Source organism: Caballeronia sordidicola, assembly GCF_000729995.1.
In the GTDB taxonomy this organism is placed as follows: Bacteria; Pseudomonadota; Gammaproteobacteria; order Burkholderiales; family Burkholderiaceae; genus Caballeronia; species Caballeronia sordidicola_A.
In genome coordinates this window covers 113,582-227,399 of the sequence record NZ_JNFG01000215.1, presented here as the reverse complement: position 1 = coordinate 227,399, position 113,818 = coordinate 113,582, and the positions used below count along the sequence as shown (strand labels likewise).

The 113,818-nt window shown below is 60.0% G+C and carries 98 protein-coding genes and 2 pseudogenes; 24 read left to right on the top strand and 76 right to left on the bottom strand.

From position 1 onward, the window contains the following. The 4 genes from FH08_RS0147745 to FH08_RS0147730 all read right to left on the bottom strand — a co-directional run. The coding region (locus tag FH08_RS0147745; protein ID WP_031365151.1) for an IS30 family transposase at window positions 1-1,067 on the bottom strand (1,067 nt) is incomplete at its 3' end. Between the two features lie 173 nt (window positions 1,068-1,240). Next, window positions 1,241-1,465: a tautomerase family protein gene (locus tag FH08_RS0147740; RefSeq protein WP_031365150.1), complete on the bottom strand. Its 225-nt coding sequence runs from the start codon at window positions 1,463-1,465 to the stop codon at window positions 1,241-1,243. Between the two features lie 19 nt (window positions 1,466-1,484). Further along, the gene (locus FH08_RS0147735) at window positions 1,485-1,715 is read right to left on the bottom strand and encodes a tautomerase family protein (protein ID WP_031365149.1); all 231 of its coding nucleotides are present in this window, start codon (window positions 1,713-1,715) and stop codon (window positions 1,485-1,487) included. 25 nt (window positions 1,716-1,740) lie between these two features. Then, window positions 1,741-3,150 carry an MmgE/PrpD family protein gene (locus tag FH08_RS0147730; RefSeq protein WP_031365148.1) on the bottom strand — a complete coding sequence of 470 codons (1,410 nt, stop codon included), beginning with the start codon at window positions 3,148-3,150 and terminating at the stop codon, window positions 1,741-1,743. Between the two features lie 183 nt (window positions 3,151-3,333). Here FH08_RS0147730 and FH08_RS0147725 point away from each other — a divergent pair, with 183 nt between their 5' ends. Beyond that, window positions 3,334-3,852, top strand: coding sequence for a tautomerase family protein (locus FH08_RS0147725; RefSeq protein ID WP_235210740.1), 519 nt, complete (start codon window positions 3,334-3,336; stop codon window positions 3,850-3,852). A 107-nt stretch (window positions 3,853-3,959) separates the two neighbouring features. On the opposite strand, the gene FH08_RS0147720 is transcribed toward FH08_RS0147725, so the two are convergent. Further along, a complete protein-coding gene (locus tag FH08_RS0147720; protein WP_031365146.1) occupies window positions 3,960-4,871 on the bottom strand; it encodes a LysR family transcriptional regulator in 912 nt (303 codons plus the stop codon). Window positions 4,872-5,216: 345 nt separating this feature from the next. On the opposite strand from FH08_RS0147720, the gene FH08_RS0147710 reads away from it, so the two are divergent. Both FH08_RS0147710 and FH08_RS0147705 read left to right on the top strand, forming a co-directional pair. Next, window positions 5,217-5,927, top strand: coding sequence for an SDR family NAD(P)-dependent oxidoreductase (locus FH08_RS0147710; RefSeq protein WP_031365145.1), 711 nt, complete (start codon window positions 5,217-5,219; stop codon window positions 5,925-5,927). 60 nt (window positions 5,928-5,987) lie between these two features. Then, window positions 5,988-6,224 carry a tautomerase family protein gene (locus FH08_RS0147705; protein ID WP_031365144.1) on the top strand — a complete coding sequence of 79 codons (237 nt, stop codon included), beginning with the start codon at window positions 5,988-5,990 and terminating at the stop codon, window positions 6,222-6,224. A gap of 148 nt (window positions 6,225-6,372) precedes the next feature. Here the strand turns inward: FH08_RS0147705 and FH08_RS0147700 are convergent, their stop codons facing one another. From FH08_RS0147700 to FH08_RS0147690, 3 genes are read right to left on the bottom strand one after another with little or no spacing between them, the layout of a single operon-like run. Beyond that, window positions 6,373-7,842, bottom strand: coding sequence for an N-acyl-D-amino-acid deacylase family protein (locus FH08_RS0147700; RefSeq protein WP_031365143.1), 1,470 nt, complete (start codon window positions 7,840-7,842; stop codon window positions 6,373-6,375). Between the two features lie 18 nt (window positions 7,843-7,860). Further along, window positions 7,861-9,324, bottom strand: a complete 1,464-nt coding sequence (locus tag FH08_RS0147695; protein WP_031365142.1) for a M81 family metallopeptidase — start codon at window positions 9,322-9,324, stop codon at window positions 7,861-7,863. 17 nt (window positions 9,325-9,341) lie between these two features. Beyond that, window positions 9,342-10,580 (bottom strand): MFS transporter, encoded by a 1,239-nt coding sequence (locus tag FH08_RS0147690; RefSeq protein WP_035569088.1) that lies wholly within the window; start codon window positions 10,578-10,580, stop codon window positions 9,342-9,344. A gap of 249 nt (window positions 10,581-10,829) precedes the next feature. Here FH08_RS0147690 and FH08_RS0147685 point away from each other — a divergent pair, with 249 nt between their 5' ends. Beyond that, the gene (locus FH08_RS0147685; protein WP_051889083.1) at window positions 10,830-11,744 is read left to right on the top strand and encodes a LysR family transcriptional regulator; all 915 of its coding nucleotides are present in this window, start codon (window positions 10,830-10,832) and stop codon (window positions 11,742-11,744) included. 105 nt (window positions 11,745-11,849) lie between these two features. Further along, window positions 11,850-13,100, top strand: coding sequence for a D-amino acid dehydrogenase (locus FH08_RS0147680; RefSeq protein ID WP_031365139.1), 1,251 nt, complete (start codon window positions 11,850-11,852; stop codon window positions 13,098-13,100). Window positions 13,101-13,113: 13 nt separating this feature from the next. Here FH08_RS0147680 and FH08_RS0147675 read toward each other — a convergent pair whose 3' ends face one another. Continuing rightward, complete coding sequence (locus tag FH08_RS0147675; protein ID WP_035569085.1) at window positions 13,114-14,526, bottom strand: FAD-binding oxidoreductase; 1,413 nt, start codon at window positions 14,524-14,526, stop codon at window positions 13,114-13,116. Window positions 14,527-14,956: 430 nt separating this feature from the next. On the opposite strand from FH08_RS0147675, the gene FH08_RS51200 reads away from it, so the two are divergent. After that, complete coding sequence (locus FH08_RS51200) at window positions 14,957-15,142, top strand: hypothetical protein (RefSeq protein WP_075583479.1); 186 nt, start codon at window positions 14,957-14,959, stop codon at window positions 15,140-15,142. A gap of 159 nt (window positions 15,143-15,301) precedes the next feature. Here the strand turns inward: FH08_RS51200 and FH08_RS0147665 are convergent, their stop codons facing one another. From FH08_RS0147665 to FH08_RS0147600, 14 genes are all read right to left on the bottom strand, one after another. Beyond that, on the bottom strand, window positions 15,302-16,201 hold the full coding sequence (locus FH08_RS0147665; protein ID WP_031365137.1) for an NAD(P)-dependent oxidoreductase: 900 nt from the start codon (window positions 16,199-16,201) through the stop codon (window positions 15,302-15,304). Window positions 16,202-16,257: 56 nt separating this feature from the next. Beyond that, a complete protein-coding gene (locus FH08_RS0147660; RefSeq protein WP_051889082.1) occupies window positions 16,258-17,601 on the bottom strand; it encodes an MmgE/PrpD family protein in 1,344 nt (447 codons plus the stop codon). A gap of 31 nt (window positions 17,602-17,632) precedes the next feature. Next, window positions 17,633-18,412, bottom strand: coding sequence for an SDR family oxidoreductase (locus FH08_RS0147655; protein WP_031365135.1), 780 nt, complete (start codon window positions 18,410-18,412; stop codon window positions 17,633-17,635). Between the two features lie 82 nt (window positions 18,413-18,494). Continuing rightward, window positions 18,495-19,169 carry a GntR family transcriptional regulator gene (locus FH08_RS0147650; protein WP_031365134.1) on the bottom strand — a complete coding sequence of 225 codons (675 nt, stop codon included), beginning with the start codon at window positions 19,167-19,169 and terminating at the stop codon, window positions 18,495-18,497. A gap of 97 nt (window positions 19,170-19,266) precedes the next feature. Beyond that, window positions 19,267-20,040, bottom strand: a complete 774-nt coding sequence (locus FH08_RS0147645; protein ID WP_031365133.1) for a carboxymuconolactone decarboxylase family protein — start codon at window positions 20,038-20,040, stop codon at window positions 19,267-19,269. Between the two features lie 4 nt (window positions 20,041-20,044). Further along, window positions 20,045-20,434, bottom strand: a complete 390-nt coding sequence (locus FH08_RS0147640; RefSeq protein WP_031365132.1) for a cupin domain-containing protein — start codon at window positions 20,432-20,434, stop codon at window positions 20,045-20,047. Next, window positions 20,434-21,351, bottom strand: a complete 918-nt coding sequence (locus FH08_RS0147635; RefSeq protein WP_031365131.1) for an NAD(P)-dependent oxidoreductase — start codon at window positions 21,349-21,351, stop codon at window positions 20,434-20,436. Before FH08_RS0147635 ends, FH08_RS0147640 begins: the two co-directional genes overlap by 1 nt. Before the next feature lie 16 nt (window positions 21,352-21,367). Continuing rightward, window positions 21,368-22,711, bottom strand: a complete 1,344-nt coding sequence (locus FH08_RS0147630; RefSeq protein ID WP_031365130.1) for an MFS transporter — start codon at window positions 22,709-22,711, stop codon at window positions 21,368-21,370. A 71-nt stretch (window positions 22,712-22,782) separates the two neighbouring features. Further along, on the bottom strand, window positions 22,783-23,181 hold the full coding sequence (locus FH08_RS0147625; RefSeq protein WP_031365129.1) for a carboxymuconolactone decarboxylase family protein: 399 nt from the start codon (window positions 23,179-23,181) through the stop codon (window positions 22,783-22,785). Window positions 23,182-23,219: 38 nt separating this feature from the next. Then, window positions 23,220-24,650, bottom strand: coding sequence for an aldehyde dehydrogenase family protein (locus FH08_RS0147620; protein ID WP_031365128.1), 1,431 nt, complete (start codon window positions 24,648-24,650; stop codon window positions 23,220-23,222). A 25-nt stretch (window positions 24,651-24,675) separates the two neighbouring features. Then, window positions 24,676-25,560, bottom strand: coding sequence for an NAD(P)-dependent oxidoreductase (locus FH08_RS0147615; RefSeq protein ID WP_031365127.1), 885 nt, complete (start codon window positions 25,558-25,560; stop codon window positions 24,676-24,678). Between the two features lie 129 nt (window positions 25,561-25,689). Next, a complete protein-coding gene (locus FH08_RS0147610) occupies window positions 25,690-26,016 on the bottom strand; it encodes an NIPSNAP family protein (protein WP_031365126.1) in 327 nt (108 codons plus the stop codon). Window positions 26,017-26,057: 41 nt separating this feature from the next. Then, window positions 26,058-26,855: an N-acyl homoserine lactonase family protein gene (locus FH08_RS0147605; protein WP_031365125.1), complete on the bottom strand. Its 798-nt coding sequence runs from the start codon at window positions 26,853-26,855 to the stop codon at window positions 26,058-26,060. Window positions 26,856-26,906: 51 nt separating this feature from the next. Further along, on the bottom strand, window positions 26,907-28,319 hold the full coding sequence (locus tag FH08_RS0147600; RefSeq protein ID WP_035569135.1) for an MFS transporter: 1,413 nt from the start codon (window positions 28,317-28,319) through the stop codon (window positions 26,907-26,909). Between the two features lie 274 nt (window positions 28,320-28,593). Between FH08_RS0147600 and FH08_RS49950 the strand changes: the two genes are divergently transcribed. Together FH08_RS49950 and FH08_RS0147590 are read left to right on the top strand one after the other, a co-directional pair. Continuing rightward, window positions 28,594-29,508: a hypothetical protein gene (locus tag FH08_RS49950; protein ID WP_051889081.1), complete on the top strand. Its 915-nt coding sequence runs from the start codon at window positions 28,594-28,596 to the stop codon at window positions 29,506-29,508. Next, window positions 29,508-29,795, top strand: coding sequence for a hypothetical protein (locus tag FH08_RS0147590; protein WP_051889080.1), 288 nt, complete (start codon window positions 29,508-29,510; stop codon window positions 29,793-29,795). Before FH08_RS49950 ends, FH08_RS0147590 begins: the two co-directional genes overlap by 1 nt. A gap of 244 nt (window positions 29,796-30,039) precedes the next feature. Here FH08_RS0147590 and FH08_RS0147585 read toward each other — a convergent pair whose 3' ends face one another. From FH08_RS0147585 to FH08_RS0147495, 19 genes are all read right to left on the bottom strand, one after another. Further along, window positions 30,040-32,127: a sigma-54-dependent Fis family transcriptional regulator gene (locus FH08_RS0147585; RefSeq protein ID WP_031365121.1), complete on the bottom strand. Its 2,088-nt coding sequence runs from the start codon at window positions 32,125-32,127 to the stop codon at window positions 30,040-30,042. Between the two features lie 455 nt (window positions 32,128-32,582). Continuing rightward, window positions 32,583-34,220, bottom strand: a complete 1,638-nt coding sequence (locus FH08_RS0147580) for a molecular chaperone GroEL (RefSeq protein WP_031365120.1) — start codon at window positions 34,218-34,220, stop codon at window positions 32,583-32,585. Between the two features lie 44 nt (window positions 34,221-34,264). Continuing rightward, on the bottom strand, window positions 34,265-35,038 hold the full coding sequence (locus FH08_RS0147575; RefSeq protein ID WP_235210739.1) for a metal-sulfur cluster assembly factor: 774 nt from the start codon (window positions 35,036-35,038) through the stop codon (window positions 34,265-34,267). A 5-nt stretch (window positions 35,039-35,043) separates the two neighbouring features. Next, window positions 35,044-36,066: an amidohydrolase family protein gene (locus tag FH08_RS0147570; protein WP_031365118.1), complete on the bottom strand. Its 1,023-nt coding sequence runs from the start codon at window positions 36,064-36,066 to the stop codon at window positions 35,044-35,046. An 83-nt stretch (window positions 36,067-36,149) separates the two neighbouring features. Beyond that, window positions 36,150-36,503, bottom strand: a complete 354-nt coding sequence (locus tag FH08_RS0147565) for an MmoB/DmpM family protein (RefSeq protein ID WP_031365117.1) — start codon at window positions 36,501-36,503, stop codon at window positions 36,150-36,152. A gap of 55 nt (window positions 36,504-36,558) precedes the next feature. Then, window positions 36,559-37,644: a toluene hydroxylase gene (locus FH08_RS0147560; protein WP_031365116.1), complete on the bottom strand. Its 1,086-nt coding sequence runs from the start codon at window positions 37,642-37,644 to the stop codon at window positions 36,559-36,561. Between the two features lie 63 nt (window positions 37,645-37,707). Continuing rightward, window positions 37,708-38,769, bottom strand: coding sequence for an NADH:ubiquinone reductase (Na(+)-transporting) subunit F (locus FH08_RS0147555; RefSeq protein ID WP_031365115.1), 1,062 nt, complete (start codon window positions 38,767-38,769; stop codon window positions 37,708-37,710). Window positions 38,770-38,869: 100 nt separating this feature from the next. Then, complete coding sequence (locus tag FH08_RS0147550; protein WP_031365114.1) at window positions 38,870-40,540, bottom strand: aromatic/alkene/methane monooxygenase hydroxylase/oxygenase subunit alpha; 1,671 nt, start codon at window positions 40,538-40,540, stop codon at window positions 38,870-38,872. 532 nt (window positions 40,541-41,072) lie between these two features. After that, window positions 41,073-41,276: a hypothetical protein gene (locus tag FH08_RS0147545; RefSeq protein ID WP_031365113.1), complete on the bottom strand. Its 204-nt coding sequence runs from the start codon at window positions 41,274-41,276 to the stop codon at window positions 41,073-41,075. Between the two features lie 40 nt (window positions 41,277-41,316). Next, window positions 41,317-42,411 (bottom strand): WD40 repeat domain-containing protein, encoded by a 1,095-nt coding sequence (locus FH08_RS0147540; RefSeq protein WP_031365112.1) that lies wholly within the window; start codon window positions 42,409-42,411, stop codon window positions 41,317-41,319. Beyond that, window positions 42,408-43,412, bottom strand: a complete 1,005-nt coding sequence (locus FH08_RS0147535) for a CobW family GTP-binding protein (protein ID WP_031365111.1) — start codon at window positions 43,410-43,412, stop codon at window positions 42,408-42,410. The genes FH08_RS0147540 and FH08_RS0147535 overlap by 4 nt, the downstream gene beginning before the upstream one ends. Next, complete coding sequence (locus tag FH08_RS0147530; protein WP_200878892.1) at window positions 43,409-43,726, bottom strand: hypothetical protein; 318 nt, start codon at window positions 43,724-43,726, stop codon at window positions 43,409-43,411. The genes FH08_RS0147535 and FH08_RS0147530 overlap by 4 nt, the downstream gene beginning before the upstream one ends. 25 nt (window positions 43,727-43,751) lie before the next feature. After that, entirely contained in the window at window positions 43,752-44,795 is a 1,044-nt protein-coding gene (locus tag FH08_RS0147525; RefSeq protein WP_031365109.1) for an NAD(P)-dependent alcohol dehydrogenase, read from the bottom strand. Window positions 44,796-45,281: 486 nt separating this feature from the next. Then, window positions 45,282-46,916 (bottom strand): FGGY-family carbohydrate kinase, encoded by a 1,635-nt coding sequence (locus FH08_RS0147520; protein WP_031365108.1) that lies wholly within the window; start codon window positions 46,914-46,916, stop codon window positions 45,282-45,284. Window positions 46,917-47,009: 93 nt separating this feature from the next. Continuing rightward, window positions 47,010-47,738, bottom strand: coding sequence for an SDR family oxidoreductase (locus FH08_RS0147515; RefSeq protein ID WP_031365107.1), 729 nt, complete (start codon window positions 47,736-47,738; stop codon window positions 47,010-47,012). A 24-nt stretch (window positions 47,739-47,762) separates the two neighbouring features. Then, on the bottom strand, window positions 47,763-49,046 hold the full coding sequence (locus tag FH08_RS0147510) for a sugar ABC transporter permease (protein ID WP_200878891.1): 1,284 nt from the start codon (window positions 49,044-49,046) through the stop codon (window positions 47,763-47,765). Between the two features lie 14 nt (window positions 49,047-49,060). Further along, complete coding sequence (locus tag FH08_RS0147505; protein ID WP_031365105.1) at window positions 49,061-49,864, bottom strand: ATP-binding cassette domain-containing protein; 804 nt, start codon at window positions 49,862-49,864, stop codon at window positions 49,061-49,063. Between the two features lie 98 nt (window positions 49,865-49,962). Beyond that, on the bottom strand, window positions 49,963-51,027 hold the full coding sequence (locus FH08_RS0147500; RefSeq protein ID WP_031365104.1) for a sugar ABC transporter substrate-binding protein: 1,065 nt from the start codon (window positions 51,025-51,027) through the stop codon (window positions 49,963-49,965). A 353-nt stretch (window positions 51,028-51,380) separates the two neighbouring features. Then, window positions 51,381-52,385 (bottom strand): helix-turn-helix domain-containing protein, encoded by a 1,005-nt coding sequence (locus FH08_RS0147495; RefSeq protein ID WP_081889876.1) that lies wholly within the window; start codon window positions 52,383-52,385, stop codon window positions 51,381-51,383. Window positions 52,386-52,695: 310 nt separating this feature from the next. Here FH08_RS0147495 and FH08_RS0147490 point away from each other — a divergent pair, with 310 nt between their 5' ends. Further along, complete coding sequence (locus FH08_RS0147490; protein ID WP_051889078.1) at window positions 52,696-53,685, top strand: threonine aldolase family protein; 990 nt, start codon at window positions 52,696-52,698, stop codon at window positions 53,683-53,685. 39 nt (window positions 53,686-53,724) lie between these two features. Here the strand turns inward: FH08_RS0147490 and FH08_RS0147485 are convergent, their stop codons facing one another. From FH08_RS0147485 to FH08_RS0147475, 3 genes are all read right to left on the bottom strand, one after another. After that, the gene (locus tag FH08_RS0147485) at window positions 53,725-55,137 is read right to left on the bottom strand and encodes an aspartate ammonia-lyase (protein WP_031365101.1); all 1,413 of its coding nucleotides are present in this window, start codon (window positions 55,135-55,137) and stop codon (window positions 53,725-53,727) included. Further along, the gene (locus FH08_RS0147480) at window positions 55,130-56,113 is read right to left on the bottom strand and encodes a LysR family transcriptional regulator (RefSeq protein ID WP_031365100.1); all 984 of its coding nucleotides are present in this window, start codon (window positions 56,111-56,113) and stop codon (window positions 55,130-55,132) included. Before FH08_RS0147480 ends, FH08_RS0147485 begins: the two co-directional genes overlap by 8 nt. An 81-nt stretch (window positions 56,114-56,194) precedes the next feature. Then, on the bottom strand, window positions 56,195-57,583 hold the full coding sequence (locus tag FH08_RS0147475) for an MFS transporter (protein ID WP_081889874.1): 1,389 nt from the start codon (window positions 57,581-57,583) through the stop codon (window positions 56,195-56,197). 574 nt (window positions 57,584-58,157) lie between these two features. On the opposite strand from FH08_RS0147475, the gene FH08_RS0147465 reads away from it, so the two are divergent. The 3 genes and pseudogenes from FH08_RS0147465 to FH08_RS51195 all read left to right on the top strand — a co-directional run. Beyond that, complete coding sequence (locus FH08_RS0147465; protein ID WP_031365098.1) at window positions 58,158-61,955, top strand: chemotaxis protein CheB; 3,798 nt, start codon at window positions 58,158-58,160, stop codon at window positions 61,953-61,955. 488 nt (window positions 61,956-62,443) lie between these two features. Next, window positions 62,444-64,519 carry a putative bifunctional diguanylate cyclase/phosphodiesterase gene (locus FH08_RS0147460; protein ID WP_031365097.1) on the top strand — a complete coding sequence of 692 codons (2,076 nt, stop codon included), beginning with the start codon at window positions 62,444-62,446 and terminating at the stop codon, window positions 64,517-64,519. A 178-nt stretch (window positions 64,520-64,697) separates the two neighbouring features. Then, a pseudogene (locus FH08_RS51195) lies at window positions 64,698-64,915 on the top strand (Tn3 family transposase); the annotation flags it as partial. Here FH08_RS51195 and FH08_RS0147450 read toward each other — a convergent pair. The 3 genes from FH08_RS0147450 to FH08_RS0147440 all read right to left on the bottom strand — a co-directional run bounded on the left by FH08_RS0147450 (window position 64,908) and on the right by FH08_RS0147440 (window position 69,503). Further along, window positions 64,908-66,434, bottom strand: a complete 1,527-nt coding sequence (locus tag FH08_RS0147450; RefSeq protein ID WP_268810852.1) for a D-alanyl-D-alanine carboxypeptidase — start codon at window positions 66,432-66,434, stop codon at window positions 64,908-64,910. The pseudogene FH08_RS51195 and the gene FH08_RS0147450 sit on opposite strands and share 8 nt — an antisense overlap. Before the next feature lie 156 nt (window positions 66,435-66,590). Beyond that, window positions 66,591-68,240 (bottom strand): D-alanyl-D-alanine carboxypeptidase/D-alanyl-D-alanine-endopeptidase, encoded by a 1,650-nt coding sequence (locus tag FH08_RS0147445; RefSeq protein ID WP_031365095.1) that lies wholly within the window; start codon window positions 68,238-68,240, stop codon window positions 66,591-66,593. A 48-nt stretch (window positions 68,241-68,288) separates the two neighbouring features. Continuing rightward, complete coding sequence (locus tag FH08_RS0147440) at window positions 68,289-69,503, bottom strand: serine hydrolase domain-containing protein (protein ID WP_035569076.1); 1,215 nt, start codon at window positions 69,501-69,503, stop codon at window positions 68,289-68,291. Between the two features lie 557 nt (window positions 69,504-70,060). Here FH08_RS0147440 and FH08_RS0147430 point away from each other — a divergent pair. Further along, window positions 70,061-71,482 (top strand): TAXI family TRAP transporter solute-binding subunit, encoded by a 1,422-nt coding sequence (locus FH08_RS0147430; RefSeq protein WP_051889077.1) that lies wholly within the window; start codon window positions 70,061-70,063, stop codon window positions 71,480-71,482. Window positions 71,483-71,520: 38 nt separating this feature from the next. On the opposite strand, the gene FH08_RS0147425 is transcribed toward FH08_RS0147430, so the two are convergent. Then, window positions 71,521-71,994, bottom strand: coding sequence for a VOC family protein (locus FH08_RS0147425; RefSeq protein WP_031365092.1), 474 nt, complete (start codon window positions 71,992-71,994; stop codon window positions 71,521-71,523). Window positions 71,995-72,275: 281 nt separating this feature from the next. Here FH08_RS0147425 and FH08_RS0147420 point away from each other — a divergent pair, with 281 nt between their 5' ends. The 3 genes from FH08_RS0147420 (at window position 72,276) to FH08_RS0147410 (ending at window position 74,872) form a co-directional block, all read left to right on the top strand. Next, window positions 72,276-72,881, top strand: coding sequence for a TetR/AcrR family transcriptional regulator (locus tag FH08_RS0147420; RefSeq protein WP_031365091.1), 606 nt, complete (start codon window positions 72,276-72,278; stop codon window positions 72,879-72,881). A gap of 121 nt (window positions 72,882-73,002) precedes the next feature. Beyond that, the gene (locus FH08_RS0147415) at window positions 73,003-73,812 is read left to right on the top strand and encodes an oxidoreductase (protein ID WP_031365090.1); all 810 of its coding nucleotides are present in this window, start codon (window positions 73,003-73,005) and stop codon (window positions 73,810-73,812) included. 58 nt (window positions 73,813-73,870) lie between these two features. Then, window positions 73,871-74,872, top strand: coding sequence for an NADP-dependent oxidoreductase (locus FH08_RS0147410; RefSeq protein ID WP_031365089.1), 1,002 nt, complete (start codon window positions 73,871-73,873; stop codon window positions 74,870-74,872). Between the two features lie 146 nt (window positions 74,873-75,018). Here FH08_RS0147410 and FH08_RS0147405 read toward each other — a convergent pair whose 3' ends face one another. From FH08_RS0147405 to FH08_RS0147385, 4 genes are all read right to left on the bottom strand, one after another. Then, the gene (locus tag FH08_RS0147405; RefSeq protein WP_051889076.1) at window positions 75,019-75,843 is read right to left on the bottom strand and encodes a sulfite exporter TauE/SafE family protein; all 825 of its coding nucleotides are present in this window, start codon (window positions 75,841-75,843) and stop codon (window positions 75,019-75,021) included. A 195-nt stretch (window positions 75,844-76,038) separates the two neighbouring features. After that, complete coding sequence (locus FH08_RS0147395) at window positions 76,039-76,560, bottom strand: hypothetical protein (protein ID WP_152603118.1); 522 nt, start codon at window positions 76,558-76,560, stop codon at window positions 76,039-76,041. Window positions 76,561-76,722: 162 nt separating this feature from the next. Next, window positions 76,723-77,268: a DUF1697 domain-containing protein gene (locus FH08_RS0147390; protein ID WP_035569115.1), complete on the bottom strand. Its 546-nt coding sequence runs from the start codon at window positions 77,266-77,268 to the stop codon at window positions 76,723-76,725. A 159-nt stretch (window positions 77,269-77,427) separates the two neighbouring features. Next, window positions 77,428-78,342: a LysR family transcriptional regulator gene (locus tag FH08_RS0147385; protein ID WP_031365085.1), complete on the bottom strand. Its 915-nt coding sequence runs from the start codon at window positions 78,340-78,342 to the stop codon at window positions 77,428-77,430. 110 nt (window positions 78,343-78,452) lie between these two features. On the opposite strand from FH08_RS0147385, the gene FH08_RS0147380 reads away from it, so the two are divergent. Together FH08_RS0147380 and FH08_RS0147375 are read left to right on the top strand one after the other, a co-directional pair. After that, window positions 78,453-79,547 carry a tartrate dehydrogenase gene (locus FH08_RS0147380; RefSeq protein WP_031365084.1) on the top strand — a complete coding sequence of 365 codons (1,095 nt, stop codon included), beginning with the start codon at window positions 78,453-78,455 and terminating at the stop codon, window positions 79,545-79,547. A 148-nt stretch (window positions 79,548-79,695) separates the two neighbouring features. After that, on the top strand, window positions 79,696-80,472 hold the full coding sequence (locus FH08_RS0147375; RefSeq protein WP_031365083.1) for a Crp/Fnr family transcriptional regulator: 777 nt from the start codon (window positions 79,696-79,698) through the stop codon (window positions 80,470-80,472). Here FH08_RS0147375 and FH08_RS0147370 read toward each other — a convergent pair. Genes FH08_RS0147370 through FH08_RS0147355 form a run of 4 tightly spaced genes read right to left on the bottom strand, consistent with a single transcriptional unit; the run spans window position 80,447 to window position 84,665 of the window. Next, a complete protein-coding gene (locus tag FH08_RS0147370) occupies window positions 80,447-81,103 on the bottom strand; it encodes an aspartate/glutamate racemase family protein (RefSeq protein WP_031365082.1) in 657 nt (218 codons plus the stop codon). The genes FH08_RS0147375 and FH08_RS0147370 overlap by 26 nt on opposite strands. A 29-nt stretch (window positions 81,104-81,132) precedes the next feature. Further along, on the bottom strand, window positions 81,133-82,641 hold the full coding sequence (locus FH08_RS0147365) for a sugar ABC transporter ATP-binding protein (RefSeq protein ID WP_031365081.1): 1,509 nt from the start codon (window positions 82,639-82,641) through the stop codon (window positions 81,133-81,135). 24 nt (window positions 82,642-82,665) lie between these two features. After that, entirely contained in the window at window positions 82,666-83,610 is a 945-nt protein-coding gene (locus FH08_RS0147360; protein WP_031365080.1) for a substrate-binding domain-containing protein, read from the bottom strand. Between the two features lie 53 nt (window positions 83,611-83,663). Further along, window positions 83,664-84,665: an ABC transporter permease gene (locus FH08_RS0147355; RefSeq protein WP_031365079.1), complete on the bottom strand. Its 1,002-nt coding sequence runs from the start codon at window positions 84,663-84,665 to the stop codon at window positions 83,664-83,666. Window positions 84,666-84,874: 209 nt separating this feature from the next. On the opposite strand from FH08_RS0147355, the gene FH08_RS0147350 reads away from it, so the two are divergent. Both FH08_RS0147350 and FH08_RS53130 read left to right on the top strand, forming a co-directional pair. Next, window positions 84,875-85,768, top strand: a complete 894-nt coding sequence (locus FH08_RS0147350) for an NAD-dependent epimerase/dehydratase family protein (protein WP_031365078.1) — start codon at window positions 84,875-84,877, stop codon at window positions 85,766-85,768. A gap of 17 nt (window positions 85,769-85,785) precedes the next feature. Further along, window positions 85,786-85,899, top strand: a pseudogene (locus FH08_RS53130) (IS6 family transposase); the annotation flags it as partial. A 115-nt stretch (window positions 85,900-86,014) separates the two neighbouring features. On the opposite strand, the gene FH08_RS0147345 reads toward FH08_RS53130, so the two are convergent. Continuing rightward, the gene (locus FH08_RS0147345) at window positions 86,015-87,214 is read right to left on the bottom strand and encodes a porin (protein ID WP_031365077.1); all 1,200 of its coding nucleotides are present in this window, start codon (window positions 87,212-87,214) and stop codon (window positions 86,015-86,017) included. A gap of 486 nt (window positions 87,215-87,700) precedes the next feature. Here FH08_RS0147345 and FH08_RS0147335 point away from each other — a divergent pair, with 486 nt between their 5' ends. Then, complete coding sequence (locus tag FH08_RS0147335; protein WP_031365076.1) at window positions 87,701-88,543, top strand: DMT family transporter; 843 nt, start codon at window positions 87,701-87,703, stop codon at window positions 88,541-88,543. A gap of 127 nt (window positions 88,544-88,670) precedes the next feature. Here FH08_RS0147335 and FH08_RS0147330 read toward each other — a convergent pair whose 3' ends face one another. The 7 genes from FH08_RS0147330 to FH08_RS0147300 all read right to left on the bottom strand — a co-directional run bounded on the left by FH08_RS0147330 (window position 88,671) and on the right by FH08_RS0147300 (window position 98,044). Next, window positions 88,671-89,135: a hypothetical protein gene (locus FH08_RS0147330; protein ID WP_031365075.1), complete on the bottom strand. Its 465-nt coding sequence runs from the start codon at window positions 89,133-89,135 to the stop codon at window positions 88,671-88,673. Between the two features lie 159 nt (window positions 89,136-89,294). Beyond that, window positions 89,295-90,557, bottom strand: a complete 1,263-nt coding sequence (locus tag FH08_RS0147325) for a type II toxin-antitoxin system HipA family toxin (RefSeq protein WP_031365074.1) — start codon at window positions 90,555-90,557, stop codon at window positions 89,295-89,297. After that, window positions 90,547-90,879 (bottom strand): helix-turn-helix transcriptional regulator, encoded by a 333-nt coding sequence (locus FH08_RS0147320; protein ID WP_031365073.1) that lies wholly within the window; start codon window positions 90,877-90,879, stop codon window positions 90,547-90,549. The genes FH08_RS0147325 and FH08_RS0147320 overlap by 11 nt, the downstream gene beginning before the upstream one ends. 325 nt (window positions 90,880-91,204) lie before the next feature. Continuing rightward, window positions 91,205-92,776, bottom strand: a complete 1,572-nt coding sequence (locus FH08_RS0147315; RefSeq protein WP_031365072.1) for a S53 family peptidase — start codon at window positions 92,774-92,776, stop codon at window positions 91,205-91,207. Window positions 92,777-92,872: 96 nt separating this feature from the next. Next, window positions 92,873-95,281 (bottom strand): S53 family peptidase, encoded by a 2,409-nt coding sequence (locus tag FH08_RS49945; RefSeq protein ID WP_051889075.1) that lies wholly within the window; start codon window positions 95,279-95,281, stop codon window positions 92,873-92,875. Window positions 95,282-95,532: 251 nt separating this feature from the next. Next, window positions 95,533-97,137: a hypothetical protein gene (locus FH08_RS0147305; protein ID WP_051889074.1), complete on the bottom strand. Its 1,605-nt coding sequence runs from the start codon at window positions 97,135-97,137 to the stop codon at window positions 95,533-95,535. An 82-nt stretch (window positions 97,138-97,219) separates the two neighbouring features. Beyond that, the gene (locus FH08_RS0147300; RefSeq protein ID WP_031365069.1) at window positions 97,220-98,044 is read right to left on the bottom strand and encodes a helix-turn-helix domain-containing protein; all 825 of its coding nucleotides are present in this window, start codon (window positions 98,042-98,044) and stop codon (window positions 97,220-97,222) included. A 514-nt stretch (window positions 98,045-98,558) separates the two neighbouring features. On the opposite strand from FH08_RS0147300, the gene FH08_RS0147295 reads away from it, so the two are divergent. After that, window positions 98,559-98,975, top strand: a complete 417-nt coding sequence (locus FH08_RS0147295; protein ID WP_031365068.1) for a hypothetical protein — start codon at window positions 98,559-98,561, stop codon at window positions 98,973-98,975. Window positions 98,976-99,165: 190 nt separating this feature from the next. Then, window positions 99,166-100,221: an aldo/keto reductase gene (locus FH08_RS0147290; RefSeq protein WP_031365067.1), complete on the top strand. Its 1,056-nt coding sequence runs from the start codon at window positions 99,166-99,168 to the stop codon at window positions 100,219-100,221. A 151-nt stretch (window positions 100,222-100,372) separates the two neighbouring features. Here FH08_RS0147290 and FH08_RS0147285 read toward each other — a convergent pair whose 3' ends face one another. Both FH08_RS0147285 and FH08_RS0147280 read right to left on the bottom strand, forming a co-directional pair. Continuing rightward, entirely contained in the window at window positions 100,373-101,227 is an 855-nt protein-coding gene (locus FH08_RS0147285) for an SDR family NAD(P)-dependent oxidoreductase (RefSeq protein WP_031365066.1), read from the bottom strand. A 147-nt stretch (window positions 101,228-101,374) separates the two neighbouring features. Continuing rightward, the gene (locus FH08_RS0147280) at window positions 101,375-101,686 is read right to left on the bottom strand and encodes a DUF4148 domain-containing protein (protein ID WP_031365065.1); all 312 of its coding nucleotides are present in this window, start codon (window positions 101,684-101,686) and stop codon (window positions 101,375-101,377) included. A 364-nt stretch (window positions 101,687-102,050) separates the two neighbouring features. On the opposite strand from FH08_RS0147280, the gene FH08_RS0147275 reads away from it, so the two are divergent. Continuing rightward, on the top strand, window positions 102,051-102,977 hold the full coding sequence (locus FH08_RS0147275) for a LysR family transcriptional regulator (RefSeq protein ID WP_031365064.1): 927 nt from the start codon (window positions 102,051-102,053) through the stop codon (window positions 102,975-102,977). Window positions 102,978-103,059: 82 nt separating this feature from the next. Here FH08_RS0147275 and FH08_RS52430 read toward each other — a convergent pair whose 3' ends face one another. The 9 genes from FH08_RS52430 to FH08_RS0147235 form a co-directional block, all read right to left on the bottom strand. After that, window positions 103,060-103,323 carry a hypothetical protein gene (locus FH08_RS52430; protein WP_152603117.1) on the bottom strand — a complete coding sequence of 88 codons (264 nt, stop codon included), beginning with the start codon at window positions 103,321-103,323 and terminating at the stop codon, window positions 103,060-103,062. A 116-nt stretch (window positions 103,324-103,439) separates the two neighbouring features. After that, the gene (locus tag FH08_RS0147270) at window positions 103,440-104,000 is read right to left on the bottom strand and encodes a c-type cytochrome (protein ID WP_081889870.1); all 561 of its coding nucleotides are present in this window, start codon (window positions 103,998-104,000) and stop codon (window positions 103,440-103,442) included. Window positions 104,001-104,396: 396 nt separating this feature from the next. After that, window positions 104,397-104,807: a cupin domain-containing protein gene (locus FH08_RS0147265; protein ID WP_031365062.1), complete on the bottom strand. Its 411-nt coding sequence runs from the start codon at window positions 104,805-104,807 to the stop codon at window positions 104,397-104,399. Window positions 104,808-104,918: 111 nt separating this feature from the next. Next, window positions 104,919-105,050, bottom strand: a complete 132-nt coding sequence (locus tag FH08_RS54115) for a hypothetical protein (RefSeq protein ID WP_268810851.1) — start codon at window positions 105,048-105,050, stop codon at window positions 104,919-104,921. Between the two features lie 60 nt (window positions 105,051-105,110). Next, window positions 105,111-108,443, bottom strand: a complete 3,333-nt coding sequence (locus FH08_RS0147255) for an efflux RND transporter permease subunit (protein WP_081889868.1) — start codon at window positions 108,441-108,443, stop codon at window positions 105,111-105,113. A 10-nt stretch (window positions 108,444-108,453) separates the two neighbouring features. After that, the gene (locus tag FH08_RS0147250) at window positions 108,454-109,719 is read right to left on the bottom strand and encodes an efflux RND transporter periplasmic adaptor subunit (protein ID WP_031365060.1); all 1,266 of its coding nucleotides are present in this window, start codon (window positions 109,717-109,719) and stop codon (window positions 108,454-108,456) included. Between the two features lie 72 nt (window positions 109,720-109,791). Next, window positions 109,792-111,456: an efflux transporter outer membrane subunit gene (locus FH08_RS0147245; protein WP_235210738.1), complete on the bottom strand. Its 1,665-nt coding sequence runs from the start codon at window positions 111,454-111,456 to the stop codon at window positions 109,792-109,794. Between the two features lie 456 nt (window positions 111,457-111,912). Further along, the gene (locus FH08_RS0147240) at window positions 111,913-112,212 is read right to left on the bottom strand and encodes a superinfection immunity protein (protein WP_031365058.1); all 300 of its coding nucleotides are present in this window, start codon (window positions 112,210-112,212) and stop codon (window positions 111,913-111,915) included. A gap of 297 nt (window positions 112,213-112,509) precedes the next feature. After that, window positions 112,510-113,637 (bottom strand): aminotransferase, encoded by a 1,128-nt coding sequence (locus FH08_RS0147235; RefSeq protein ID WP_031365057.1) that lies wholly within the window; start codon window positions 113,635-113,637, stop codon window positions 112,510-112,512. Window positions 113,638-113,818: the final 181 nt, after the last annotated feature.

Genomic DNA, 113,818 nt, shown 5'->3' with positions numbered 1-113,818 from the left:
TTGTTCAACTCGGCTTGTGAATAACCATCCAGGCGTGTGCCTTTAGGGAAGTACTGACGTAGCAGGCCGTTCGTATTCTCGTTGCTACCGCGTTGCCAAGGACTTCGTGGATCGCAGAAATACACGTCGACCTCTGTGGCAAGCGTGAACGTCTTGTGGCTTGCCAGTTCGCGGCCACGGTCCCACGTGAGCGTTTGGCGCAACTCCTTAGGCAGCTTCTTCACCTGCTTGATCAGTGCCGACACGACGCTTGTAGTGTCTTTGCCTTGGACTTTCACCAGCATCACAAAGCGCGATTGGCGTTCAACCAGGGTCGCAATATGCGAGTTGTTCGAGCCCGATATCAAGTCACCTTCCCAGTGCCCGGGAACCGCTCGGTCTTCCACTTCGGCGGGACGTTCGCTGATTGATACAGCATCGATGATCGCCCCTCGGTTTTGTCCGCTGCCCGTGGCTTTTTTAGCGCGTCGCATCACGCGATGGGTGCGCAAATGCTCCATCAGCTCTTTTTTAAGGACGCCCCGGGCTTGTACATACAGGCTTCGGTAGATCGTTTCGTGTGATAGATGCATGAGCTTATTGACTGGAAACTGCCGTTTGAGCCAGCCCGATATCTGCGCAGGTGCCCATTGTTGTTTGAGCTTACTCGCCACGAGCATGCGTAGTCGCGCCCGGTTTGAAAGGGCACACGCTTTGGGCCGTAGCGCGCTCTTCCAGGCATTGGCGTCGGCCTGTTGGGCGCGGTACTTTATCGGGCCGCCGTTGCGTTCGATCTCCCGGCTGATCGTCGATGGCGCTCGGTTCAGGCTCGCTGCAATGCGGTTTGAAGACCAGTTTGCGCTCAGCCCTCGAGAGATCGCTTCGCGCTCCTCGGGCGTCAGTGCACGTGGCGAGCGCTTTCTTGGCGGCGGTGCGATCCCACCGCGCTTAGCAAGCATCCGATGCACCGAGCCCACTTCACGCTCCAGCGCCCGACTAATCTCGCTGACAGACTCCGCTGCGCGCCAGCGCTTCCAAATCTCCCCCTTCTGGGTCGACGTCAACCACGGTTTTGCTTGTCGTTTCATAGCCTCATCCTCCGATTTCCGTATTGGAACAGAGGTGTTGCATCGACCAGTTGAATCCGCCCCTTTCGCCTTTGCACAGCGAACGCAATTCGCTCTTGAGTTCACCGTGAATATCACCTCAACTCGGTTGCTCGCCGCATTTGTTTAACCACTTATATGAATCTGATTTTCTTCTAGTCAGCTATTCCAGGCTGGACCGTCTTCGTCTGCTTAAAGTCCTCTCCATTGATCCTGCTGGAAATGCTTATATTTCCCGCCGGGTGTTCGTGCAGGATGACGTTGATGATTTTCGGATCGGACCCGATCGAGTCGTGTGTGACCTGGATGATGTCCCTGATCAGTTGTTCGCGCTGAGCCTGCGTCAGGCCCTTCTTGATATGGCATTCGATGAAAGGCACGGTATTCCTCCAGAGTTCTCTATTTGAGGCGGTCGACAAGTTCTTTGTCGTTTGCAGCGCCTTCCACATATTCCGGAAGGTGCTCGCCGTGTTCGACGAAATTGATTCCCCGTCCTTCGCGGATCACAAAAAAGATGTCGTCGCGGGTCTCACCCGTTGCGGCGCTGACCACGCGCAGCAGGCCGGCAGCAAGTTGCCGCTTCTGTTCGTCCGTTCGTCCGTACCGCATGTCGCAAGAAATAAGGGCCATTCAAATCTCCTAAGGATTGCTATGCTCATTGAATTCCCGGATGTTTCACCGGGAACCGTGGTTCTGGACTGACCCTCGCCATGAGTTGCATCAACTCCTTGACCGGGTGTTCATCGATCGTTGAGACCAGGTGAATGATCTGGCCTCGAAGCGCCTCGTCCGCGTATTGCTCGCTCAACCAGTGGAATTTTTCGACCGTCCGTTCCCACGTGAAGGGCTTATCAAGGCCACCTTCGAAGCCGACGTGCTCCCTGGAGAAAACGCGGCCGTCGTTGCATTTGATCGTCACCCTGACGTTCAATGCCTGCGGATACTGCGCCGTGAATCCCGCGTCCGGCCGCACCGTCACTTTCGCGAGCAGCGCGTGCGCGTCGGCCGCCTGGACGCGCGCCGGTTCAAGTTGAGCAGGACCCACCTGATCATCAAGCAAGGCCACTGCAATCAGATACTTGAGGTTGTAGTCGGCCTGCTCCTTGGTCTGCGGATCATCCTTTGGGCCGAAGCTTCCGCCCCCCGCGATATCGAAGCCGCTCTGGAAGATGTCACACAGGACTTCGTCGACCTCATCGCTCTTCACGTCGTGCGTGCGCTTGAGATCGAGCGTTGCCTCGAGGACGGGCTGACCATGAATAAGCGAGCAGTACTTCTTCATGATCGTCTGGTGGATGATCTCCAGCCGGTGGTCATCCCAGTCCACGTCGATAGGCTGATCAAACATCCGCACCAGCCCGTTAGGTCCTTCGAAGAGGCGAAGGGGGCCCGTGAAACCACGTTTGGCAAGGGACGCGGAATAGACAGCTCGCATGCCCGTAATGGCCGGCGAAAAACCCTTCCACTGCGAGACCGGCTCGGAGTGGACACACGTCAACGACACGTTATCGACTGTCGCGATTGCGATTGCATGGGCGATTTGATCTGCATCGAGACCGAGCAGTTTGCCCGACCCTGCGGCAGCTGAGATGGCCAGTTGAATCGCATGATTGAACCCTTTCGCCATCACCGGGACAATCGCGGTGATGCGGCATCCAATCTCATAGGCCACCGCGAGGGCGAGCATGAAGTCCTCGCCACTAGCGCTCGCGTGATCAGCCGCAGCGAGAATGGTGCCGAAGTTGTCACTAGGATGACAGAGGCCTCCTGGAGACATATAACTGTCGAGGAGATCCACGTAACGGACAAGACCCGAGTTGTACAGCGCGGCCTGGTCTGGCGAGGTCGTGCCGCCTCCGATCAATGAGCACGATCCTGAGCGACCGTACTCGTCGAACTGCTCTCGAAGCGCCTTGAATTGCGTCCCGGGCAACGCTGCAATTGCGCAACCCAGGCTATCAAGGATATTTCGCTTGAACACACTCCGAGCCGCCGGCGTGAGGTGGCTCACACGCGCGTCGTAAGCGAACTTTCCGATGCGTTGAACGGTTGTGGGTGTACTCATAAAGGCCTCAGGAAAAGTTGCGGAGCTCGTGGAGCGGCATCGATGCGTCGATACGCAGGACTGGATGCAAATTCTCACCAATCACAATGGATATCAAGCGAATGGTTGGGATAGGGTTATCTGTCCAGCAGATACCTTCCTCCGCTTTCAAGCTAGCCGGGAGGGAAAGCGCCTGGCGCGGGATTGTTCGCTGTAGAAAACAATGATTTTTCACCAGGACGATTTCTCGAATCGACCAGCTGTCCTAGACTAGGTTCATCCGCAAGCCGCATTGATCAGCGAATTTTCGCTCCCAACTACCAGAGCAAGCTCATGCCATTAATCCGCTTCGACATTATTGAAGGAAGAACAGACGCCGAGATTACGGCCTTGCTTGATGCCGCGCATCGGGCCGTTCTGATCGCCTTCGCGGTTCCAGAAAGAGATCGCTACCAGATAGTCACAGAACATAAGCCTTCGCGCGTTATCGCGCAGGATACCGGCCTGGGGATCGAGAGAACCAGGAATGTAGTGGTCGTATCGGTGGTTAGCCGTGCACGGTCGCAGGCATCGAAACAGGTATTTTATGCAGAGCTCTGCCGAGAGCTCCAAGAGGCATGTAACGTTGAGCCGAGCGATGTGATCGTCTCCTTCACCTCAAACTCCGACGATGACTGGAGTTTCGGAAACGGAGTCGCACAATACCTGACAGGCGATCTTTGACCCTGGTGCCCGTGCTAACCACGCAGCTCATCGGAACAGGTCAGATGCGACCGCATCAGGTCGCTGAACGAACCAGCGAATTAACGAATTGTTTACCGGCCGGTCATCTACTCGCCTAGTTTTTCCATCAGGAAGTCCACAAAGCCGCGCACCCGCGAAGCCAGATGCCGGCCATGCGGATAAAGCAGGATGAACGGTCGCGAGCAACCGCCATATTGGGGAAGTAGTTCAGTGAGTGTGCCGTCCGCGATGTCTTTCTCGACAACGAACCGATACGTCTGGAATAACCCCGCGCCATGACGCGCCAAGGTCACGCCGGCAAGCACATCGCCTGACGACCCTACCCCTCCGAGCGTTGAGATTTCCACGCTGTTGCCGTCTTGATTGAACTGCCACGGTATGTTGCGGCCGCTGCTTGGCAACTCAAACTGGATGCACTCGTGGTTAGCCAGATCGTCCAGGGTTTTCAGTTTGTTGGCTCTCCGCAAATAGACCGGTGAGGCCACGACCACCAGTTCCGAGTCCTCGAGCTTGCGCGCGATCAGGCCTGAATCGCGAGGCGCACGTCCCCGGATCGCCAGGTCAAAGCCTTCGTCCGCGAAATCTATGTTGCGGTTACTGAGGTGCGTTTCGACAGTGACGCCGGGATAACGCTTGCGGAATTCTGCCAGCAGGGGAAGCACGCGATAGTGGGCATACGGCGTCGGCATGCTGATTCGCAGGACGCCGGCCGGCGTTGTCTGTTGCCCGGTCGCTTCCCGCTCCGCATCCGCCAGGTGGTTCAGTGCCTCCCGACACTGCTCGAAGTAGCGCTTTCCCGGGTCGGTCAGCCGGATTTGTCGCGTTGTCCGGACGAACAGTTGTACGCCGAGGCGTTTCTCAAGACCCGCTACCGTACGGCTCACCGCAGCAGGATTCACGCTCGCCGCCGCGGCAGCGGCCGTGAAACTTTCCAGCTCGGCAGCCAGACAGAACAGTTCGATGCTGCCCAACAGAACGCCTTCAAATTGACGCTGCATAGTCTCTCGATGTCATAAAAATTCGTGCTCGTTTCGACGCGACTTTGATCGCGTTTCGAACAGGGCCACCGCCGGCGAGGCGGACCGGCATAAACACATGACCTCCCAACCACGAACCGGTTCGCCGGTTTTAAGCGTCCCCTTACGCTCCATCGTACATCACGGTCCCGACGCGCCATTCCATGTTGCCGGCCACGCGCCCGATTTGTTCTTGCCGCGCAAGACTGTTTGTCCATGGCGGGTATTCGAACTCGACGGCCACGCGCCTAGACTGCGTTCAGCACTTCCAGATGCCGTCGATCCGGACGGTCAAGAGAGCTTAATCTACTTATTCAGAGGCTTACCATGAGCACGTCACAAAAGGTTGTAGTCATCACTGGCGCGTCGCAAGGAATCGGCGCAGAACTGGTCAAGGCTTTCCGGGAACGGGACTACCGCGTTGTCGCAACAGCACGAAGCATCAAGCCGTCGGATGACGCCAACGTTCTGACGGTGGCGGGTGATATCGGTGACCGTGATACGGCCCGTCGTGTGATTAGCGAAGGCGTGGCGCGCTTCGGCCGCATCGATACGCTGGTCAACAACGCCGGCATTTTTATCGCTAAACCTTTTACCCAGTACACCGAGGAAGACTACGCCGCGATTACAAGCGTGAACCTGGCGGGGTTCTTCCATATCACGCAGCTTGCGATTGCCGAAATGGAGAAGAACTCCAGTGGCCACGTGGTCAGCATCTCGACCACCCTGGCCGACTCGGCCATCAGCGGTGTGCCGTCGGTACTGGCATCGCTGACGAAGGGCGGCCTGAATGCGGCCACGAGGTCGCTCGCGATCGAGTACGCCAAGAGCGGTATTCGCGCCAACGCCGTCGCGCCGGGCATCATCAAGTCGCCGATGCACGCACCTGAAACGCATGCGGCGCTCGGCGCACTGCATCCCATGGGTCATATGGGCGAGATGAGCGATATCGTGAATGCCATCCTGTATCTGGACTCGGCGCCTTTCGTGACAGGCGAGATCCTGCATGTGGACGGCGGACAGATCGCTGGTCACTAAGCATTTCCGGGCGCCCGGCAGCGGGCGCCTTTTTAGTGAATCACCAGGGGAGAAAACGCCATGCCTATTGTCACCATTCAAGTTACCCGCGAAGGGTCCACGCCTGGACGTGACTCGGTCACAGCGGATGAGAAGGCTCAGCTTATCAAGGGAGTCAGCCAGGTGTTGCTCGACGTACTGAACAAGCCCCTTGAAGCAACCTTTGTTGTGATCGAAGAGGTGGATACAGAGAACTGGGGCTGGGGCGGACTACCGGTCAACGAATTCCGCAAGCAGCGAGCACTGAAATCGCAGTGAGTCTTGGATCGTCCGTTTGACGTCAGATGGATGGGTCATTGCGCAGGGCGTGGCGAAGCACTTTAAGTTAAAGTGCTTCGCCCTCTGGTTGAACACGATCGAAGCCGCGGATCGCTAAGTGACCGCGGGCGCGCGGCGCTTTTATTCCTTAGCTCAGCCGCGATCGGACAATCACTTTCCCCGCGCGCGCGCCGCAGTGCGCGCCTCGCCACCACGTCAACTCCCCGTTCACCACGACAGCCTCCACGCCGTCGGCGGCTTCGGTCGGCGTATCGTAGGTCGCCCGGTCCTTGATCGTAGCGGCGTCGAATATGACGACATCGGCGTGATTACCCACCTCAAGCGTGCCACGTCCGGACAAGCCAAAGTTCTTCGCTGTCAGGCCGCTCATCTTCCACACCGCGGTTTCCAGCGGAAACAGACCGACATCTCGACTGTAGTGTCCGAGCACACGGGGAAACGTACCCCACAAGCGCGGATGCGGCTTCTCACCTAACGCCAGCCCGTCCGATCCGATCATCGTTTCTTCGAATGACAGGATGCGCCGCACGTCGTTCTCGTCCATGCTGAAGTAGATCGCGCTTGCGGGTTGCAAGCGTCTGGACGCCTCGGAGCGGCTGACGCCCCACTCTTCTGCAATCTCCCCCAGATCACGTCCCGCCAGTTCGGGGTGCGCTTCACTCGTCGCAATGCGCACCCGGCCCTGAAGTTTCGTTTCGTCGGTGTGAAGCATGGTCGAGCTCGCGTCGTAGGGATAGCAATCAAGCGCGACGCACTGGCACTGCATGGCCGCACGGATCAGCGGCAACGTGAGCGTCGACTTGCCGAAGTTCGCCTCGCGCTGCAGCTTGTGATGTGAAATCACGACCGGCACGTTAAGCGCGCGGCCGATCTCGAACGTCTCGTTGAGGGAGTCGATACAGCCGTCGGCTTCGTTACGCATGTGCGTCACATAGACCGCGCCAGTGCCGGTTAACGGGCGGCACACGCTGATCACTTCCTCCATTGGCGCGGCGGAGGCAGGCGGATAGTATGTACCCGTCGAGATACCGATTGCGCCGGCTTCCAGTGCTTCGCTCAGCAAGCCCTGCATCGCTTCGATCTCGCCGTCATTGGCTGCCCGGTCGAGCGAATCCATTGTCATCACGCGCAGGCTGGTGTGACCCACCATTGCGGCTACGTTGACGGACGATGGAGAACGGCGAACCGCGTCGAGATAGTCGGCGAAACGCGAAAAGCTGGCGCGTGGAGCGTGTTCGTCACCGGTCAACAAGCTCAATGGCATCGGGCGCGGTGCATCGGGACTCAAGGGCGCCAGGCTGATACCACAGTTGCCGGTCACGACCGTGGTGACGCCCTGCGAGATCTTGCAGGTCATTCCCGGATCGAAGAGAACGGCGGCATCGTCGTGAGTATGCGAATCGATAAAGCCCGGCGCGACAATCTTGGCCGCCGCATCGATGATCTTCGCCGCTGTACATGCACGCAGGTCGCCGATCTTTGCGATGCGGCCGTCGCGAATACCCACGTCGGCATCAAAGCGCGGCCGACGCGTGCCGTCGATTACCGTGCCGTCACGAATGATGATGTCAAATATATCGGATTCCTGATCAGTCATGAAAGTGGCTCCATTGCGTCATTGTTTGGCGTGCGGCCGGTTGTGAATGGGCCATTTGGGCAGCTTGATTTTTTTATACGGTAACGCTGACCAGTCAGGACTGGCTGAACCGGGTGCGCCAACGTAGATGATCTCGTGAGCAATCGTGGAAAACGACGCGTGAAAATGCTGCGCCGACTTCACCACCACAATCTTCTTGCTTGCCGGGTCGCACCCAAGCTGCGTGAACAGGTCGATGTTGAGCGCCTGCGCGCGGCGGGTGGATAGCACGATCTCAATGCCCTGAAATTCGACCAGCGCACAGTCGCCGAGCGGAGATGGCGTGCCGGCCTGACCGGTCATTGTCATCTCAGGGAACACGGCGCGCACCAGGCATCGTCCATCGACTGGCGTACCCGACTGCGGCCCGATCTTGCCGCCAATCCGCAGATCCAGCGTGGCGCCTGCGCCGGCATCGAAAGCAATGCTGACCGCCACCGGATCCCATAACGGCCCGAGCGCCGCATCGCCAATGCCGCGCGCGAGCATGCGCTGCAGGATGAACGTCGAGTCGCCCGCTGCGCCGCTGCCCGGATTGTCCGAGCGGTCCGCCAGCACCACCGGCGCGCCGGCCGATGCCAGCGCGCGGTCGAGCGCCGCGTCGATATCGAGGTAACGCACGAGCAACGCGTCGCGCAGGGTGATGACCTCATCGGCGAACCGCCTTGCAATGGCTTGGGCCATCGGCGCGTCACCGTCCGCATAGACCAGGACCTTGGTGCCCATGTCCTTGACGTCGCCCGTCGCGAAGCCCTGCACGATCGAGATCGATAACACGCCGTCGTGCCCCTCCAGCGCCTGGGCGCGATCCGTCAGCGAACGGCCGGGTTCGCGCGTGGTATGAATCGGCACGACCATGCCGCAATCCACCACCGCCGCGACCGGATCGATTTCCCCCACCGCCACGCGCTGACAGAGATCGGCCAGTTCCAGCGCCCGCTCCAGCACGTCCGTATGCGGGTACTCCTTGAACATGATGAGCACGTTGGCATGGCTGACCATCGCTTCGCTCAGGTGCGCATGCGGGTCCAGCTCCGCACCGATCACGGCGTCAGGGCCGACTATCTGACGGACCTCGCGCAACAGATCGCCTTCGCAATCGTCATAGCCATCGGCCACCATTGCGCCGTGCAAGCCGAGCAACACGATATCTACTGGCATGGCCGTGCGCAGATCCTCCAACAGCTCGTCACGCAAGGTCTCATACGCCAGGCGCGTGACCACGCCGCCGGGATTCGCCGATGCAACAAGCCCTTCGATTACTGTCCAACCATACGTTGCGGACCGTTGACGCGCCGCCCATAAGGGACCGCCGAAGAAAGTCATTTCGTCGGGATGTTGCCCGGCCCGGAAATAGCCTCGATCATGGAACGCGCCGAGGCCTGTCGGGATGGGCGCGAAGGTGTTCGTTTCCGTCGCGAGGCTACCGGTAAACACACGCATCAGTTCTCCTTTGATAGTCAGGTTTGCAGGCTCGGCAGAGGTGGCTCGTTTGCCGGGCTCCACGTCGATGCCACCAGCACCGCCAGAATCGCGGCAATCAGCAGCAGCCAGAACGCAGCAAAAAACGAGCCGTTGAATGCGGCGATCAGCGTGCCCATGGCTACAGGAGCAATCGATCCTGCAATCTGTCCGCCGAAGTTCATCAAGCCCGTGGCGCTGCCGACCAGATGCTCGGGGAAATGCCGGAGTGGCGCCGAGAAAACCGTTGCATAGACGAAGTTGAACGACAGCGAAAAGAACGTCCAGTAGATCAACAGTAGCGAGATCATGGTGGTCGTAATCATCAATGCAAGAAACACTGCACTCATCAGTGCGCCCATCATGAGGAACATGCGTTCCTTGCTTTTGCCGTATTTGTCCAGCAACGCGCCAACCACATTCGTACCCGCGAACGCGATCAGGTTCGGCACGGTTACCGCGAGACTGATGTGAAGCAGATCGATACCGTAGGTCTTCATTAAATACGACGGCATCCACGACTGTACGCCGACATACAACATGCTCGTGAAGAACCAGATGGCGGTCAGCTTCCATGCCATCCGGATACGTAGCAGCGAGCGCCACAAATGCCGCGGCCGGTTCGCGACGCGCGCCCTTTGCTGCGCGACGCCGCCACGCAGGGAGAGCCACAGGATCACCGCGACGAACACGCCCGCGCCGGCAAGAATATGGAATGACCCACGCCAGCCCAGATGCACGACAGTGAGCGCAATCAAGCCTGATCCGGCCGCATTGCCCAAAAAGGTGGTTGAGATCAGGAACGACTTGGCGCGTGCCCGCTCAGGCTTGGGAAACACCTCGGCGACCGTCACTGAACTGGCCGGTGAGAAGCTGCCCTCGCCCATGCCGAACATGAAGCGGATGGCAAGGAGTGAAGCGAACGACCACGCGAGACTGGTCGCGCCGGTAAACACCGACCACATGACGATACATAACACCACGATGATCCGCGAGCCGAAGCGGTCCGACAGCCAGCCGCCTGCAAGCTGCATGAATGCATAACTCACGTAGAACGCGCTCAGCAACATGCCGGCTTGCCGGGTATCGAGGGCGAATTCATGGCTGATGGGAATGATCGCGGTGCTCATCAGGATCCGGTCCGCATAGCCGACGGCCCAGGCGAGGAACAGACCCGACAGGCACACCATTTTTTGCGTCCGGGAAAACACATACCCAGCAGACCCCGCAGACTCCATAAGCCCTCCACACCACGTTTGCTCTACGACGCACGAAATACACCGCCGCTGTCGGGGGCGCGGGACCGGCCAGCAGACCGAATATGAGGGCGCGTGCGGAGCGCGTCTAATGAAAATAAAATCCCCAAATATAACCCTGCGTTATAGGTGGCTGATAGGCAATCATAGGCAGCTCAGGCCAAGAGCCTTGTTCCAAACGATCGAAGCGTGTCGTAAGCTGCAGGGCGATGTCAATCCAGGGAGACTCAGGTGCGTTTGCGACATATCGAAATCTTCAGCGCAATCATGCTGACCGGGTCGACCAACGGCGCGGCCAAGCTCCTGCATATCTCGCAGCCCGCGGTCAGCAAGATGCTGCAGCATGCCGAGCAGTCCGCCGGTTTCGCGCTGTTCCTGCGCAGCAAGGGCAAGCTGGTGCCTACCCCCGAGGCGCTGCGCCTGCGCGAAGAACTCGGCCCGTTCGATGAACAACTGAAGCGGATTCGCCGCCTTGTCACAAGCCTTGCGCACGGCGCTGACCGCCCGTTGCGGGTTGCCGCTACACCGGCGCTCGCCCACCATGCGTTGCCCTCGGTCATGGCGCGCTGGTGCCGCGCGTTTCCGCAGTCCAAGTGCGAGCTGAGCGTCGCGCACACCCGGGAGATCGAACATGCGCTGCTGCTCGATGAGATCGAGCTCGGGCTGACCATGCGGCCCGTCTCCCATCCCAACCTGGTTGCCACGCCGGTCTGCGAAAGCACGCTCTGCGCCATTGCGCCGGCTGGCTGGTGGGAGGACGCCCTGCTCGACCAGCCGCTGACAGCAGACGATCTGGCGGGGCAACCGCTGATCACCATCGACCCGGACGACTACCTCGGGTCAATCCTTTCCGCGTGGCTCAGCGACGCTACTGAGCCTCCCGTCAGTAATCTGTCGGTGCAAACTTATCCGCTCGGGAAGTCGCTGGTGCAGCAGCGCATCGGTATCGCGATAGTCGACTCGTTCACGGCGAACTATCCCCAGCATCATCCGGACATCCAGATCCGGCCGCTAGCGATCGACGAGACCCTGACGGTGTACGCCGTGACTGAACACTCGCGGCCGCCGCCGCAATCGGCGGAGCGACTCATCGAGTTCCTGCGTGAGGACGCACCAACGGACGCACCCAGGTCGTCGGGTGGCTAGACCCGCTATAACTCACGGCTATAGCGCGGGCGCTGGTCGATATTGGACGCGGTTTGCGAGCTGCAGAACAATAAGCACTCGCTCAACCAACCATCGACCCATCCCATGCATGTGCTCGTACTCGGAGCAGGAGTGACCGGTCTGGCGACCGCCTGGTATCTGCGGGAGGACGGCCACACCGTCACTGTCGTGGAACGCAATGAGGACGTTGCGCTTGAATCCAGCTTCGCCAACGGAGGGCAGCTTTCCTACAGCTATGTCGCCCCGCTCGCGGGTCCAGGGGTACTGTCAAAGCTGCCGTCCTGGCTCTTGCGCGGGGACTCGCCGATCCGCTTTCGACCTCGCCTTGATCCGGACCAGTGGCGTTGGCTCGCGCAGTTTGTCTGCGCGTGCACGCAGCGCAAAAGCGAGTTGTCCACCCGGCGCTTGTTAGCGTTATCGTTCCTGAGCCGTGACCTCATGCGCCAACTGCAGGCGAGCGAACCCGACCTGCGATTTAGTCACTCGAATGCTGGCAAGCTGGTCGTGCATCGCAAGCGCGCTTCGTTCGACGCCGCTTTGCGCCTGCTCGATTACCAACGCTCGCTCGGCTGCGAACAGCAAGCCCTCGATACCAGCGAGTGTGTGCAGAAAGAGCCCGCACTGGCGCATCTTGCAGGGCAATTGCAAGGAGGCATCTTCACGTCAAGCGAAGATAGCGGCGACTGCTACCAGTTTTGTGTCGAGTTGACTCGTCTGTTGCGGGCACGCGGCGTGGAATTTCGGCTCGGTACGAACGTCACGGCCCTCCGTCACGCACTGGGCGGTCCATCCCGCGTCGAGGCGTTGGCCGGCGACAAAGCCATCGATGCCGACCAGATCGTGCTGGCAGCCGGCGCCGCCAGTGCGGCGCTGCTCAAGCCGCTAGGCGTGCGGGTTCCGCTTTATCCACTGAAGGGCTACAGCTTGACCACCCAGGTCGATCCGCACGGCAACGCCCCGCACATCAGCATCACCGACTTCGAACGCAAGATAGTCTATGCCCGGCTCGGCGACCGGCTGAGGATTGCCGGCATGGCGGACGTCACCGGTCGACGTGCCGATGTCGATCCGTCTCGCGTCGCCACGCTGCGCGCAGAATCCGCAGCGGCGTTTCCTGACGCCGGCAATTTCGATGAAGCGACGGTCTGGTGCGGCCTTCGGCCAGCCACGCCGCACAGCACACCGATCATCGATTCGACGCGCTACGAAAACCTCTGGCTCAACCTCGGACAAGGCGCACTTGGTTTTACGCTCGCGCTTGCAAGCGGCCGCTCGATCGCCGACCTGATTGCAAAGCGCCCCCCGGCGGTACCGCTCGACGGTTTTACACTGTAAGCAAAACCACGCCCTAGAAAATCTTGCCGGGATTCAGAATGCGCGCGGGGTCCAGCGCTTGCTTGATCGCGCGCATCGACGCGACATCCGCCTCGGAACGCGTCAGGTGCAGGAAGTGTTTCTTCTTGATACCGATCCCATGTTCAGCGGAGATGGATCCGCGAAAGTCTCGCGTCACGTCGTAGATAACCTGGTCGATCCTGTCGTGATCGCGCTTTGGCAAGCCGGGCACGTCCACCACGATGTGGATATTCCCATCGCCAAGATGGCCGTAGATCATGATCGTGGCATCGGGCCATCGGGCGCGCAGTTGCGCCTCGCAGCGCGACGCCGCCTGGCCCACTTGCGCGATGGAAAAGCTGACATCGTAAGCCGCGTGATTCGGGATGAAGCGTTGATATTCACCGGGTGCATCACGGATCGCCCAGAACGCCTGCGCATGCGCTTCGTTCGAAGCCAGTGCGGCGTCGGTCACTACTCCCTCTTCCAGCATCGCCGCCAGAAACTCCTCGAACGCGTCGCCATGCCGGACGGGATCGGTTCCAACACTCTCCAGCAACACATAGAACGGATGCGGCGAGTCAAGCGGAGCACGCAGCGTGTCCAGGTTGGCAAGCACCGTGTCGTAATACCCGGCCCACATGACCTCGAACGCCGATACGCCCGGAGCCAGCCCAGCCTGAGCGCGCCGGAGCAGCGTGGTGACGGCGTCGAAGCTGGGCAATCCACACCATGCTGTCGCCGTTGCCGTGGGCTTCGGACGCAGACGCAGCACCGCGCGAGTGATGACTGCAAGCGTGCCTTCGCTGCCGATCAGCAAGTTGCGCAGATCGTAGCCGCTGTTGTCCTTGATCATCTTGTTGAGGCCGCCCACGATCGCGCCGCTCGCCAGCACGGCCTCGATGCCCAGCACCTGATCACGCATCATGCCGTACTTGATGACGCGGTTGCCGCCCGCGTTGGTGGCGAGATTGCCGCCGATGGAACAACTCCCGCGTGCTCCCAGGTCAAGCGGAAAATAGAAACCTGCCGCGCTGGCCGCTTCCTGAACCACTTGCAGCGGCGTGCCGGCCTGAACCGTCATGGTGCCCGACACAGGGTCGATCTCCACAATCTGGTTCATGCGATCAAGGCTCAGCGCCACCTCGTCGCCACGCAGATTGGCGCCGCCCACGAGCCCTGTCAGGCCGCCTTGCGTGACGACAGGTTGTGCGTAGCGGGCGCAAATCTCGAGTGCCACTGCGACCTCGCTGGTGTCACGTGGCCTGATCAGCGCGAGCGGCACCGCGCTCGGCAGTCCGCTCCAGTCCTCAACTCGGCGATCGCCAAACTCATCGGGCAAAGCCACGACCTGAGCGCCGAGCGCTTCCCGTAACGCGCTGACTGCTTCGCCTGGTGCTGCGCTTTTTGCTGCGTTTACTTCCATGTCCTGTCTCCCTCGATGCACGGCGTCAGGCGCGCCGCTACATCCTCTATTCTGAACACCAAATGGTATTGCCGCTAAGAAACACCGCGCAGTCGACCCCGGTGCGTGCGATTCACCCTACCACTCCGACGGCGAAGCTGCTTACGAACCATCGCCAAAGGCTTACTCCATATTGCATTTTGTATCGTCCGGTTAGCTCGCCGGCTGCGCGATATGTCGCGCGAGCGTCCATACCGCGTTACCCCACGTCTGTGGCAAGGGTCTGCACCGGTTTTGCAGAGAGCGCAGTCGTTAAGGTTTGGTTACCCGCGGTAGCAAGTGGCTTTGGTCGAAGCTGATAACGTCGGAACAGTCATGCCGTTCATGCGACATGCCAAGTGCGTGGACAAGTGCATGGACGAATGCAGCTCACCGAAACCGAAGGAGAAGTATGAAAAAGATTGCAGCTATGGCGGCTCTCGCGGCCGCAACATCGTTACTTGGAGGATGCTGGTGGGGACCGCCGCCGGGCGGTGGCGGTTGGGGTGGTCCCGGACATGGCGGGCCAGGTGGTGGGCCAGGCGGTGGCGGTCCACAAGGCGCTGTCATCGTGCCGCATGCGACTTCTGTGACCTGAACATCCTTTTAACCGGGTCGGCCCGTTGGCCGACATATCCCACTTCTCCGCCATCCTTGGCCGAGGAACAACCCGGTGTCGCGAAGGGCCAGACGGCTCTTCCGATGCACGCCAAAAGACTTGCAGCGCCTTCCGCGTGCCATCGTTGTTTCATCGTTGTTAACCAGCGATACCCTTGCCATCGGACCAGCTCTCCACATACTTGACGAGTTCAGTCATGTCGCGAGACTTACCGTCCTGCATCGCCGCGTAGTTCCAGACCTGACGGGCAGTGTTGCCTACCCACATTGGCACGCCAAGCGCCTGGCACTCTTCCACCGCGAGTCCGATGTCCTTGCATACGCTACTGATCGGAAAGCCGAAATCAAACGTGCGCGACAACACCTGCTTCGGGAATTTATCGAGTGTCGCGCCGTTCTTGCCGCTGCCCGCGTTGAACACGGACATCATCACTTCCGGGTCGAGGCCTCCCTTCACTCCGGCTACGAAAGCTTCGGAGGTAATCGCAAACGCCGTCGACGAAAGCATGTTGTTCAGCAGCTTGAGCAATTGCGCCTGACCTGCCTTTTCCCCTACGATGAACACCTTTCCGAAGACATCGAATAGTTCGCGTACCTGAGCAATGGCTTCCGGCTTGCCCGCGGCCATCACGGCGAGCGTGCCTTTTTGCGCGCCGGCCGCGCCGCCGCTGATGGGGGCATCAACGGTTTCGATGCCTTTTTCAAGCAGTCCCGCAGCCACGTCCTGTTCCGTGCGCGAGCCGACGGTGGACAAGTCCACCAGGATCCTGATCGCCTTGCCCTCTTTCAATCCGTCCGCACCCAACGCAACTTCCTTGAAGATCGCAGGCGTGGGAAGACTCGTGAAGACGACTTGGGCGCTATCGGCGACTTCGCGCGCGCTGCTCGCCACTTGCGCGCCGATCGCCGATAACTCCGCCAGAGCCTGCTCGTTGCGATCGTAGATCACCAGGGAATGACCGTGCTCGATCAGGCGACGTGCCATGGGACGCCCCATGACGCCGACACCCACAAAGCCCAACTTAGTATGTTCCGACATGATGCTTCCTCGACAGTGATGAATGGTGTGCTCGCCGCACGCGTGCACTTATAGAGTTACAAGCAGGCGAGATGCATGGGCAGGGACGAATCGGGCGCGCTTTCCAGTGCCCATAGCGCGTCGATCAGCGGGCCTGGTCTGCGAGAGGATCTGCCGTATTCGGCGAGCTCCCTGAGCTTGTTTTCCAGGTCGGTGTCCGCAAGCGGCGCTTGCAGGCTGCCGCGCGCTGCATCGATACGGCGCGACATCGTCCCACCCGAGCGCAACGTGAGCGTCACCTGCGCAGCTTCGACGGAATACGCAGGGTCATCGACGAACTCAAGTCGGCTCGCGAAGGCTCGCAATAGAGGATCGGCTACGGTTTCATCGGTGAATTCAGCGAGGCCTGCGCGGCCTCTGGCAAGCGCGACCGCGACGCTGTGTTGCGCGCTGACCTGTGCTTCGCGGCCAAGCGTGATGTTTGGCCGGTCCGTTCGTGCGCGCAGCAATGGGTGGCCTCTGAGCGTGACGCGCTCGACATCGGCGAAAGAGAATCCCGGTGTCGCCGATAACCCCAGGCACGCCTCAATAACAGGATTGAGCACGACGCCGCACGGGTAAGGCTTATAAGTATTCGATAACAACGCCCATTCGCTTCCGAGCGTAGCGAATGCGGCTTCAACATCGGCGTCGGTGGCCTCGCTCATCACGCGCAGGAAGCCACGCTCACCTTCGATAGGTCGCTCGGGTCCAGCGAAGCCTTCTTGCGCCAGCAACGCCGAGAGCAGGCCATTACGGGCCGCATTGCCCACGCTGATGCTCTTCGACATGCTGCCCAGTGTTTCAACAAGCCCCGACGATTGCGCCGACGCATTGCCAAATGCCCAGGCGATTTGCGCAACGTCCAGATCCAGGGCCTTCGCAATAGCCGCCGCCGCGCCGAACACGCCGCAGGTAGAAGTGATATGCCAGCCTCGCTGATAATGCCCGGGCGACATGGCATTGCCCAACCGGCATTCGATTTCCACGCCGAGTACAAACGCCAGCAGCCACTGCTTGCCGCTCAACGGCGACTTCTGCGCGAGCGCGAACAACGGCGCGGCCACCGGTGCGGTAGGGTGAATGATGGTGGGCAAGTGGGTATCGTCGAAATCAAAGACGTTCGCGCTCATTGCGTTCAGTGCTGCCGCATTCAGGATGTCGGTTCTCTCCCCGCGCCCGATGAGCCCCGCTTCGCGCCCCGAACTGAAGCGGCAGTACACGCTGACAGCCTTACCAATGCCAGGATCCGAGCAACCCGCGAGCGCCACTGCGAAGTAATTTACCAAAGCACGCTTCGCCTCGTGACGCACCTTTGGCGGGATGTCTTCCCACTGTGTCTGCGCGACGAACGAGGCCAACGTACGCGTGAGGTCTTTCATGAACGTCTCATCCCTTCGTATAACAATGACTTTAGCCCGCCAGCCAGCCGCCCTCCATCGGCATCATGGCGCCTGTTATCTGACTGCCTGCATCCGAGCACAGGAAGACGACAAGATCCGCGACATGCGCCGCGCTGACGAATTCGCCGGTGGGTTGCTTGCCGGTGAGGAACTGCTTGACGGCGGTACTGTGGTCAAGTCCTTTCTCCTCCATCAACTGCTCAATCCGGCTTTCGATATTTGGCGTCTTCACAGTCCCCGGGCAGATCGCATTGCACGTAATGCCATGACCGACCGTCTCGACTGCAACAGCGCGCGTCAATCCGAGCAGCGCTGTCTTGGTCGTCACATAGTCCACGCGGTTCGGCGTGGCTCGTGACCCATACACCGAAGTCATGTTGAAAATGCGACCCCATCTACGCGTGCGCATGTCGGGCAGGATCAACTGAATGGCTTGAAACGCGGCCGTCAGGTTCACTGCCAGCGCCTGGTTCCATCGGTCGACGGGGAAATCCTCGATAGAGGCAAAGTGCCGGACGACCGCGTTGTTGATCAGGATATCGATGCCGCCCATGTGATCGCGCGCCGTGCTCACCAGCGTCGCGACGGCACCGGGGTCCGTCAGGTCCGCCTGAACATAGGCAGCCCTGACGGCGTATTCCTGCTCGATCCGGGCCAGGGAATCGCGCACGCTTTCCGGCGGTTCGAGTCCATGCAGCACGACGTTGCAGCCCGAACGAGCGAGGCCTTCAGCCATCGCAAATCCGAGCCCGTCGGATGATCCGGTAACCAGCGCAGATCTTCCTTTCATAAAAAGTAATCCTAATGAAATGAGAAACTGTCAGCCCGCGGTTTGCAATGACTACCCGGGCGGCGAACGCCCGGGCACACTCCTATTCGCTCGCGGTTTCGTCCAGCATCCGCATGGCCGCCTTCTCCGCATTCGCCACATGCAGGCGGGCGGCGGCTTCGGCTGCCGGCGCATCCCGCGCCTTCAGCGCTTTGAACAGCTTGTCGATTTCCTTGAGACTCGACGGCAACCGGTCGGGGTGCATCAGCGACGTCGCGCGCAGCAGGTTCACCCGCGAATAAAGACTGGTCAGGATCTCTTTCACCAACCCATTCCCGCAGTTGTCGAGCAACACGTCGTACAGATTCGTCTTGGCTGCGAGCACGCCGGCCTGGTCGCCCGTCATGGCCTTCGCCTTCAGCACCTTCGCGGCTTCACCAAACTGCGTGATGGCGTCGTCGCCCGCTATCCGCGCGAACTCGCCCGCTGCAAATCCCTCGAGCAAACCCCGTATGGCGTACAACTCCGATGCTTCGCTCTTCGACATGACCGCGACCATAGGTCCTTTGTGCGGCACGCTACAGACCAGCTTCTCAGCTTCGAGCCGGCGCAAGGCTTCCCGAATCGATGTGCGGCTCACACCCAGTGACTCGCACAACTCACGTTCCACCAGGCGCGCGCCCGGTGCAAAACGCCCGGACATGATGGCCTGGCGAAGGACGGTCTCGACCTGATGCCGTAAAGTTTCCGGTCGTATCAAATCCATTTCGGATGCCATGATTGTATTCCCGTCGGACGATTTATCAGTGACCCATGATACTCGAAGTTCCGGCTGAAACCGCCATTCCGCAAGCCTGTGCACCGCCGGACATTGCCTACACGTTGTTGCGTTCGAACTCATCGAGGGCAGTTTCCAGGATCGGCGCGGCAAGCACAGCGCCGTGTATGCCGATGGTGCTTACAATTTCCAGCACTTCCATGATCTCCTCGGCCGTTGCGCCGTAACGAAGCGCATTGCGCATGTGCAGTTTCAGGCCCGGCACGTAGAGGTGGGTTGCAGCGGCATCGAACGCGCAGTACATGAACTCCTTGACCTTGGGTTCCAGCACGCCCTCGCGCCACGGCACGGAAGAAAATGCCACGTAGGTTTCAAACAGATCGGGATCGAGTTCGAGGAAACCTTCCCACGACGAATGCCAATAGCCGCGATTCTCGATAAAGCTTTCCTTCAGCGCGGCACGGCGGGCATCGAGTGGCGCGGGACCGTGGCGTTTGCCCTCCTCTTCAAGTACCTCGATCAACACGGGCACACCAACGTTCGCAGCATGAATGCCCACGGTGCTCGCGAGTTGGATCACTTCGACCAGTTCCGCGCGCGTTGCGCCCGCGCGAAGCGCAGCGCCAATGTGCTGCGCCACGCCCGGCGCGTAGAGATGAGTCGCGGCGGTGCAGGCTGTGATTGCGACGAACGCCTTTACTTTGTCTCCGAGATGATTCTTCTTCGAGGGCACCGCCGAGAACGCCACATAAGCCTCGAAGAAGCTGGCATCGAGGCGTAACAGGCTCTCCCAGCTATCGCTCCATGTGCCGTGCACATGCGTGAATGCATCCTTCGCCTGCTGCTGCCGCTGCGTCAGGGGAGCCGTCATGACTTCAGCCCACCGCGTTCTGGTACACCGCTTCGGCGACCTCTTCTTCCCACATCGTCTTCCCGAGCGAGGTGGCGGTATGGACCATGTAGCTGTTGCGTCCTGCGCCGTGCCAGTGACGCTCATTAGCGGGAATCCATACCACGTCGCCGGTGCGGATGGCCTGCGGCTCGCCGCCATCTACGCAAACGAAACCGCTGCCGGACGTCACCTGCAGAATCTGCCCCTGCCCATGCGTGTGCCAGAAGGTACGCGCGCCCGGCGAGAAGAATACGTTCGCGATGGTGACATTGTCGGTCGTCGGCATGATTGAATCTGCCCACACGACACCGCTGAACGTAGCCGAACGCTGCTCCGATACCGCACCTTCGGCCCTGCCGCGAAACACTTTCATTACTGTTCTCCCGTTGAAGAATTCTTCGCATCCTTGAGACGTACGCCGCCCGATACGTCACCGATCGCATCCACCACGCGGTTACTGATCATGTCGCCGTATCCCAGCGCCGTTGCCAGTCCGAAACTCGCGAGGGGTCCCGATGAATTCAGCGAGGACACTCCAAGCTCGCGCACGCGATCGATATACAGCACGACGTCCTTCGTCATCAGCCTGGCGGTCAGGCCGCCCTCCAGGTAGTCGCCATCGACAATCTTCGGAAAGCGGTTCTGCGTGGCGAAGTTCACCCCGCTGCTGCTGTTGAGAACGTCGAGCAAACGATGGAGATCGAGCCCGGCCTTCTTGCCTGCGACCATCACCTCGGCGGTCGCCGACAGGCTTACCGCGTTCAGGAAGTTGTTGAGCAGCTTGGTCGTATGGCCCGCGCCGCTCTCGCCCATGGTGATTGCCTTCGTGGCGATCGGCTTGAAGACCCACTGGATTGCTTCGATAGCGGCCGCGTCCCCGCCCACCATCAACGTCAGCGTACCCTTCTCCGCTGCTGCGGCGCCGCCGGAAATGCCGGCATCGATGTACTGAACGCCGCGCTCCTTGAACAGCGCGTTGAGCCGGATAGTTGAACTCGCGGCGGCCGTGCTCAGGTCGATCACAGTCTGTCCTTCACGGCACGAGGCAAGGATGCCGTCCGTGCCTTCGACCACCGCTTCAACCACCTTGCTGTCCGGCAGCGACAGCAGCACGACATCTGCAAACCGGATCACCTCCGCGATCGATGTTGCGGCCCGTGCGCCAACTGCGAGCGCGCGTTCGGGCGAGGCATCGTAGCCCAGTACTTCAATGCCCGCCCCCACCAGGCGGCGCGTCATGCGGCCACCCATGTTGCCCAAACCGATGAAGCCAATGCGTTGCGTATTCATGAGTCTCTACCTAAGTTCAAAAGTCCACGTGCTTCGTTTCCGGTCCCATCAGCGCGCCGACCGTACCAATCACACCGCCGATACATAGCAGGACCACCGGCGTAAGCCGCAACGGCATGAACGCGCCCAGCCAGTTCATATAGAACGCATAAAACGACGGGATGATCACCGAGAGGCTGAAGCCCACGCCAAAGCCGGTGGCGCGAACGTCGGTCACGAAGCGCTCGTTGATGTAAGTCACGATCACGCCCCACGGCGAAGTGACCAGCACCGAGAGCAGCATGACCAGCAGCATGATGACCGGCAACGACAAGCCATCCACATTGGAAAGCACGTAGAGAATGACGGCGCCGACCGTCGCGATCAATGGACCCACGACTACGAAGAACGTTCGCCGCCCAATCTTCTGGCCGAGCATGCCCGAGCCGATATAGCTGAAAAACAGCACGAAATAGGACAGCAGCAAAGTAAGCGACATCTGGAAACCCGATAGGTGCAGCGTATGCACAAGCAGGCCCGTCGGCATGAAGATCGTGATGATGTTCTGCGTAAGCCAGAAGCCCGACATCATCAGCAGGACCTGCAGCAGGTTGCGTCCGCTCTTGCCGCGCAGCAGATCGGACAGCGGCAGTTTCTCCGGTTTCTTTTCGCCGGACTCGCTTTCCCAGATCTCCGACTCGGATACTTTATGAACGTAGTACATCGCGAGAATGGCCGCCAGGACCGCGCCCATGACGAACGGAATACGCCAGCCCCACTGCACATACGGCGAATGCAGGCCGCTGAGCGGAAACACGGCGAACATCAGCATGGCAACCAGGTTGATCGTCACGTAGGCCGCCGGGAAACCAGCGATGATCAGACCACCGACGAACCCGCGCTGCTCTTTCTTCGAATATTCAATCGCAAGCGGCATCGCCCCCGTGTAGCCGCCGCCGAGGAAAATGCCGTCGATAAACCGCAGGATCACGAGCAGCCAGTAGGAACCGATACCCAGCGTTTCGTAACCGGGCAGCAGCGCGATCAGTAGCGTGACAACGCCGAATCCGGAGACCGATAGTATCGACGCCCGACGTCGTCCCACGCGGTCCGCGACCATGCCGAACAGCAGCGCGCCGATCGGACGGCCCAGCAAGGTCGTGATGAAAACAAGCGACGCGAGGATCGCCTCCATGCCGGGAGCGAGATGCGGCGGCTGGAAGAAGAACAGCACCGGAGCGAGCACGACCACCGGCAGGTAAATATCGAACATGTCGATGAATTCGGAGAAGAACGCGCCCTTGATCGCGTTGCGGCGTTTCTCATCGACCGACTGCTCGGACGCCGCCCTTGCGGCGCCGTGTGTCGTGACTGCTTCCATGCTCGTCTCCATTGATGTCGTGTTGCATCGCTCGCGGATGCTTATCTAACGTTGTTATTTAACGTTGGACCTCAGCCGTGGGCGATGTCCGCTTCATAGGCCTTGATTGCATCGGTCGCCACCCGGAAGGCCGCGAGCGCGAGCGGCGCGCCGCAGTACACGGCCGCCTGCATCAGCACCGCGCGGATCTCCTCCTTCGTGACGCCGTTCTTGAGCGCGCCTTTGACATGCACGGACAACTCGTGATGCTGGCTCATGGCGGTCAGCATGCCAATGTTGAGCATGCTCCGCGTCTTGAACGTCAAGGTCGGATCGCCCCAGATCTCGCCCCACGCATATTCGGTGACGAGCTTCTGCATCGGCCGGTTGAAGTCATCCGCGTTCGCCCAGGACTTCTCCACATGCGATGGCCCGAGCACTTCCTTGCGGTTCTCGAAGCCCTTGTCAAACAGCGCGTTGTTATCTGCCATTGCTTATGTCCCTCTCGTTACGTGATTTCCAGTAGGCGTCAGGAGTGACCGTAGCCGACCATTGCCTTGATTTCGAGGTATTCGCGTAGCCCCGCTTCGCCCCATTCGCGGCCATTTCCCGAGTGCTTGTAGCCGCCGAAGGGCGCGGCGAAATCCGCCGCGGGATAATTCAGGTGGACACCGCCCGCTCGGAGCTGGCGGCCGATCTTGCGGGCGCGCTCGATATCGCCAGACTGTACGTACGCCGCCAGACCGTAATCCGTTCCGTTCGCAATCCTGATGGCTTCATCTTCACTGTCATAACCCATGATGGACAGCACCGGTCCAAATATCTCTTCGCGTGCGATGGTCATATCGGGTGTGACGTCTGCGAAGATCGTCGGCTTGACGTAGAAGCCCTTCGATAACCCGTCCGGCCGCCCCGTGCCCCCGGTAACGAGCCGCGCGCCTTCGTCAATCCCCTTCTGGATCAGCACCTGTACACGCTCGAACTGGTTGCGGTTGACCAGCGGTCCGAGCTGCGTGGTCTCGCTGTCCGTTGCGCCTACGCTGTAGTTCGACGCCGCTGCTTTCGCGATCTGCGCTGCGTCGCTCATCATGTGACGCGGCACGAGCATGCGCGTGGGGATAGAACAGGATTGTCCGGAATTGGTGAAGCACGCCGCCACGCCGCGGGTGACGGCATCGTCCAGGTTCACGTCGTCGAGCAGGATGTTCGCGGACTTGCCGCCGAGTTCCTGCGCCACGCGCTTGACCGTTTCCGCCGCCATCTTTGCGACCAGAATGCCTGCGCGTGTCGAACCGGTGAACGACACCATGTCGATATCCGGATGCGACGCGATCGCAGCGCCCACGCCCGGTCCGTCGCCATTCACCACGTTCAGCACGCCCGGCGGAACCCCCGCTTCATGCGCGACTTCGGCGAACAGCAGCGCGCTCAGCGACGAATACTCGCTCGGCTTGAGGACCATCGTGCAACCCGCCGCCAGTGCGGGCGCGATCTTCACTACGATCTGATTGATCGGCCAGTTCCAGGGCGTGATGAGTCCGCAAACACCTATGGGTTCCAGACGCACGCGCGTGGTGCCGCGCTGTTCTTCGAACTCAAAATTCTCCAGCACGCCGATCAACGCATTCAAGTGGGCCGGACCGCGGGCCGCCTGCCCCTTGCGCGCAAAAGCAATCGGCGCGCCCATTTCTATGCGCATCGCTTCGGCAAATTCATCGTATCGACGCTCGTAGATTTGAACGATGCGGCGAAGCAAGTCGATGCGCTCTTGTACCGATGTCGCCGAATAAGTGACGAAGGCCCGGCGAGCGGCGACCACCGCACGATCGACATCGGCCGCATTGCCCAACGCCAGCCGATCGATCTTCGCTTCAGTTGCCGGATCGATCAGGTCGAACCAGACCGGCGAGACCGGATCGATCCATTGTCCATCGATATAAAACTGTGCCGCGCGAGACATGTTCGTCCTTTCTACGTTTGCGGATTTATTCGTCGTTGGCAAGAAGCCGGTACATTTCGGTGTGATCCGTGGCCGGCGTCGAGCGTTGCGACACCTCGTCCCAGACCGACGTGCATGTCATGCCGAGCTTCATCGGATAACCCACTGCTTCGGACAATGCGCGTGCAATCTTCAGGTCCTTGTTCATCAACTGCAATGCAAAGCCGGATGCATAGGAGCCCGACAGCATGAACTGCTTCACCTTGTTTTCCGAGGTATTGCTGCGTCCCGTCGATGCATTCAGCACATCGGTCATGGCGGCCGGGTCGATACCGAAACGCTCCGCGATATGCAGCGCTTCCACCGTCGCCATCAGTCCTGCTGCCGAGACATAATTGTTCAGCGCCTTCGCCGCATGTCCCGACCCCGCCGTGCCGATATGCAGCACGCTCTTGCCCATGGCTTCGAGCACGGGCCTACACGTCTCCAGCACGGCCGCGTCGCCACCGGCGAGGATGGCCAGCGTGCCCTCCTTCGCCTTCTTCACACCGCCGGAAACGGGTGCATCCAGATAGTCGAGTCCCATCTCCCCGAGCGTCGCACCCAGCTTGCGCGAGCGCTCCGGCTCCGATGAACTCATGTCGATTACAACCGCGCCCTTGGGCAGGAGACGCGCCCACGCCGTTGCGTCGCCATCGAGCAGCACACTTTCCACGATCGCCGAATTCGGCAGCATGGTGATCAGTGCATCGAGCGATGCGGCGTTCTCGGCGTCCAGCCGCGCCGCGCCGACTTCCTTCGCCAGAGCATCCGTACGGGAGGCATCAGCATCGGCGAGAAAGAGTTGAAAGCCGGCCTTCGCCATGCACTGGACCATGGGTGTGCCCATCATGCCCAGTCCAATGAAGCCAATTCGTTGCGGTCGCGTCATCTTTCTCGCCTTCGTGATCGAACTAAAAATTGACGGGCGACGAACCCCTCGCCGCGCCTATGCGATAAGTCTATCCGATTGTATGACAATCAGTCGATCAACAATTGATTCGGGTTTTCCCTCGCTGCATTACTTCAATGCCGAAAAAGCCGTCGGTGAGAGAAAGACGTTCTCGATCCGCGCGACGATCATTTTCTCGGCCTCGCTCGCCGCGCGCTTGGCAATCCATTCCCCATCAGCCTGGAACGCGTTCCATTTGGTCTCGCGTTCGGCGAGGCTTTGCCACTTCAGCAGGTAGGTCAGCGCATGATTGCTGGGGCCGATCAACGTGGTCCAAAAGCCGATCTGTTGGATGCCGTATTTTTCGAAAAAGCCCAGCGTCGTGGTGCTGAACCGCTCCTGAAGAGCGGGCAGACGGCCCGGCAGGCAGTGATAAACGCGCATCTCTACAATCATGGTGCTGCTCTCCGTTGGTTAAGAATCAAAGTAAGGTGCGCTCAACGCGGCGCCACATCGAGGCGCGCGATCCAGCCTTCGGTTTCGCGGTCATGCGGTGCATAAACCTTGAGTACTTCAGGGTCGTGACCCGGCACCACATGATCGGGCGAGTCCGCCAGGTGCATGACCGTCTTGAAGCCCTCCAGCATGTCGCCGACGTTGTAGACGATCGGGTACGGCCGGTTCTCGCGTATGTTTGCGTAGAAATGAGAGGCGTCGGAAGCGAGCACGACCCAGCCGCGCTCCGTGTGGACGCGTACGACCTGCAGGCCATTCGAATGGCCGCCGACCCAATGCACGCTCAAGCCGGGTGTGAGGTGCGAATCGCCGTCGTGAAACTCCACGCGCCCCTCGAAAACCCGGCCGACCATCGCCTTGACGTCTTCCGGCTCGAATGGATGACTCAGTGCGTGGTGGCACATGCAGCGCCCCGTGCAATAGGCCATCTCCTTGTCCTGCACGTGGTACCGCGCCTTCGGAAAGAGCGCGCGGTTGCCCGCATGGTCGTAGTGCATGTGCGTGAGGATGACGTCGTCCACGGACTCCGGCCGGATGCCGATCCGCTTCAGACCATCTTCAACCGGGTTGGTAATGGTGCGCCCGCGCTGCTGCGCCATGCTGGTGTCGAACCCTGTATCTACAATGAATGTGCGGGACTCGCCAACGACCGCCCACACGAAATAATCGAGTGGCATGGGGACATCGTGCGGATCGCCGCCAATGAAATTCTCAGTGGAACGGCGCGCGTGGTGCGCGTACTTCACTGCGAAGATGCGATAGTTTTCAGGCGTTGGCATGACGAGAATTCCTTGCGTTCAGATTGCTTTGGGGTTGCATTCGAATGGACGCTATTTGAGTGCGGCGGCCGGACTGGTGTCCGCGTCGGGTGGGGTTTCGACTGTCGCTGCGCCAGCAATCTCTTCGAGTGATCGATTCTTGGTTTCCGGTCCAATGGCCGCCACGATCAACGCTTGCAGCAGTAAGGTGCCGGCAATCATGGACACTACGCCGACGATGCCGAACGATGCAAACGCCATGGCGACGAGATAGGGAACCAGGATGTTGAAGCCACGGCCGACCGTGTTGCACAGGCCAGAGCCGCGCAAGCGGACTTCCGTGGGAAAGAGTTCGGGCACATAGCTCGCCACGCTGAACGACGACAGCACGTAGATGCACGCAGTGATCGCAAAGCCGCACGCCGTGATCATGACCTGCGATTGCGCGAACGGGTATGCGACGGCAAATGCGATCCCGACTATCGAAAACGCAACAATGCCCCATTTCCGGCCTAGTCGCTCGGCGAGGCCGAAGGCAATCAGCGAGCCCACTGGACCGCCCGCGAACATCAACGTGGTCAGGCCCAGCGAGTTGGAAACACTATGTCCCTGTTTCACCAGGAAGGTCGGGATCCAGCTGACGAATGCGTAGTTCACCGTGAACAGTCCGATCAGCACGGTGATGCCGGTGATCGTGCGTTTGATCAGCCGACGCGAAAAGAGGTCGGCCAGCCGCGCAGGGTTCTCGGGTGCGGTGTCACGCGAAAGAAGGTCCACGGACACGTGCGGATAGTCTGGTGAGCCCGCGCTCACTCCGCAAGCCGTCTCGATCCGCGTCACGATCTCCTCGGCTTCCGTGGTGCGTCCACGCGATGCCAGCCAACGCGGCGATTCCATCATCGACTTGCGCAGGAACCAGACGATCAGTGCGCCTACGCCTGCAATGGCGAACATCCACCGCCAGCCGTAATGGGGAATGATCAGCCAGCCGATGAACGTGGAGAAGAACAGCGACGTGTTGATGATCAGGTTCAGGATCGTGCCGAAGCGTCCGCGCCATGTCGCCGGTATGAATTCGCTGAGTGTGCCGTAGCCCACCACGATCTCCGCGCCCATGCCCAGGCCCATCACCAGCCTGAAGAAGATCAGCCAGTAAATATTCGGCGACAGGGCGGCGGCTATCGACGCAAATCCATACACGCCGAGGTTGAACTGGTAGGAGAAGCGCCGCCCGAAACGGTCGCCGAGCAGGCCTGACAGCCACGCCCCGGCCATCATGCCGATGAACGTTGCGGAGACGAAACCCGCGTTAAGCTGCAGAGTTGATTCGCCGCTGTGGATCATTGCGGCGAGCACCGAACCGGCAATGTAGATGTCGAACGAATCGAAGAACATGCCGGCGGCAACGAGGCCGAGCAGCCGCCAGTGAAAGCGCGAGAGCGGCAACCGGTCGAGACGATACCCAATACTTGCTTCGGCTAGCATCGACATTTGTCTCCTGAGTTTTCCTGCTGGATCCCTGCTAGGCAGCCCATTTTTTGGATACGGGTTTTTAACTTATTATATGTCTATCATACAATCCGTCAAGAAGATGATCCTAGATCGGGCTTCTGGTGCGTCAATGCTATACGCGCATTGCTACAAAGCCCGTGATGCGTACTGCCTAAGAGTCACCGCCTGCACGCCCGCTTCTTTATTGAGATGGACGCGCGGAAAAGTGCGTTAGCGTTGGGGCCGTTCCAACTACAAAATAACTGAGATGACAACCGAACTGATGCGGTATGGCCGCTATCGCTTCCTTCTTTATAAGAAGTGGGACTACGCGCGGAACATGAGAACGAAAGAGCAGCAGGAAGCGCTAGACGCCGGAAAAGCGCTGTTCCGGGCCGCTAACATCGAGCACTGGGCGAGCCAGCCCGAGCTAGTGGAGCGGGCGCAAAAGTTTCTTATCGATTCGTTCCCGTCTTACCGGCCTAGTCCATACGGTGAAAGCCCGAAAAACATTATCGACGCGCTTTGCCGGGAACTGCGCAGCGGGGACGTGGTGATTGTGCGAGCGGAACCCGAGTACATCGCTCATGACGGTTTCGTTCCGGCGCGCGAATTCGACTATGAGGCGTATGAACGTGACATTGCTGAACGAGCCAGCAGCTACGCGGCTCGGTCGAAAGCATACCGAGATGACCTGAAGGCGTATAACCAGGAAATCGACGAGCGTATCGCACGGGAATCTCGGGCACGACAAAAACCGTTCCGGCACGTTGAAACGATGGCGGAAGCGCAAGCGCGTAACATTGCCGCGCGCGCCGCCAGTGAAAAGATAAGCGCGCTTGCATCATCGGTTGTATCCGTGGTTTCCGCTGTCGCGTCGGCGCTTCCATCGTCCGGTGACGATGACGCTTTCGATCTTGGCGAGGTGACGGCCGTTGGCGACGCGACCGCCCCACTAGGCGACGCAGCGCCGTTTGAGTACGTCAAGAACGTGACGGGCGATGATGTAATGTCGATGGCGGCGCGCGGCGTCAACGAGGCCCAAGAGGCGGATTGCTTCGCAGAGTACGAGCGTGCGTTAGATATGTGTGGTGCCGTGGCATATCCAATGGGTCTGATTCGGGGCATGGCGCTGTGCCGTGAAAACGCATTTGATAGATACCAACAATGCAGGGGTTACTAATGGCTTCAAATCATCCAAAGCGGTCCATAATTATAAATTTTTCAGCGGAAGATGCGCGGCTTTTGGTCTATCCGGTAGAGCGAGAAAAGACGCAATCCATCATTGCTGATGCGCTCGAAATTCCCATTCTTTTTGAAGAGTCAGCCGCTCAAATAGGCGGCAGATACCAGCTTGACAATGAATTCGCGCGTCGGTTTGGCGTTGCAATGCTCAATCTTTTGGCATTGTCATACCCGGAATTAAAACAGGACATTACCGCGTCGCAGACACCGATAGCCCGCGAATGAAGCATAGCCCAACCATGGGGTCTTTCTTCGTCCGTCGCGGCGCGACGGGGCTTTTGTCGCGTCGCGCAATCAACACCTTGCGCGGCCCGGCGCGCAGGTTGACCGGGACATCGCCGCTCGCTTGCAGCGCGTAATAATGCGTGCTCGGTGCTTTGCCATTTGTGCACCTTGTCGCTAACACCGAAAGCAGCAATCGGCATAGACCACGACCCCTAATGCTGGCGCCCAGCAACCCTGTCAGCCCTCACTCCAAGGCCGGCTTGACAATCCCTTCCAGTTGATAGATCTCAAGCTTTCTATACAACGTACTCCGAGAAACACCAAGCAAACGGGCAGCCTGCGCAAGATTGCCATGAGCGCCATGCACCGCGCGAGCAATGGCTACACGCTCCGTCTCTTCCAGACTGGTCGTCTGCAGCAGCTCCGGCTCCGCCGTGCTGACGCTCGCCGTCTCGGCGAGCAGTTCCGCAGGCAACTCATCAAGCCCGACCTCCTCGTCGCGCGAGGTCAACAGCAAGTTTTCAATGATGTTTCGCATCTCCCTGACATTGCCCGGCCAGGAATAAGCGCGCAACACGGCCATGACGTCGGGGTTCAGCCGCCTTGGGACAACCGCGTGGCGAAGGGCAAGTCGCCGGTTGAAATGGTCGACCAGGAGATCAATGTCGATGTCCCGCTCGCGCAGCGGCGGGATCCGTATGCGGGTGACGCTGATCCGGTAATAAAGGTCACCGCGGAACCGCCCGGATTTTACTTCGTCATGCAGATTACGATTGGTCATTGCTAACAGGCGTACATCGACGTGCCGTGGCTGCGTGTCTCCCAATCGATAGACAACGCCCTCCTCAAGCGCGCGCAACAGCACGGGTTGCAATTCGAGCGGCAGCTCGCCGATTTCATCGAGACACAGGGTTCCGCCGTGCGCCAGCTCGAACCGGCCGGGTCGTCCCTCTGCAGTCGCTCCTGTGAATGCACCATGCACGTGGCCAAACAATTCGCTGCCAATCAGCTCCTTCGAGGCCGCCCCGCAGTTGTACGCGACGAACGCTCCGCCCCCGCGTTCCTCGCCGTGTATTGCGCGCGCGAACAATTCCTTGCCGACTCCGGTCTCGCCCTCGATCAGCACCGGTACACGTCTGCGGGCAAGCTGGCGCCCCCGATTGACGGCGGCGAGCATGACCGCGCTCTGCCCGAGTATCTGGGCGAAACAATTGCGTTGAGGGTCCGCCTCGCTTCCGGCCTCGCTTCCTGCATGATTACCCGCCGCACCACCAGTTTCACCGCGCGTTCCGTCCCCAAACGCATTCATGCGCTCTGCAATCCGCTTGCCCGAGGACCGCGACCGGATCGAAGGAACGACGAGCATGGCGCCGATTGTGCTGCCCTCCACCACTACGGGGCTGAACCATTCGGCACGCAAGCCTTGCGGGAGGTGCCGGGCCCAGTCCTCCACCGCCGAGTTCTCGTCCATCCCGGGGAACCGCTCCCCTATGCCGACGGGAAGCGGCATTCTGCCCGTCGTATGGACGAGCCGGCCGCGCCGGTCGATGGCGATCATCCCCGCCGCGTCCGACGATGTGACCCGTTGCAGGCAAAAGGCCAACAGACGCATTTGCTGACGGGCGGACTGCTCGGCGAGCACCATTTCTATTTGCCGCGCCGCCGTAATTGCCAATGTGAGGTTATTGATCTGATAAGTCGAAGGCGGCCCGGAAATATCGAGTACACCGATGATCGAACCGGTTCCAGGTTCGCAAATCGGCGCCGCCGCGCAGCTCCAGGACTTGATCCCTTCGCAGAAGTGCTCCGAAGCATGAATATAAGTGGGCTTCCCGGTAGCGAGCGCGGTGCCGATGCCATTGGTCCCCGCCATTGCTTCACGCCAGTCGCCGCCTGTCGTCAAATGGATCTTCTCGCCGGCCGTCAACGTGCGCAGGTCCCCTGCTGCCTTGAGAATCACACCATCCTGGTTGGTCAGGAGTAGCATGGAATGCGAATCCGCGAAGAGATCCGCGGTCGCGGCGAAAAGGCGATCGGAGGCCGCCAGCAACTCCCGATGACGCCAACGCAAAGCCTCGACAGCATCGCCATGCACCGCAAATGGCGCGAGGCTTGCGGAAGGACTAACGCCGGACTCAAGGCTTCGTTGCCAGGATTCGATCAGAGCCGAAGGAACCGATACTGCTGACTCTCCCGCCAGGAAACGCTCCCAAGCGCGCATGGTGTCGCGGTCAGAGTGGAGAACGTCGGCGCGCTGCGCCTGTGCCATCAGCCCGTGCATCACTGCCTGATTGCCAGGACCCGATGCACTCCCAATTTGGTGTCTCGCCACGCGTCTCCTCCGATGCGATTGGTCAACGCAAAACCCCTTTAAGGCAGGCTTCGTCGCGACTCGCTTTTCTGGTATTGCGGCTGGCGCTTCTCGCTATTGAATTCTTATTGAATCCTGTCAGCTGGCAGCAACACCACGGACTAGTATATGCCTAGCTTTTGATCAGGTCCTCTCGGGAAAACACGCCCCAAGCAAGATGACGAACTATTCTTCCGCGAGACACATGGCAGACATACTCCGGGTCCATGCAGCGCTATTCCCGGCGAAAATGACTCAACGGTTATCGATGTAATAGCGGGCTATTACAAGGCGTGGTCAGGCGGCCGCGCGTCCGCTGAAATCCGGCAACGTACGTTTTCCAGCCTCTCAGGATCAAACCACACGATCTGATTCGGATACCGAATTATTTTATTTTTCCGTAGCCGGCCGCCGCGTGGCGACCGGCTACAGCACGACTATTTTCGGCCGAACAATTCGGCGCCACCGCCAAGCGCGGGACCGGCCGTGGGATCGATCGTCTCCGGTTTCTTGGCGATCAGCGTCTGGGTAGTCAGGATCAATCCTGCAACCGATGCGGCATTACGCACCGCGCTGTAGCTGACTTTCACCGGATCGATGATGCCCGCCTCTACCAGGTTCACGAAGGCACCCGTGCGCGCATCGAGTCCCATACCCGGTCTCGATCGCACCGCCTCGGACACAATCGCCTCGCCGTTCAGTCCGCAGTTGGTCGCGATGTGAAACAGCGGTTTTGTCAACGCCCGCTGCAGCAGTCGCGCGCCCTGCTGAACACTCCCCTGGGTTCGTGAAACGATCCCTTCAAGTTCGGAGGACACCCGCAGCAACGCCATCCCTCCTCCGGGCACGACTCCCTCGGCAATAGCCGCGCGCGCCGCGTTGATCGCATCCTCGATCAAATGAAGCCGGCGTTTCTGTTCGACCGGCGTGGCGCCGCCGGCCAGGATCATTGCGGTGCCCCCGGATAGTTTGGCGAGACGCACCTGGTACTTGTCCCGTTCAACATTTTCGGGCGCCATCTCGTACTGGCGCGCCACCTGCTGGCGACGCGCGGCGATGCCGACCGGATCGCCGCCACCAGCCGTAATGATGGTCTGGTTGGCCGAGATACGTACCTGCCGGGCACTGCCGAGATCTCGCAGTTCCGTGGTCTCGAGTTTTCCGCCCAGGTCGCGGGCGACCACCCGGCCTCCCGTAACAATTGCTATATCCTCGAGCATCGCCTTGCGCCAATGCCCGTATTCGGGCGGATGGATAGCCGCCACAGGAACCCCGCCGTTATCCCGCCAGGCGAGCAGGCTCACCACACATGCTGGAGCCACCTCTTCGGCAATGATCAGCAGCGGGCGCTTACTACTGCCTATGAGCGCCTGGATCGCTGCCACCTCTTCCACCGACTGCAGCCGCTGATCCGTCATCAGAATGAGCGGGTTATCGAGCACCACCTGCATTCTTTCGAGGTCCGTGACCATGTGATGAGACAGGTAGCCGCGATCGAAGGCCATGCCGTCGACCACTTCCAGACGCGTTTCGACCGTCGTTCCATATTCGACGTCGACAATGCCATCCGGACCGACCCGCTCCAGCGCTTCGGCCACCATCGCGCCTGTGACCTCGTCGTTGGCGGCCACGATTGCAACCGCACGCACCTCCTCAGGTCCGCTTAGCGGAGTCGCCGTGCGTTTGAGCGCCGCGATAACCTCAGTTACGGCGGCTTCGAGGCCTTGGACCAGTTCGACAGGGTTAGCGCCTTCCGCGAGACAGGCAAGACCATCTTGCACCAGTGCATCTGCCAGAACAGTCGCCGTCGTGGTACCGTCGCCCGCGACTTCATTGGTCTGCTTCGATACCTCCCTGACGACCTGCGCGCCGATGTTTTCGAACACGTCTTCCAGTTCGATCTCGTTGGCGATGCTCACGCCATCGCGGGAGATGATCGGCGTGCCGATTGGCCGGTCGATGATCGCATTCATCCCACGGGGACCGAGCGTGCCACGTACTGCCTTCGCAAGCTTGGCCACGCCGCGGCCGAGCGCCATGCGGGCCTCATCGTCGTGCAACATGATATTCGGCATGATTGCCTGTCTCCCTTTATGATTGATTGGTATGACGAATCAATTTAAATCGACCCGGCCACACCGATAGAACGAACGAAATGCACCGGCTTGACCTCCACTTCTTGCGTGCATCCCGACCCGTATCGAGTAGCCAGCAATCCCCGACATAGCGCGCTGTTGAATTCGGCGTTGACGCCAACCCGTCGCAAGGCACGCAGGTAAGCGTGGATCTGGCCGGCATCGAGCGGTGCGCCGTCCTGGTCGACAAAGGCCAGTTCGAGCGCGCCCGACCCGACTACCGGACGTCGCTCCAGATAGCGAACAACCAGCCGATGACCCGCTAAATCACAACGCAGCGCGGCTAGTTCCGCCACGCTTAGCCGCAGCAACGCCGCTGACTCATGCCCGTGATCGAGCAGATACGTCAGCAGCGCTTCCTGCCTCCGCTGGAAAGCCTTCACCATGAAGGTCCGGCGAACCTCCTCCAGATCGCCGCTGGCTTCACTACCGAAAGTAGCCTGGAACGACTGCCCAGCCGCGACGCCGCGATTGATCTCGTCGGCATACATGTGCTCGCCGAGGCCCACCGTGACCTTCCTGACCCACGGTAGAGCCGCGACGGCAATACGCATGTCGTCGGCCATCAGGAACGCGAAATTAGCGGCGCACCAGTAGGTCGGCAGGCGGAAATCAATGCGCACGTGTTCGTCGGCATCGACCTCGACGCGGGTGACGAAACCCAACTCCGTCACCGATTCGTCGAGTTCGGGATCGATGACGGATTCGAGCCGCGTCCACACCTCCGCGCTCCGGTCAACCATAGCAACGGCTGCCATGATGGTCATACCGTGGCCGTCTGACGCGTGGTGTCAGCCAGCAGCTTCTTCTGGGCTTCTATATCGATGCCATACAAGCGCGCCGCATTGAGCCCGAGGATCTTTTTCTTCGCTGTCAGGGAAAGTTGAACGCCGGTCTCCTTACTGACGGATTCAGGCAATTCAAACGCCATGAACTTCTCGATCAGCCACTTCGGCGACCAGATACCGTAGTCACTGCCGTACAGGATCTTGTCTTCGCCGACCCAAAAAAGCAGTTCCGAAATCACATGGGCGAAATACTCGGGGCGCGTGTGAATGAACGGCAACACCACGGCGAGGCCGCCATACACGTTGGTTTCCTGGGTCGCGATCCAGCAGAAATCGTCCAGGCGCGGCAAGCCGCAGTGCTCGACAATGAAGTTCAGGTTCTGGAAACTCGTCGCCGCGTCGTCGACGTCGGCAACATCGAAGGCGTCGCGGTTCAGCGGCAGGATGGTCGGGCCCTTGTGGACGTGGATATTCTTGATCCCCAGCTTTTCGCAGCGTTCAAAGTATTTCTGCACGCCCGGGTCTGACAGCTTGTAACCCTTGCTGTCACCGCGCCATTCAGCGGTATAGAGTTTGACGCCCTGGATCTTGTATAACTCGGACAATTCGTCCAGGCGATCGAGCCCGGCCTCGCCGTCGCGGGGATCGAACGCGCCGTTGACGATAAACCGGTTCGGGTATTTCCCCTTCAACACATAGTTGGACTCGGTCGTGTTAAAGCCGTTCTTGTAGAAGTCCGTCAGGTACGTCGGCTGACAGATCGCCATGTCGTCGTAGCCTTTGACGAACAGGTCCTCGTGCATGGCTTCCTCGCCGTACTTGTCGAATTTCTCCTTGGGCCACAAATACTCCTTGGGGCTCAGGTTCGAATGATAGGCATAGAAGCAATCGATGAACTGCTGGCCGTGCACATTCTTCAGGTTGGCCTTGCTGCCGTCCCAGAGATGAACGTGCCCGTCAATAATGAAGATCTCTTCTCCGTCCGCGGTCCGATACATGACATTGTCTCCGTGGTTGTGCGAGAGCGACCGGCTTTACGTCATGCAAAGCCAGTCGCAAGGTGCGATACGGTCCAGGGCCGTCACTCGTAAGCCATGGCGTCGTCCATATTGCCGAACAGCACGACGGTGTCGTCGTCTATCATCACCATCCGCCCGTAATGGGTCGACGTGGAGATCTCGAACAGATGCGGGGTCATCTCGCGGCCAAGCGATTCGCTGATCTCACTCATCTTGAACTCGATCTTCCCCTGCCCGTCTATGCGAATCATCGCGGGCAGGTAGGTCACCGTGATGCCGGGTTTGTGCGCCATCAACTCCGAAATAGCGCGTGCCTCGACACTATCGTTCATGGTGACGCCGCACTGATGGGAAATGGTCTGCTCGAAACGAACGTCCTTCATCGACTTGAAGATGTTGTCGGTATGCACTGACATCGTGTACTCCTCTTCCCGGTTAGGTCGTACTACAAAGGGATTTCCAAGGGATGGTTCAGGCCCGGATCGACAGTGGAAAATGAATGCCGATCTCCCGGGCAATCATCTCGGCGCGCTCTATCGAACTGTTCAGGCTGTCGTTGAACTGCACCACCTTGACATGCGGAATCGACCAGATCGGTTGGAGGTGCTTTGCCGCCTCGGCTGCCAGGGCGCCGTGCTTTTCAAGCCATTCGCCAAACAACTTGCGGTTGGCGTCCCCATGCTTCGGGTCGTTGGCAAGCATGTGAAACAGCTCGACCGCGTTGGCCAGGTTGCGCTCATAGTCGCCCTCGGCTGCGGAAACAACCGTAGGCGTCAGGAAGTCGTTTTGCGATGCGGCCATCTGCATGATGAAGCCGCTGCGAAACAGGTCGGCCACCAGCGGCTCGAACACCACATTCACCGCGAAGTACTTTTCCAGGAAGTCGGTTGCCCCGCCGATAGCCTCAATTGCCCGGCGTGTTTCCTGCCAGATCGGGTCGTTCAGCCAGTGCGACTTCCCGGCGTCGAGGTCAAGATTCGGCGCGTCCAGTGCGATCTCTCCCAGGTACAACGTCAGGTCTTGCGCAAAGCGCAGCTTGTACGATGCATTCGTGAGGATGGCGCTGTTGATCATCTGCGTCACGCCATAGCGCTGCGCGTGCATGGTCGCGGTACCCAGGCCAAACTCCGCATGCTTGTATGCGCCAAGATGCTGCTCCAGCAGCTTGAGCCACGTCTTGTCGAAACGCTTCACCGCGCCCGAGCGCCGGGCATTGCTGATGGCGCTGCTGATCATGCCAATGATGGTGGACTGGCGCTGGTAGTGCGTGCGCTCCCATTCCTCATCGACCGCGCGGAACTTGTGCCAGTCCGTGCACTTGGCGGCGGTCCATGTTTCCGAGTAGGTCGGCGTGCCGTCGGCGAACGAGATAATCCAGTCCTGTAGCAGGTAGCGCTTCGGGTCCGGCTGAACATCGACGGTCATGTCCTCATAGTGGGACGCCTTGCGCCCCTTGGGCTCGTAGTAGTTGTACTTGCGACTGTCCCACCCAGCGAACTGGGCCGCGCCGGCCGCGCCTGATGCAAGCGGTGCCGGTTGCTCTATTGTGGTGCTCATGTCGATCCTCCTTCGTCCTTCATTTATCGGAACTTCCGGTCTGAAGCCCTGCCAAGGGGCCCGTCAGCGGACGGCCTGGGTAAATTTGTCGAAATAAAGCCGCTCGGGCGATACGCCGGCCATTTGCAGCACCGGCATCACTGCGTCGATCATCGGTGTCGGACCACACGTATAAGCATCGATCTCGCCGGCAAGCGCTTCCTCGCGCAAGGTCCGCCCCAGCACCTCGTGAATGAAGCCGGTCTCGCCGGTCCATTCATCGCCCGCTTCAGCATGCGAAAGCGCCGGGATAAAGCGAAAGTCGGGCAGCTTCGCAGTGAGTTCGGCGAAGTCGTCGAGATAGAACAAGTCGTGACGAGTACGCGCGCCGTAGAAGAAACGCACCGGCCTTTGTTCGCCGCTCTGGACGAGATCGTTGAGGATCGACCACAGGGGAGACATTCCAGAGCCGCCGCCCACCAGCACCATCGGTCCAGGCTGTTCTTCCCGACGAAAGCACGTGCCGTACGGTCCCTTCGCCACCAGCCGGTCACCCGGCTTGAGGCCGTCATCGAGCTGAGAAGAGAACGCGCCATTGGGATACTTCTTGATGATGAACGCAAGGCTCGTCTGACCCCCTGGCTCGCTTGGAACGCTTGCCATGGAGAACGACCGGGTGATGTCCAGCCCCGGGATGGTCAGGTCAACGTACTGGCCGGCCCAAAACCGCAAGGGCTGGTCCAACTCCACTTCGAGCAGCCTGATGTCATGCGTGAGGGCAGTTATTTTCGCTAGCGTCGCCCCGAATTCCTTCACCGCAATCGAGCGGCGCATCAGGTCTTCGTCGTAGTTCAGCAGTTCCACCGTCAAGTCACTGAAGGCGAGTGTCCGGCACAGCAAGATGTGATTCGTCTCACGCTCATAGTCGGGCAGCGCGAAGGTTGAATACTTCTTCAACTCGACGTCGCCTTCGATTAACAGGGACTTGCAACTGCTGCATTGCCCTTCCTTGCATCCGTGCATCACCGAGATGCCCTGGCGAAACGCGGCATCCAGCACGGTCTCGCCCTCCGCGACCTCCATCTCGACGCCGACAGGCTCGAATCGCACTGTATGAACTGTCTGGTAGTCGATTGTTTCCGGCATGGCATCCCTCTTCCATTGCATATCGCTAGTCGTGCTCATCGTGCTCATCGTGCCCCCTGATTCGTCCGGGAGCGATACTCTCCCGGACGGCATCGCCTCTTCAATTCACCGGATTGATCTTGAAACCGGCTCGATAATCGGCGATGTGCTTCTCGCGCTGCTCGGGCGTCATCCCCCGCAACAGAACGATCGGGCTCTGGATGGTATGACCACGAACATGGTCAAGCGTCCACATGTTCCTGTCGTCGAACTGCAGATGCGGTTGCGGCACCAGGGTCTTGCCATCGCTGCGTACGAATCCGAGATCCTTGATGCAATCCGCCAGATCCCAGCCGTGGTAGCACTCTTCCCACTCGCGACGACCGCTGAAGCGTCCCATGGCAGGGGTCGGCCGCCCTTCATATTCCGAGGCGAACGCTACCTTGTGGGTCCAGCGGCAGAGCTCCGAGCAATAGGTGTACAACTGCCCTTCGACCTCGTCGACGACGAAGTCTTCCCGGATCAGGCACGGCACCAGACAGCTCCAGCAGCGGTGCGGGTACACATAACCGTTCTCTTGATCGAACAGCATGTTGGTCTCGCCCGGCGTGCTCTTCTTCGCGTACCACTTCCAGTAGTCGCCGAATTCGGCGTACCAGCCGGGGTACTTGTGCTCAAACCACTCGAAGTCCTTCTCGGTCTGTGCTTCGATACGCCAGAAGTTGACCGGCCAGCCCACGGAGAAGAACTGCGCGACCTTGTGGACATAGTTCTTCTTGACCAGTCGATCCCAGGCAGCCCCAACGTCATCGTGGTGAATCTTGATGCCGTATTTTTCCAGCGGCAGCATGTAGGTACGGTAGTAATCCTCATAGATCCACCGGTGCCACAACTCGACATACGATTCCTTGTTCTTGTCGCGGTCGGTGGTGCCGTATTCGATGAACGTGCCAATTGCCGCGTCCACAATCGCGTGGTTTTGCCAGAAGGCGTAGCGAAGATCGCGCTCCAGCAAAAGATGATTGTCCGGATCATTGATCACCGACATCACCAGCGAATGGCCATTGCCAATATGGCGGCTTTCGTCGGACTGCACCGAGAGGAACACCGTCGGCAACGCATAGTCGCCGTTGCGCGCGGCTTCAGACGGCATGGCGACAAACAGCGTGTTAGTGAACGCCGTTTCCGCTACCACCTGCAGGAACACGTTCGCCGCAGTAACCGCATCGCCGGTGAGGAAGCCTTCGGCAAACTGACGGCCGATCGTGGTCGCGTAGCACTTGCCGAACGCGGCCTCGGTGATATCGAACCCGGCCGGGTCGATATAGTTCTCCATGTACCACTTCTTGAGGTTCATCTGGATGGTCGAGTGACGGAACTCGTCGACCATCTGCATGGTGAAGCCGGTGCGCAATTCCTCGCCGGGTGCAAGCCGCCCGAGCATTGCCATCGAGCGCGCCGCCGAAATTTCCGGGAACGGAATGATCGCCAGGAACAGCTTCATCCATTCGACCCAGCGCGGCTGCACGTTGCGGAACATGTCGCCGCGCAACGCTGCATCCAACGCACCGTAGACGCGGTTGTCCTTTTCCTCCTGCATCGGAAAATAGGAGCGCAGCACCTGTTTCATCGGGTCGCGTGGCGCCTTGCTGATCTTGTAGTCCGTCGGGAAGGTCATCGCCTCCTGAACGTAACTGGGCGTCCAGCCGAGATCGGCGACGCGGCGTGCCGCCTCGCCGATGCTGATCCCGCGCTGGGACGTGATCTTGTTGAGGGTTAATCCGTCAGACATTGAGCTCTCCTTTTCCATTTCACGATTCACCGCCGTATTTCAGTGTCGTATTTCACTGTCATACCGCGGCGCTACGGGCAGGGCCGGTTGATGCCACGGCCGGAGTCAACAATCAACCACATAGGCCGGTGGTCACGGTCGCGAACAAAAAAATTGGCGCGGGAATGTTGGACTGACCGATATCCCGGTCCGGTCTTCACGATCCATGCCATCTGTCGTTTTTGTGTACTTCGGATCATCGACACTTGGGTCTCGATCTGCATTCATAGAGCGATTAGCGTGCCAACAAGGCTCATGTCCCGCCTTATAAGGCTGTGCGATTCGAGGGGTCATTTCCGCGAGGCGCCAACCCCTGATTCTGTTTTGTTATGCGACATTCGCATTCAGCGCACCTGTCCGATATTGGGACGCTCCCGGCTGCGAAGCGTTGCCGTTCAGTACGATTAGCGACGAGGCGGCGGCCCGTATATTCTTCCTATCAATAAGGATGCCAAATTATTAAAGTGAAACCGCCGACAACGGTTTGGGTCATCTACAGCCCCACGCCTCCACGCTGCTCCCCCGTATAGATCACGCTCTTGGCCTCATCGCCATTCGGCTTTTTTTCGGCGATGAAACGCGCGGCAAGAACCAGGGCGCCCATCGCGAAGTCCTTGCCGTAAGCCTCGATCATTTCGTCGCCGATGGCTCCCAGTCGTTCGAAGAACTGGTCCTTGGTGAGTTGTTCATGGGTCATGGATGTCTCCTTTATGTAATGGATGTTGCCCGCGCCCTTATCACGGGCTGCCGAAATGAAACAGCGCCTCCGGTAACGACACCAGGCCGATCTCGCCGGCCTCGGTGCCCATTGCCAGCCGTCCGCCGTCGGGCGACCAGGCGATGGCGCTCACAGGACTTGTGTCAGCCCCTTTGACGAACAGCACATCACTGCCGCCTGGCTGGCACAGCAGTACCGCGCCATTGTGGTAACCAACGGCAATCAATGGATGCGTAGGATGACAAGCAACCTCAGTGACCGGTGTCTTGCCCGCAATGCCGCATTCTCGCGGCTGGTTGGGATGGTCCTTGCCTGCAGGCGGGTCGAAGCGCCAGCAAACCGCACGCGGACCGCCGCTCGTGACCAACACGCGGCTGTCCGCCGAAAACGATAGCGACCGCGGTTGCCCCGGATAACCGGCCATCTCGATGTCGCCGCCGTCCGGCAAGCGCCACCCGTGCAAGGCGTTCTCCTCCATGCCGCTCACGAGATAGCGGCCGTCGGGACTCCATGCAACGTTGCGGTGATAGCCGGGCCACGCAAGCAAGCGCGGAACATGGGTATCGAGCGGCCATAGCGTCACGCCGCCGTGATGGGCGATCGCCAACTGATCGCCGGCGGGATTGAAAGCGAGAGCGGTTGCCGAACCCGCTAACGCGAGACTGGCCGGCTTCGTTCCCAGCCAGTGAACCCGGCGGCCGGTTGCATAGGCTCGACCCGACGGGCACGTGGCGACGAGATCGATCCACTCACCATCGACATCGACGAGGACCTCGCTCGCACCATCCACCTTCAGGTGGACCAGCCGGCCGTCGTCCCCACCGCTGAGAAATCCTCCTTCAGGATCGGCAGCAAGCGCTAGGCAGGTGCCGTCATGCACACTGAAGCGGGCTACCGGCAGCGGCGGTTCCCGCGCCGGGACGAAATCAACTCCACCACTCTGCCTGGGTTTAAGCGCAGGTCCACCAGGCCACTCACTCGCCGCGAGCGCCACCGACCCGTCGCCCAGCGCAAACCCCGCATGGCGACCCGTCGCGTCCCACGCAAGCGCGACAACGGGAGCGTCCGTCACCCATCGGGCGCCGAGCAATTCGATCAAAGGCGGCGCATTCATGAGTCGCTCGTGCAGTGCCCGACACTCTCCCGCAATCCGCGCCTGTCGAGATTGCGGCCGATGAACACCAGCCTGCTATCGCGTACTTCGTCCAGTCGCCATGGCCGGTCAAAATCCGTGTCCATCGTCATATGCACGCCCTGGAACACGAAGCGGCGGTCCGATCCTGCAAGGTCAACGATCCCTTTGGCTCTCAGCAGGTCCTGACCTTGCTCGACCACCAGTTGCTGCAGCCATGAGAGAAATCGGCTGCGTTCCAGCGGCTTCTCGACGCGCAGCGATACGCAATCTATGCCATGGCTGTGACGGCCGGGATCAACGGAGATATGGCGAAAGGGCCGTTCATCACGAGGTAGCTCGTCTGCATCGTTTGGCGCGTTGGTGAGATGAAGGCGCTTGAGATCAAACGCACCTCGATCAAGTAGCGTAGCCAGCGGCACCGCGCAGCGGACGCTGCGGATAAACTGCGCAGTCGGATTAATACCTCGTATGGCCGCCTCTACTGAAGCCAGGCCAGCCGCATCGACGAGATCCGTCTTGTTGAGCAGCACGGTGTCCGCCTGCGCCAACTGCTCCGCAGCCTCACGGCTGTCGGCCAGACATGCTTGCAGGTGCAGCGCGTCGGCTACGCAAATCACACTATCGAGTCGCGTGCGTTGACGAATGACATCGTCAACAAAAAACGTCTGAACCACGGGCGCCGGGTCCGCCAATCCTGACATCTCAATCAGGATGCCGTCGAAGCCGCCCTTGCGCTTGATCAGTCCCGACACCACTCGAATTAGATCCCCGCGCACCTTGCAGCATACGCAGCCGTTATTCAATTCGATGACCTCGTCTTCAGCGCCCACCACCAAGGCCCCGTCGATGCCGAGTTCGCCGTATTCGTTGACGATCACCGCATAACGCCGGCCGTGCTGTTCGCGCAGTATGCGATTGAGCAGCGTGGTTTTGCCCGCGCCGAGAAACCCGGTAAGCACCGTGACCGGAATTCGATTCATTGCCACTCCCCGGGTTTCTTGCTGGGCTCCGCCGTGTCGAAATTCGCCAGCTCGTTCTCAAGCCAGTCACGCTCGGCTTCGATAGCCAGCAACTCGTTTTCCGATGCATCCAGCCGCACCCGCAATTGCACTATGTCCCGGGTCCTGTCGGGCGTGGCGCCTTCGCGTTGCTCGCATGCCAGCGCACACGCCAACTCGATCTCGGCGCCGGCGCAGCGATTTTCGCCCCGCAAATAGCGGGAGTTAACTTCGGTCAATGCAATGACCAGGCGCACACGTTCGGGAATCGGCATTGAATCTTGCTGCAGCGCCACGGCGCCCTCCTTGTCTGATGGAACGCTATGGAATCAGCACTGCGCGGCCCCTGACCTTGCCGTGGTGAAGGTCCTTGAGCGCCTGGTTCGCCTCGCTCAAACGGTATTCCCTCGTCGCGAGATGGACCAGTCCACGATCGGCCAGCGCCATCAACTCGACCAACTCTGGATAGGTGCCGACCAGATTGCCGACAATAGTTTTCTCGCTGGTGATCATGTCGATGGTCGGCAACTCGATCTTCCCGCCATAACCGACGATGTAATAGAACCCGCCATTACGGGTCATGCTTAGGCCTTTGGCGACCGCATCACCTTCGCCGACAAAATCGATGACTGCCTCCGCACCATTACCGCTGGTCAACTCGAGCACGCTTTGCACTTCGTCACCGCCGCCCTTGATCGTATGATCCGCGCCGCATTCCTTAGCCAGTTGCAACGCGGTTTCCGAGCGGTCGACCACGATGATTTCCGCTGCGCAAAGAGCCTTCAATACCTGGATGCCGATGTGCCCCAGGCCCCCTGCGCCTATCACGACGGCATACTGGCCGGGCAGCAAATGACGCGACGCTTTCTTGGCAGCGCGGTAAGCGGTCAATCCCGCATCGGTATAAGGTGCGACATCCTTGGGCGCCAGCGACTTAGGCAGCTTGATCAGCGAACGCTCACCCGTCAGCAGATATTCGGCATAACCGCCATTGGCATTGATCCCCGGGAAGCTGCTGTCGGTCGCATGCATGTCGTCACCGCGCCGGCACGCCAGGCAGTGACCGCTTGTCACGAGCGGATGGCAGATCACCGCATCGCCCACCTTGACGCTCTCGACCGCGGAGCCCACTGCCTCGACCCAGCCGGCGTTTTCGTGCCCCATGATGTAAGGCAAGGCCACGTCGACCTTGCTGCGCCAGATGCCTTCGACCACATGCAGGTCGGTGCGGCAGACGCCCGCACCGCCAATACGCACGATCACGTCGGTGGCCCGCCCGATCTTCGGATCAGCGACCTCTTCGTAACGCACGAACTCGTCACGGCTCAATGATTCATCGTATTCATGCAGCACGGCAGCTTTCACGTTTCGTCTCCTTGTGTTTGGATGTTGCAGGCAGGCTCGCCGGTTCTTCCAACGCGTTTTTTTATCGCTTTCGTATAGGCAATCCGCATGGTCCATGCAATGTCCATGCCGATGACGCGTGCTCCGTCCGCACAGGTCGTGGACGCCTGATAGACAAAAGGAATTAATGGGGTAGATAGCCCGCAAGTAGCCCGCAAGGCGAGCTTGGGGATTCAACCACTGTCGCAGAATCGGACGCTTGATCGAGCGGCGGCTGCCGTATCTGTCGCGAAATGGGACATATGTACGGCGCGGATTTGCCAGCATCGCTTCACTGGCATCCTCGATGAAGGCTTTAGTGTGGTCGCATTTGAACGCTGCGCCGACGTGTCAGGTTACAGAAGCCGGTTGGTGGCGATTGACTACGTGAGCAGTCGCGCGCCGCCGACGCCAACCGTGTACTTGCAGCCGGCCGCCTCGTGGCCGGGATGGTCTGATGCCGTAGTTCTAGCGGATTTCCCTGGCCACGCTCTGCAACTGTTTGAACGCACGAAACCGCGCCTCGTGCAGTGCGGCGATGTCCCCTGAGTCCGACTCGTAGGTCTTGCTGATGTGCGACATCCCGGTCATCGCCGAGCGGACGTCGTCGAACTGGCCGCCCGCCACGCTGCCCAGCATCGCGGCACCGAGCAAGACGGGTTCTTCCGCCAGCGTGGCAAGCACGGGCTTGCCCGTTGCATCGGCGAGCAGTTGCCGGACGAGATCGAGCCGCCCCGCGCCGCCACTGATGACCACCCGCGCGATCGGGGCGCCGGCTGTGGTCTGCGCTTCGATGATCTGGCGAAGGCCGTAACCGATACTGCAAATACCGGCAATATAAAGCGCGACCAGACTGTCCAGGTCACTCTCCATTCCAAGGCCCGCGATCACGGCGCGTGCGTGCGGGTCAGCCAGCGGCGCACGGTTGCCCAGGAACTCCGGTACGACATGCAAACCCTTGGCGAGCAGCACGGCTCCCGACAAACTATCCGACGCCTGCTCCGCGAGAGCGGCGAGCATCACGGGCAATGATTGACCCGCTTGTGCCGCTCGATGTCGGGCATCGGGCGTGGCGGGGTGCATCGAAAGCAGTTGTTCAATCGCAGCGCCCGCCACCGATTGACCGCCCTCGTTGAGCCAGGCATCGGGCACCATCGCTGAAAAATAAGGCCCCCAGACGCCGGGTACGAAGACCGGGCTCCGCGTCGTGGTCATCGTGCACGATGAGGTGCCGAAGACGTAGCCGAGGTTGGCCTCGGGTTCACCATCGGCGCCCACCGTGCCGATTCCGCCGGCATGGGCATCGATCACGCCTGTCGCGACCGGCGTTCCGGCTCGCAGGCCGAGCTCCGCGGCGGCGTTTGCTGTTAGTCCGCTCCCCAACGGCGTTCCCGGGTCAACAACACTCTGGCCAATGCGTGCGAAGGCCTCGTCCGCCAGCACGCCGAGGCCAACGCTGCGGAAGTAACTCTCGTCCCAGCGCCGTTCGTGCGCGAGGTAGGTCCATTTGCACGTGACCGTGCAGGTGGAGCGGGACAGGTCCCCGGTCGCGCGCCAGGTCAGGAAGTCGGTCAGGTCGAAGAATTGCCATGCCGCCGCGAAGACGCTCGGCCTGTTCTCGAGGAGCCATAGCAGCTTGGGTGTTTCCATCTCAGGCGAGATCTTGCCGCCCACAAATTTCAGCACCTCATGGCCCGTCGCGTTGATGCGTTCCGCCTGCGCCACGGCGCGATGGTCCATCCAGACGATGATGTCACGCTCGGCTTGCTCCGAGGGGCCCACGGGCAACGGTTGCCCGCCTTCACCGAGCACGACGAGCGAGCAGGTGGCGTCGAAGCCAATGCCCGCGACCTGATCCGGTGACACCGCGGCCTGCGACAGCGCGTCCTTCACGGCATGGCAGACGGCGTTCCAGATCTCGCCGCTCGACTGCTCGACGATGGAGCCGCTCGCTTGATAGAGGGTGATGTCACGCTTGGCCGCGCCCACCATGCGGCCGGTCAGGTCGAAGATTCCGGCCCGGGCGCTGCCCGTGCCTACGTCCACGCCAACGACATAACGCGTGCTGCCTGTCACGCCCGAGGTCGGGTTTTCTAATGTCATAGCTCACTGCCTGCTCAATGCCAGTTATGGGGGAGTTCCAGGTAGACGGCGAGCTGCATCGGGCACAATCCGGGCTCGCCCCTGTCACGCGTTTCAAAGATCAACGCTGTTTGGAAGGATCACGAGATCGCGAATGGTCACGTTGCGCGGCCGCGTCAGCATGAAGAGTACCGCGTCGGCGACTTCCTTGGGCTGCATCAGGCTACCCGAAGCGAGCGCCTCGTCCATCTTCGCCTTCGGCCAGTCATCGAGCAGCGCAGTGACGACCGGGCCCGGCAACACCGCGCCCACCCGCACGCCATGTTTGGAGAGCTGGCGCCGGATCGTGTGGACAAAGGCTTGCACCGCGAACTTGGAGGCGGTGTAGATCGGCTCCCACACGACCGGGACCATGCCCGCAATGGAGCTGGTAAAAATGATGTCGCCCGATTTCTGCGCGACCATGTGCGGCAGCACGGCGTGGACCGAGCGGAACGCGGCGTTGATGTTGAGGTTCAGCATGCGATCCCACTCGTCCGGATTTCCGTCCACCACGTCGCCGCCAACGTAGGCGCCGGCGTTCGCATGGAAGATGTCGAGTCCACCGGCGAGGTCGAGGATCTTCGGCAGCATCGCAGAGACTTCCTGCGGCTGTAACAGATCCACCGTCAGTGGAAAGGCGTTCGGTCCCAGTTCCGCGCAGAGTTGCGCGAGCCTGTCCTTTGCCCGGTCGATGAGAACGACCTTCGCCCCTTCTGCGAGCAGCGTACGCGCGCACTCCAGGCCGATGCCCGATGCCGAACCCGTGATAGCTGCAACCTTTCCTTTCATTATGTCAGTCATTTGGTGATCCTAAGTTGCTGTAAATTACGCACGGCCATGCGAGACGCGGGACTGCCGGGCGAGCGAGTCGACAATCACCGCAATCGCCAGCACCGCGCCGGTGATCATGAAGCGCAGCGAGGACGACAGGTTCAGCAGCGTCAGGCCGCTCGCGATCGACTGGATCACGATGATACCCAGCACCGCCGAATACGCGCTGCCGCGGCCGCCGAACAGGCTGGTACCGCCAATCACCGCCGCTGCAATGGCGTTCAGGTTCACGTCGCCGCTGCCGGCCTGCTGGCTGGCCGAAGCGAGCCGCGCCGCAGTCAGCACGCCGCCGAGCGCGGCGAAACTGGCGCACAGCACAAAGGCGCTGGTGTAGATCGCGCTGACATTGATACCTGCCCGTCTCGCGGCTTCGTGATTGCCGCCGACCGCGTTCATCGACCGGCCCCAGCGCGTTCTCTTGAGTGCATAGTCCATCGCAACCGCGAGACCTAAGAAGACACCGAACATCAGAGGGACGCCTCGTCCCTGGTTAAGGTAGGCAACCACGACCTCCAACAGGACGGTGATGGCAAGGCTGCGCACGAGCAGGCTGCCCACAGAAGGCGCGGAGAGATTGGACGCGCGGCGGCGCTCACGGGTGCGCAGCCCGAGCAGCATCATCACGGCGCCCGGCGCCAGCGCGAGGAGATACGAAACGGCGGCGGGGATGATGATGAGTTGCCCGAGGTTCACCAGCGCCGAGTCGTAGGGCAGGTTGATCGACCCGGTCGCGCCCAGGACGTATAACTGCATGCCGAGGATCGCGAGCAGCCCTGCCAGCGTCGCGACGAAGCTCGGCATGCCGAGCCGGTTGAGCAGCAGCGCGTAGATGGCGCCGACCAGCGCACCCACCACGATGGCGACGAGGATGGCCAGCAGCACCGGCCAGCCGTGATTAACCCAGAGCATGCCTACCAAAGCCGAAGCGAAGCCGCTCATCGAACCCACTGACAGGTCGATTTGTCCCACCATCAGCACGCAGACAATACCCAGCGAAATCACGCCGACCGTCGAGCAGTCGAACAGCAAGTTCACCAGGTTGTTGGCTGAGAGGAACACCGGGTTCAGGCTCGTGAACACGGTCCAGATAATGACCAGGCCCGCGATGACCGGGAGAGATCCCAGATCGCCCGAGCGCACGCGTTCAACAGCGGCGCCAACGGCGCCGCTTACTCCGGTCGCGTGCTTGACGCGGACATCGCTGCGGTCGAGCAGCGTGGACGGCTTCGGAGCGTCTTGAGTTTCACGCTGCGGGGCGCCTTGCATTTCATTGCTCATGATCGTTCCTTTGACTAGACGCTCTGTTCGGCTTGACGGCGGCCGGCGCGACGTGACACGGCGTTCTCGGTGGCGCCGGTGATCGCGGCCACGAGCTCCTGATTCGATGAGTCGGGATAGAAGATGCCGTTGTTGCGGCCGAGCCGCAGCACCACGATCCTGTCGGCCACGGCGCGCACGTCCTCCATGTTGTGGCTGATCATGATGACCGCGTGGCCGCGGTCGCGTACCCGCTCGATCAGGTTCAGCACCTCGGCGGTCTGGGCCACGCCCAGCGCTGCCGTCGGCTCGTCGAGCATGATCAGCTTTGGATCCAGCAGCAGCGAGCGAGCGATCGCGACCGTCTGACGCTGGCCGCCCGAGAGCGAGGCGACCACGTCGCGCACACTTGGAATACGGGCCGACAGCTCGTTGAGTAGCGTCCAGGCCTTCACCTCCATGGCGACCTCGTCGAGGCGCAGCGGATTCATCTCTCGCCCGAGGTAGATGTTCGCGACGACATCGAGGTTTTCGCACAGCGCGAGGTCCTGGAACACCGTGGCGATGCCGAGGTCGAGCGCCGCGGCCGGATTAGAGAGCGTGACCTCCTTGCCACCGAACGTGATCGTGCCGGTGCTGGGTTGATGCACGCCGGCCAGGACCTTCACCAGCGTCGATTTCCCGGCTCCGTTATCGCCCACGAGCGCGACTACCTCGCCGGCATGCACGTCGAGCTCGATGTCCGTCAGGGCCGAGACCGCTCCGAAGTGTTTCGAAACGCCGCGCAGGCTGAGCACCAGCTCACCTCGCTTGGACCGGGTTGTGGAGTCGTCAGTCATGGGACGGATACCTCGTTAAGAGTAGAGGGACCCGGCACGAGCCGGGTCCCGTCCGGCATCGCGCCGGATGAGTTCGTTACAGTTCAGTTCGTCACGGGTCAGTTGGTGATCCCCAGCTTCTTGCACCCTTCGGCATAGCGGTCGGTGCACAGCTCCTTGGCGTTCGCGAAGCCCTTGTCGACCACTTCCGCCTTGAGGTTCTGCGCCGTGATGACCGCCGGCTTGAAGAGCTGGGACGGCGTGTTGAAGAGCGTCGTTTCACCCTTCGGGGTTTGCCCGGACAAGAAGCCGACAGCCACCTTCGCCGCCGCGGCCGCGACGATCTCGCTCGGCTTCAGGATCGTGTTGTACTCGTCGCCCGCGATGATCAGCTGGAGTCCCGCAAGCGTCGCGTCGTTGCCGGTCACCGGTGGCACCGGGTTGACGCCGGCTGCCTTGAAGGCCGCGACGGCCCCGCCACCCGTGCCGTCGTTCGCGGCCACTACGCCGACAATCTGCGAACCGAAGCGGGTGATCTGCCCGCTGACCCACTGCTGGGCCTTCGGCGGCGCCCAGTCCGGCGTGTCGTACTCAGCCAGCGTCTTGTAGCCGCTGCCCTCCAGGCCGGCATGGATGCCCTTCTTGATCAGTCCCGCTGCAGCGTCGGTCGGCGAACCATTGACCTCGAGCACACCGCCCTTGGTTGTCGGCACGCCTGTGGCTTTCAGGTGCTGGACGAGTGACTGCGCAATGGACTTGCCGATGCCCTCGTTGTCGAACGACACGTAGTAGTTGGCCGGCGTCGAGGGCACAGGCCGGTCATAGGCAATCACCTTGATGCCCTGGCCCTGCGCCATATGAACCAAAGACGCGGCGGCAGTGGAATCCACCGGGTCAAGGACGATCACCTTCGCGCCCTGCGCGATCACCGAGTTGAACTGCTGCTGCTGCGTCGACACGTCGGCATTGGCGTTCTGGTAAAGCACCTTGCAGTCGGGGCAGAGCTTGGTCATTTCGGCCTTGAAGCCGGGGAAGTCATGCTGTTCGTAGCGCGTCGATGCCTGGTCGGGCATCAGGAAGGCGACCGTGCCGCTGGGCGCGGCCAGCGCCACCGTGCTGCCTGCAAGGCCAAGGCCCACGCTCAGTACGCCGGCGCCGATCAGTTGGTTCGAAAGTCTGGTCATCGAATGTCTCCGTTTTTTTAAAAAGATTCCGGCGCAGATGCTGCCGTGGTTGGGCCTTGCTTGGGGCGGTGCGGCTTCTTGTAGAACTTCGTTAGCTTTTCCAGTGATCTCGGTGTCCCCGCAACTGCTGATCGTGTGTCTGCGCGTCAATTGCATTTGCACGGATAAGAGCCACTGGTTGCGTCGGAATCCATATACTCTGTAGTACACAATACATTCGTTTAGCCCACGCAAAAACGTTGCATACGTCGTGGAAGAACTTGGCAAATCCTTAGGCACCACAAAGACGCGTACGCGTCGTGCGATGCTACGTGCTAACCCCGCGTTCTGCGGTCTCCCGGCTAAAACACGCGCTAGCCGAACGCTTCCAAGGTTTGCGCAGCATCGGACGATTCAGTCGCGCTGGCAGCATTGAGCTGCTGATACGCACGCCAACGCGACGGGGACATCTCCTTCAGCAACAGGAACTGCCGGTTAAAATTCGAGAGATTATTAAAGCCGACCTGATAGCAGATATCGGTAATAGTCAGTTCACCCGACATCAGCAATTGGCATGCAAGGTTGATGCGCAGCCGGTTCACATACTGCACGAACGGCACGCCGGTATGGCGGCGGAAATATCGCGAAAAGGCGCTGGCGCTTTGTCCAGCGAGGTCGGCCAACTCAGTCTCGCGCAACTCTTGCGACAGGTTCTTGCCAATATAAGAAAGCACATGATTGATACGCGTCTCGGCATAGCGCGTCGGGTCCGCACGATAAGCGGCGCTCGCGAGCTTGACTTGTTCTGCGCTGTGCACGAGCAGGTCCAGCAACTCAAGAAACAACGTGATGCGCCGCATGCCTTGCGCGCCCAGCATCTCCCGCATGATCGGTTCGGCGGCCGCACCCGTTTTCGGTGTGAACAGCACGCCCCAACCCGATGCATCGAGCAAGGACTCCACGCACTTGAGCTCAGGGAACACCTTGATGGCGTTAGCGACAACCTCGGCATCGAATTGCAGGATCAGACAGCGTTCATCCACACGCTCGCCCGGCGACACATTGCTGACCCAGTTGTGCGGCAGATTCGTTCCCGTCATCACCAGATTGCCGGGCGCGAAGTTGCCGATGTAATCGCCTACGAAGTATTTGCCCGTCGTCGATGTAATGACCTGGATTTCATACTCGGGATGGAAGTGCCAGCGCACCGTGCGATACGGGTAACCGTGCGACCAGACCTTGAACGACTCATCGCGCGGCACGGCGACCAGTTCCAGGTCCGGCTGGACAATGTTGGCGCGCCGGGCGTCCGTGCGCGCTGCGCGGCAATAAGCGCAGGTTCCGCATCGACACGCGGCCGCGCTAAGAATGGTGTCCATCTGTCCTCCTCCTGACCTGCTCTTTTTCTGGGGCGGTTCGCATAAACCGAATTGCGCCTCGCCATGTGTACAAGTTAGCCCTGTCACGACTATTTCACCACTGAAATTGAAACCGCAAACTGATACTAATTTGCATTCGGGTAAGTCCGTAGGGCCTCAAGAGTCAACTTTTGTGCAACGCAGCAGCTTTGCGGGCGATTCGCACTAAACCCTCTCAATGTGATGTAAGCGCGCGCGTGGCGGGCCTGCCGGCAGTCCTCAAGGCCGGGCGAAATGCGGCGCGTGGGCTTAAGGAGGCGGCTAATAAGGCATGCGCGCGGCCATGGCGGCGGCAGAAGTGGGCGACGAGCAAGCCGATGAGGATCCGACGACCCTCGCGCTATGCGCGAGGGTCGCGCGTGACCTGGGTTATCCGGCCGCCGTCTTCATGCCCTCCGGCACGATGTGCAACCTCGTGGCAACGCTCGTGCATACGCGTCCGGGTGACGAGCTTATCGCGGACTCGGAGTCTCACATTTGCACCACCGAAGCCGCCGGCGCAGCGGCCATTGCCGGCGTAGCGATCAATCCTGTGTTCACCGAAGACGGCGTGTTCACCGGCGAACAATGCCTCGCCGCGATTCGTTTTCCGTCACGCACCGCACCACGCTCGGCCATGGTCTGCATCGAGCAGACAACCAACTTCAGCGGTGGCGCCGTATGGCCGCTGGATACGCTGCGTGGGGTGCGCGATGCTGCGCTTGGCGCGGGTCTCAAGACGCATATCGATGGAGCACGGCTATTCAACGCGACGTGCGCAACGGGCATTCCCATGCGCGACTATGCGCAAGGATGGGACAGCGCCTGGGTCGATCTCACGAAGGGCCTCGGCTGTCCTGGTGGCGCGGTATTGTGCGGAAGCGCCGATTTTATTCGCGACGCGTGGGTGTGGAAATATCGTCTGGGCGGTGCCATGCGTCAGTCGGGTGTGCTGGCGGCGGCTGCGATCTATGCGCTCGACCATCATGTCGAACGACTCGCCGACGACCATGCAAACGCAAAATTGTTCGTGCAACTTTTATCGGCCGAGCCGTCGTTCGTATTCACCGCGCTCGAGCCTGAATCGAACCTCGTGCTGTTCAGCTTACAGGGCCTGCTGGCCGATGCAGCCACCTTCGCCCGGCGCGCAATCGAGCAAGGCGTGCGGATTCGTGCGCTGCCCAATGGGCGAATCCGTGCGACGACTCACCTCAGCGTCGCACGTGAAGACATTGTCGCTGCGGCTGCGATCCTGATAGCCGCAGCGCGTGAGCTTCGGTAGAGCGTATGAAGGAGCAAGCCAAGCTAACGCACTTCTCGCTTACACGTCGAAAACCGGATGCGAAGCCTCGTGAATGACCGCCAAAATATCCTCTTTGGCGAGCAGCCCGGACTCATCCAGTATGCTCCGCAGCGGCCGACCTTCCGCAACCGACTGGCGAGCCAGTTTGCTCACGCGAGCGTATCCGAGTTTGGGCACGAGGGCGGTTGCCATGGCCATCGAATCCATCAGGTGTTGCTCGTTTCGCGCGATATCGGCCGTGATACCGGCAACACACTTCTGCGCGAACCGTTGAATGCCGTTGGTCAGCAGCATGATGCTGTCGAACACACGGGACGCGACTACAGGTTCGAAGTGATTGATCTCCAGTTCGCCATACTGAACCGCTTGCGCAACTGCAACGTCATTGCCAATGACAGCAAAACTCAACTGGATCATCGCCATTGGCAAGACCGGATTCACTTTGCCCGGCATGATCGATGAGCCGGCCTGAGCTTCAGGAAGGCGCAATTCCCCGAGGCCTCCTACCGGGCCGGAAGACAGCACCGTGAGATCCGACGCGACCTTCGCCAAAGACGCCGCGCAGGTCCGCAGTTCGCCCGAAATGCGAGAGAACACGTCCATGTTCTGCATCGCGTCGAACGGGTTTGACGGTGCCATATAGTCCACGCCGGCGATGCTTGAGAGATGCTGATAGACAGCCGATCGATATCCAGCGGGAGCGCCAAAACCCGTACCGATCGCGGTACCGCCAAGCGGGAGCGTGCGCAGTTTGTCGCGTACGGCCGCGAGTTCTTCCGCCAAGCGTCGGGTAAGCGACGCGTAGCCGCCGAACAGCTGTCCCAGTCGCATCGGCTGCGCATCTTGCAGACACGTGCGACCGAGATGGAGGATGTCGGCGAACTCCGTCGCCTTGGTGTCGAAGTGCGCGGCAAGCTGCCCTATTTCCGTGACGAGCGGTCCGAGCATCGCGTGCGTTGCAATCTTCAGAGCAGCGGGATAAACATCATTCGTCGATTGCGAACGGTTGACGTGGTCGTTGGGATGGATCACGTCGTATGAACCGGGTGCATGCCCCAGATGCTGCTGCGCCCGATTGGCGATGACCTCGTTGAAATTCATGTTCGTCGAGGTGCCGCCGGACCCTTCCAGCAGATCGGTGATGAGCGAGTCGTCGAACCGTCCTGCAATGACTTCCTGACACGCGCGCACGATCGCATCGCACTGCTGCGCACCAAGCACGTCGTTATCACGATTGGCCAACGCGGCAGCCCACTTGCATTGTGCGAAGGCGTCCCGGAACTCCGGATAGTGCGCGATGCTGAGCGCAGAGACGCTGAGATTTTCAACACCCCTTACCGTGTTGACACCATATAGTTTGTCACCGGGTATGCTGACTTCGCCAACGTAGTCGCTTTCAGTTCGTGATTCAGTATGAGCAAGCTTATTCATGTGAGTTCCTTTCACCAACAGTAATCAGTTCTTCAATGCCCCGCCCCAAGGCTTTCAGCCTGGGCAGGAAAGATGTTTCAATCACCTCGCGCGCCGTCTCGCATGCGTCTTCAAAAAACGCACTGTATTCGTCACGGCGCGCAACCAGATAAAGCGAGCGTTCAAGTCCCAGGTTATCCACCACATGCGTTGCTACCGCGCTCGCATACGCTGCGCCCTGCAGCAGGCACATTGGCGAAGTCACCGCCCATCCGATACCTTCGGCAACCATCGAAGTCAGGGCATCGGCGTTATCGAGTTCCAGACGGACCGGCATACGCAGCTCGATGCGGCGCAGGTAGCGCTCGATCTGCATGCCAACCTGCGAGTTCCGGTTAAACCGTATGATCGGCAGCGAGTTAGCCAGCGCTCGAACGTCTTCGACGGTCCGGACAGACTTGTGCCCGTCCTTCGGCGTGATGACAAGGTATCGCTCTGAAAAGAGCCGGTACCGCACCACGTCGTTGGCGTCCACCAGCGCGTCGCTCGTGACGATGAGATCCAGATCGCGCCGTAGCAACGCCTCACCCTGTTGAGGACTCAATCCCGTACGGATGGACAGTTGTGAAACCTTCTCCAGGAGGCGCTTGGTGAAGACCGATCCGCAAGTCGCCGCAAACGAGTCGACCAGTCCGATACGCAGGTCGGGCTTGATCCCCTGCCCTGCTTCGACGACCTGCGCCTTCAGGTTCGCGATTTCCTCGCTCAGTATCGCCCCACGGTTTCGTAACGCTATGCCGAACGGTGTCAGCGCCAGCGGACGAGTGGTTCGGTTGACGAGCACTACGCCGAGTTCCTCCTCGAGTTGGCGGATGATCTGGGAGACACCCGATTGAGAAATTCCCATCCGCGCCGCTGCTCCCGACATGCTGCCTTCTTCCGCGACAGCGACGAACACTTGTACCGCGTGCATATCAATTGGCTTGTTCGACGACATGATGGGCTCTTCCAAACGTTGTCCTTGCATGACATCGCAGGATAAGTCATCTTGCGAATCGCATTGGAGCGTCAACTATGGCTAATTCCTGGTGCCGTCCGACGAAGCGGCGAGTGCGGCACCACGTCCGCCTCCGGTTACAGACTCGCTTTCATTACTTTGTCCGGGCTTCATGTCCGACAGGTTTTCACTGCCCGTTTCCGGCGCAAACACATGGCAGAAGACGCCACCGAACACTAGTACACCGACACACACGCCGAGTGCCGGGTGAATGCCAACGTGTTGCACCGCCACCGGAAGAAGGAACGTGCTGATAGCCGAACCAAACCGGCTGGAGGCCACCGCCAGTCCAACACCGGATGCGCGCAGGTGAGTCGGGAAGAGTTCGGGCGGATACACAAACTCAAGATTGGCGGCCGCCGAGAGAATGCAGGCGAAGAGACCGAACGCGAGCATGGTTCCTATCGGCCCGAACCCAGCGTATGCAAGGACCGCCAGGGCCACCGCTGCAAGGTAGAAAGTTCCAATGAGAAATGCACGGCGCGACAACTTGTCGACAATCAACAGACCAATGATTGCTCCCGCGAAGAGCAGGACGTTATAGATAAGGCCTCCTACGAAGTTGTCCTTGACCTGTAAGGCCTGAAGCACCTTCGGAGAAAACGTGCCCAACGCGAAATACGGGACGACCTGACAGGTGTAGAAGACACAACCGACCAGCGTGTTCTTGCGCCAGCGTGGCGATAACAATTCCGACCATGCACCGCGCCGTTGCTGAGGCATAACCGACGGTTCAGGGAGGATGACTTCGGGCCCGAACTTGCGGTGAATGATTGAAAGCGCCTCGTCGCCTCGCCCGCGTTTCATCAACCACATCGGCGACTCCGGCACGCCCAGTCGGAATGGAAGAATGAGCAGTGCCGGGATCCCGCTCGCGGCAAGCATGATTCGCCACGCGTCGGGGCCAAGGTCACGGACGACGAACCCGATGAGGTAGGCGCCGACATAGCCCGCAGCCCATGCGGCTGCAAGCACGCTGAGCAAGCGGCCACGGTAACGGCGTGGCGAGAACTCGGTGACGAGTGACTTGCTTACTACGTAGTCGGCACCAAGAATCAGTCCCAGCAGCAGGCGAAGGACCAACAGTTGTACCGGCGAAGTCACGAAATATTGCGCCGCCGAGATGACCGCGAACAACAACATGTCGAACGCGAAGATGGTGCGCCGGCCGTACTTGTCCGCGACCGGACCGGCGAACATGCTGCCGAGAAACAGACCTGCCAGGGATGCCGCGCCAAGCAACCCCATCCAGAGCGGAGTCAAATGAAGCGACACGGATGCCATGGTCACTGCGATGCCGATGATCCCCAGCACGAAGCCGTCGCTGAACTGGCCTCCCGTCCCGCTGAACGCCACTCGCAGATGGAAGCGGCGCAGAGGAAGATCCTCCAGCAATATCTGTTTGCTCACTTTTGCCTCCTGAGACTTTTGTTATCACGGCGCGCGGTTCGTCGCCTTGAAAACAAGTGTAGAGAGTCAAATTCAAGAAAACAGCATGTCTGAAGGCAGTATCAATCAATCTAATACTATGTCACGCGGCGGCTGAAGTTAAGCGCGTGGAGTGGTTGTTGGGCGGAACCGTGCCGCTTTTGCCGTCGGGTGATTTGCGGAATCGCGAGCGATACGTGGGCAACCGCGAACAGAGAACACAGCGCGAAAACGTAGCGGATGCTAACCTCCGCAACGCCGCCGACGAGGATTGATACGGCTCAATCGCGCGGCCATGACGGAAAGTACACACCTGAGTGAAGCGGACTCAGACATCACAGGTTTGAACCTATAGTGAGAACAAGCTGTTGACTGCACAGTCGGCATGGCCAAGTCGGTAAGCTTGCCCCGTCCGTTACTCGGCTCGCAGCAATATTTACGGCACTAGATCATCTCCCCGGCCGACTGCCCTTCAGTGCCCTGTTCGCGCGTGACCAGGCATAAAAATGGCTATAGCCATGTCAAAACTACGTTTGCTCCGACCAGGATCTGGCCTGTGATCAACATACCAACGACGGACGAAGAGGCGGTGCCTCTAGCCTTTCCTATTGTGGGAATCGGCGCGTCCGCGGGCGGACTGGAGGCAATCTCCGAGCTCATCTCCACGATTCCGCGTTCGAGCGGGCTGGCGTTCCTTATCGTTCAGCATCTCGATCCGTCCCGTCGCAGCCTGCTGCCGGACATTCTGACCAAACATACTGCAATGCCAGTTGTCGAGGCGATCGAGGGGATGGCCATTGAGGCTGACCACGTCTATGTGATTCCGCCCAACGCCCGCATGCGGGTGGCGCACCGGCGCATCAATCTGCGGCCACGCGACGACATTCTCGGGCCACCCATGCCCATCGACGACCTGCTGGAGTCACTTGCCAACGACCAGGGCGCCAACGCCATCGGGGTGATTCTCTCGGGCAGCGGATCCGACGGTGCGCTAGGTCTCAAGACGATCCAGAACGAAGGTGGCATCACGTTCGCCCAGGACGAGATGACCGCCCGTTTTGCCAGCATGCCTCAGGCAGCCATCGGCACGGGATGCGTCGATATGGTTCTTCCCCCTCGGCAGATCGCAGAGGAGATCGTGCGGATCGGACGGCAGCCACATGCCGGTCCCGATCAGCCGATGCCGGCAACCCAGGCTGAGAAAAGTCTTCGGCACTTATTCCGGATGCTGCACAAGGCCTGCAACGTCGATTTCACGCACTACAAGCGCGGCACCATTGAACGCAGGCTCTCCCGGCGCATGGCGCTGCGTCAGATCTCGTCCGTCGCAGACTACTTAGTCGTGCTCGAATCCGATGCGACGGAAGTGCACGCACTCGGACGGGATCTGCTGATCCGGGTGACCGAATTTTTCCGCGACCCCGAAACGTTCGAAGCACTGGTCCAGACGGTATTTCCGAGGTTGCTCGGAGACCGCGAACCGGATATGCCGATCCGTTTGTGGATTCCCGGCTGTTCAACCGGTGAGGAAGTCTATTCGATCGCCATCTGCCTGATCGAATACCTGGGAGAACGCGCAGCGGCTACGCCGATCCAGATTTTTGGCACCGACGTGAGCGTCGATGCACTGGAGATTGCCCGCGCCGGACGCTATATAGAAAACATCGCGCGAAATGTATCGTCCCAGCGTCTGCAACGCTACTTTGTACGGGACGGCGATTATTACCGGGTCGACAAGCGGATCCGGGATCTCTGCACGTTCGCACGTCACAACGTTGCCACCGACCCGCCCTTCTCGCGGATGGATCTCGTCAGCTGCCGCAATCTCCTCATTTACCTGAATCCGGTTCTGCAGCGAAACGTCATGCCGCTGTTTCACTATGCATTGCGTGCCGACGGTGTGCTGATGCTGGGGCCGTCGGAAACGGTGGGCGCCTTCTCCGACCTGTTCGGCGTCATCGAAAGCAAGCGCACGAAGCTCTACAGCAAGAAGCCCCGTCTTGGACGCCCGGGTGGCCGTTCGCTCAGCCTGATGTCTTCGCCCGAATCGGCGGTTCAACCCACGAGTTCGACGCAGGATCGACGCGAGCCGCCGCTCGTTGAACGGCTGGGTCGCGAGGCCTCACGCAAGGCGCTCGCGCGGTATGCACCGCCCTATGTCCTGTGCGATGACGAACTGAACATCATCGAGTTTCACGGCGACACCGGACCGTATCTGGTCAATCCCGAAGGGCCACCGAGCAGCAACCTGCAACGGCTCGCCCGGCCGGACGTGTTTCTGGCCATCAGCGAAGCCGTCCGGCAGGCACGCCAGAGCGGCGCCCCGTTGCGCAGGACAGGACTGCGCATCGGACATCCCGAGAGCGCGAGTGATGCTGGCATCGAGGTGCATCAGATACAGATGGCCGGCGCCGATGGACGCTGGTTTATCGTCTTCTTTGAGGGCACGCCGCGACGGACAGCGGCAAGCGGTGAAGCTGCGTTCGCGGATGGTTCGATCAGGTCTGCCGTGCTTCGGACCTTGAAGCGGGGCCTCGCCCGAACAGGTGAGCAGGACCGCGGCATCCAGGACGCGGAGATCGCGCGGCTCAGAACTGAGCTGGACGCTACCCGTGAACAGCTTCGGGCAACGATCGAGGAGCATGAGAGCGCCCGCGAGGAGCTCAAATCGAGCGAGGAGGAACTGCTCTCCAGCAACGAGGAATTCCAGAGCACCAACGAGGAACTCGAGACAGCCAAGGAGGAGCTCCAGTCAATCAACGAGGAGCTTTCCACGACCAACGACGAACTGCGCTACCGGGTCCGTGAGCTCAAGACCGTCCACGATGAAGTCGCTCGTGCGCGCGACTACGCCGAGGCGATCATTGAAACGATCGCCGAACCGGTCTTGGTACTCGAGGCGGATCTGCGCATCGCGCGCGCGAATCGCGCTTTCTATGAGGCGTTCGCGACCGCGGCCGAGGCGACGATTGGCACGAAGCTGTATCTTCTGGGCAACCGCCAGTGGGATATTCCTGCGCTGCGCACGATGCTCGAAGAGATTCTTCCGACGAGGACCAGCGTTCGGGACTACGAGATCACGCACGAGTTTCCGCGCATCGGCACGCGCACCATGCGCCTTAATGCAATGCGCATCGCCTGGCCTGAGCAGGCGCTTGTCCTGCTAACCATTCAGGACATGACCCAACAGCGCGATGCGGTGACGCGGCTTGAAGCGGCGGATCATCAAAAGGACGAATTCCTTGCCATGCTCGCGCACGAACTGCGTAATCCCCTTGCTGCGATTCGCAACGGGATACAGCTATGGCAACGCGGGGACGCCGACGATGCGTCCATCAAGGCCGCTCAGGCTGCCGCCCAGCGTCAGCTCGCCAATGAGATCGGTCTGGTTGACGATCTGCTGGACGTCTCGCGGATTACGCGCGGCATCATCACGCTCAAGGAACAGCGCATCGATCTGGCTGATGCGGTTCGCCACGCGGTCGAAACGATGCGCTCCGAAATCGGAATGCGAGAGCACGAGCTGGTTCTCGAGTTGCCAGAGGAAAGCTTGACGGTCGAGGGCGATACGATGCGGCTTGAGCAGATCGTGACGAACCTGCTCGGCAACGCGATCAAGTACACCCCTGCGGGCGGTCGCATCCGGCTTTCGCTCGAACGCGAAAGGCACGATGCCGTACTGAGCGTCACCGACAACGGTATCGGCATGACTGCCGAGTTCATCCCTACGATTTTCAGGATCTTTGTTCAGGCGGAGCGAACGCCGGATCGCAGGGGCGCGGGTCTCGGGCTCGGCCTGACGCTGGTGCGGCGGCTTGTAGAGCTGCACCAGGGAACGGTGCATGCTTCCAGTGAAGGTCTTGATCGCGGCAGCAGGTTTGTCGTCCGGCTTCCGGCACTGCCGCCGGGCACCGTACCGGAGCGCGCACCGGACTCCGGTCGATCAGCAGAAGGGCCGAGCGCTAACCACCGGATCCTAGTGGTCGACGACAATGTCGACGCGGCGGAAAGCAGTGCTGCGGTGTTGCGGCTCGACGGACACGAGGTGCAGGTAGCCTGGGACGGGCCAGCCGCGTTGCAGGCCGCAGAGCATTTTCGCCCTGACGTGGTACTGCTCGACATTGGCCTGCCCGGAATGGACGGCTATGAGGTCGCACGACGGTTACGTACGATGCCGGTCGTGGCCGATGCTGTCCTGATCGCGCTGAGTGGGTATGGAGGAGAACAGCATGCGGAGCGGTGCCGGCAGGCCGGTTTCGATTGTCACCTGGTCAAGCCAGCCGCCCTTGAACAGCTTGAAGCTTTGATTGAGTCATGTCGCAGCAGGCGTACGCCTGCCAATAATGTGCCGTGAGCGCTGCGTGACAGGCGACCATCGGGCGCAGTCTGCACTGGAAAACCCCAGGAAAAGACGCTGAACTGACGGCCTGGCGGGTGCGAGCCACGCAAGCAAGAGATGGCTTTACTCAATGCCGTTTATCCGCAATGGCAATGTCGAGGGGCGGCCGAGATTCGCTAAAGATCCACCACATCAAGACCTAAAACCTGGACAACTGGCTCAATTTTCGGTCGGCGTAAGCGACTTGAGCCTGAAAGCTCCCCTTGATCGACCTGCGCATTAACGGCTACGCGTTCCATGCAGCCGCAAATAAAAGCCCATTTTGCAGTCGTCGGGTACGGGTTTTAGCACGCGAATCAGGAACCGGCAACGCACGATATGCCTGGCGCACTATTCCTGGCACGGTGCAGAGCCGCCGTGGCTCAAGAAAATGCCAACGCGGCCGATATCGAATGGTATTGAATTGAATTGATAGTTAATAAAATCCGCTTACCGGAATCGCCATGCACGGCACCTACAACTTATGGCTGGTCGCGCTGTCGCTGGTTGTCGCGACGCTGGCCTCGTTTACCGCACTGGACCTGTCAGGCCGCCTCTCCCTGCTGACACAGGCAGGACTGCGCCGCGCATGGCTCGCGGGGGGCGCCGCCGCGATGGGCATCGGCATCTGGTCGATGCATTTCATCGGCATGCTGGCGTTCTCGCTACCGATCGCCCTAGGCTACGATCTGGTCATCACTGCCGGCTCGCTCGTGATCGCGGTGCTGGTGTCGTACTTTGCGCTGTTTGTGATTACGCGCGCGAAACTGACGCCGCGACGCCTGGTCGCTGGCGGCATCTTGATGGGCTTCGGCATCGCCGGCATGCATTACACGGGCGACGCCGCGATGCGGATGAAACCCGGCATCCAGTATGATCCGGTGCTGGTCGCCATCTCGATCATGATCGCCATCGTCGCGTCCTGCGTCGCCCTCTGGATCGCGCGAACGCTGAGCGACGCGGATCAGCGCCACATGATCGCCAAACGTCTCGGTGCGGCCGTTGTGATGGGGGTTGCGATTACCGGCATGCATTACACCGGGAGCGCCGCGGCAGAATTCCCGCTCGGATCGATCTGCGGTTCGGCAAACGGCATCGATGGACACTGGCTGGCCGTCACGATCACGCTGTTCACGTTCGCGATCCTGACCGTGACGCTGATGCTGTCGCGCTTCGACGCCAGAACCACCCTGCTGGCCGGCTCGGTGTCGCAACTGAACGGCCAGATCGTCCGGATGGCGACTTTCGACACCCTCACCGACCTGCCGAACCGCCGCACGCTGACCAAACGCATCGAACACGCGATTCAGACAGCCAGACAGCAGCAGAACCTCTTTGCGATCCTATTCATGGATCTCGACGGCTTCAAGACCATCAACGACTCGCTCGGGCATACGGCGGGTGACGAGGTTCTGAAAGCCTTCGCGCAGCGGCTGCTGCATTGCGTACGCGGTGGCGACACCGTCGCCCGGCTGGGCGGGGATGAATTCGTGGTGCTGCTTGAACATATCGCGTCGCCGGATGATGCTGGCCACATGGCGGAAAGCGTGCTCGAACGCATGCGCAAAGGTGTCTGGGCCGACAAGCAACCCTTGCAGGTGACGCCGAGCATCGGCATTGCGCTGTTCCCGCAGGACGGCGAAACGGCCGACACGTTGCTCAAGCACGCGGACGCCGCGATGTACGAAGCCAAACGGAGCGGGCGCGGCACGTACCGTTTCTTCGAGGCGAGCATGAACGAGGCGGCCACCCGCACCCTGCAGATCCAGCACGCGCTGCACGAAGCGCTGGGTGCTGGCTATTTCTGCCTGCACTTCCAGCCGAAATTCCGTGGCGCCAACGGCGAACTGGCCGGTGCCGAGGCGCTGCTGCGCCTGAACCACCCGGAGATTGGCAGCTTGCCGCCGCTGGAATTCATTCCGGTCGCCGAACGCTCCGGGCAGATTGTCCAGATCGGTTACTGGGTCGCGCGCGAAACCTGCCGGCAGATCCGCCGCTGGGAGGCCAGCGGTCTGCCAGCGGTCAAGGTGGCCATCAACCTGTCGCCCCGGCAACTGACGCAGCCGGATCTGGTCGCGACGATGCTCGATATCGTCCGGTCCGAACAGGTCCAGTGCGACCGGATCATGTTCGAGATCACTGAGACCGTGGCAATGCAGGATGCGCCGCGAACCATCGAGATGATCGGTGCGTTCCATGCCAACGGCTTCGAGATTGCGATTGACGACTTCGGCACCGGCTATTCGAGCCTTGCCTACCTGCAGCGCTTCCGGGTGAAGCAGTTGAAGATCGACCGCTTTTTCACCAACGGGCTCGACGCGAACGGTCACGAGGGCAGCGCGATCGTCTCGGCGATCATTGCGCTCGCGCATTCGCTCGAGATGGACGTGGTGGCCGAAGGCGTCGAGACGACCTCGCAACTCGACAAGCTGAAGGGCCTGCTGTGTGACCAGATGCAAGGGTTCCTGCTCGGCATGCCGTTGACGGCGGAAGCGTTTGGTGCACTGTTGCATGCGCACACAGGCGCTGCGCCAACGTGATCGAGTGTCTCGAGCACGATATCTGATGTCTGCAAGGTAACGATCTCTCCCGTTCTGGCACAAGGCCCTCGGAAGCCGCTGGAACTGCTTCGCGGCACCCGCGTCATGCGGAGCCTTTTTTTGCCATGAAGCGCGCATCCGCGTCCACCTTGCATGACGCGCTCAGGTTCCGGGACTGGCCATTGCCGAGTTCGGTCGCATCGACAAGAGCTTGCACACTTTGACCTATATCGACGACGAAGCGAAACGCCGGGCACGTTGACGCAACTCAACCGCGGCGAAAGTCGCCACAGCGTCGCACGTGCCGTCTTTCACGGCAAGCGCGGCGCGCTTCGTCAGCATTACCGCGAGGGTCAGGAAGACCAGTTAGGCGCACTCGGCTTGACCCTCAGTATTTCGCATAGACGATGCCAAGGATCATCGCTTCGTCGTCGAAAACCTCCAGGGTGTCGGTAAGCTCGGTGATGGGGCCGGCGTTATTGACGAACAGTGCATAGGCGAGTATTCGACCGCTCTTCGCTTCAATGTAGCCCGCCATGTTCATGGCGACCATCTCGTCATTGGCGACGGTCGCGCCGCTCTTGACGAAGATGTGCTCCTTACCCACGACGTTCTTGCCGACCGCCGCGAGCGATCCGTCGACGCCGAGAATCGACAGCGCATCGCGATACACCGGATAGACAGGCAGGCGGCTCATTGCGGTCAAAAGTGTCGCGGTCGTGCGCGCGGTCGCCTGGCTGTCGGGCGTGCCGCTGCCATTGGTCGGGAAATTAAAGCCCGTGCCGTCGAGGCCGAGCGTGCCGGTCAGGAATTTACGCTCGGAGGTGAGCGCGTCTCCGACAGTGCGAACGCCTTGCGCAAGCCCCTGGTACATCAAACTCAAATTCGCGCCGGTGTTCAGGCTCACTTTCAGCACAAGCTTGGCGAATTCGGAATACGGCATAGACGTGAAGCTCGCGACCTGCGCCGCGCTCGCATAATCTTGCGTCGGCGGCAACGCGCTTGTCTGGTTCGGCTGCACGGCGGCCGCCGACACGGACACGCCTGCCCGGACCAACGCATCGATGAAGGCAGTGCGCGCAAACGACGGCGGATCCTCGACGCGCAGGATACTCACGTAGAGGCCGTTGCCGACGAGCGGCGACACGTAACCGAGCGGAATTGTCGCGGGCGCGGAGAGGCTTTCGTTGCTCGACAGCGTGCCCTTGCAGCCGGGCGCGGCGAGGCAGGACAGCGGCGCGGCATTCAGTGCGTCCCCGGACACGAGGATATCGGCATTGCTGCTGGCCGCTGTCGTCAGCGACGTGCCTTGCATTGTCATTGCGCTGGTGCGCGGGCGCCAGTCGAGCACGCCGGCCTGCCCCGCTGATGCGCCCGGCGAGAGCGTCACGTCGATCACGTTCTCGTTGATGTCGATCGGCGAGATCAGCACATTGCCATTCGGCACGCGAAACGCATCGAACAGGCGATCGTCGATGATCACGTCGCCATCGACCGACGTAATGCCCGACGCCCTGACCTGTTGCGCCAGGTCGTTCAACGCAGTCAGCGGATCTTCCGGTGTGAGAATCGCACCGCCAAAACCGCGCGCGTCGTTGTGATCGAAATCGGTGAAATCAACGGTACCGTCAGGCTTCTGCCGTCCGCCGAACGTGAGATCGCCGGACGCCTTGAGAATCAAATTACCCGTCAACTTGCCGGACGAATCGACAACGCCGCTGCTATATACCGGCGTGACGAAGCTATGATCCGCGCCGACCACGTTGAGCGCAGTCGCGACCGAATACAACTTGCGCACCGATGCAGTCAGCACGAGCTTGTCGGGTTGCATCGTCTCGAGCACCTGGCCCGTGTTCGCGTCCATCACGACCATCGACCACTGCGAATTCGCGCTCGTATAGCGCGGCTTGTGCATGATCTGCGAGATCGGATCGGCCGTGTCGTCGCTCCCGCAGCTAGCTATGAGCACGCAGGAAGCGAGCAACGCGAGAACCGCCGGAAAGGGTGCGCGCATGTCACTCCTTTCGACGGGCCTGTCCGAATGCAAAGAGCAACGCAGGGGGTTGCCACATCATTGCAGCTTCCAGAGTTGCGCCGCAATCTCGCCTTCGTCCTGGAAGGCGTTCAGAACGGTCGGGAAGCCTTCGAACACGGCATTGTTCATCGTCATGAAGAAGGCGATCCGGCGGCCGCTCTTAGCGTCGATATAACCGGCGAGCGCCTGTGCCTTGAGAAGCGGTACTTCGGGCGTGGTCGTGCTCAAGCCCACATACGTGCCTGTCTTCGCGTACACCTGCCCTTTGGCGCCTGCCAGCGTAGGGTCGGCTTCGAAGTCCGTGACGGTCGTGAGCGATCCATCGACGCCGAGCGAGGGCAGCGTAGCGACGTAGGTCGCATAGTCCGGCATCGATTGCATGCCACGCAGCATCGCGATAACGGCTTTGGCGTTCGCGGTGGTGTCGCCGCCACCGCTTCCGTCAATAAAATGATACTGGTCCGGCGATATCTTGAACGTCGAAGACAGTTCGCTTTGTTCCGTCGCAAGCGCAGCGGTCATCGTCCTCGAGCCGTTTTTAGCGAGACCGTAAAGCATCAGGGTCACGTCCGCGCCAATGTTGTAGCTGACTTTATTCACGAACCGGAGGTCCTGCGCATAGGGTGCGGAGGTAAGCTGAGCCACCTGCTGCGCGCTCGAATACGAGCCTTGCGCGGGCAGCAATGCCACCGGATTCGGCTCGACGGACGCCGCCGTCACCGTCACGCCCGCGCGCGCCAGCGCCTCGATGAACACCGTGCGCGCATAGGTGGACGGCTCGCTCACGCGGAACGTGCGCACCAGCGGATACGCATTGGTCAAAGGAGGCGCGACGCCCGCGGGCACCGTGCCGCCCACTTCACCCACGCAATTCGTCTGGCCGAAACACAGCGGCACCGCGGGAGGATCGGGGTTGAGCGTGACGGCGAAATCCGTCGTCGCCGCGGCCGTTGCCAGCGTCGATTGCACGGAGAATCCCGCGGACATCGGCCGATAGTTGAACGGCAGGAGCGCACCTTGCGCGCTCGAACTGAACGAGATATCGACAACGTCATCGTTGACCAGCATCGGCGTGACGTCGAAGCCCTCTTCTTCGCGGTACTGGAACGGATCGAAAAGACGGTCGTCGATGACGACATCGCCATTGACCGTCTTGATGCCTGCAGCGGCCACTTGTGCGGCAATGGCGTCGAATCCCGCAAGCGGGTCGGGTGTCGACAGAATGGCATTTCCCAGACCATCGGCTTCGTTGTGATCGAACGCGGTGAGCGCGATGGTGCCGTCCGGATTGGCGCGGCCGCCCATCGTCAAATCGCCGCTCGCCACCATGATCAGGTTGCCGTTGAGTGCGCCGCTTGCATCGACCGTGCCCTGCTTGTACACGGGCGTCACGTGTGTGTGCTGCGCGCCGAGCACGTCGAGCGCGTTGCCCGTAGAGAATATCTTGCGAACCGAAGCGATGAACACCTGCGAACTGGAATTGAGATCGTAGATCACGCGCCCGCTATCGAGATCGACGACCTGCATCGCCCAGGTCGCCCCGTTGTACGCGGGCTTCTGCATGATCTGCATGATCGCATCCGGGACGGCCGTGTTCGGGTTGCTGGAGCCGCCGCATGACACGAGAATGAAGGCCGCAGCAAACGCTGCCCATCGTTTGCACCTCGGGTCGATCGTTGCTTTCATTGCAGCTCTCCTGGTTCGACTGTTTTTTTGTCTTCGCCGCGCCCCGAATTACGGTTTGCCGAGTTCGCCGATCACCATTCGCGCGATCGTGTCAGCGGGCGCCCGGCCATCGGGTGACTCCGCGGTCGTGGTCCAGATGACGACCGTCGTCACCGTCACCGGGTCATACACCATGAACGTGTTGAAGCCGTTGATCTGGCCGTTGTGCCCGTAGTACGTCCCGTATTTGACGATGCCCAGGCAATACGCCGGCGCGTTCGGATTGTCTGCCACGAGCGGTGTGCAGGTGGACAGCCGCTTCGACTGCAGATCCGCGCTGAGATAGCCGCCGCCCACCATCCGTTGCACGACGGCCGCGAGTTCCGTGATGGTCGAAATGCCGGAGCCCGCGGTCCAGCCCCAGGACGCTGACGCAGTGGTGACATCGGTCGGCTGCAGCGTGCCGTTTTTCGCGGCTGCCTGAAGCTCGGGAGACAGCGCCGGGGTGGTCGCCGTCTCCGCATTCGTGCCCCACAGATAGCCATGCGCGGACGGCGCAGGCAACGACGTATCGTCTTGCGGAGGCAGAAAGGTAGCAGTGAGGCCGAGCGGCGCGAAGAGGCGCGTCTTGATTGCATCGGCGGCGCTCATGCCGGTGAGTTGCTCGATGATCTGTCCCAGCAGGATGGTGTTCGTATTCGAGTAGCCGAGAGCGGTGTCCGGCGCGAATTCCTCATCGTGGCTATAAGCGATGGCGAGAACCTCGGCGGGTGTCCACAGCTGGTCCGGTTGCGAATCGAGCGCCTGATTGAACCCGAGGTCCTTGCTGTAGTTGTAAAGGCCGCTTCGCATCGCGAGCAGTTGCTGGATCGTGATTGCATCGCCGTTCGGCACATTGGCGATGTACTTGCTGACGGGGTCCGTCAAGCTTAGCTTGCCCTCCTGCACCAGTTGCAGGATGACCGTGGCAGTCCATGTCTTCGTCACGCTGCCGACGCGGAAGTACGCATTCGTTGGAATCGGCGTGTTGGTGCCCCGTACGGCAGTGCCGAACGATTCGAGCCAGTTGCCCTTGGGCGACTGCACGTAGACAACGGCCCCCGGCGTCTGCATGTCGCTCAACAATTGAATGACCTGCGGCCGCGCGGCGGTGACGTACGCCGGGTCAGCGGCTGAAGCGTTACCGCCGCAACTGCACAACAGAAACGACATGCTCAGAGCGAAGGCAAACGCACGGCAACAAGACGCGGATTGCGTCTGAGCAATCAAGCGGGCAGTCATCATTGCTCTGCTTTCCTTAATGGTCGAGGCGCCAAGCTCCGGAGATCGCGGCTCGATGATGAAATTGGACCGGAGCCCGTATTAATGAATCAGGCGAGTGACGTGTTGTAATTGGTTACTATCGAGAAATATAGGACAGGCTTTGCAAGAATGCATACCTATTCCTTCCCGCGGGAGAGTGCGGTTCCAAACAGATACGCCTCGGGATCGACGATGCAGGATTGAGGAGGCGTCTTCCTGAATGTTCAGTGGATATTGACTGCGCACGCCAGCGGATCTGCACGGCTCGCAGGCGGCTGGCGGGGTTCGTAATGAGCGAGCTCGTACGCTTTAGCAGAGCCGCTTTGTTTGTCTCGCCGCGCTGCCTGCTTCCATGAACCCACGGCGTGTCGAGATTCGCTTCCATAAAAAGACTAAAAGATGAGTGCAAAATCCTGTCATATCCCATTAGTCATAAAGGTCGCGTTGCTTATTACTATCTAGTTTGATAACGCCGGTTTCTCTTGCGCTAATCTGAAAATCCGCTGCGATCTCCTGAAACTTCGCTGTCTGCGCCAAAAATGGATAACAATGATCCCGCCAGACGTTCTCCGGAGCATCCGAACGAAGCCCCCCTGGATGAGCCTGAATCCCGCCACGCCGCCTATTATTTCTTCGTCTCGTGGCTCGACCTGGCCGTCTCTCTCGGCATAACGGTGATTGTCGGCGCCGTTGTGATCTGGGTAGCCATCCGCGTCATCCAGCCCGCACCACCCACTACGCTGACCATGTCCGCGGGTCCCGAGTACAGCCGCTTCTGGTTTGCCGCGCAAAAGTACAAGGAGATCCTCGCGCGCAACGGCGTAACGCTGCGCGTGCTGACCTCGTCAGGCACGCTGGAGAACCTCGTGCGACTCGCCGATCCCGCCAGTCATGTGGATCTCGGCTTCGTGCAGAGCGGCCTGACGAGTATCCCGAGCGTTGTCTCTCCCGACACGCGGCAGGTAGGCCTGATGTCGCTCGGCAGCGTCAGCAATTGGCCGCTTTTCGTCTTCTATCGCGGCCCCGAACTCACACGGCTCTCGGAATTCAAGGGCAAGCGGCTCGCCATCGGCCGCGAAGGCAGCGGCACGCGCCAGATCGTGCTGTTACTGCTGAGGGCAAACGGCGTCGAGCCAGGCAGCAACGCGCAGATGCTGCCGCTCGTCGGCGAGGACGCCGTGAACGCCTTGCTGGCAGGCACAGTCGACGTGGCCTTCCTGACGGCCGATTCCGCGCGCCCCGTACTCATGGAGAAAATGATCCGCACGCCCGATATCCGGCTCTTCAGCTTCACGCAGGCGAAAGCCTACGTGCGCAGCTTCCCGTTCCTCAGCCAGTTCGAAGTGCCAATGGGCGCATTCGATCTGGCCGACAACCTGCCTGCCGAACCCACGGCGACCGTCGAGACAACCGTGGAGCTGATCGCGCGCGATACGCTGCACCCGGCGCTGTCGGATCTGATCGTCGAGGCCGCCGGCGAGGTTCATGGGGGCGCCAGCCTGCTGCACGCCGCCGGCGAGTATCCCGCGCCCGTTGCGCATGATTTTCCGTTGAGTCCGGATGCCGTGCGCTACTACAAGTCCGGCAAGAGCTTCCTCTACAGGACAATGCCGTTCTGGCTCGCGAGCCTCGTAGACCGCCTCCTGGTGTTGGTCGTACCGATCGTCGTCGTGCTGATACCGGCGATTCGCTTCGTGCCGCCGCTGTACGCGTGGCGCGTCAAGTCGCGCTTCTACCGGCGCTACGGCGAACTGATCGCACTCGAGCGCAGCGTGCTCGACGACCCGTCCGAACAGAACTATGTCGAGTTCACCGAGAAGCTCAATGCGATCGAAAAGGGGCTCAACAAACTTCAGATGCCGGTCGCCTACGCCGATCATTTCTACGAGCTGCGCGAGCACATCAGCTATGTGCGTTCGCAGATCGCAGCGCTCCAGCGCGGTGACGACTCGCGAGCATAAGACGGCGTGAGCGTAGGCGGCCATGGTTTGGCCTTCCGTTAGCCCGTCGCGCTCGAATAGGCGGCTTTCAGCGCGGCTATGTCGAACTTCACCATTTTCATCATGGCGCCGGCAACGCGCCCGGCCTTTGCTTGATCGGGGTCAGCCATCATCGCGATGAGATCGGCTGGAACGATCTGCCACGAGACGCCGAAGCGGTCTTTCAGCCAGCCGCATGCATCGGGCGAACCACCGTGCTCGAGAAGGCCGTTCCAATAACGGTCAAGTTCCTCCTGGCCATCACAGTTCACCATGAGAGATACCGCGTGGTTGAACGGGTCGGGTCGCCCGGAGCTCATGGCGATGAACGGCTGCCCAAAGAGAACGAACTCGACCACCTTCGTGGAACCGGCGCTCGGCACCCCAGTGACCCGAACGACGCGCGAGTCTGGAAAGACACCCGCATAGAAAGCAGCGGCCTCTTCAGCTTCCTCGGAGTACCAAAGAAAAGGCGTGATCTTTTGAATCGTCATGGCAAATCTCCTGTCGATGTTTGGGCTAAACGCGCAAGCAAACCGCATGCTGCCATGGAGACGACGAAGGAGGCTTATCAAATTCGACACGCGGAGAAGAAAAATTTCGCTTTTTTCCTGGCCGATGCGGTACGACGCCGTTGACCCGCTGTTCTAGTTCTCAATGCGGCGTCTGAAAAGCAGCCCCGCGTGGATGCCAGCTCACGGCTGAAGTCGGAAGTTCGTCGAACATCGATTCTTATCGACATTTTTCCGCACAACAAATTTCGCCGAAATGTTATATGATGGTCATCATGAAAAATCCATCAGTCAAGCGGAAAAGCGCTAGCCGTAAGGAAATCACGCACGAGCGCATCGTCGAGGTTGCCGCGCGGGCAATTCGGCGCAGCGGGTACGACGGAACGGGAGTGGCGGACATCATGAAGGAGGCCGGCCTGACGCATGGCGGCTTCTATGCCCACTTCCCATCGCGCGAGGTGCTGCTTGCCGAAGCCGCTGACCGCGCCGGTGCTGAAGCCGTTGCCCTCTCAGAACATATTGCCGCCTCCGTGCCTCCCGAGCAGGCGTTGCCGTCCATGGTGCGCGCCTATCTGTCGAAGGAGCATTGTGAAGGCATAGAGACGGGCTGCCCGGTCTCCGCCCTCGGTTCGGAGATGCCGCGCCAGGCGCCCGTCGTGCGGCGTGCGGCCACCCGCCGCATCAAGGAGATGATTGATGTTGTGGCGCGCCAATTGCCCGATTGGGGCCAGCCGGGCGCGCACGAACAAGCGCTTGTGATGGTGGCCACCATGGTTGGCACCATGGTGCTGGCGCGCGCCGTTGACGACCCCAAACTGTCGGCAAGTTTTCTTGAAGCCGCATTGAAAAAGCTTGCGCCCATCGATTGAGCAAGTCTGCCGGCCCGGTGGCCGTTTTCGCTGAACAAGAAATATGATAATCATCATATTTCTTTCAAAACAAAGACTCGACCAAGCACGTAATGACATCCATCAATATCGGAAGAACATCATGGAAACCGCAATAGCGCTCGTCACGGGCCCCTCGTCAGGAATCGGTGAAGCGACGGCCGAGCGACTTGCGAAGGCCGGATACAAGGTCTACGGCACCAGCCGACGCGGTGCGCAAGCCGGTCAGCGGACGTTCGAGATGCTGCCGCTTGACGTGACTAGCGACGAATCAGTCGAAGCTGCCGTCAAGGAGGTACTACGCCTGCACGGCCGCATCGACTTGCTTGTGAACAACGCTGGTTTCGGCGTCGCCCCTGCCGCGGCGGAAGAGAGTTCGATCGACCAGGCCCGTGCAATCTTCGATACGAACTTCTTCGGGATGATCCGCATGACACGTGCCGTGTTGCCCCCTATGCGGCGACAGGGCAGCGGTCGCATCATCAACATCGGCTCTGTGCTGGGTTTCTTGCCCATGCCGTATATGGCGCTGTATTCCGCTACCAAGCATGCCGTTGCAGGCTATTCGGAGTCGCTCGACCATGAGTTGCGCACCTTGGGCATCCGGGTATCGGTCATTGAGCCGGCCTATATCAAGACGCCTTTCGACGCGAATTTCATGGCGCCCGACTCCCCTATGGACGAGTACCGCGAGGTACGCTCGGCCGTGGATAAGCGAGTGAAAGAGGTAGTCGAGGGCGCGGACGGTCCAGAGGTTGTGGCCGAGACCGTACTGCAGGCCGCCATTGCGGCTCGCCCGAAACTCCGCTACACAGCCGGTGGACTCGCCCGCCGTCTGCGATTGCTACGCAGATTCGCGCCCGCCGGCCTGGTCGACACCGGCATTCGCAAAGATCTGCGGCTCTCAACGTAGATGACCTTGGCTGCCTGCGAAACAACTTGATGCAACCAGAAACTGACAAGGAACCGTGATGAAGGCATTTATCATCGATCGATATGGGCGCAAGAATGGCATACGAACCGGCGATATGCCGATGCCGGAGCCACGCGAGGACGACGTATTGATCCAGATTCACGCCGCTGGCGTAAACCCTGTCGATTCGAAGATCAGGGACGGAGAGTTCAAGCTCATTTTGCCTTATCGTTTGCCGCTGATTTTGGGTAACGATCTGGCCGGGGTTGTTGTTCGCGTCGGATCGCGCGCACGACGATTCAAACCGGGCGATGAGATCTATGCTCGACCGCAGAAGGATCACATCGGCACTTTCGCGGAATTCATTGCGGTCAAAGAGGATGCCGTGGCCCTCAAGCCCGCCTCGCTCACCATGGAGGAAGCGGCTTCAATCCCGCTCGTGGGATTGACTGCCTGGCAGGCGCTGATCGAAAAAGGGCAACTCAAGCGCGGGCAAAAAGTGCTTATCCATGCAGGCTCGGGCGGTGTTGGTACGTTTGCCATTCAACTGGCAAAGCATGTGGGCGCGACTGTCGCAACGACTACGAGCGCACGGAATATTGAACTGGTGAAGCGCCTTGGTGCGGATATCGTCATTGACTACAAGAAGGACGATTTTTCCAGCATCCTTAAGGACTACGACGTGGTACTCGATACCCAAGGCGGAAATGCCTTGGAGAAGTCGCTGCGAGTGCTCAAGCCGGGTGGCAAACTCATCGGGATCGCCGGTCCGCCTGATCCTGATTTTGCTAAAGAGATGGGTGCCTCCTGGTTCTTGAAAACGGTGATGCGCTTTCTGAGCTATCGCATTCGAAAAGCGGCGAAACGTCATGGCGTCAGCTATTCATTTCTTTTCATGCGTGCTGATGGAGGCCAACTAAGCCAGATCGCCAAGCTCATCGACGCAGGTGCAATAAAGCCCGTGATCGATCAGGTGTTCCCGTTCGAGTCAACCAAAGAGGCTTTGACTTACGTCGAAACAGGACGTGTAAAGGGCAAGGTTGTCATCAAGATCCAATAAACGGCGGATTTCCAGAGGCCGGCTTGAAGCTCATTGCGTCCCATTCGAAAAAATTGCGGAAGCAATTGAGATCGACAAGGTGCAGTACCTGCGCCGGCATTGAGAGATTGTCGGTCGCAAGGTCAACGTTCCCTAAAACCCGAACCTTACAAGACGTGTGACTTCCAGATCATTTGAAACGCGGCGGCAAGCACAAAAAGCAGCACCAGGATTCGGAATGTGCCGGGCGGCAGTTTGTCGCGAAGCGGTCGCACAAGCATGATGCCGATAATGACAGGAACACTTGCCGCGGTCGAAATAGCGAGGTCCGTCAGGCTCGTATGAGCGCCTCCGCTGAAGGTGAGGATCAGGGTAAGGATTGATACAACCAGAATGATCGCGATCTGTTTCGTAAATGCCTTGCCGGTTGCTCCTGTCGCGATCAAATACATCGCAAGCAAAGGGCCGGGAACCGAAGCGATACTTTCCATCACGGCCGCGCCAAACCCAAACACAAAACCAGCGGGCCTGGCCAACGCAGGCGAGAGCGTGAGCTTCGGCGCCGCGAGCAATAAAAGCGCTGCCAGCATCAACAGACCACCCGCCGCAGCCTGTGCGCGATGCGGTGCGAGTGAAATCAGGACCGTCACGCCCACGATATTTCCCAGGACAGTGCCAATGAGAGGCGCCGCAATACGGCGAACCGTTGGCAGCATCTCGCCGCCTTCCAACGCTTGCGGGATATTGCCGAGAATGATCGGCATCGAGAGAAGAAGCACGGCCTGCTGGATCGGCAAGAACTGACTCAAGATGGGCATTGCGACAAGCGGCACGCCAATACTGACGATTCCTTTGACCATGCCGCCAAGCACGAGCGCGACAACGATTCCGAGTATTTCGGGCAGATTGAGCGCATGAAGGCTGGCGCCGAGAACGCCGTCAGTAAGATTAATTTGGGCCGCCGTGAGATTGAGAGATGCCTTGGCCGCCATGCAATATGAACGACCGAATCGAAGGGTTTAGCGTTGGCGAGGCGACGCATTTCGAAGGCGCTTATTTTAGCGCCGACTGCACGGCTTCACTGCCTGTGTGATTTGGCTCACCAGCGGCGCAAGCGTACTGGTTGCACAGCCGTGTCGTTGACGCCCAAGGCCATACGCGCACGCGCCCGCACATTTACTTCCGCGTTACGTGGAAAATCCAGTCGGCGGCCGCGGCCGAAAGCCTACGATCACGGCGTTGGCGTCTGCGAAGAACACATCCGGGAAGATCGTCGAGACTTGGGTAAGCGCGATGCGGGCCGCTGTGAGCATCATGGAAAGTTGCTGGTCTGATGCCGACTCACCGAACAGCACCCGCTGCACGAGCACCACGCCGCCGTATTTCGCAAAGAGGCGCAAAACGTAGCCGAGGGAGGAATTGGTCAGCATTTCCGCGCCGTATGTGTCGGCAAGCGCGGTGAGAACGGCGAGTTCCACCTGGTTCGGTCGACGGGGCACCCCACGCTCTGTCGGGCGCGTCCCGCTTAGTGGCATGTTGCCGTTTGAGGGCAAGACAAGGGTGACAAAGCTGCTCGCCGAATGGCTTGCCGCATCAAGCCCTTGCACGCCCGACCTCAGCCCTGCCCTGAATGCCGAAATGGCGGCATCCATCCGAAGGACGAGACGAGCGGTCTCCTGGCTGGCTTGATCGGGCGTAGGTTCGGACATGGGCGAAACTCAAGTCGAAGGTGCGTAACTTTACACCGGAAATGCAGGACCCATAGCACCGGGAAGGCAAGCTTTTTCAATGATCGAGCTGATCATGTCGGTAACAGGTCCGTGGGCAAGGCGATGCTACGACGAGCATGAACCCGGCAACGTTGCAGACGCCTAGGCATGCTTTTGTACTAAACGAATCACGGTATTCCAACTACGCGTTGTGACAGGAACGCTCAAGAGCTTTTCGAGAAATGCGTTGGGACTTCCTGATGAATTTCCGACTTTGATGCTGAGGCTAAATACCTCCGAGTGGGTCAGTTGCAGGACCTTTACGTCACGGCGTTTCGATTCAAGGGGTAGCTGCGCAGCGGACAAGCCATCTGTTGTATGAAGGAAGGATGCACAGCACGTGTGAACACTGTTGGACTCGATTTCCACGAAGGGGCCGAGCGTGATGAGCTGAGCGAGATATTCGATGGTGCGGATGGTGCCCGGCTCCGTGAGCCCGCACGTTCTATGCAGAATCTCGCAAGCGTCATTGAACACCCTTTGCGACTGGCGGCCAGAGCGGGTTGTGAAGACCATCGTTCCGTTAGTCAGGAACGAAGACGCTGACACCGCGCCTGCAGCAGTGAACGCTTCTTCGAACTGGATCTTGGTGGGGCAATGCGGTCGACCAAGATTCAAGTTACGAAAGAAGGCAACGTGTTTATTCATTTTGGTCTTTGCGAGGCGAGAATAAAATTTGATCGAACCGCTCACCGACAGCGAGCGCCTCGTCGGCAGACTCGGCGTTCGGGATTCAGTGCGTTTGTTTCCTGAACATCACGACCGTCTTCGGAGCCGCCGCTGAACTCTCAGGGCGCCCTAAGCCGCTCAAGCTTCAGTTCGCAAAGCATGTATGAGGAAATCGACAAATGACTTAACGCGCGAGCTCGTTTGCAGATGCTGCGGAACGACCGCATAAATATCCGCATCCGGTGTCCGATAGGCCGGTAATACGTGTATCAATCGACCGTCACGCAAGTATTCAGCGATGTCCCACTCTGCACGCATCAGAATGCCGTGACCGTCGAGCGCCCATTTGACTGCAATTTCGCCGTCGTTCGTAGTGAGGTTGCCGCGGACCCGTATAACCTCGGCTTTCTCCGCCGCGCCCCTTCCCGTTGTCAACCGCCAAATACCGTAGCCATCGTCGCCCTGGCGTATGCCGATGCAATTGTGCTGCACGAGATCCTGAGGATGCCGGGGCAGCGGGTGATCAGCGAAGTAAGCCGGTGCGGCACAGAGCAGGCGCCGGTTGGGCGCTACTAGCCGGGCAATGACGCGCGAGTCCGGCGCCTCGCCAAAACGAACGCATACATCGAACGCATTTTCGCTAAGAGGAGGAGGATCAACCGATAGCTGCAGCTGCACGTCGACCTCAGGATACTGCCTCACGAATCGCGAGATGGCAGGGGCAATGTGACTGCGTCCGAAACCCAGCGTGGCGTTGACGCGCAACAGCCCGCTCGGCGCAGCCGCCGCCCCGCCAAGTAGCTGCGCAAGCTCATCCATTTCAGTCAGGATTCTCCGCGCGCGGGCCGCGTAAAGGTCGCCCTCGGGCGTGAGGCTCATTCGGCGGGTCGTCCGGCTTACCAGCGCGACGCCTGTGCGCGCTTCCATTTGAGAGAGGTGCTTGCTGACCGCCGCCGTGCTCAACCCTAACTCGCGCGCAGCGGCTGTCAGGCTGCCACAGCCCGCCAGGATAGAGAAAAAACTTAAGTCTTCTGCCTGTATTGGAGAGGTCATTGGCAGCTGGATTGTTAACTCAAAGTTAAAGACAGTTTAACTCCAGCAGCGTTTTGAGGGACATTTGCGCTTTAGCATGCCCAGATGTTTCCCAATTTCAGAGACGAGAGATGAAGAGTTATCGGATCGCGACCATCCCTGGAGACGGCATCGGCAAAGAAGTGGTGCCAGCAGGACAGGAAGTGCTGGAAGCACTGGCCGCGCAAACTGACCGCTTTACGTTCGAGTTCGAAAACTTCGTCTGGGGTGGTGACTACTACCGTGAGCATGGGGTGATGATGCCAGCCGATGGCCTTGATGCAATTCGGCACAAGGACGCGATCCTGTTCGGCTCAGCCGGCGACCCGGCGATCCCCGACCACGTCACGCTTTGGGGACTCCGCCTCAAGATCTGCCAGGGCTTCGACCAATACGCCAACGTGCGTCCCACCAGAATCCTGCCGGGCATTGATGCACCGCTTAAACGCTGTGGTCCCACTGATCTCGACTGGGTGATCGTCAGGGAAAATTCAGAGGGCGAATATTCTGGTGTAGGCGGCCGAGCGCATCAAGGCCATCCGATCGAAGTCGCGACCGACGTTTCGATCATGACGCGAGCCGGTGTTGAAAGAATCCTGCGCTTCGCTTTTCGCCTGGCAGCGTCGCGTCCACGCAAGCTGCTGACCGTTATCACCAAGAGCAACGCGCAGCGTCACGCCATGGTGATGTGGGACGAAATCGCGCTCGAAATTTCAAAAGAATTTCCGGATGTCACATGGGACAAGGAACTCGTTGATGCCGCCACTGCGCGCATGGTGAACCGTCCTGCAACGCTCGACACGATTGTCGCAACCAACCTGCATGCCGATATCCTGAGCGACCTGGCTGCTGCGCTGGCCGGAAGTCTCGGCATCGCGCCGACTGCCAATCTCGATCCCGAGCGCCGCTATCCGTCCATGTTCGAGCCAATCCATGGTTCAGCGTTCGACATCATGGGCAGGGGACTCGCGAATCCTATTGGTACGTTCTGGTCAGTCGTCATGATGCTCGAGCATCTTGGCGAAATAGACGCTGCGCGCGCAGTGATGAAGGCCATTGAGCACGTCACGGCGAATCCCGCAATGCATACAGGTGACCTTGGCGGCACAGCAACGACCCGGCAAGTCACCGATGCGGTCTGCGCATTTATTGCGGCCCATGCAGCAGAAGCGCCGCAGGTTGCCTGAATCCGGGTCGTCAGAACGTTCACCCGTTGTACGCAATTTTGTCAGCGATGGTTCGACTTCACGGGTACAACACATCATGGCGAACGCCTGCACAGAAACCGCTCTTAACCCTTCTCGGGTCAGGGGCCAAAATACAAGGAGACTTCCAATGTGGTTTGTCGGAAAAAGCGAGCTTCTCTCGCTAATCGAACGTCACTGCCTCGATGAAGTGATGCCGGCGTTCAGCGATCACCGCACGGTTCGAAAAAATACAACGATCTACAAACCCGAAGACCTGAGCAATCATGTCTATTTGCTCAAAAGCGGCAGCGTTCGGCTCTTCAGGCTTACCGAAGACGGGCAAGAGATCACCCTTTCCTTTATCAAGGCCGGGATGCTGTTCGGCGACGGCGATGTTCTGAACGAAGCCAATTATTCGCATCATGCGCAGACGCTCGCTCCCAGCATGATCTGCTACATTCGCAAGGCCGATTTCAAACAACTGCTCGCCCGCTATGACGTGATCAACGAGTTCGTCTTGAGAAGCCACTACCTTCGATGGCAGGAAGCTCAGCAGCTAATCGAAAATCTGTCCCTGCACGACGTGCGCAAGCGCCTGACCAACATCCTCGTGATGTTCGCCGGTCAGATAGGCGTCGAATTCGACTGCCTGAGTCGAGCAGATGCAGTCCTTATCGATCTACCTATCCCTCAAGACAAGCTTGCCGAATTCATCGGTACATCGCGCGAATCCGTCAACCGGCACTTCAACGACCTGAAGGCTGAAGGGCTGACCGCCATGCACGAACGCAAGATCGTGCTGACTCCCCTCTTCGTTGCGAAATTCATGCGCAACAAATTGCCGGCAAAACTTGTGTTGCCGGCATCGTTCACTGCGCCTCCCTTGAACGCTCAGGCCGTCAAAGCGCCGCTAGAGCGCGTTTAACCGCTTCTACGCCGCTACGCGGGCTGGACAGCACAGGGACACGCAGCACGCCCAGCGTGGGAATGAGACGTGCCATCGACACTTGCGCGAGCACGACTACGTCGACTTGATCGGCGAGCGCGACAATTGTCTGCTTAAGAATCTCGTCGTGCAGCGCACCGTCGCCGCGCAGCAGCGCCTCGAACGCCCCCTCCGCGATCCGTTCGGTCACGTCCACCGTGCGGCCGCGCTCACCGGCCTTACGCCGGATCAGCCGCACGGTCGGGTCCAGCGTAGTGGATACGGTTGCGACCACGCCGATGCGCGGGCCGATCGCGCTGGCCTCTTCCGCCATGGATTCGTCGATCTTTACGATGGGCGTGCGGATAAACTCTTTCAATGAGTCCGTCGCCTCGCCAACCGAAGAGCACGCATTGAGGATGATGTCCGCGCCCATCGCCTGCGCATTTAACATGTAGCTGTAAATGCGGCTGCCGACTTCCGGTGTCAGATGCCCCGCCGCACGCACATCGTTCAGCAAGCTGTCATCCATGATGTTGATCACGCGCGCATGCGCGATCAACTCGCTTAGTTGTTCCTTGATCGGCAGAACCGTCACGGGTCCTGTATGAATCACAGCTATCGTTGTCATGGTTTTCCATTCAATGAGTGAAATCAAAATCAAGCGGTCGCGGCGGCCATCACGCGCTCCTGGGTCGCCTGCTCACGCGTCATCTCGCCATTCAACTGTCCTTCACGGACAATCAGAATCCTGTCGCTGACTGCAAGTACTTCCAGCAAATCCGACGAAATGACAATGATCCCGATCCCTTGCGAAGCGAGCCGCGCCAACAGTGCGTGCACCTCCGCCTTGGCGCCGACATCAATGCCGCGTGTTGGCTCGTCAACAATCAGGACCTTGGGATTTCGCGCGACCCATTTAGCGATCACGATCTTCTGCTGATTACCGCCGCTAAGATTGACGACCTTCTGTTCAGTGTCCGGCGTCTTGATACCCAGACTGCGCACGAACTGTTTGCAGCTATTTTCTTCTTTAGCGCGTTGCAGGAACTGAAAGGGTGAATAGCGCTTCAAGTGGGTCAGGCTGAAGTTTTCCCGTACGCTCATTCCGAGCACCAGCCCCTGCGCCTTGCGGTCTTCGGTCACGAACCCAATGCCCTGTTCAATCGCATCGTGCGGACTGCGGATCGTCACAGGCTTGCCGTCAATGGCGATACTTCCCGTGCAGGGGCGCATGCCGAAAATCATCTCCATGATCTCCGTACGCCCCGAACCGACCAGTCCCGCAACGCCCAGGATTTCGCCGCGGTGCAACGTGAAGTTGACGTCCCGTATCCTCGCTTGCGCGCCCTTCACCGCACGCAGCGACAAATCGCGAACTTCCAGTACGGGCTCCTTGCTTGCGTGCGACACGGTGGACCCTGGGTATAGATCGCTTAACTCACGATCGACCATCATGCGAACCAGCGAATCGCGGGTTACATTCGCAATGGGCGAGGTATCGACGGTACGACCATCGCGGAGCACTGTCACATGGTCCGCAAGCTCAAAAATCTCCTCGAGCCTGTGCGAAATGTAGACCACCGCGATGTTGCGCTCGCGCAAGCGCTTGATTAATCGCAGCAGCGTGCGTGTTTCATGATGGCTGAGCGAAGCAGTCGGTTCATCCATGATGATGACCTTGGACTGATGCGCGAGTGCCTTGGCGATCTCGATCATCTGCTGCTGCCCGACGCTCAACTCGCTCACACGTGCGGCGGGGTCAAGATCGAGTTCGATCGTTTGAAGCATCTCTTTTGCCTCGCGGCCCATACGTGCCCGATCGAGCAAACCAAGGCGATTGAGTGGCTCCCTGGCGAGGAACAGATTTTCAGCAACGCTAAGATTTTCGACCACCGACAACTCCTGATAGATGATGCCAATTCCCAGCGCGCGCGCATGGTTGTTGTCGCGCAGCGCGATTTCCTTGCCCTCGATGAGGATGCTTCCGCCTGGGTCCGGGCTATAGACACCCGTCAATATCTTCATCAGCGTGCTCTTGCCGGCCCCATTCTCCCCGGCAAGCGCTAACACCTCGCCTTGCCGGATCTGAAGATTGACGCCATCGAGCGCCTTGACGCCGGGGAACGTTTTGGAAATGTTCCTCATCTCCAGAAATGGCGCTGTCATGGCTTTCCCTTGCTCGTGCCGAGCTTACTTGGTGTAGCTTCCAAGATTATCTTTAGTCACAACCGTCACACCCGTATCGATGTCTTTAGGAGGCTCTCCCGTGCCCTGGATCTGCGCCACCAGGTTATTCACCGCGAGCGAACCCATGGTGACCGGGCGCTGAACCATGATCCCCTGAATCGAGCCGTCCTTAAGCGCCTTTAGCGTGTCGGGAAGATCGTCAAACGCGAGCACCTCGAGCTTGCCTTTCATCGCGCCGAACTCCTTCGTGTTGAGCACCTTCGACACCGCCGGCCCACCGACCTGACTTACTCCGAAAATGCCCTTCAGTTGCGGATGAGCCCGCAGGGTTGTCTCGACTACCGAAACGCCTCTGGCGAGGTCATCGTCCGTGCCCTGTGTTTCCACAATCTTGATCCCCGGATATTTCGCCAGCCCCTGCTTTATCCCGGCGATACGTTCATTGAGATTCACCGCACCGAGCTGCCCGGTCACTATCGCGACTTCACCGGATCCGCCAAGCGCCTTGCCCATCGTCTCGGCCATGGTCGCCCCGGCCGACTCGTTGTTTGTACCGATGTACATCGACCGGCCGCTCTTGGGCGAGTCCGAGTCGAACGTCAGTACCTTTATGCCACTCTGTTCAGCGCGCTTCATCGCGCTCTCAACTGACTTGGGTTCGTTCACAGAGATAGCAATGCCGTCGACATGCTTCGAGATCAGGTCTTCGATGATCTTCACCTGTGTCGAACCCTGTGTGTTTTGCGGCACCACCCATTGATACTTGACACCCATCTTGTCGGCGGACTGTTGGGCGCCCTTGTTGCAGTCGTCGAAGAACGGCACAGCCACCTTCGGAATGACGGCGACGGAAATATCTTTCACGTCCTTGGCTTGCGTCGACGCACACAGACATAGGGCCGTAGTGGCCAACCCGATGCTCATTGCGGTGCGAAATGTCATATCCATTTTTGTCTCCAGTTTTGTTTTAGTGCTGTTACAAGGTCAGGACGATGCGAGTCTCAACGTCCCTTTCGGCGGACACGCCAGATGTCGATACTGACCGCGATCAGAATGACGCAACCGGTAATGGCTTGCTGTGCGTAGGTATCAATGTTCAACAGCACGACGCCGTTAGCGATGATTCCCGCCAACGCCGCGCCAATAATCGCGCCCTCTACGCTGCCGGCTCCTCCGGAAAGGCTTGCGCCGCCGATTGCCGCTGCCGCGATAACATCGAGTTCAGCCCCGAAACCCGATGCCGGCTCCGCCGAGACAAAGCGCGAGAAACTGACAATGCCGGCGATAGAAGCAATGAGCCCCGACAATGCGTAGACAATGAATTTGACGCGAAAGGTGCGCACGCCACTCAAGCGAGCTGCCATCTCGTTGCCTCCGGTTGCATACACATGCCGGCCAAAACGGGTCTGACGCATCAATACGGAAAAACATATCGTCATAAAAATCATGATGACCACGGGAAACGGCACGAACCCGAGATACCCCTGTCCGATGAACGTGAAGCTATCGGGTACGTCGGGCGTGACCGGAACGCCTTTGGTAATCATGTACATCAAGCCCCGTCCAATGCTCAAAGTACCCAGCGTGGCAATGAAGGGCGGCAACTGGATCCAGGTGACCAGAAATCCATTGAAACAGCCGACTGCGAGTCCCACGAATAGTCCTGCAAATACCGCCGATACAGGACCGGCCCCGTGCTGAAACGCAAGCGCCGTCACGAGCGATGACAGGCCCATCACGGAACCCACGGACAGATCGATACCGCCCGTGATGATGACAAGCATCATGCCTATGGACATGATGGCAATCAGCGAAAATGACCTGAACACCCCCATCAGGTTGTTCGTCGTCAGGAAATAGGGAGAGAAAATGCTGATCAGGATTCCAACCAATAGCAATACCGAAAAAATATTCAGCTCGCGGATCTTGAGCCAGCCACGCAGCGTGTCGGAAAGACGCGCCTGGAAGGGTTGCGGATCCTCTTTGGACGATATTGCGGCCACCGATGTCTCCTTGATTTAATTCTCGTTGAGGAAGATCGTAGGTTGTCGCCCGCCGTCGTGTCTGTGACGAGCGTCATACATTGGTGTCGGGGTTGTCCCTGATGAGTGTCGATGCACGACTATGAAGTTCGTCACAGAAGCCGTGCCTACCCGGGGGTAACATCAGGCTCCAAAGTCGAGCCCCAACAATGAGACCAGGAGTACAACGTATGACGAAGAGAGTGATAGTGACCGGCGGCAGCGGGCTTGCCGGAAAATGGGTGGTCGAGGATCTCGTCGCGCATGGTTATGAAGTGTTGAATCTCGACCGCGTACCCATGACCAAGCCCATAGCACGTACCTTGATTACCGACCTTACCGACGCGGGACAGGTCTTCAACGCGCTCGCATCGAGTACCGTTCTAAAAGAGTTCGACGACGATCTTGAGCCCAAGCCTATTGACGCGATCGTCCATTTTGCGGCCATCCCCCGGATCCTCATCACCACCGACAATGAGGTATTCCGCATCAACGTGATGTCGACTTATAACGTACTCGACGCCGCATCGAAACTGGGTATCAAGAAGGTGATCGTTGCCTCGAGCGAGACGACCTATGGCGTCGTGTTTGCCCACCGGCACCGGGACCCCGAATACTTTCCGCTGGACGAGCAATATCCGGTCGATCCGATGGACAGCTATGCCATGTCGAAAGTGATCAACGAAGTCACTGCCAAGGCGTTTCATGCGCGCACAGGCGCAGATATTTATTGCTTCCGGATTGGTAACGTACTTGACCCCATCGACTATCAAAAATTCCCGGCGTGGTTCAAAGACCCGGGACTGCGAAAGCGGATTGCGTGGAGTTATATCGACGGACGGGATCTGGCAACAGCATGCCGGCTTGGCATCGAAAAGGACGGGCTTGGCTTTGAAGTCATGAACGTCGCCGCTGACGATGTATCTTCCGACCAGCCGACGGCGGAACTGTTGAAGCAGTTTTATCCCAACGTACCCGTCAAGAAGCAGCTTGGCGAATTCGAGACCCTGTTGAGCAACGGCAAGCTGAAAAGGCTGCTGGGCTGGCAGCAAAACTATCGATGGAGAGATCAGGTTCCTCAATAGGCTCCCGGCTACGTCTGCGCCGAGTGATCAGGCTGCTCCCTGTTCTTGAGAAGGCGTTCCGACCGTGCAAGCGTGCGGTCGGAAGAGGTTGTCGAATAGACAAGACTTATATCAAGGTTAAAGGCGAGTGGACATAACCACCCACTCAACCTCGCAAAGGACGCTCGCGCCCGAATTCAGGCGCACCGGCATGGCATAGGCATTCATCGATCAGTATGGCGAAGATTAACCACCTGTACCGCACGTTCAGAACTTGTGACGGATACCGACGATCAACGCTGTCTGCACGTCGGTCGACGAGTTGGAGAGGTTGCTGATTGCCGCGACCGCCGTCTTCCCGGTCGAATCCTTCCCGCTCGCGTGCTGGTAGATACCGACCAGATACAGGTCCGTACGCACGGAGAGCGCATAGTTCGCCGCGAGGTTGACCTGGCTGTAAGTGGCCCCGGAAATGCTGCCAATCGAGCTGCCCCGCGTATAGGTGTAGGCCGTGCCCAACTGCAAGGCGGGCGTCACCAGGTAGGCCAGGTTGATTTCTCCGATGTTGAAGGTCGCGGTCCCAGTCAGTTTCTGCGGGTTGAGACCCGCCCCAGCCTCAGCGCCGATGTCCTTGAACTGAACGTTGCTGTACACGCCGCCAATGGTCGCGTTGCCGATCTTGTACGCGGCGCCTGCGGACACGACCTGCCATGTATGTGCCGACGCGAACCCGCTATACACCGGGCTCGACATATTGAGCGCCGAGGTCGACGTCGGCGAGTTCGCGCTGGGATTCGTACCAAAGACCGAGAAGTTGGGGTCACGCGCGTTCTCGTATGACACGCCGAGGGCCAGTGGGCCATTGTCGTAGCCTGCGCCGAACGCATATATCTGGTCCTGCGTGAACTCCCCCGCCTTGCCGCCGAAGCTGTAGAAGCCGCCGAAGGTCAGGCCGCTATAGCTGGGACTGGCGTACTTGATCGAGTTGTTGATCCGGTTGGTGTTGTCGAGGTTGTCCATGTCGCCCGGATGCGAACCGTATATGCTGCCCCACTCTTTGATCGTCACCAGCTTCTCGGCGTTGCCCGATTCGAAGCTGCCGACATAGTCGCCGAGCAGGTCGTACTGGCGGCCGAGCGTCACCGTGCCCATGGAACCCGCCAGCCCCACGTAAGCCTTGCGGCCGAACTCCGCACCGCCCTGGCCCAGCGTGCCGTTATCCACGTTGAAGCCGCCTTCCAGACGAAAGATCGCCTTCAACCCGCCGCCCAGGTCCTCTGAGCCGATCAAGCCCCAACGATCGCCCTGCAGATTGCCGGAAGCCAATTCATACTGGCGGCTACCCTTTGAATTCGAATTGAACACGAAACCATTGTCGAGGAGCCCGTAAAGCGTCACCGAACTTTGAGCGTGTGCAACGCCGACCACCGACATGCATGCGGCAATTCCCAGGATTTGTTTCTTCATCGCCCCACCCCGAAGATATCGTGAAATAGATAAACCAACTTGAGAACCAGGTCCTGTAAGCAGGATTGCGAAGGATCGTAAGTGCGCAATTTTTGCCAGGTAAGACCAGTTTCCAAGATCACGATCGATATGGAAGATCATTGCTTCGCGGATGGCGGGGTTGTGCGCCCCGCGAGCAGGCGCCGCTGCAACACGAATGCGCCGGGCGCGGCAGGAATGCCGAACGCCTCGATCGCCGGCGCGATGACAAAGAGGACTGCGATCTCACAAGAGTTTCTCTAACTCGACTACCCAATTAATCTGGTTTGTTAGCGAGTCACAAAATCGATATCCTTCTTGGCGCGCCGCCGATTTCCGCGTGAGCGGTCATAAGCCGGCAAGCGGACACGCAATGACATCTCCGAGTCAGCTGACACTTCGCGCCGGTTAATGGTGCTCTTGCGCTGCGAGCATAAGTTCCCGCACCCCTTCCAGCCTGGAATCCGCATGCTCAGTTTTACCGGCGGTCTCGTCCTCTTTGCCGCCCTGCTCCACGCTAGCTGGAACGCGATGCTGCATGGCAACCGCGACCGGTTCCTGTCCATGACGTGGATGAGCATCGCCATCGCGGCGGTCGCCACGCTCGTGATCCTGCTCACGCCTCAGCCGGCTAATGCGGCTTGGCCGTACATCGTTGCATCGGGGCTCGTGCATATCGTCTACAACGTGACCCTCGTGCGGTCGTATCGCCGCAACGATCTGGCGGAGGCGTACCCGATCGCGCGCGGTTCGTCGCCGCTGCTCGTCACGCTCGGCGCAGCGCTCTTCGCGCATGAGGCGATCGGCCCCTTGCACATCCTCGGGATCGTGATGATATCGGGCGGCATCATTGCGCTCGCGCTGCAGGGGCGTCGCGTGTCCCGCGCGGGTGTGCTGGCCGCGCTGACGACCGGCGTGACGATCGCGTGCTATACCGTGATCGACGGCATCGGCGTGCGGTTATCCGGCCGCCAGGCGCTCGCCTACACCGCGTGGATGTTCCTGTTCTACTGGCTGATGCCGGTGCTGTTCGTCGCGATGCGTGGGTTCGCGGCGCTGTGGACGCCGATACGGGCCGCGCCAATGGCGGTCGGCTCATCGCTCGTTGGCGGCCTGGTGTCGATCGCGGCGTATGGCATCGTGATCTGGGCGTTGCAGTCGGGCGCGATGGGCTCGGTATCGGCGTTGCGCGAGACCAGCGTGGTGTTCGCGGTGCTCATCGGGCGGGTGTTTCTGCGCGAAGCGGTAAGTGGCAAGCGCTGGCTCGCGTGCGTGATCGTCGCGGCCGGGGCGGTTTGCCTGGGGCTTTGACCCGGCGCGCTTTCGATCCGCACCCGACGCGTTGGCTTGCTTTTCCGGCAACGAGAACCTTCTATGCGCACCGTCTTCATCTAGATGCGCATCGAGACGCGCCCGCTTTCCGCGCCTGATGTGAGCGTCAGAGCATCGTGTGCAATCCATCCATTACCTGCACGGTCGCATAGCCCTGCACCAGATTTTCGAAACCGCGTACGACATCCGCTTCCATCTCCCGGATGCCCTTCTCCCCATGCAAACTAAATTTGCCGGTCGTGTTGTATCGGCGATTGAAGTAGTCACTCACCTCATCGACTTTCTCCGGACTGGCCGAATCGGTATAAAAGACCGATCGAGGCGACGCTGCATCGTAAAACAGGTTGTGTTTCCATTTCGGTACGAACGAAACAGGCTTCGAATCAGTGATTAAAAACGAGCCGATAAGTTGTAGCCGATCCTTTCTCCCCTTCGGCGTCACAAACGTCCACACCTTGCGAGGGAGGCGTTCCTTCAGTTGTTCGAGCAAAGCTCCGTCAGACCCGAGCGTACCAATGCGGCCCTCCTTCACGTCGAGCGCGAAGTCCTTCCAATGATAGAAAATATCCACATCTCTCCCAGTTTTTGATCAATTTGCCACGAAGTCTCACGCGGAGAAATCCGGCGGAGAATGGTCAACCCATTTTAATGCCCGAGGCGGGAATGCGTTCGAACTGTTTCCCCGATGTACGACGGACACTCTTTTATGCCTTCACCTCATGCTAACGCCTCAAACATCCGGCGGGATTTCAAAGAAGAAGCAATCAGGCAGCATGGCGGAGGCAATGTAGCCGATGTCTTTGTCCGACACCCCGCAGGCGAAGAAACTGTCGCGCCAGTTCCGGATCACCTCGACGATCCGATCAATCTCCGCGTGCGCCGCTTGCTCGGACAACCCGAAGCGGCCCGCTTGCGACAGCAGGTTGTAGATGCTGGCGGTGCGGCCGTAGCTGCCAACGGTTAATGCCAGGTCACGCCGCTCCAGGCTGACCACCGGCGCCGGCACCAGGTCGTAGGCGGGCGATAAGCGCCATCCCTTCTGCCTGCGCAGCAAGGCATGGTTACGCGGGTGATCGTCGTTATTGGTCACCGCGGCATTGAAAACCATTCGCCTGAACAATTCAGCGCAGTCGGCTTCCGGCTTGTCGGACCAGCGGCGCAGGTTATCGGCCAGCAGGGGGTAGGACCAGCGCTCACGGTCCAGGTGACTGTCACCGCAGTCGAGCACAGTCAGCCCGCTGACGAGCCCGAAGCGCAGATAACCTTTATCCGTGTGGTCCCGGTCGAAGCGCTGCAGCATGAGCACAGCGCTGTCGCCGACCGTCTGCAACCGCGCCTGCGTGACGTTCAGGCCGCAACGCCGTGCGAGATCGAGCGTCGCGAATTCGACCTGTTGCAGGTTGAAGCGATCATCCCTGGAGGGAAACTTGGCGAGCCAAAGGGTTTGCGCGTCCTCGATCGTGGCCTTCGGCCGGGCACCGCCCATGCTGGTGCCGGGATCGAGTTGTTCGAGCAGATGTGCGGCCACCTGCCGCCCTTCCTCGATCGCCTGCGTGGCCGCGATCAGTTCAGCCAACTGATGCGTCCGGTTGTAATGGCGCTTCGGCGCGGGCGGCTCGGCTTTCAGCCCGAAGCTCAAATACCCCGCACCGTCCTGAGGACCATGCAGCAAGTAGTCGATCTCCTGGAGGTCAGCCGCACTGCGTTCAAGCTTGTGCTCGATCACGCGCCGCCCCCAGGCATCCGGGCCGGCGTCCCGCACCGCACCGGGGACGCCCTTGAGCTGGGTGAACTCGAAGACCTGTTTGGCGAGCGGCAAGTGGAATGGATCGAGTGAGACCGCCTCTCGCCTCTGGAGGTAGCGATCGCCATAGCGGAAACGACCAATCTGCGTGCCATCCGGCAGCGTCTGCACCCTCAGCAGCGCCGCGGGCACCGTCTCCAGGGCGCCGGGAAGCTGGATGTAGATATAGGCTTCGCGCTCAGAAGTCATAGTCGTCCCTGACCTTCCTGGGCTTGGCGGCACGCGTTGGGCGGCGCGACGCTTCAAGCGCCTTGCCGTGCAGGTCAGCGTCAGGATCCGCGACGGCATCGAGGGCCTGCTCCAGACCGAGCGCCCACAGGACGGTAAAACAAACACCGATCGCCGTGCCTGGCTTGCCGAGCTCCAGCGCGGTGAGTGTGTTGCGATTGATGCCAGCCTTGCCGGCGAGGTCCGTTGCCGACCAGCCGCGCCGGAGCCGCGCAATCCGGATACGCTGTCCCAACTGGGCAACCCGCTCGGCGGCGTGGACCGGTGCAACAAAAGTGCTCATTTTACTAGGCATTGAAGTCGTTAATGCCTAGTATATTAGGCAAATATTCAGGAAAATACAAACCTTGCTTGCCGATTTTGCTTACTTAAATAGGCAAAAGTCATTACAACGCCTAATATTTTAGGCATATTGTCGGTCAGGTTCACATAGTCCCCTGCGAATGTGACCTCCTGTCTGGCTAAGACACATCCGTGGACGAGATCAATTCGCGCGTCGGGAAGAAGCGTCGAAAAAAATAAGCAGCCGATCCAGCGCTTGGCAAGGGCGTTCCTGTGCGCTCGCTCACGCCCGGATGGCTGCGTTCATCCTGGAACCGAAGCGGGCGTCAGAGTGCAGTTGCAAGCTTTTGACCCACTGGACGTCCGAGACCGGTGCACGCATCCCATCCGACCGAGGCGAAGAAGTCTCCGTTATTGCCCTGCGCGATATCGCTCAGATCGACCGCGATCTTGTAGAGCTTTGGATTGATGTAGCCGACGGGACTGCCCGTACCGGTGTTGATCCGCGCGATCAGGCCGGCCCACAGCGGTGCTACCGCGCTCGTTCCGCCGATTACCATGTCGTTGCCATCAACACGAACGTCATAACCAGTCTCGGGATCCGCGTCGCCTGAAACATCCGGGACGCCCCTCATCTGCAGCGGCTGGGTCAATCCCTGAGCCAGCGTGACGTGCTGTCCCGCCTGCCAGGCAGGCAGTGCGAAGAAACTGCTGACACCACCGCCACTCGCCCCCCCGCTCGCACCATCGTTCCAGACCGTTTCGCTTTCGATGGTTCCATTGGTCGCGTGCACGCTGGTTCCGCCGCATGCAAGCGCGTAGGGGCTGGAGGCAGGAAAGTCGACGTGATCCGCTCCATCATTAAGGCCATCGCTAGACCCGTTGTCACCCGACGCGACGCACACGGTGATCCCCATCGCGGCAGCCGCCTGGAACGCCTGGTCGAACGCCGTCATCGCCTGCTGGGTCCACGACGACTCCGGGCCGCCCCAACTGATCGAGATCACCGACGGCTTGTTGGTTGTATCGTGAATGGCGGTCGTCACGGCATCAAGGAATCCGGCGTCGGTATTGGGCGCAAAATAGACGGCGATATGGGCAGCGGGAGCGATCGCACCGGCTACTTCTATATCGAGCATCACTTCGCCATCCGGTCCATTCGCGTCTCCTGTCGGATGATTCTTGCCGTGGTCGACGGAGATGGCGGAAACCTTCGGCGCAGTGATACCTAGTTGTGCGAAATAAGCCTTGAGATCGGCCGGGCGGTATCCACCGCCGAGCTCGATGAGCGCGATACATTCACCTTGCCCGGTCCCCGCAGGAAAGTCGTACAACGAGGCGAGCTGGGTGGGCATGAAGGACGTCGTGGCGCCCGCTGATGCTCGCCATTGCACGTTGCCGTGAGGCAGCCGGCTGCGGAAATGCGGCCGCGCCTGCGGGCGATTGTCGAGTCCCAGTACGGCCTCGACAACGCTGGTCAACTCGTCGGGTAACTGGATCGATCCCGTTCGCCCCCGATACGAGCCGCCAGCATGCTCGTATTGCTGCAAGTCAATACCGAACGCGGCATTGAACTGCGCGACCGTCCCGGACAGGATCACGGTCCGGCGCGCCGCGTGTTCCTCGACGACCGCAAGTGCGTGATGGGTCGCGAAAGCCCGTATAGCCGCGATGTCGGCAGCATCGGCCTCGAAGTGTTTCGCGAAATCCTCTCGTTTGACGTGACCATCAGATGTGTCGCCGGCCGCGAGCTTTTTCACTCGCTCCGTGAAGGCATCGGCCGAACGACGCCGCACGAGCACCGTCACTTCGAGTCGCTCGGCCGGATTGGCCTTTCCGGTGGACCGCGCGCCGTCGAATGGCGCTCTTTCGCTACCGCTGAGTACATGTGTTGCCATGGCTTAAATCTCCTTGGGTGAACAAAAAAACGAGGTGAGCAAGAACCCTCACCCCGTCAAAACGACGGCGCAAAACCATGCTCGCCGCGCCCTTCGTCAGGCCGCAGCCGCTACGAGCAGGTCAGTACTGGTTCCGACTCCTGGGACCACCTGCTGCGCAGCCCAGCTCGCACCGTTATAGGCCGACCACCAGATCCGCTGGTCGCCCGTCATCCCCTTCCAGGCGGCAAACACCCGGTTGCCGAACGTGGTAACGCCCGGACCGATACTGCTAAGCACACCCGGGATCTGTTTCTGCGGCGTCCAGCCCGTGCCGTTAAAGCTTGCGTAAAAAAGCCTCTGGTCGCTGAATTCGCCCTTCCAGGTCGCGAACAGCTGGCGGCCGTACACGGTGAGCGAAGGCCCTTCGCTGGTGCCGGTGCCGGCGATCAGCTTCTGCGGTGCCCAGGTGCTCCCATTGAAGGTGGAGTAGTAGAGGCCTGGATCGCCGAATTCGCCCTTCCAGGCGGCGAACAGCTGATTGTCGAACGTCACGATCGCCGGGCCAACACTGCTTGCAACACCGGGGATCTCCTGCTGCGCAGCCCAGGCCAAACCGTTGAAACTCGACCACCACAGGCGCTGATCGTCCTCCATGCCTTTCCATGCCATATAGAGCGCGTTGCCATCTACCGTGAGACGCGGTCCCGAGCTCGTGGCGACTCCGGGGACCTGCCTCTGCGGCGCCCAACTCGTGCCATTGAAGCTGGACCAATAGATCCCCTGATCGAACCCTTCGCCCTTCCACGCCATGTAGAGCTGGTTGCCGAATGCCGCGAGCGCAACCCCGGCGCTTGTTCCCACACCCGGCACCAGCGTTTGGGGCGCCCACGTCGCGCCATTGCCGGTGGTGAAGAAGATGCGGTCGTCGAATTCCATGCCCTTCCATGCCATGAACAGCTTGTTGTCGTAGACAGCGAGCGCGGGCGGCAGCCCGATGCCGAGCAGCGCCGTATTGAGCGCCGTGCCGTTGATACTGCCCAGACCCGTCACCGCGTCCCAGCCCGGCCCTGCGTTATACGATCCGTTCGTGCCCGAGGTCACGTCGTCGAAGACATACGGCCCCTCGTTCGTATAAAGGTTTTGATTGAGGAATCCGAGCGGTGCGCCGAGCGTTGCGTGCAGCACCGCGCTCAGGCCTGCATAGAGCGGCGCGACCGCGCTAGTCCCGCCCCACACGCCGATAGACTGGCCGTTCAGCAGCAGCGGGTAGCCGCTCGAAGGATCGGCGTTTCCGGCGACATCGGGTACGCCGCGGCCGGTGTGTCCCGTGGGATTAACCGACGCGGGTACGTTCGCCCACGACTGCCAGGGTTGCGGCGGAAATACATTGCTGATGCCGCCACCGCTGCCCGACCATGCTGTCTGCGTGAACGTGGTGCCGGACACATTGGAGATCGTCGTGCCCCCGCATGCAGTGATGCCTGGGTCCGACGCGGGATAGCTGACTTCGGCCGGGTTTTCCGAGCCGCTGTCGCCGGACGAAGCGAAGAGCGTGACACCCAGCGCCTGCGCTTCGGCAATCACGCTTGTGAGCGCGCTGATGTTCGGCCAGCCGCTTTCGTTGCCGCCCCAACTGATCGAGAGTACTGAAGGACGGTTGGTCGCGTCGTGGATTGCCGTTGAAAATGCGTCCACCCATCCCTGGTCGGTATTAGGCGCGAAATACACGACGAGCCTGGCTCCCGGTGCGACCGATCCCGCGACGGCGATATCCAGGATCACTTCAGTGTCGGCGCTGGCGCCCGGCGAATTGGCCGCGCCATCGATGCCGACTGACGATACCGCCGGCACGGGCAGGCTGGCGATGTTCGTGAACCATGCCTGGACGTCGCTCTCGCGGTAACCGCCGCCGAACTCCAGGATGCCGACCGTCTGGCCTGCCGCAGAAACGGCAGGAAACCCATACAGTTTTGCAACTTGCGCTGGCAGGAGCGCTGTTGTCGCCTGTCCGCTTGCTGCCGGTCGCATCATGGGCTGCGCAAGCGGACGCGTGTCGAGGCCATGCACGCTTTCTACGATGCCGCCCAGCGCGGCCGGTACGCTCGCGGGCCCTGTATGACCGAGATAGCTCGCGGCGCCCGTATGGAACGTCTGCAGCTCGACCGAGAAAGCCTGGTTGATCGCCTGCACGGTGCCGGAGACGACCACGGTCCTGCGCGCTGCATCGCTTTCCACGACCTTGAGTCCATGACCAGAGGCGTACGCCTTGACGCTATCGAGGTCCGCTGCGGCGGCGCCGTACTGGGCGGCAAACGCTTCGCGAGAGATATAGTGCCGGGCTCTGGGCGGCGTGCCGGACATGTCTCCCAGGCTTGCCGACGGTGCGGCGCCATCCTGCGGGCGCACGCGGATGCTGACAAGGAGCGTTGCATTCGGGTCGGCGGCGCCGATCGGCACCGCACCAGGTACGAGCTTGTGTTCAGAATGGGGGATGGCAAACGTCGTTGCGGAGTTTTGAATCATTTGAAGCTCCTTCAGATGGGTGACGTGAAGTACGTCGGGGCAAGCTCTCTCTCACTTGAATGCACCGGCAACAGCGGCCAGGACGCTATCGGCCGACAACGATCGGCCGACAGGAATCCAGCCGGATCTCCGGGAACGGCGACCTCGGAATCAGGATCGGCTCAGGTAGCAACTCAGGTAGCAACTCAGGTAGCAACTCAGGTATCGCGACCGATGGCGTGCGCCCACCGGCCGTCTTGCAGGGGACGCCGTTACGCGTGCACGCCGGACGGTGCGGCGTCGGACGGTGGCGGGACGTTCGCCGGCGCAGGGCTCACCATCGGGGTCTCGGGCCGCGCAGCAATGCGAGTGGGAAAGATCGCGCTCACGATCCGGTCGATGAAGGCGAAGAACTTGTCGGACGCATAGCCGGCGACGAACGCGATGGCGAGCGGCGAAAACTCTTTGCCGCCCTGAAGGAGCTCGCTGAACAGCCCGATGGAAATACCGACGATCACAGCGGTGGTGATGTGAGCCCGGTAAGCGACCTTCGAATGTTGCGGATGGAACAGGCTTGCTGAAGACTCGGCGCTCAATTGCCGGAGTATTGCCGCGCACGCGCCGAGCCATGAGTACAACACCGGCAGCAGGAAGCTCGTGATGGCCCCCACGAAAGCGAGATTGACGTCGCGGTCATTGGTCGCCATTGCGCGAATGTCCTGATAGACCGCGATCTTCTGAAAACCCTGTTCAACCGCGTCTTCGGGACGCCATGACGTGTTCGTGCCCGCTTGATCCACTTGATTCGCCTGATCCATCGGCCCGGTCGCGAGCAGCGGCAGGTCGACCTCGAGCGCGCGCCGCCGGCTGTCGGGATCGCAATTCCAGTTGGTTGTCTGCATCGGGGCGTCAGGGTTCGCTCGCGGACCGGAGACCTTTTCCAGGTTCACATTCCACGTGTCCGCTCGCTTGCCGGTTGGCGCGTACCCGGTGCAGACCGGCTTGTAGGGGCTCTCTGCTCCGCCGACCAGCAGAAATTTTCTGATCGCCTCGGTCCGCTTCACATCGGCATAGAGTTGCCGGTTGTTGGTCGCAAATTGCTGCAGCAACTCCTTGATCTGCAACGCGGCCTGGGAGTTTTGCAACTGCACGACGGCTTCCGGATTTTTCTCCTTCGCGTCGATAATGCTCGCGCGATAAGCCTGCAACAGGTTGTGCATCGTTAGCGCCGCCGAATCGTTTGCCTCGACGACCTTCGAGACATCCGTGGAAATTTGATTGGCCACAAACAACAGGCATGAAAGCGATATCACGAGGAAAGCAAGGGAGAAAGCCGACCATGTATAGATCCTGATCGCGAACTGCGCGCCCTTGCGCGCTTGCTTGCCCGCCATACCGGCCATCACTGGCGCGACGCACCGGGCTATGCGGCTCATGCCAGCATAAAAGCGCGCTTCCGTCCTTGCATTCCAGAGCAGGTCCTGCTGCGCGGCACGCGCGATCGACAACGAGGCAACGTCGCTCTCGTGGATGACCTTGCCCGTCTGCCCTGCATAGGAGACCATATCGCCGCAACGGTCCATGTCGTCGGCAATCTGCGCGCCCGGATACCGAACGGCTCGGGCGATCCGGCCTACCGCCGCACGAAAGTCCGCCTCGTCAGCTGCGCTCAAGGTCTTCTGTTCCACCGCATGCCGCGTCGCACGCACGATCTCGATGTCGGCGTCCTCCACCGGCGCAGCCGTTCTTGCCCCATGTGCAATCAGCGTTTCGCATCGTTCGACGTCCCGCAAGACCCTGTCGAGCGCTGCGCTATCGTAGCTTGTGTCGTTGGCCGGCCCAGTCGGCGAAGCTTTCGAGTCCGAATGATTGTCCATGTCAGTCTCCTCTTTGGCGGCGAGTGCCTACAGGCGGCCGCGCACGATGAGATCGAGCGTAGCGCGCTCTGATGGAGGGGCGTTAGGACGATCGTGATAACCGATAAGACAATCTTGCGCCGGCCTGATAGGCACTCGGGCAAACGCCCATCTCGCGCCGGAAGGCCCGAGTGAAGTACGAGAGATCGTTGAATCCAACCGAGTAGGCCACTTCCTTCACGAGCGCGTCCGGGTCGCCCAGGCGATCGCACGCCCGTTCTATCCGCAAGCGCAGCAGATGCTGACCGAAGCTCACGCCATGCTCCAGCCTGAAGGCGCGGCAAAACTGTGACGGACCCAGGTGGCACAGGGCCGCGACATGACCCAACGCGATCGCGCAATCGAGATGTTGCGCAGCGTATTCGATCGCCGGGTGCGTCCTGCCCTGCTTGTGGTGCTCCGTGGCGCGCGATAGCGGTACGACATCTGCTCGCGTGGCGTCGGAATGGCGGATCGGTTCCCGCCGGTTTGCCCGCGTCGACGACGGAAGCGTCAGGACATCCCCGCGCAGTTCTGTCGGCGCAGCCGGCTTCATTAGCAGACCCCAGACCGGAGGCTGCAGCGACAACATCGCGGCAGCCGCGGAGCTTCGGTCCGTAATCACGAGAATGGGCAGGCTGGGATGCTCCTGACCGATGCGCATCAAATCATCGATGCCTTGTGGGTCCGGCTCGTCAAACTCGAAGCACAGGAACTGAGGCGTGTGAGTTTCGATGGCGTGGTCAACCTGCGTTGACTCGCGGACCCGGTGTACGTCGAAAGTCTGGTCGAGCGAATCCACTAGCGATACGCCCGCGCTCTGCTTCAGGTCCACCCATAGAAACCGGGGGCCGCACGCCACGTTCGATGATTCAAATGAATTGCGCATGTCAAGTGTCCCTTTCAATTGTCATTGATCGGTGTGTCGCCGTCTTTCAGGAAGTCCATTCCGTTCCACTCATCGAGGCAATGCTTTGGAGATTCCCGGCTTCCGGCAGAGCCCGGGTGTGTCACCAAGCTTGTTCGCGCGCACCTATATCTGGCAGCGAATGCGCGCCGTGACTTTCCACGCGGATAGGAAAGGACGAACTTATGTCGTTTCAATCGACACCAAGCCACTCTCTATGTGCGTTTAAATCTTTATTTGTGGTGCAGTTAAAAGCGGGGCTAAATGTGGCTGTTAATCGTTTTTTATTCGTTTTTATTCGTTTTTTATTATTAAGCCGATGTAGAACCGCTTTAACTGGGTACCCGAAAGGAATCCGGGCCTGAAACTGCGGTCCGGGAAAGCATCTGCGACGGGTTTTGGTGTGTCTGTACTATCAGGCAAAACGCGGCCTCGATATACCCTCATTGGGTAGGAAAATCACCCCCCTTCCGGAGGTACGCTATCGCGTCGATTAGTGGTTGAGCATCAGGACGAGTGGCACGTCGCGATTCCCACCGCGATAGGTGGTTTGTCATTCGCCGCGGCGCTCTTCCTGTCCTCACCGTACGAGGTGATGGCCGCCTTTACGCTCGGCGCGGTCGGCGTCTATACACCGCATGCTTCGTTCTGGCAGTTGCCTCCGCGCTATCTCAGCAATGCAGCCGCCGCTGCGGGGATCGGGCTCATCAATACGATTGGCACGCTCGCCGGATTCCTCGGACCTTATGCGACCGGCTGGCTTCACGATGTCACCGGCTCCTACCGTGTCCCGATGCTCGGCGTTGCCGCGCTGATGTGCATGTCCGCAACTATGGTAGTGCTCATTGAGCGCAAGAGCCGCACTGCGCTACCGTCGGTGGCCCGCGCCCCTCATGCCTTGAAACATCGTTAATCACAAAAGCCGATTAATCTAAGCAGATATTCCCATTGGAATGATAAGTGACTCTGCGATATCGTCGCACGGTTGGGCGCATCATCGCATCATCGCAAAGAACGGGCACGATTTTCCCGCACAGGCGGATGAGAAATGATCGCGCGCCGGTCCCCAGTCCTCTGCAACTTTCAAAGGAGATTGCTTCATCATGGAATATCGTCAACTCGGTCGTTCTGGCCTCAAGGTGTCGACCATCACACTTGGCACCATGACGATGGGCGGCAAGGGCAAATTTGCGAACGTCGGCGAAGTCGGCCTCGACGAGGCGCGCCGGCAGATTGACATGTGCATCGACGCGGGCGTCAACCTGATCGATACGGCGGATGTCTATTCGAATGGTGCGTCGGAAGAAATCGTCGGCGAGGCACTCGGCGGAAAACGCAAGGGCGGCGTGCTGATCGCCACCAAGGCACGCTTTCCGATGGGCGACGGTCCGAATGACCGGGGCTCGTCGCGGCATCATTTGATCCAGGCTTGCGAGGCGAGCCTGCGCCGTCTCAGGACCGATGTGATCGACCTCTACCAGGTTCATGAATGGGATGGGCTCACGCCGCTTGAAGAGACGCTTGAGGCGCTAGACCTGCTGGTCCGGCACGGCAAGATCAGGTATGTCGGCTGCTCGAACTACTCGGGCTGGCACCTGATGAAAGCGTTGCACGTGAGCGAGCGGGATCGTCTGCCGCGCTTCGTGAGCCATCAGATCCACTACACGCTCGAAGCACGCGAAGCGGAGTATGAGCTTGCGCCAATCGCACTCGATCAAGGACTTGGCATCCTGGTCTGGAGTCCGCTGGCAGGCGGCCTGCTTTCCGGCAAACACCGCCGCGACGCGACACCCGAAGGCACGCGACAGCTCGCCGGATGGACCGAGCCGCCGATCCGTGACGAGCAACGACTGTGGTCGATCGTCGACGTGCTCATCGAGATTGCCAGCGAGCACAAGGTATCAGCCGCACAGGTCGCGCTTGCGTGGACGCTTGGGCGGCCCGCGGTCGCCTCGGTGATCATTGGTGGACGCAATGAAACGCAACTGCGTGACAACCTCGGCGCGGCGAATCTGACATTGACCGCCGACCAGCGCGCGCGGCTCGACAAGGTAAGCGCGCCGCCCCTGCTCTACCCGTACTGGCACCAGGTGCAGACCGCACACGACCGTCTTGGACCCGCTGATCTATCGCTGCTGGGGCCGCATCTGAAGGCGTAACCCAATTCTCTCAGTCATCCTGACGAAGACGTTCTGTCGCAATCAGGCGCTCTGCCATTGAGAGCGCCCAAGACCCACCATCTTCCGCTGCCGATAATACCGAACGTCGCCGCGAGCGAGGTGCTCAGGCGACTGCATATCCGGGAGCAAGTCAGTCAGTTTTCTTGCTGAATGCTTCGAAAGCCTGCTTGAAATCCGGATGCCAGCGCGACAGCGGCGGACGGTTCTCGACAACGTCTCCTGCCGCCCACAGGATGCGTCGCTCGTCGAGGGAGCGAGGTACATCGTTGTCGGGGCAGAGAATGTAGAAATCGCCGGCACCCAGGCGTTCCATCATGAAATCGACGGTTTGCTCAGCCGTCCACGCGCCAGCCGGCTTCTCGGTGCGACCATGAGCGGCAAGGTTCGTGAACACGAAACCCGGGATCAGCAAATGAGCGCTGAGCTGGCAATCCGGCGTGTTGCGCAGTTCGTGCTGCAACGCTTCGGTGAACGCCTTCAGCCCGGCCTTGGACACGTTGTAAGCCGGGTCGCCAGGCGGCGTGGTAATACCTTGCTTGGAGCCGGTGTTGATCACCAGACCCGAGCGGCCGCGCGCGATCATTGCAGGTACGAAAACCTGAGTGCCGCGGATGGCTCCCCACAAGTTGACGTCAAGCACCCGTTCCCAGTTAGCGGCCGGACCGAACATAGTGCTGCCTGGTTGAATCCCTGCGTTGTTCATCAGGATATCCGTGCCGCCGAAGCGGTCTTGAACCGCTGCCTCCAGTCGATGCAGGTCCTCGACGCGGCTGACGTCCGTCTCGATTGCCATGACATCGTCCGCTCCATGGGCCGCCAGCATGGCGACTTCCTGCGCCGCATGCGCGAGTCGATCCGCGCCCAGATCGGCGATGCAAACGCGAAGTCCGAGTTGCGCGAATCGCTTGGCAGCGGCAAGGCCGATACCGGCAGCACCGCCTGTGACAACGGCGACGGATCCGGCAGTGAAAGCAAAGTGTGTCATCAATGATCCTTCCTGGACGAGTGCCTGGCACCCTACCGTGTTGATTATCTCTGATCTTCAACTTCGCAACAATTCCTCAAAGCCTGAACCGAAGTCACCTGCCGGCCCCGTGACTCACTATCGCGAGCATTGCTGCCAAAGCAGTCGTCAATGATGCGTGTACAGCGACTGACTCTGAAGCACGGCTACCGGTGCTGGTGATCCGAATGCTGCCCCGTTGGATACTCCACCATAGGATGTGTCGGCAGCCGATGACGTGTCGATACGCGCTTCGGCAGCTTGAATATCGGCTGGGTAATTCAGGTCTTTGCGCGCCGGGTTATAGCCTGCCTGCTCGACCTGCACGAGATCGGCTTTGACTTCCGCACGCGTGACAGGTGCGTTGCTCGCCTGTGCAAACGAGAGCGTGGGAGCGGCGAGAACAGCGGCGGCAAATACTGCACAGATGAGTGATTTCATGATGGCTGCCTTTCAATGTCGGTGGGATGGTGTTGCTCACCATGAGCAGCACCTGATTCGCATTGTGCGTATCCGACCATGACCTCACCCCAACTTTTCCATTACAAATCTGTTATCCGAGCCTGTGCGTGTGCTGTCATCCGACACGCCGCGTACAATACATGGACGGCGCCGATCCTCCAATCCGCTCGGTGCGACATTGGCCAGGTTGATCGTAGCTCTAGAAATACCCATACGTCATCCTTATTAAACAAATCACTGATCCAGACACGCGTTCCTGACGTGGCCGAGATCATCAACCAAATGAAAGCTGGATTGGCACGGTCGACCCACCGCACCAACCCTGCACATCCGAGACAGGTAAATGGATCTAAAGCAGCTTGAGTGTTTTATTGCCGTAGCCGAAGAACGTCACTTCACCCGGGCGGCACGACGGTTGAACATCGTGCAGTCCGGTCTTTCACAAACCATACGCATGCTTGAAGATGACCTCGGCGGTCCATTGCTCGTTCGCAGCACGCGCCGCGTTGATTTGACGCCAGCCGGAAAGGTTCTGTTGAAGGAAGCGGCACGCGTGCTGGCAGCGGCCCGCGAAGCGCGCCTGGCAGTCACCCAGGTGCACGGCCTCGCTCGTGGGCAGTTGCGCATCGGCTCGATTCAGAGCCTCGCGCCGTTCGTCGACTTGCCGGCCTCCCTGGGGCGATTTCGCAGCCGATTTCCTGGAATCGATGTCCAGTTGCTGCTGGATGGTGCAACGCCTTTGCTTGACGAAGTGAACGAGGGACGACTTGATCTCGTTTTCACCCAACCCGGAGAAACCGGCGCCGGGATGGTGACAAGAATGCTGGCTTGCGAGGACGTTGTAGTTGTCTGTTCGCCGAGCCATCCATTGGCTGATGGGCCTGCGACCAACATGTTGAGCCTGCTGGATGAAACCTTCGTCGATCTGAAGCCCGACTGGGGAATGAGACGTCTTCTGGACCGGGGCTTTGCAGCTCTTCCAGGCGCTCGTACGACCGCTTTTGAAGTGAATGACATATCGACGCTGCTGGATCTGGTCGCCCAGGGCCTGGGCATAGCGCTCGTGCCCGAATCAATCGCGCGCGCACGCGCCAAGGACGCGCGCGCAAGCCCGATCGCAGTGACCAAACTATCCGACAGCGCCGCGCCTTGCTGGGAGCTCGTCGTCGCGTTCAAGGGGCATAACGGGCAACCATCCGATCGTGTCACCAAGACCTTCCTGGACCTGCTGATTTCAAAGCGCGGCGTCCCGGTTCAGTATCAGAATTAATGATCTTTTCCTGCAACTCAGGACGAGCTGACCCGCCTCGCCGAGCGTTGGAGCGCTGTTCCCGTGCTCTGCAGACCGTCGTTCACCTTGGCGGACAAGTCGGTTCCCTGACGTGCAAATTCTGACAGGCATAGTCGGGCTTCAGTTGCGGATGAATCGGTTGATGCTTGCCGCTCTTATCGGCGTGCTGGCCGTTTCCGTACAAAAAGTCACTGCCGCTCGCAACAGTAACGTCTCCGGCAATACCGCCAGACATTGACATGCTTGCTGCCTTGCATTCGACAGGCGGCAAACTAGACAACGCGGTGACCAGCGTCAACAAAGGTAGTGCGATACGAGCGTTCATGGTATGTCGACAAGGTGCGTTTTGATTACCGGATGCTTATGTAGATCACTCGGTGTCAAGTCTCTCTCACAGATCCATTTTATTCAGGAATCCGACATGTAATATATTCACGTTCATCATTTCGTTTTAGCGCTGTTGTCTATAATCGCCAAGGCATCGTAGTCTTGAGCAGATATCCCCCGCCCTTTTGACAGGAACGCAGCGAGTTGCCACATCGTCTGATCACTCTGCGTCTTTCCGAACGAAGGCATGCCAGTCATCTTGACGCCGTTCTTGATGACCCAGAACATCAGCCTCGGATTATTCCGTCGATGAGCATCGAGCAATGGCGGAGCAAGCGGCAGGATTCCCTGTCCAATCGAGCTAAGCTCTCGACCAGGCGCTCCATGGCAGTACACGCAGGTTGAGTTGTAAAGACGCGCGCCTGCCCGAACATTTTCCGCGCTAACCAGGTCGGCTGGCACCATTATATTTTTAGCGTGCCGATGCAGGGATTGCGTATAGGTCTCATGCAAAACCCAAGCGACCAGGGGGTTATGTCCGGATGAGGCGGAAACGTCGTAGATACCTGACTCCATGAACGCCAGTCCGCCGGCAATAATCGCAACAGCGCCCCCTGTCAGCAGCAGGCCTGCTTTGCCACGACCAGAAAGTGATTTTTTCGTCGATACGCTCATGTTGTGCACCCGTCGAACCGCAGTGGAAGTTGCCTTTAGTATGCGATCTCGACATTGCGCCATACCGTCAAAGACATTACCGTTTTGTTATCCGACGTACCAGAGATGCGTTGATGACTCGACTCCTCAGGCACCTGGAGGTACATCCGGGTTGTGCAGGAGCGATGCAGATCAGAGGAGGCATTTCGCATCTATACAAAATTTGTATTCCTAAATATAAAGCAGATAACATTTGGTGGAAAGTTCCACACCCTAGTCGAATAACGTGACTTCTTCGGGAAGCGCTTTGACTCAACGCTGCGCTTCCCGCCCTGTCGCGAGAAATACGGATGCTTGAAAGCGAGCTTGTAGGTGGCTGGCGCCGGACCGCATTTGCGCTGGCGCTGAGTGGGCGAGTTATTGACCGAGATCGTCCAGGTGCGTAACGAAAGGACGTATCTTTGCATCCTCCGGATTCACGTACACCACATCGGACGGCACGCGCCGGGGTGCATCAACCGTGAAAAATACGGCGGGAGACTCCAGAATCTCGGTAATTGCGTGCACGGTGTTTCGTTCAAACGTGACCAGCTGGCCGGCCGTGAGCACGCGTGGATCCTCGTCTTCGATGGCAAATTTCACTTTGCCGGTCAGGAGATAGAGATGCTCCTCGCATGTCTCGTGGTAGTGCCGAGGTATTGGATAGTAGACGCGGAAAATTCGCGAGCTTGCCGAGGGCTCATCGGTGAGATAGGTGTCCACGATGGTGCTGACTGCCTCGTCGGGAAACGCCTTGATGATTTCATCCACGTCGAAAAAATTGAACACGTTCTACCTCTGCGTCAGATGCGTGCCGGATCGGCCGCTCGATCTCGATGATGTCGCGCCATCCCTGGTTATTCAACAGGACAGCTTGAATAGATTCAGCACCAGTAGAGATCAATCCCCTGTCACGCAAAACACCCTGCCGAGAAACGCATGCACGACACTTGACACGCGAACCGTATCCAGGTCGGCCGCATCGAGAATCTGGTCGCGCGTTTCGAGCGCTTGTCGCCGTGTTCGTTTCATCTGCCGTTACGCGGGCGCATGGCTAGCTGAAGCGTACCGTATCCGGCGCGCACGGCTCAGCTAGGCTGATGTGTCCTCTCCGCCAAGGCGTGCGACACCCGCACCCCCACCATGACCAGCACCGCCCGGCGCATCGCCGTCGTGGCCGCCCGCGTCGTCGCCGTGATGAGGCATCTTGTGCGACACCTCGTCGAGCTTGTCGCCAAGCAGTCGCCGTACGACCACATAAAACACCGGAATCAGCAGCAGGCCGAGGAACGTCGCAAACAACATGCCGCCGATCACGCCGGTGCCAATCTCGTGACGCGAAGCGGCGCCTGCGCCCGACGAGACAACAAGCGGGAACACGCCGAGGATAAAGGCCATCGAGGTCATCAGGATCGGGCGCAGTCTTAGGCGAGCTGCGCTCAGGACGGCATCGCGCAACGTCATGCCTTGTTGCTGCCCCTCCACCGCGAACTCGACGATCAGAATCGCGTTTTTCGCCGCGAGTCCGATCACGGTCACGAGACCGATCTTGAAGTAGATGTCATTCGGTACTCCGAATGAGAGACAGAACACAAGCATGCCGAGCATGCCGAGCGGCACGACGAGCAGCACGGCAGCCGGAATCGACCAGCTTTCATACAACGCGGCGAGACACAGGAACACCACCACGATCGAGAGCAACAGCAGCGTTATGGCCGACGAGCCCGACAGTAATTCCTGGAACGACTGCCCGGTCCAGTCCGCCGCAAATCCCGCCGGCAACTGCCGGTTGACGATGTTCTGCAGCACATCGATCGCCTGCCCGGTCGAGTAACCCGGCGCGGAGTTGCCGACGATCTCGATCGCGGAGTAGCCGTTGTAGCGCGGCAGCACCGTCGGCCCAAAGCTCCATCTGGCATTCACTACGCTTGCGAGCGGCACCATGTTGTAAGGGCTGATCGACGTATTCGCAGGCGACGGGTCGACGGGTGTAGTGAAGCCGTTCGACGCGCTCGCGCTGCCCGATGACGACTGGCCCGCGGTAGTGCTGGCGCCGGTTGTGAAGAGACTCGGCGTATACAGGTGCTGGAGCGCGTCGAGCCCCATCCGGTACGGCGCATCCGCCTGGATATAGACGCGCTTCACGCGCCCGCCATAAGTGAACTGGTCGATGTAAAACGGCGCGAGCTCCATCTGCAGCGTGGAGTACACATCGGTCAGCGACAGGCCCATCGACTGGGCCTGGGTACGGTCCACCGCGATATCGAGTTGCGGTGCGCTTGGCAGCGAGTTGGGGCGGATCCCGAACAGAACCGGGCTCTTCGTCGCCCCCCCGAGCAGCGTGCCCGTGGCCTGGGCAAGCTCTGCACGCGACTGGCCTTCACGTGCCTGCAGATACATATCGATGCCGCCGAACTGGCTGAGACCGCGGATGGTCGGCAGATTCACCGCGAAGATCTGCGCATCCGAAATGCTATGAAGGGTCTGGTTGATCTTCGGAATCAGCGTCATCGCGGTGTCATGGCGCTTGTTCCAGTCTGCGAGCTTGATGAACGACATGCCGACGTTTTCGCTTGTGCCGACAAAGCTGAAGCCTTCCGGCTGGAAAATCCCCACGATTTCCTTGCTGAACGGACTGTTCGCGAGCTTGTCGCGCACCTCGGTCATCACGTGATCCGTACTCTGCAGCGTCGAGCCGGGTGGCAGGTTGATGAGTGCGAGCACGAAACCCTGGTCTTCATCAGGCACGAAGCTGGTCGGCAGTTTCGTATACAGGAAACCCGTCAGCACCACGACCAGCACGAATCCGATCATCCAGCGCGGCGCATGCGTCACGGCCCGGCCGGCATGGCCGATATATTTATTAGTTGTCCAGTCGAAACTACGGTCGAACCAGCGGTAGAACGCATTCTTCTTCGTCGCGTGTTCAGGCTTCAGGATCGCCGCGCACAGCGAAGGAGTGAACGACATCGCGAGGAACGCGGAGAATCCCATCGACACCGCGATCGTCAGCGCGAACTGCGCGTAGATGATGCCGGTCGCGCCCGGCTGCAGCGCGGACGGGATGAACACGGCGGACAACACCACCGTGATCGCGATAATCGCGCCGGTGATCTGGCCCATCGCCTTGCGAGTCGCCGCTCTTGGCTCCAGATGCTCCTCAGTCATGATGCGCTCGACGTTTTCGATCACGACGATGGCATCGTCAACCACGATGCCGATCGCCAACACCATGCCGAACAGCGTCAACTGGTTGAGCGTGTAGTGCAGCGCCGACAGCCCGATGAAGGTCCCGAGCAGCGCCACCGGAATGACGAGCGTCGGAATGATCGTGGCCCGCAGATTCTGCAGGAAGACCAGCATCACGAAGAACACCAGCACGATCGCCTCGATGAGCGTGCGGATCACGTCCACGATCGACGCGGTAATGAAAGGCGTGGTGTCGTATGGCACGCTCCAGGTGACGCCTTCCGGCAGATCCTTCGCCAGCGTCGCCATCTCGGCCTTGACTGCCTTCGCGACCGCGAGCGCATTGGCGCCCGGCAACAGGAACACGGCCATCCCCCCCGCCGCCTTGCCGTTATAGACCGGCGCGAAGCCGTAGGTCTGCGAGCCGAACGACACCCGCGCCACGTCGCTCAGCTTGACGGTGGTGCCGTTGTTGTTGGCGACAATGATGATGTCCTGGAACTGCTTGACCGACGAAAAGAGGCTGTCGCCCGTCACGTTCGCCGTAAACACCTGCCCTTTCACAGCCGGATCCGCGCCGAGCGAGCCGGCTGCGAACTGCGCATTCTGCGAGCTCACGGCATTGAGCACCTGCGTCGTCGACAGCCCGTAGCTCTGCAGCTTGTTAGGGTCGAGCCAGATGCGCACCGCGTACTCGGAGCCCAGCAGCGTGGTATTGCCGACCCCGTTCACACGGCCGATGTTTGGCTGGATATCTGACGCGAGAATATCGGAGAGACGCCCTGCATCAATCGACGGATTATCCGATTGCAGCGCGACGAACATCAGGATGTCCGGGCTCGCCTTCGCCACCACGACCCCTTGCTGCGTGACTTGAGTCGGCAGCAGCGGCTGGGCGAGCGTGACCTTGTTCTGCACCTGCACCTGGGCGATGTCCGGGTTGGTGCCGGTCGCGAACGTGAGGATGATCTGCGTCTGGCCATTCGAGCTCGAGTTCGAACTGAAATACAGCAGATTGTCGATGCCCGTGAGCTGCTGCTCGATCACCTGGGTCACCGTTGACTCCATCGTCCGGGCGCTTGCGCCTGGATACTGCGCAGTGACGGTCACCTCCGGGGGCGCGATGTCGGGGTACGAATCGATCCCCATGCCGTGCACAGAGATGATGCCGAACAGGCAGATCAGGATCGCGATCACCCAGGCGAAGACGGGGCGGTTGATGAAAAAACTCGGCATGTGCGGTCTCCTACTTCGCCAGGCCGGCCGAAGCCGCTGACGCCGTGGCAGCCGGCGCGGCCGGGGGGCTCGACACGGCGACCGCCATGGGCGCTGCGGGCGCTGCGGAAGCCACCACCGCACCAGACGCCGCCGCTGGCGGTTGCCACGCGACGGGCTTCACCTGTGCGCCCTCCCGCGCCATCTGCACCCCCGTCACGATGATCTGGTCACCGTCCGTCAGCCCCTGCGTCACGATCCAGTTGTTGCCGAGGCTATCAGTGGCCACGACGTCCTTGCGACCCACCTTGTTATCCGCGCCGACGACCAGCACGTACGCGCCGACCGTGTCGCGCTGCACGCCCTGCTGCGGGATCAGGAACACGTTTTTCTGCGTGCCGAAGTTGACCGTCAGCGTCACATACATGCCGGGCAGCAGACGCCGCTGCGGGTTTGCAACGAGCGCACGCAAATTGACCGAGCCGGTCGCAGCATTCACCGATACATCGGAGAAATCGAGCGTGCCCGGCGTGCCGTACGACGCACGATTAGGTAGCGAGATCTTCACCGTGGTGTGATTCTGCTGCGAGAGGTCGACCGAACCGGTGCTCTGGGAGTCCTGCAGCGTCACCAGATCAGCCGAGCTGATCGTGAAGTTCACGTACATCGGATCGATCTGCTGGACGGTCGTCAGCAGCGTGCCGCTTCCACCCGTGTCTGACGTGCTGCTGCCGACCACCGCGCCCGCCGTCACCTGTTGTTGTCCGGCAATACCGCCAATGGGCGCCGTCACGCGCGTGTAGTTGAGCGAGACCCGTGCGCTCGCGACGGTTGCCTCGTCAGCCTTGATCTTGGCGGCGGCGCTGCGTTCGGCAGCATCGGAATTGTCGACGGTCTGCTGCGAGACCGACCCGACCGGCAGCAGCTTGCGGTTACGCAAGGCTGTAATGTGATCGTTGACGTAGGTGGCCTGATCCTCGGCCAGCAACGCGAGGTCGTTATTGAGCTGCGCGCGGTAAAAGACCGGATCGATCTCGAACAGCAGTTGCCCCGCGCGCACCTGCGAGCCTTCGGTGTAAATGCGCCGCAGCAGCACGCCGGACACGCGGGCCGTTACGTTCGCGCTGTAGTAAGGCGAAAGCCGGCCGACGAACTGACGTTCGAGCGGGACCGATTGCGATTGCGCCTTCACCACGGCCACCTGCGCAGGTGGAGGCGGCGGCGCACTTTTCGAGCAGGCGGCGAGTACGATCAGACACAGATACGACAGCGCCGAGCGCTGAGAACGTGACTTCATGAGGACTCCGTTCTTGCTTGAGACCAGCCCGCGCGGGCTCCGCGTGCCGGACACTATGGAACAGCGTTTAAGTCAGTCGGCGGCCGCCTCCGGGGCAAACCGCGCTGGCGTTTGCGTAACGGACGACGAAGCGGACGATGAAGCGGACGACGAAGCGGACGACGAAGCGGACGACGAAGCGGGTGATGAAGCGGGTGATGAAGCGGGTGATGAAGCGGACGATGAAGCAGCAGTTGGCACCGAAGGGACCTCGGCGTCGTCGCGCTGCCAGCCACCACCCAGGTTCTTGACGAGTTGCACGTTACTCTCGGCGAGCAGCGCCTGCGTGTCGCGCAGATTCTGCTGCGCCTCAAGCAAGGTCAGCCGTTGCGTCAGCAAGTTCTGCTGGCTGACCGCGCCGGCATCGAACTGCGCCTGTTCGCTCGCAAACAGCCGGCTGTTACTGTCGTACACCTTCGCGAACGCGTTTGCCTGCGCCCGCAGGTGATTCATCGAAGACAGGTTGTCCTCCACGCTCTGGAAGGCCGTCAGGACCGTATTCCGATAGTTTGCGACGTCTTCGTCGTAGGTCGCCCGTGCGCCGCGCACCGCGGCCGTGCGTGCGCCGCCGTCGAAGATCGTTTCCGCAAGCTCGGGGCCGAGCGTCCAGAAACGGCTCGGCACAGTGAACAGGTGCGCCAGCGTGTTGTGCGCGAAACCACCTTGCGCCGAGAGCGTCAGCGACGGATAGAACGCGGCTTCGGCGACGCCGATACCCGCGTTGGCCGCCGCCGCCGTGCGCTCGGCACTCACCACGTCGTAGCGCCGCTCGAGCAGTTGTGAAGGCAGGGGCGGCGGCACGGGAGGCGTAAGGAAGGGATAGTCCGGATCGGGCGCAATGTTGAATGACGCCGGCGGAACGCCGGTCAGCACGGCAATCGCGTGCTCGTCCTGCTCGCGTGTCGTTTCGGTCGCCTGCAGGTCGGCGATGATCGTCTCGAGGTTCTCCTGCGCGTTGAGCACGTCGTCGTTCGACGCCTGGCCTTCCCTGAACGCGGTTTGCACCATCGCTAGAATCCGGCTGTCGATGTCCTGCTGCTCTTTCAGCGCGTGGATGTCGAAGTCGGCTTGGCGCAGCTGGAAGTAGTCGCTCGCGACACTGGCCGCGATCGAGATGCGCTCACCGGCAAGCTGCGCGTCAGACGATTGTGCGTTCGCCTTCGCTTGCTCTAGCTGGCGCCGTATCTGCCCCCACAGGTCCAGTTCCCAACTGACGCTCCCGGTAGCCGCGACGCTGTTGCCCGCTCCGGCAGACGACGACCCGGTGCTTGCCGCTAAAGCGCCAATGTTGCCACCGGAACGCGCACCTGATAAACCAGCCTTGACAACCGGGAACAGGCCCGCCCGATCTTCCTCCACCGTCGCCAGCGCGACGCGGTAGGCGGCTTCCGCCGACGCGATCGATTGGTTGGCCTGCAGCGCCTGCTCGACGAGACCATTGAGCTTGTCGTCGCCATATGTGCGCCACCACGTGCTCGAGATCGCAGCTTGCGGATTCGCCTCGGCGCGCTGCCAGTCGACGCCTTCCTTGAAACCTTCCGGCACCTGGACCTCCGGCTTGCGATAGTCCGGGCCGACCATGCACGCAGCGAGGCACGTGACGACGATGAGCGCGACGCCGCTCTTCACCACGCGCCGCGATCGAGAGCGTGCGCCGCTTACATAAGGGGCGCCCAAGGTCCGACAATCACCTTTCAAGTGAAGTCTCCTGTGCCGACCGGAGTGAGCGCTTACGCTGGTCTCATAACGCTTGCTGCGGTCTCATGCAGATTCGTTCTGCATACCGGATTAGCAGTCCGACAACGAGATGAAACGTATTCTAGCGAGACGACAGAGACCTTGCAGATTTGGCCAGCTAAGAGACGAGTATGGAGATCAATTTCGCGTTAGAGCCGGCGGCTATCGGCAGCGTGGAGTAACGGCGAGGGCTGCCTGAAACTCGAAAGCCATTTGGCGATTCAACTGGCAATTCAATTGGCTAAGCTTCTGAGCGACACCGGCGATGCGTGCTTCGCCAAACATCAGCAGGATAGCCCCCGGGCGGCAACCCCTCTCCACAGCGGCTAAGCACGTGTCGGAACGGCGCCTCAGGTCACGCCGTCAGTTCGATGTAATTTTAAAGCCCGAGTAATGTCTGACCAATACCTGAGCGTTTCATCTTGTATGCGCGGCATCCGCGCGTCTGTGCGCCCGATCGACAATGGCAGCCACTGTGGCCTGGGCATGCGCGCGTCGCTTAGCCCGCACTATCCGGAATACCCGGGCTTCGCTATCGGGATGAAGTGCCCAGTAAAGCGCTGCGATCCAGCACACGACCGTCCAACCGAACAATGCGTTCAGCAGCGCCAACAATAAGACGTTGCGTCGTCCCTTTCGGTCAGCCAGGATGGCCGGCAGGAAATACACTACGACCGCAGCGGTAACCGCAACGCCCTCTAAAAGGTAGCGAAACATCCTCACCTCCTGCTCGACTTGTCACATCAAAAAACTGCCATTGATCCAAAAGCTGATAGCAATACTACGATCACCGCTATTTAACTTAAAGAGGTGATTAGCGAAAACATTATTAGCTTGAACGCAAGAATCCCTAATTCCATTCATGAGCCAGGGTTGTTTTGCTTGATGTGACGGGCGGCGGCGATCGGACTGAGAGGTCACGATCGACCGTCACGAATAGGCCGGTAAAGAAGAGCTGCGGCGATTGCAGTTTCCGCCATAAATGGGGTGCGCGCCGCTAACCACCATGCATGACTACCGCCGTTCGATGTCATCGAGGAAGCCGGAAACCTTAGCCAATCCCTCTTGAAGGACATCGAGCGGGTTGCCGAAACCGACTCGGATATAACCTTCCATATCAAACGCGCTGCCTGGCGTGAACATCACGCCCGTCGCCTCGATGAGCGAGGTACAAAAGTCGGTCGATGACATATCGACGTCAAACTTGAGCAGGCAAACCGTCGCGGCCTTGGGCTTCACATACGACACCAGCGGCTCCTTGCCGATCCAGTCGTCGAGAACCTTGAGATTAGTCCGCGTAATACCGTGGCTACGGGCCACGATCTTGTCCTTGGCCTCGAGCGCAATGGACGCAAGATAGTCGTCGATCATCCCTACGCTGATGGTGTTGTAGTCTCGATGAATACACACCGCGCGAATCAGTTCGACCGGCCCGGCAATCCATCCCAGCCGCAATCCGGCCAGCGACCATGTCTTCGACATACTGCCGGTACTGATACCCCGCTCATAAAGGTCGGCGACAGACGCAGTGAACCCTGAGCCCTCCTGGTCCGTGCCCCGATAAACCTCATCGCACAAGAGGTATGCGCCGCACGATTGGGCGATGGTCACGACCTCCTTGAGAAAGGCTTCATCCATCAGCGAGCCCGTCGGGTTGTTCGGGTTGTTGATGGCGATGAGCCTCGTCTTGATGCTTGCCAGTTTGCGAAGCTCGTCGAGATCCGGGAGGAAACCATTCTCTTCGCGCAGCGTCATGGTCTGCACGTCGGCGCCGTAGCTTTCAGGAATCGAATAGTGCTGCTGGTACGTCGGCAACACCGCGATCACACGGTCGCCGGGCTCGATCAGGGTCTCGTACACCAGCGCATTGCCACCAATGGCGCCGTGCGTCACGACAATATTCTTCGGCGTCTGCCGTTCATATAAAGCCGCTATATTGGCCCGCAACCGGTCTGATCCTTCGATCGCTCCGTAGGTCAGCTTCATCGGCAGAAGCTCGTCAAGCAGGCTGTCGCGCTTACCGGTCAGTTCGAGCAATTGCGCAACCGTCAGCGATTCGACGCAGGTTTCAGCGAGGTTATAGCGCGCCTCATGCTCGTACCGGTCCATCCAGCGCTCGACCAGAAAGTCCTTGATCTTCATTGCATTCTCCGTTGATCAGCTACCTCTGACGAGAGCCGAAATGATGGGCGAAAAAACAAAACCGGACCAGGTCATCCCTACTGAACCGGCCAACATCGGCGCCGTTCTTTTTTTGTTTGACCGATTATATTTTAAAGTCTATCTTAGACTAATAAGTACATTACCGTAAACAACATGACGC

What these genes read in the sequence shown, in the direction of transcription:
- FH08_RS0147735 (WP_031365149.1), bottom strand. Translation starts at nt 1,715, where the DNA reads ATGGCCCTTATTTCTTGCGACATGCGGTACGGACGAACGGACGAACAG.
- FH08_RS0147730 (WP_031365148.1), bottom strand. Translation starts at nt 3,150, where the DNA reads ATGAGTACACCCACAACCGTTCAACGCATCGGAAAGTTCGCTTACGAC.
- FH08_RS0147720 (WP_031365146.1), bottom strand. Translation starts at nt 4,871, where the DNA reads ATGCAGCGTCAATTTGAAGGCGTTCTGTTGGGCAGCATCGAACTGTTC.
- FH08_RS0147710 (WP_031365145.1), top strand. Translation starts at nt 5,217, where the DNA reads ATGAGCACGTCACAAAAGGTTGTAGTCATCACTGGCGCGTCGCAAGGA.
- FH08_RS0147705 (WP_031365144.1), top strand. Translation starts at nt 5,988, where the DNA reads ATGCCTATTGTCACCATTCAAGTTACCCGCGAAGGGTCCACGCCTGGA.
- FH08_RS0147700 (WP_031365143.1), bottom strand. Translation starts at nt 7,842, where the DNA reads ATGACTGATCAGGAATCCGATATATTTGACATCATCATTCGTGACGGC.
- FH08_RS0147695 (WP_031365142.1), bottom strand. Translation starts at nt 9,324, where the DNA reads ATGCGTGTGTTTACCGGTAGCCTCGCGACGGAAACGAACACCTTCGCG.
- FH08_RS0147690 (WP_035569088.1), bottom strand. Translation starts at nt 10,580, where the DNA reads ATGGAGTCTGCGGGGTCTGCTGGGTATGTGTTTTCCCGGACGCAAAAA.
- FH08_RS0147680 (WP_031365139.1), top strand. Translation starts at nt 11,850, where the DNA reads ATGCATGTGCTCGTACTCGGAGCAGGAGTGACCGGTCTGGCGACCGCC.
- FH08_RS0147675 (WP_035569085.1), bottom strand. Translation starts at nt 14,526, where the DNA reads ATGGAAGTAAACGCAGCAAAAAGCGCAGCACCAGGCGAAGCAGTCAGC.
- FH08_RS51200 (WP_075583479.1), top strand. Translation starts at nt 14,957, where the DNA reads ATGAAAAAGATTGCAGCTATGGCGGCTCTCGCGGCCGCAACATCGTTA.
- FH08_RS0147665 (WP_031365137.1), bottom strand. Translation starts at nt 16,201, where the DNA reads ATGTCGGAACATACTAAGTTGGGCTTTGTGGGTGTCGGCGTCATGGGG.
- FH08_RS0147660 (WP_051889082.1), bottom strand. Translation starts at nt 17,601, where the DNA reads ATGAAAGACCTCACGCGTACGTTGGCCTCGTTCGTCGCGCAGACACAG.
- FH08_RS0147655 (WP_031365135.1), bottom strand. Translation starts at nt 18,412, where the DNA reads ATGAAAGGAAGATCTGCGCTGGTTACCGGATCATCCGACGGGCTCGGA.
- FH08_RS0147650 (WP_031365134.1), bottom strand. Translation starts at nt 19,169, where the DNA reads ATGGCATCCGAAATGGATTTGATACGACCGGAAACTTTACGGCATCAG.
- FH08_RS0147645 (WP_031365133.1), bottom strand. Translation starts at nt 20,040, where the DNA reads ATGACGGCTCCCCTGACGCAGCGGCAGCAGCAGGCGAAGGATGCATTC.
- FH08_RS0147640 (WP_031365132.1), bottom strand. Translation starts at nt 20,434, where the DNA reads ATGAAAGTGTTTCGCGGCAGGGCCGAAGGTGCGGTATCGGAGCAGCGT.
- FH08_RS0147635 (WP_031365131.1), bottom strand. Translation starts at nt 21,351, where the DNA reads ATGAATACGCAACGCATTGGCTTCATCGGTTTGGGCAACATGGGTGGC.
- FH08_RS0147630 (WP_031365130.1), bottom strand. Translation starts at nt 22,711, where the DNA reads ATGGAAGCAGTCACGACACACGGCGCCGCAAGGGCGGCGTCCGAGCAG.
- FH08_RS0147625 (WP_031365129.1), bottom strand. Translation starts at nt 23,181, where the DNA reads ATGGCAGATAACAACGCGCTGTTTGACAAGGGCTTCGAGAACCGCAAG.
- FH08_RS0147620 (WP_031365128.1), bottom strand. Translation starts at nt 24,650, where the DNA reads ATGTCTCGCGCGGCACAGTTTTATATCGATGGACAATGGATCGATCCG.
- FH08_RS0147615 (WP_031365127.1), bottom strand. Translation starts at nt 25,560, where the DNA reads ATGACGCGACCGCAACGAATTGGCTTCATTGGACTGGGCATGATGGGC.
- FH08_RS0147610 (WP_031365126.1), bottom strand. Translation starts at nt 26,016, where the DNA reads ATGATTGTAGAGATGCGCGTTTATCACTGCCTGCCGGGCCGTCTGCCC.
- FH08_RS0147605 (WP_031365125.1), bottom strand. Translation starts at nt 26,855, where the DNA reads ATGCCAACGCCTGAAAACTATCGCATCTTCGCAGTGAAGTACGCGCAC.
- FH08_RS0147600 (WP_035569135.1), bottom strand. Translation starts at nt 28,319, where the DNA reads ATGCTAGCCGAAGCAAGTATTGGGTATCGTCTCGACCGGTTGCCGCTC.
- FH08_RS49950 (WP_051889081.1), top strand. Translation starts at nt 28,594, where the DNA reads ATGACAACCGAACTGATGCGGTATGGCCGCTATCGCTTCCTTCTTTAT.
- FH08_RS0147590 (WP_051889080.1), top strand. Translation starts at nt 29,508, where the DNA reads ATGGCTTCAAATCATCCAAAGCGGTCCATAATTATAAATTTTTCAGCG.
- FH08_RS0147580 (WP_031365120.1), bottom strand. Translation starts at nt 34,220, where the DNA reads ATGCCGAATATCATGTTGCACGACGATGAGGCCCGCATGGCGCTCGGC.
- FH08_RS0147575 (WP_235210739.1), bottom strand. Translation starts at nt 35,038, where the DNA reads ATGGCAGCCGTTGCTATGGTTGACCGGAGCGCGGAGGTGTGGACGCGG.
- FH08_RS0147570 (WP_031365118.1), bottom strand. Translation starts at nt 36,066, where the DNA reads ATGTATCGGACCGCGGACGGAGAAGAGATCTTCATTATTGACGGGCAC.
- FH08_RS0147565 (WP_031365117.1), bottom strand. Translation starts at nt 36,503, where the DNA reads ATGTCAGTGCATACCGACAACATCTTCAAGTCGATGAAGGACGTTCGT.
- FH08_RS0147560 (WP_031365116.1), bottom strand. Translation starts at nt 37,644, where the DNA reads ATGAGCACCACAATAGAGCAACCGGCACCGCTTGCATCAGGCGCGGCC.
- FH08_RS0147555 (WP_031365115.1), bottom strand. Translation starts at nt 38,769, where the DNA reads ATGCCGGAAACAATCGACTACCAGACAGTTCATACAGTGCGATTCGAG.
- FH08_RS0147550 (WP_031365114.1), bottom strand. Translation starts at nt 40,540, where the DNA reads ATGTCTGACGGATTAACCCTCAACAAGATCACGTCCCAGCGCGGGATC.
- FH08_RS0147545 (WP_031365113.1), bottom strand. Translation starts at nt 41,276, where the DNA reads ATGACCCATGAACAACTCACCAAGGACCAGTTCTTCGAACGACTGGGA.
- FH08_RS0147540 (WP_031365112.1), bottom strand. Translation starts at nt 42,411, where the DNA reads ATGAATGCGCCGCCTTTGATCGAATTGCTCGGCGCCCGATGGGTGACG.
- FH08_RS0147535 (WP_031365111.1), bottom strand. Translation starts at nt 43,412, where the DNA reads ATGAATCGAATTCCGGTCACGGTGCTTACCGGGTTTCTCGGCGCGGGC.
- FH08_RS0147520 (WP_031365108.1), bottom strand. Translation starts at nt 46,916, where the DNA reads ATGACATTAGAAAACCCGACCTCGGGCGTGACAGGCAGCACGCGTTAT.
- FH08_RS0147515 (WP_031365107.1), bottom strand. Translation starts at nt 47,738, where the DNA reads ATGACTGACATAATGAAAGGAAAGGTTGCAGCTATCACGGGTTCGGCA.
- FH08_RS0147510 (WP_200878891.1), bottom strand. Translation starts at nt 49,046, where the DNA reads ATGAGCAATGAAATGCAAGGCGCCCCGCAGCGTGAAACTCAAGACGCT.
- FH08_RS0147505 (WP_031365105.1), bottom strand. Translation starts at nt 49,864, where the DNA reads ATGACTGACGACTCCACAACCCGGTCCAAGCGAGGTGAGCTGGTGCTC.
- FH08_RS0147500 (WP_031365104.1), bottom strand. Translation starts at nt 51,027, where the DNA reads ATGACCAGACTTTCGAACCAACTGATCGGCGCCGGCGTACTGAGCGTG.
- FH08_RS0147495 (WP_081889876.1), bottom strand. Translation starts at nt 52,385, where the DNA reads ATGGACACCATTCTTAGCGCGGCCGCGTGTCGATGCGGAACCTGCGCT.
- FH08_RS0147490 (WP_051889078.1), top strand. Translation starts at nt 52,696, where the DNA reads ATGCGCGCGGCCATGGCGGCGGCAGAAGTGGGCGACGAGCAAGCCGAT.
- FH08_RS0147485 (WP_031365101.1), bottom strand. Translation starts at nt 55,137, where the DNA reads ATGAATAAGCTTGCTCATACTGAATCACGAACTGAAAGCGACTACGTT.
- FH08_RS0147480 (WP_031365100.1), bottom strand. Translation starts at nt 56,113, where the DNA reads ATGTCGTCGAACAAGCCAATTGATATGCACGCGGTACAAGTGTTCGTC.
- FH08_RS0147460 (WP_031365097.1), top strand. Translation starts at nt 62,444, where the DNA reads ATGCACGGCACCTACAACTTATGGCTGGTCGCGCTGTCGCTGGTTGTC.
- FH08_RS0147450 (WP_268810852.1), bottom strand. Translation starts at nt 66,434, where the DNA reads ATGCACAAGCCGCGCTATACGAGCGCGAATTCGCAGTGGTCGATGGTC.
- FH08_RS0147445 (WP_031365095.1), bottom strand. Translation starts at nt 68,240, where the DNA reads ATGAAAGCAACGATCGACCCGAGGTGCAAACGATGGGCAGCGTTTGCT.
- FH08_RS0147440 (WP_035569076.1), bottom strand. Translation starts at nt 69,503, where the DNA reads ATGATGACTGCCCGCTTGATTGCTCAGACGCAATCCGCGTCTTGTTGC.
- FH08_RS0147430 (WP_051889077.1), top strand. Translation starts at nt 70,061, where the DNA reads ATGGATAACAATGATCCCGCCAGACGTTCTCCGGAGCATCCGAACGAA.
- FH08_RS0147425 (WP_031365092.1), bottom strand. Translation starts at nt 71,994, where the DNA reads ATGACGATTCAAAAGATCACGCCTTTTCTTTGGTACTCCGAGGAAGCT.
- FH08_RS0147420 (WP_031365091.1), top strand. Translation starts at nt 72,276, where the DNA reads ATGATGGTCATCATGAAAAATCCATCAGTCAAGCGGAAAAGCGCTAGC.
- FH08_RS0147415 (WP_031365090.1), top strand. Translation starts at nt 73,003, where the DNA reads ATGGAAACCGCAATAGCGCTCGTCACGGGCCCCTCGTCAGGAATCGGT.
- FH08_RS0147410 (WP_031365089.1), top strand. Translation starts at nt 73,871, where the DNA reads ATGAAGGCATTTATCATCGATCGATATGGGCGCAAGAATGGCATACGA.
- FH08_RS0147405 (WP_051889076.1), bottom strand. Translation starts at nt 75,843, where the DNA reads ATGGCGGCCAAGGCATCTCTCAATCTCACGGCGGCCCAAATTAATCTT.
- FH08_RS0147395 (WP_152603118.1), bottom strand. Translation starts at nt 76,560, where the DNA reads ATGTCCGAACCTACGCCCGATCAAGCCAGCCAGGAGACCGCTCGTCTC.
- FH08_RS0147390 (WP_035569115.1), bottom strand. Translation starts at nt 77,268, where the DNA reads ATGAATAAACACGTTGCCTTCTTTCGTAACTTGAATCTTGGTCGACCG.
- FH08_RS0147385 (WP_031365085.1), bottom strand. Translation starts at nt 78,342, where the DNA reads ATGACCTCTCCAATACAGGCAGAAGACTTAAGTTTTTTCTCTATCCTG.
- FH08_RS0147380 (WP_031365084.1), top strand. Translation starts at nt 78,453, where the DNA reads ATGAAGAGTTATCGGATCGCGACCATCCCTGGAGACGGCATCGGCAAA.
- FH08_RS0147375 (WP_031365083.1), top strand. Translation starts at nt 79,696, where the DNA reads ATGTGGTTTGTCGGAAAAAGCGAGCTTCTCTCGCTAATCGAACGTCAC.
- FH08_RS0147370 (WP_031365082.1), bottom strand. Translation starts at nt 81,103, where the DNA reads ATGACAACGATAGCTGTGATTCATACAGGACCCGTGACGGTTCTGCCG.
- FH08_RS0147365 (WP_031365081.1), bottom strand. Translation starts at nt 82,641, where the DNA reads ATGACAGCGCCATTTCTGGAGATGAGGAACATTTCCAAAACGTTCCCC.
- FH08_RS0147360 (WP_031365080.1), bottom strand. Translation starts at nt 83,610, where the DNA reads ATGGATATGACATTTCGCACCGCAATGAGCATCGGGTTGGCCACTACG.
- FH08_RS0147350 (WP_031365078.1), top strand. Translation starts at nt 84,875, where the DNA reads ATGACGAAGAGAGTGATAGTGACCGGCGGCAGCGGGCTTGCCGGAAAA.
- FH08_RS0147345 (WP_031365077.1), bottom strand. Translation starts at nt 87,214, where the DNA reads ATGAAGAAACAAATCCTGGGAATTGCCGCATGCATGTCGGTGGTCGGC.
- FH08_RS0147335 (WP_031365076.1), top strand. Translation starts at nt 87,701, where the DNA reads ATGCTCAGTTTTACCGGCGGTCTCGTCCTCTTTGCCGCCCTGCTCCAC.
- FH08_RS0147325 (WP_031365074.1), bottom strand. Translation starts at nt 90,557, where the DNA reads ATGACTTCTGAGCGCGAAGCCTATATCTACATCCAGCTTCCCGGCGCC.
- FH08_RS0147320 (WP_031365073.1), bottom strand. Translation starts at nt 90,879, where the DNA reads ATGAGCACTTTTGTTGCACCGGTCCACGCCGCCGAGCGGGTTGCCCAG.
- FH08_RS0147315 (WP_031365072.1), bottom strand. Translation starts at nt 92,776, where the DNA reads ATGGCAACACATGTACTCAGCGGTAGCGAAAGAGCGCCATTCGACGGC.
- FH08_RS49945 (WP_051889075.1), bottom strand. Translation starts at nt 95,281, where the DNA reads ATGATTCAAAACTCCGCAACGACGTTTGCCATCCCCCATTCTGAACAC.
- FH08_RS0147305 (WP_051889074.1), bottom strand. Translation starts at nt 97,137, where the DNA reads ATGGACAATCATTCGGACTCGAAAGCTTCGCCGACTGGGCCGGCCAAC.
- FH08_RS0147300 (WP_031365069.1), bottom strand. Translation starts at nt 98,044, where the DNA reads ATGCGCAATTCATTTGAATCATCGAACGTGGCGTGCGGCCCCCGGTTT.
- FH08_RS0147290 (WP_031365067.1), top strand. Translation starts at nt 99,166, where the DNA reads ATGGAATATCGTCAACTCGGTCGTTCTGGCCTCAAGGTGTCGACCATC.
- FH08_RS0147285 (WP_031365066.1), bottom strand. Translation starts at nt 101,227, where the DNA reads ATGACACACTTTGCTTTCACTGCCGGATCCGTCGCCGTTGTCACAGGC.
- FH08_RS0147280 (WP_031365065.1), bottom strand. Translation starts at nt 101,686, where the DNA reads ATGAAATCACTCATCTGTGCAGTATTTGCCGCCGCTGTTCTCGCCGCT.
- FH08_RS0147275 (WP_031365064.1), top strand. Translation starts at nt 102,051, where the DNA reads ATGGATCTAAAGCAGCTTGAGTGTTTTATTGCCGTAGCCGAAGAACGT.
- FH08_RS52430 (WP_152603117.1), bottom strand. Translation starts at nt 103,323, where the DNA reads ATGAACGCTCGTATCGCACTACCTTTGTTGACGCTGGTCACCGCGTTG.
- FH08_RS0147270 (WP_081889870.1), bottom strand. Translation starts at nt 104,000, where the DNA reads ATGAGCGTATCGACGAAAAAATCACTTTCTGGTCGTGGCAAAGCAGGC.
- FH08_RS54115 (WP_268810851.1), bottom strand. Translation starts at nt 105,050, where the DNA reads ATGAAACGAACACGGCGACAAGCGCTCGAAACGCGCGACCAGATTCTC.
- FH08_RS0147255 (WP_081889868.1), bottom strand. Translation starts at nt 108,443, where the DNA reads ATGCCGAGTTTTTTCATCAACCGCCCCGTCTTCGCCTGGGTGATCGCG.
- FH08_RS0147250 (WP_031365060.1), bottom strand. Translation starts at nt 109,719, where the DNA reads ATGAAGTCACGTTCTCAGCGCTCGGCGCTGTCGTATCTGTGTCTGATC.
- FH08_RS0147240 (WP_031365058.1), bottom strand. Translation starts at nt 112,212, where the DNA reads ATGTTTCGCTACCTTTTAGAGGGCGTTGCGGTTACCGCTGCGGTCGTA.
- FH08_RS0147235 (WP_031365057.1), bottom strand. Translation starts at nt 113,637, where the DNA reads ATGAAGATCAAGGACTTTCTGGTCGAGCGCTGGATGGACCGGTACGAG.